Here is a 93,089-nt window from a genome sequence, read left to right as displayed (position 1 = left end):
TGGCGTTGAGTTGAGCCAAAGTCGGCGTGGGAACTGCTGGGATAATGCGGTAATGGAACGTTTTTTTGGCAGCTTGAAATCGGAATGGGTGAAAGAACGTTGCTATCCGGATGCGGAAAGTGCGAAGCGAGATATCAGTAAATATGTTATTGAGTACTACAACATGTGGCGACCTCATACTCATCTTGGTGGTCTTTCACCCAACGAATATGAGGTTGCCGCTTAATGGGGTGTCAACTTTTACTAGACCAGATCAGTAAGTTGAACTAATCTTACCGTACCAATTATTCCACTCTGATCCAGCACCAGATACTTCAACAACTCCCGTCCCGTAGGTGCCAATGTAGCCTGAATGGCTTTTTACAATGCCGCCACCATTAACGGTAAGCAAACCATTACCAGAGTGACCAATAGAAAGATACTTATTGTTATCCCATAGAGAGCCCGTACCTGACACTTCAGCAACACCTATAGATCCAGTTGCTTGTCCGATGTAAGCTATTCCCGTACTTATCACCTTTCCCTCGTCCTCAATCAATAATGTCCCACTCCCAGTGGAACCCACAATAAGGTTGCTGGTTTCCCAAGGGGAACTCTGTGTTTCTGGAACACTGACAGTCTCGCCGGCATCAATTGTCAGCGCGGAAACCGAAGGGGAGATTAAGAATGATGTTAATGCAATAACAGATAACGCTTTAGAGGTAGTTCCTTTTGTTTTTCCACGCCCTAATTCAGAGGTGACAATCCATTGTCCTAATGTACTATTCCAGATAACTCTATATATTTTATTCATAATAGATATTCCATATCGATAGTTTTACTCACGTTTAAGGCTTGGTTACTCATAACTAAATCAACTTTTTGATCATGATTTATAAGATATTCCAATTATGGATTCACACGCTTTGTGTTTATGTTTTATAAATGATTCATGATTTATTGAACATAGTAAAACAATAGGTGTAATCGATCATTATTATTTAACTGATCGTTGATCTCAATCAACTGAATGGCCTTGGTAATTGTTTTTTTTGGTTAATTAATTGATTTTAAAGTAATTAATTTTATTTGCTCTGATTTGATGTATTCATTTAATTTAATAAACAACTTTTTGTTCTTTTCTTTTATAAATTAACTGTGATCAATTTCAAAAATTTTTTGCAACATTTTTGAAACAACAATGGCTTATTAGTAACGGAGGTTTATTAATTTAACCATGTATTTAATGTGAATGTTTTATCGTAATAATATAAATAAGCTGATGGTGATTTATATTATTACAACCCGTTTCTCGTATAATTGAAGCAGTGGGGGAGTTAAGGTGAAGTATCAGCGTTAGGCTAGGAGAACGAATACAAATGAAAGCAGGGAATGAGTGACTGAAAAGAAGACTAAAGCATAAGAAAGGTGCTTAGTGGGGGGAGTAAAGCTGAGGAATAAGAACGCTATGAATAGATGTTAGAATTCAAATAGAGCTGGTGTACTTACATCATGGTATGGCTACACATCGAACAGAGAGACTGTCCATAATTCTGTGTAACTGCCAACCTATTAAAGGTGACCGTTTAAGCGGTCACCGAATTCGATAATAAACGACTCATTGCCAACCGCCAGTTCTGGATCGGCATATTCCATTTTTTCGACGCCGCCTGGATTGCCAGATAAATCACTTTTCGCACTGAGTCGTCTGTCGGGAATTTCGCCTTTGCTGAAGCCATAAAAAGCTTGTCGAATGTCTCAGGGCGTGAAGCGGACATCAAAATATCCTCTGAATTTATTAAAGTGACAGAAAGTTATTTCTATTTTCCAGGTCTATTCCATGGCATTTTTAACAAAATATTGGCCATTCCACATAAGCCACTTAAACCTGCAAAAAGTAATCCTGCACCGACAAAGCCTGATAAAAGAAATAGCCTGCTATCAGCGGTGTATCCCAAAACAACACCGGTAAGAATAAGTGTGCCCGCAACAATTTGAACTTGCCTCATAATAGGCAGCGGTTGTTTTTTGTCTTCGATTGTTGGGAGGCCGACGCTCTTCCACGCGTTAATGCCACCTGCCATCAGTAAAACTGGCGCAGGGCTTGCGGCTTTCGTTAGCGCTTTGGCATTTTGAACCGTACGCATTCCTGCCTGGCAATGAAAAATGACAGGCTGTCGCTCCGCACCTTCCACTATTTTACCTGCCGTAATATCAGTGAGTGGAAGTGAGCGAGCATGCGGTATGTGCTCACGCAAGTATTCAGCGCGTTCTCGAATATCAATGAGCACAGCGCCTTGTTCAATAAGCTTTTTGGCCTCTTGCGGAGAGATTGATTCTGGTGTCATTTAAATATCCTCAGGACAGTAAATGTCTTTTAAAGTGGAAATAACTTTTTTCACCGCATCGTTTTTGATGAAATAGTTCACTTTTTGCGCGACTCTTTTTGACTCAATCAAACCATCTTCTTTCATTTTCGCAAGGTGTTGAGAGGTTGCAGAAGGCGTTAAACCTGTCAGTTGCCCCAACTCACCCGAAGAGGTACCTGGTTTATCAATAAGAATACAGAGAATTAACAGACGACTGCTGTTACTCATCGACTTAAGCAGCGTGGTTGCCAGCGAGGCGCCTTCTTGTAATTGAAACAGTTTAGTTTCTTTCATTTGTATTTTAGATTTTTCTAAATTTAGCAAATGCTAAATCAAATGATGCTTACGCGCAACAAAAGTTTTAAGCACAGCAGGATGTCTGCTGTTCGCTCTTAGCCGACTGTTTGAGTCGTGTACTACCAAAGAGCAATGTTAGATCGAGTCTGAGCTAATACAGATGAGATACACGCCGAGTTACATCAACACCAGTAAATTGATCAAAACTCGATACGGTTGGAAGATAGCCCGTTGTTTTAGACGGTCTGCTTAATGGCCAACTCCCTTATCTTATAAAACAATATGTTGATGTAGTTCCTGCCGTATCTCAGATAATGGGATACAGAGTGGGATACATCGACAGTTGCCTTTCAGGATCAAACGTTCCCTGTATCTCCTAAATAAGCTTGCAACGAAACGGGATTCTTTATCTCTACTTTCGGCTGCCTGATAATCGGTTTTTCAAATCATCGCTAGGCTGTGACAGCTTGAGAAGAGCCCGATTTATGATATCTCGGCTTATGTCTTATATTTCATCTAAGTTTTGGTGCCCTGTTTTCTAAATGGCTATCATATTGAATACGTGATTATACCTGCCTAAGAATAGATAAATAATTTAATTGTTTATCTATTCTTCACCGTCTCTTCATAATTAATTAGTAAAAATATAGATATGCTTACGCTTTTATGGTGACCAAAAGATATGGGGAATGATAATGATTTTTTAGATAGAGTGTTTGAATCTAGCTATTTTAGAACATGGGAAAAAACGTTTGACTATGATGGTGATGCTAGTCGGTATGAGTTTTTTATTTTTATTTTTTGTACCTCAATAATATTCATTTTTGTATTTTTCACTCCAATAATTGCTTTGGAGTTACAACGTATGGATGTGAATTTATTGAAAAATATAGATATCTCAGGTATGGGGTTGTTCATATACTTTTTTATAATTCCATGTTTTCCTGTTTTATTTATTGCGCCATTTATATCTCTTACTGTCCGACGCTTGAATGGGGTTGCTTATCGTAAATTTTTAACACTAGCGTTAGTCGGCGGAGGTTTACTGACATACTATATGTTAGTAAGTATCTATTTACATACAGGTTCAATAAATATTTTTCGTATATACCATTATAACGCAATGTATAACGTATATTTGTGTTTTCTTGGTTTGGTGCTGGCATTGTTCCCACTGTATTTTTGTTTACGGACTACTGGGGTAAAATAGCGGTGGGAGCTATTTGCATAGCTCTTCATAATCAATTTATAGAGTATGTAATTAAGTCTATTTTCTATTTTTAAATGTAATTTAGGTGACTATCTTGATTATAATAATGGTGTTTAAAAATTTTTTTAAAACTTTCCATGTCGCTATTTTATTTATTATCTTAACTCTTGTTGGTTGTGAGTCACAAGATGAAAAAATTATTATTTTAGCAAAAAATAGTGTTATTTCTAAGTTAGTGAGTCCAGATTCTATTACATTTTCAAATGTTTATATGATAAAGAAACGTTTGGCTTCTGCAGATGGTCATTTATTTATTTATGTTTGCGGAACGGTAAATGTTAAAAGTAGATTCTATGAAAGTTTTAATAATTCTCGGTTTATTGTGATTATTTCCGCTGAAGAGTTTTTAAGAGTGAATAGTGTAATGTTTGAATCTGTAATTAATAGTGATTATATCATAAATAAAAACGAGGGAGATATCAACTTTGAAAATAATGGCTGGAGCATGTTTTGTGTTGAGTAGCATGGGAATAAAATTTAATTAGCTTGTTTTGCGTCTATTTATAATTATTTGATAAGTTATTTGATTAGGTCAATATTGGTATCTTTTAGAATATATTATTATTTAATGTAAGGTGATAATGTTTATTATACAAAGAATATTTGAGCTTAGTTATTTTAAGTCATGGGGTAAAGTTTTTGATTACGATGGTAAGGCTAGCCGATATGAGTTCTTCATTTTCCTATTCACCAATATTTTAATATTAGGGGTGATGATTTATCTTGATGGGAAATTAAATAGCTTAGGAGATATTGTTAGCTGGATATTTAATTTCGTTGATATAAGAACATACTTTCCTAAAATTGCCTTAATACCATCAGTTGCGCTTACTGTGAGGCGACTACATGATGCAAACTATTTAGGTGCTTGGGTTCTATCTATGATTTTTGGTATTATAATAATTTTCCTTAGTCTTCTGTATCTAATTCTAAATGCATTTGCTCAGAGTATTGGACGAAGTTATATTGATACACCGTATATTTATACTATTTTCTTACCTTTAGGATGTTTCTTCATTTTATTAACATTTTCTTTATGCTTAATGCCAGGGAATAATGAATAGATATTGTATGATTGATTACGAAATTATTTATTATAAGATCATTTCTGTGATCTGTTTTTTAACGCTCGGCTTACAGACTTCAGAAGTTTAAGTAATCTGAAATACATGGTGACAGTTGCGGTAGCGAAATCTGTCATAGCTTTTGGGATTCTGATCATGGCCTTAAACTTGAGCAGACTGACAACGGAAACAATGAAGATTAGCACTGGCCATCGGAGAACTTTAAGAGCGGCATACATTCATACGTATTAGTTACGACTTGGTCTAACACTCAGGTTTGAAAAGCTGAGAGTCACTAGTTTTGATATAAGGGCAGATTCTTATACAAAAGGTGAGGTAACTCTTGTGATTCATTCTTGCCATCAAACACAACACGGGTTTACTCAATTCGGCTATACACCATCACTATTGCTCTGATGTACAATAGAAATCCAGTTATTATTCAATTTCTTCACAACCCCTTCATAATCAATTGATAAATTATATAATTAAGTCAATATTTCTATCTTTAAATATAAATTTAGGTAATTATTTTGATTATGCAAAGGATATCAAAAAATTTAAATCTTGCGATTATTTTTATTATCTTAACTCTTGTTGGTTGCGAGTCGCAGGATGAAAAAATTATAAATTTAGCGAAGGAAGGCGTTATTTATAGGTTAATGAATCCAAATTCGATTGCTGCGAAGTCGATTACATTCTCAAACCTCTATATGAGAAAATAACGTTTAGCAGCGGCAGATGGCCATCTTTTTATTTATGTTTGCGGAACGGTAAATATTAAAAATAAATTCTATGGCGGGGCCGATAACTCACGATTTATTGTAATTATTGATGCGGAGGAAATTTTTAGCGTTAATAGTGTAAAAATTGAAGCGTTGATTAATAATGAAAGTAGAATTAATGAGTATGATGGGAATTTTAGTTTTGGAAAGGATGGCTGGAACATACTTTGCGTTGATTAGTATAGGTTTTAAATGTAATTTTTACGGGAACTACGCTTCAAAACGCATACAAAATAAACCTAATCGTGAAGAGTCAATTTTACTAAATACACGCCGAGTTACATCAACACCAGTAAATTGATCAAAACTTGATACGGTTGGAAGATAACCCGTTGTTTTAGACGGTCTGCTTAACGGCCGACTCCCTTATCTTATAAAACAATATGTTGATGTAGTTCCTGCCGTATCTCAGATAATGAGATACAGAGTGGGATACATCGACAGTTGCCTTCAATAAGCTTTCAGCGAAACGGGATTTTCATCTCTACTTTCAGCTATTGGTTTCATTATATTAACTCTTGTTGGTTGTGAGCCATAAGATGAAAATGTTATTCATTTAACGGAGACTACCTGTCTTTATAATAGTTTTTAATAGCTATTTCATTTAATTATCCTCTGTTAAATTAAATCTGTTCCTTTCGCAACCAAAATAGAGATATTCCAACTAAAATGTCTTTAGATAGCTCATACTTCCGCGTTGTTATAATTAGGTTGCTATTAATTAATTTTTAAATGTTTTTTAAAAAACACTCATTAAAGTCATGGTTTTTTGTGAGAAAAACATATTTATTTTTGATGGTTAATATTAATTATTATGCAGGGTAGGCTTTTTTGGCTATATGGAAGCGAACTGAAATGTTGATTATTTAGGGTTTATTATCTAAATAAATGTATTTTTAAGCACTTTAACCTATTGTTGTGTTATTTATGATTTAAACTCGATACGCGTAAATTGGTGGTGTATGCTTGCGGCTTTATGGGGCAACACTCATTTGTGATTCTGTTAATTTGACCGTGGGTACATATCTGGAATATTTAAATTCTTGGTGGTTACTTTATTTAAACAGATTTAAGCGTGTTTTCCAATTTTGATATAAATAACATCTCATTTTTAAAATTAATTTAACTCAGCAGATGATTTGTAAAAATCATGGAAAGGTACTGGGTGTAAAAGCAATAAGGAGCTGTTGCTATGCAGTATCGTTTGCAAAAAACTTATTTAACTATTGTTATCTCATCAATAGTCACTGCTTCGTTCTCGATCGGCGCATATGCTGCTCCTTGTAGTGGCTATACCATTTCAACGGTTTGTGAACAGAGTAAATTTGGCCCTGATGAATTTCATTCTATTTCTGCCGGTGACGGTATTACATTGGGCAGCGAAGATAATCATTTTGTTATGCAAGGGGATGGGTATGAACTTTATAGCCCGAACAATCATTTTCGCATTCAAATATCGTCGGGTACCGTCAAGTTTATGGAGGTCAACGACAGCTGGTTTAGTGTCGGTGGAACGAGCACTGCCGGAAGCAATGTTTCTATTTATGGCAGGGCGGAAAACACAACGTTAAATAATAGCGGAATGTGGGTTATGACGACCGCAGACCAAACGGTTGCCAGAGGGAATTCATACGTTATGGTTTCCACCCAATTTGCCAGTGATGGTAGCTCTTATGTTGAGACCAAGGATGATGGATCAGTTTGGTATGCACCAGTAGTAACAAATAGCCGTTATTACGATAACTCAAAAGAAACTTTATGGGGTATACAACGAGAGGATAGGGGATGGGATACGGTAGCAACATCAAAAAACTCGACTTTCTTTAATGATAGTAGTCAGTTGGTTTCGACCAATGGAAGAAGTATTGATGCAATATTTAATGATCAATCATCTCAACAGGTAGCTAACCTCGGTGTATCGACTAACGCTATTTTTAACCATTCGTCGTCACAGATTTTATACGCTGGCTCGGAGGCTAATAATACAACGTTAAACGACAATGCCTATTCTTGGGTAAAAGCAGAGGCTAAGCTCAGCGGAACGACACGGGTTAATAATGCCGCAATTATTTATATGGATTCGGCCACCGATGGTGGGGCGGTTGCGGATAAGGTAATTCTCAACGGTAACGACACGACTTTAATTGTTCGTCATTCGAGTAATAATAACGCTGTTGCGACTATAAGCGATTTGAACCTGCAGGGCGGCAGCGTAAAATTCCAAAATGGAGGGAGTGATAACTACGCCAGTTTACAGGTGGGCACTCTGTCGGGCTCCGGTATTTTTAGCTTTAACACCACCATTAATCAGGGCAAAGGGAACATCCTTAATATCGATAACGGTAGCGGAAATCATAAAGTCATTATCAATGATTCAGGTGAAGAGATAACCTCCGCGGGCAATCAGACGCTCAATATTATCAATGACAAAAGCAACGGTGCTGATTTTTCTTTAGCTTCGTTATCGGGTGAGACGATCGCTGGTGTAGACGGTGGTGCTTACATGTATTCTCTTAAACAGATGCGTGATAAGGATGGTTTAGCCGGTAATATTTGGTATTTAGGCGCTGACTGGCAGGCTACCGTTGATCCAAAACCAGATCCTGATCCGGAAGTGATACCGCCAATCGTTATTCTTCCGCCTTCGCCAGAGCACAAGACCACTCCGTCAACTGATGCGGTACTCAGTATGGCTTCAGCCAGTCAGTTTATTTTTGACGGAGAACTACAGAATCTGCGTCTAAGAAAAGGGGACTTGCGGAATAATGCCGGTGATAGTTTTGGTGCATGGGGGCGCTATTTGTCCAACAATACCCGGGTGAATACCTCATCGGGTGCGGCCTATAAGCTGCAACAGGATGGCTTCGAAATTGGCGGTGATAAAGCGATAAATTTGGCTACGGGCAAGATGCTGATCGGTGGGTTTACCGCTTATAGCTACAGTAAGCTAAAACATGCTCGAGGTGGAAATAGCAATATTGACAGCTATAGCCTCGGTATTTACGCCACCTATTTTGATAACTCAGGCTACTACCTGGATGGAGTATTAAAGGCTAATCGTTTTAATAACTCGCTTAATGCTTCGACAACTAACGGCGATATCGCCAGAAGTGACTACCACCAGAATGCGATTGGTGCTTCGGTTGAAACCGGATATAACTATCAGCTAAATCAGGGAATGTTTATCGAACCTTACCTGCGGGCAAGCTATTTCAGTGCAGAAAGTAAGAGCATCGAGTTGAATAATGGTATGAAAGCCGATCTTGACCATAATCGTTCAGCTAAAGGTGAATTAGGAATTTCCGTTGGCAAAACGTTCGACTTAGCCCAAGGGACAACGCTTAGTCCTTATGTGAAGGCTGCCATTGAGCGTGAGTTTATTAAGTCTAATAACGTACGGATTAATCAACGTTATGATTTTAATAATGATTTATCAGGTAACATTGGCAAATATGGCTTAGGTATTAATGCAACCGTTTCAGAAAAGACATCGCTTTATATGGAGTTGAACTACCGTAACGGTAGTCAAATTGAGTCGCCGATTCAGGGGAATGTCGGGTTCCGTTATAATTTTTAATTATAACGTGGCTGTTAAATATCTTATATTTCATTGGGTAAGCTTGGTCAGATGGTATATAAACGGCTACAGCGGATTGTAACTCGAATGAGAAAAAGATATTGATGGTTAGACAACTTAAATTATTGCTCATATAAAATTTAGCTATAAAAAAACCGCTTGGAAAAGCGGTTTTTTAATGATTATTGAGCGTTAAATTTAATGTTTACCCATTAGAAGGTAGAAACAGGAATAGGAATATCTTTTGATATTTTATTTCCGGTATAGCTACATGATGTCGGGGTTGTCACTTTCCACTTTGATATGATTCCATCAGGCGCGACTAAAAATGCTCTTTTACAGGTGGTTGTGCTCGACTCACCGGGGACTAATACATGGCCATAAACATTATATTGAGCTTCACGAGTCCTGGTTGTTGAATAAGAATAATCATAAATAATGCTGCCATCCCTATTCTGGTATGTCGATGATGGCGGTCCCCAGGAAGCAACTAGTGCATCAATATCTGCACCTACCCAAGATGCCATTGCATCCTCAGTACGCTCTACTCTTTTGCCAGTCAGGGTCTCTCCAATCAGGTGATACCCTTTAACACATCCCGAAATGGCAAAAATACAAATCAACAGGCTTAAAGCACGAAAATATTTCATACGACTTCCTTGTTTTAAAATAAATACCTATCAGCGACATACTTTAGTGACAAATTAAATCAACCGCCCTTTGATCTGCTGGCTCCAATGGCTCATTAATAACTTGACTGCCAAGCAGTTTCCCTTGAGCATCTGCTTTTTCATAATCTGATATTTTAACTCTATGGTCTTGTTTTGATTTACAGTTGATTTCATAGACAGTAACGGTTGAGTATGCGTTTTTCTTATTATTGAAAATTAATTCAGCTCGTTTTACATGTTCAACCTGAGTTTGAGTAATTGAGTCCTTATCAAGAAAGAGCACCGCGTCCTCATTCTCCATAATTTTAACCCAATTTCCTGATGCATAACATGCTGAGCTTAATAACAGCCCTAATATAACAGTAATAAGTTTATTCATTTAAATTCCATTTATTTACAGTTTATTACTTTTAAAGAGCGAAGTAATGGGTATGAGCATTAAAAATACAGTATGCCATATTAACTAATTAATAATGTACACAAATGTAGTTACTATTATTTTATTTTGTGGTTGGTTGTTACCAGGGGTATTGAAGAAAAGCAAAGAAGAGATATCAATATTGAGCAATATCGGTTAATTATAAGAATAATAATTAAAATGATATACAGACGGCTGATTTGGTGAAAGATAAGCGCTAGATAGCATGTTTAGCCGCTTATTGACGTTCAATTATCGTTGTTCGGTCCTAACTGATCCAGCGCTAAGTCTACTATCAGCCTTCTTTTCAGCAATTTTTAATATTTTTGCATCAACGAAGAACGTGACAGAGCGATTAACCGTTCCTTTGCCAAACCGCCTGTCATAATCTTTCTTAGTGAAAAATAGATAAAGGCAGCGCCATTTCGCGCAGCCTTTATAATATCCAAAAGCTTTATCTATTGATCAGAAACTAAATCGGTAGCCGCCGTTAATCTGACGTTGATCAAACTTGTTACCGGTGGAGCTGTCGATATCCAGATAGAAGCTATGCTGTTTTGCTATCTGAGCGCTAACGCCAACCCCGTTATTCCACCAGTTGCCTTTAAAGGTGTGATTCTCGGTTGAGCCGTTTAGCTGGTAGTCCACGTCACCTTCAAATTCACGCACTATACCGGTTTTCAGGTAAACGTTGATTTTGTTATCGCCCTGATTAAGTTGGTAGCCGAACAGCGTGCTGGCTCTTCCCATCAATGACTCATAGCTGCCTAAGTTGATCTTCAGACCGTTTGACGATCTAACCTGCGTTGCATCCTGATGGCCATAGCTCAGTTGAGCCTGTGGCTCAATATAGAAACCGTTATTTTGCTCATTCAGGTTAAATTTCTGCCCCGCCTCCATGGAGAAGCTTACCCCATCCGAGTTGCCGTTACCCCTGACGAGGCTGTTTTGGCTATCTTTGACGTTAAAGCTATTTTTCAAATGTGAATACTTAAGTACTGAATCGAGATAAAAACCGCTATCGGCCATATATGAACCATAGATACCGGCATTGCTCGACTTGGTGGTGCCATCACCGGTGCGGTAATCCGGGCTACCGTTGGTTTGGCCCATAAACATACCGACAAACAGTGGTACTTCTGGTGAAATACGTTTATCGGCACCAATCTGCATACCGCTGTAGCTCATATCAAACCGGCTAAGTTTACCGCCGGAGAAAGAGTCAAACTTACCGGCAAAGCCGCGTAGCCATATATCACCATGCTCACCGTTCTGGCGTAGGTCGCCCATACGCTGCAATAACGTCTGGGTCTCTGCATAGTTCAGCAGATAGCCGATATTCAGGAAGTTTGCCCCAGCATCTGCAGTTGTTGTAATGCCACTGCCACCCCCGCCCGGGGTTGGTGGTTCCACGGCTGTAGAGGAAGCGCCATAAAGTTCCCAATTGTTGCCATTCTGGCGCACGTCATACAGGTAGCCACCTAATTCAACTTTAGGTGCGCTAGGCGTAAGTGCAAATTTGGCCTGCCCGTCTTGGGTTTCAACGATGGTCAGCGTTTCATTACCGGTAGTCGACAGATCTCCGCGGTTCACAATAGTGAGATTATGATTACCTTGGCTGGTACCTGTAACAATCAGCTTATCGCCACTATTATTGATGCCGTTACCATCTCCGGCAATGTCTGTGCGCATGATAAACGTACCGCTGCCGCTTAAATCATCCATCGTCAGGGTATTAAACGTCGCGTCATTACTATTATCGGCAAACCGGATAGTCGCGTTGTTTATCGTCAGGTGGTTAAGGTTTGAGCTCTCGGTTAATGTCCATGACGCCTGCGTATTGAGGTTCAAATTATTAACGTTTTGCATCTTACCGGTCAGTGAGGCACTGTTCTGAAGGGTGATATCTGTTATCGCATCGGTGACGGATATTACATTACCAACTATCTGACTATCATCGAGTGAAACTGCCGTTTTCGCACCGGAAAAAACCTGTAAAAAAGTACCGAATCCACTGATAATATTACTATTGTTTTCAATCTTAATCGTTGCGGTAGTATCGCCGCTTACCAGTATCCCCGGTGCAGCCTCCGTCTCGATGCTTGAGTTATTCAGAGTGACGTTATTTTCTAAATAGTCACCGGATTCTTCTCCCTTATATAACAGAAGGCCAAATCCGTTACCCAAGGCTTTAATTGAACTATGATTGGCTAGGTTAAGCTCCCCGCCTTGCAGCAGAATAGCGTTATTACCCTGACTAATAATCTCGGTGTTTGAAATGGTTGTATTGCCGCCAATTAAATAAGCGCCGGTATCAGTTGAATTTATTTTAGAGTTTGAGACCAATGTGTTTGAATCATTTAATCTACTACCAAAGCTGGTTAACGCCGCACCGCTTCCAATGGGGCCGGTATAATTAATTTCCGAATTGGTCATCGTTAATTCAGACGACATGCTGACAATACCGTAGCCGCCGTTTTTCACCGTGCCCGTTGCGTTGATGACGCTATTATTAATATTGGCAATAGAATCAAAGCTTAAGTTTATACCGTGGGCCGAATTTGTAATCGTACTGTCATTAATCGTGGCATTGGTACTTTGTAGGTCAAGCGCGAAGTTTCTCAACCGATTGCTGGTTACTGAAGCATTATTGATGCTAAGGCTATGGCGTTCACCGTCTCTGGCGTTGGTGGCAATATAGCCTAATACCTTTCCACCGCTGTTGATATTGATTGTCGAACTCGATCCAGAGCTGTTTGCTGATGCGGATATAGAACCAGAAATGCCACCACTATTGATATCAAGGGTCGATCCCGTTAGAGACGAACGTTGAGCTAGACTTTCCCCGCCAATAATTCCGCCATTATCAACGATGAGGTGTCCTCCATTGGAAACTTGAAACGTTGTTCCTTGCTGGTCGGTGGTGACGGTCAATACCTTACCATCAACGTTGGTTGTCGCTGCATAGACCGGTGAGCCTATAAGGCACGAGGCAATAGCAACCACTAATGGGGAAATTTTTGCGTTCATTATTGAGAGAAATCCTTATATTTGGAAATATTCGTCCGTTATTTAGTCAATAGCTTATATTGTTGGGCTAATTTGGCCTTTTAAATGAGTGGCTATATCGGGGTGATATTTATTAAATAAATATAATTAGTTAGTTGTATTCGGGTTTTACAATATATTCCTTTGGTTTTTAATTTTAAAATCGTTTAAAACGATCGAAATACCTCGTTTGATTAGTTTTGACTATCAAATAGTTGTTGTCGATCGTTACATTCTATATTGATGAGGTGTTTATATCAAGTTAGCCTAATTTTTCGTAGGTAAACCTATGAACCGATATGGATTACTGCATATAGACGATTTTTAATTTTATCTTCACGTGTAATTATATTTTTATGAGGTATCTAGTGCTGTTACTACCGGTTAATATCTCCAGTACATCATTATCATCTGTTGAAGAATAGATAAAATGTGACTAAATTATGATGCATCATGAAGCTTATTTTTTCCTTCCGTTTGAAAATCACAATAAATCACAAAAAGTGTAATAAATATCACGAATAAATACTAAAAAACATATTTCACACAGAATGTGAATTTATATTACTTTTTAATTAAAAAATGCGCCAATTTATATTCTCATTGTTATTTTTGGATTTAATATCACTGGCCGTTCATTGTATTCAGCCTCCAAGTCATCTCTAATAATGATGAAATATGAAAAACAATCTCTTTATCTCTTAATCTATTAGAAGGTGAATAAAATGAAAGTAACTAAATTAGCCCTAATCTCTTTAATGGCCGTCGTATTCTCTGCGAACCTAATGGCAGCCACTTCGGTCAGTTCGGCTGACGGACTCAGTAAAATCGGCAGCGTTTCTGCATCCGATATGACTACGCTTGAGCAGTTGGAATATGAGTTGGCGAAAAAAGCGGATCAGGCCGGTGCGCGCTATTATCAAATTATTTCAGCCGGAGGCGATAATAAGCTTCATGGGGTAGCCGTTATTTATCAGTAGTTATTTATTGGAGCAGAAAGGAGGATGTCCCTCCTTTTTGTCTTCAGATTAAAACCAAAATTTATGGGTGATATTTAATTAATGCGAATAATGTGAAAAAGGAATAAATAATGCAATTAGGGAACCAATTACCGCTAAGAACAACAACGGATAATCCCATTGAAGATAAATATATTGCCGTATTTAAAGGTGTAGATAAAAAATACAATATGGATGGCTATCAGTTTACCGCCATTAAAAATGCGGAGTGCGCTATTCCACGCGGAGAAATAACCTTCGTTCTGGGCCCCTCCGGCAGTGGAAAATCTACATTTTTAAATATGTTGGGCATGCTGGATAAGCCTAATCAAGGACAAATTACGATTCTTGGTCAGGATGTTCTGGCTATGGATGACAATCAGGCCGCTGATTTCCGTTCACGTCATATAGGTTTTATTTTTCAGTCTTTTAACTTAATTCCGGTCCTTTCCGTGCGGGAAAACGTCGAATTTCCCCTGTTACGCCATAACGTCTCACGCAGGGAGCGTCGGGAGAAAGCTGATTACTATTTGGAATCTGTCGGGTTAAAGGATTATAGCCACCGTCGCCTGGGTGAGATTAGCGGCGGGCAGCGCCAGCGTGTTGCTATCGCCAGAGCGTTGGTCACCACACCTGAGCTGGTCATTGCTGATGAACCAACGGCTAATCTGGATTCTGCGACCTCAGATGAAATTATCCATTTAATGCTCGAGATGCGAAGCCAGTTTAATACCAGCTTTGTTATTTGTACCCATAACGAAAAGTTGATCGGTGGCTCTGGCAACGTGATTCGTATTATCGATGGCAAATTGCAGCATCTCGGAGGTCTGCAATGATTTGGTTAATTGCGCTGCGTAACTTGCTTAAAAATAGTCACCGTTCGGTGATTACTATTACTTCTATTGGTATCGGTGGTCTGGCCATGATGCTGTTTGGTGGCTTTGTTACCTCGATCTATTTTGGCGTACAGACCGGATTAATTCAGGAGCAGGGGCAGCTCCAAATCTATCAGCAAGGCTATCTGCAATATGGTGCTGCCGACCCGGATAATTACACCATCAATAACTATCAAACCACCATTGATTTATTACTTAGCGATCGACAACTTAGTCAGCAAATTTCCGTTATTACTCCCCAGATCTCGCTGTCCGGTATTGCGGGCGTTGTTTCAACGGACAATAGCAAAACCTTTCTTGGGCGAGGCGTTATTGCTCAAGATGCAGATAAAATGCGTGCTTGGGATGGTTGGAACGTGCGCGTATCGACTCCGCTAACCGGCCTGACGCAAGACCAGCAGGACGGAGCCGTTGTTGGCGTGGGAATGGCGCGCCAGCTTGGGTTATGTAAACCATTAAATATTGCGGATTGTGAAGATCCTCCGCGGCTGAGAAAAGCGATTTCTGATGAACGGATCGATGTCAGCAACCTCATGTCCGGCGAAGATCAAGCACAGCTCAGTCAAGGGAGCGCTGAGCAAAAGGGGCCTCGGTTAAACCTGCTGGCAGCCAGCTCTGAAGGTGCGCCTAATATAGAAAGCGTGTATATCACTCAGGCCCAGCCACAGGCGATACGTTCTCTGGATAACGCTTTTGTCATGATGCATTTCGATTTAGCCAGAGAGTTGCTATACGGTGAGCAACCGCGGGCAACCGTGATATTGGTACAGCTAAAAGATCCTAACCAAGTAGAACAGATTAAGCTGCGTATCCAACAAAAATTGGATGCCAACGGCATACCGCTGGAGGTACTGCGCTTTAATGAGGTCGATCCGTCCTTCGATCGCGTTTTCAATATGTTCACCTTTATTTTTGGCGTGGTATCCATTTTTCTGGGTATTGTCATCATATTTACGATTACCAACACCATTAATCTGACGGTGATGGAACGGGTTGGTGAGATTGGAACCATTCGGGCTATGGGCTTTCGCCGTAGCTTTATTATGCGCATGTTTTTGTCTGAAAGTGCGTTGATGGGATTATTCGGTATTCTGGCCGCTTTTATTTTTACCCTGATTTTTAGCACCATAATCAACAATATGAATCTTAGTTGGACACCGCCGAGTAACGCTACGCCGCTCACCATCAACCTGATGATTCTGGAAAACCCGCCGCTAGTACTGGGCATCATGAGTTTCCTGTTTGTCCTTTCCATACTTGCTGCGATATGGCCTACCTATAAAGCCTCGCGAATGAACATCATTTCAGCTATTCAGCACGTCTGATAACCGGAGATTACTGATGCGTATAACCCTATTAAAATCATTACAGTTGAGCTGTCTGTTCACTTCACTTGTTGCTTTACCGGCACTGGCCGATCGGGCACAGGAGATATTAAAACGTTCCGATATGATACGTAATCCGCAAACTTCGTTTGTGGTTAACGTATCACTGAAACAGTATGAAAATAACCAATTAACCGATCAGAATCGGGTTACCACCCATTCACGACAGAATAAAACCGGCCAGTTTCTGACCATTGTGCATATGGATGAACCTAACAATGATCGTGGCAAGTTGCTATTACGTAACGATAATATTCTTTGGTTCTACGACCCAAAATCTAAAGCATCGGTGCGTATGTCTCCGCGCCAGCGTCTGTTAGGCAACGCCTCCAACGGCGATGTCATTACGTCTAATTTTACGCTCGACTATTCGGCCACATTAGATGGGGAAGAAACCATTACCGACGGCGATCGTAACTCACGCTTAGCCTGGAAACTGAAGCTTAGCGCCATCAACGAATTTGCTCCGTATAAACAGGTTGAACTCTGGGTTGATAAAGAGAACGACCGGCCGCTAAAAGGAAAGTTTTACGGTAACAGTGGCAAATTACTCAAGGTTGCCTGGTATCGCAACTGGCAGCCGGTTTTAGGTGAGATACACCCTACTGAAGTGGTGATCGGTGATGGTTTTAACCCGAATAAAATAACGCTGATGCAAATGAGCCAATATCAGGCGAAAGAGCTGCCGTTATCCTGGTTCAATAAAGAATGGCTGTCCCACTTTACAACTCAGGGGCAATAATGAATCAAATAAGACTATTGGTGTGCCTGAGCACAAGCCTTTGCTGCCTGGTATCACAGGCGAGTGATGATGTGCCGTTATTGCCCGCCTCGGCCTCAGATCCGGTCTCTGTAACCGCCTTGCCCTCACGATTATTGTCGCCATTCAGCTTAGAGCTTAAAGGGCAGGGAATGGCTAATTGGCAGAGGTATGATAGTGCAACTAGCAGCGGACGATTGTCTGCCAGGCTGTTCGGGCAAGGTGATATCGGTGGCCCGTTCGGTCTGGAGCTCAATACGCGTTTACGTACGCAGGGGAATAGCCGTGAAGAGTATCGGGCAGAGAAAAATATCCGCTTGGATATTCAATCTCTAGCTTTTAATTACAGCCCCACCTCGGAATGGCGCTGGGTCGCCGGGCGCACCAATATTCGCAATGGCGTTGCCAGCGGTTTTAACCCGACAGACTGGTTTAAAGACAACAGTCAGGTGGTATTCGACAGCTTAGATACGGCGGATAGACGCGAAGATCGGCTGGGCGTGGTTGCTCTGATGGGCATCTGGCTGAATGAAGAGAGCGTGCTGAGCTTTGGTTATCGGCCCGATCTGCACGTACGGCCTGAAACTGTCGCCGGCCATAGCGATGTGGTAGGGCTGGGATTAGACCGGACTAATAATAAAGATGCCGTTTTTATCAAGTATACGCCCTCCCCGGCGGCATGGAACAATATGGCGTTGACGGTGAATTCGCTATATCAAAAAGACCAGCCCGGGGTCGGTGCCGAACTGAGCTTCACGGTACGGGATAACTTGGTGTTATACAGCGAATGGTTTAGCCAGCGGCGCCAGAGTTTGATCGATGAAACCATAGAATCGGCCGGTGATAGGATGCGTTATTATCATCAACTGGCCAGCGGGTTTAGTTGGTCATTGCCTGAGAGCTTGGTGGCCCGTGAAGATATTTCATTCAGCGTTGAATATCATATTAATCAAGCTGGGATTAATCAGTCACAGTTAGGTTTATGGCGGCAGGCTATTGCTGATGGCGATCGTCCGGCCGCTAAGGTGGGGTTGCTGGCCGGGGAAAAACAAGAACCTCTGGCGAAGCAACAGTACTTTGGCCGTCTGGCATGGAATGATTTTTGGCAGGATAACGACCTTTCACTTATCACGACGGTAACGCCAATGGATGGTAGCGGCTTCAGCCAGTTGACCTTAAGCGCTCCGGTAATGCCGGCGCTTCGGGTTGATCTGCAGGGCTATCACTATTTCGGCAATGCCAATACCATTTATGGCAGCTCAGGGCGAGAAAAGGGCTTTATGATATCATTGGTTTACACCATTTAAGGCCGGTGGATATGGGAATATTGTGATGCTAGGGTATTCCCTGCACCCTTGGTAAAAGCCATACATCACGGAATCAAAATTGAGGGATAATTTAATGATTAAATGGTTTTCTTCACGCAGCGTCTTCTCCATGCTGTTATTGAATACCGTGGTTTCAACCGCAGTTCTGGTGCTGGTTCTGGTCGTTTCGCTTCAGCGCGTTGCCGACGAGCATCCAAGGCGTTATTTATCCAAGGCGCTATTTTCTAATCTGGTTATGGATAAAACGCCAGAGCAATTAGCTAAAATTAATATTGATGGCGTTGAGCTCAAAGTGCTTCCACCGTCGGCTATAAACGATAGCCAGTATCACGCTTATCGCGAGTTACTGCATATGGCGCAGCGCGATCGGGATGGTATTGCGATGATGGCTAATGGTGATAACTATATGGCTGCTGCCTACCTGCAAAATACTCATAGTTTTGTTGTGCTGCCACAGTTTGGCCGTTCCTTATCTTCTCAGGCACAGCGATTGATCGGCTGGGTCATCGCTGCCGTTCTGCTGATATTACTCATTAACTTTTATTCTATTGGTTTCCTTACCCGGCCATTTATTGAACTACGCCGCGGGGTCAAACATGCTGATGACGGGGATCTTAGCTATCGAATTCCACTTGAACGTACCTATGGTGAATACCGCGTGCTGGCCGATAGTTTTAATAAAATGTTGCAGCGATTACACCACATTCATGAAGCCCGTCGGCATATGCTGTTGGCTATTCCCCATGAAGTCCGAACGCCGTTAACCCGCTTGAAAGTGCGTAAGGATTTAATTACTGATGAGTCGCTGCGGCTGGCAATTCTCGATGATATTGTTAACGTAGAACGTATTTTAGATGCCATCTTGTATACCGAAAAGAATCAGTCAGGCGAAGGTGATATCAGTTTAAGTAAAATCAATTTAATTGATTTTTTTAATAAAATCGTTGCAGAACAACAAAATGACAGTGAGTTGATTAAACTGTGTATCAAGGCTGAAACCCCCTGTTTTTATGGACATGGGGTTATGATGAGCGTGTTAATGCGCAACTTAATCAGTAATGCTTTATTTTACGGGCAGTCACAGCCGGTTAGCGTTTTAGTTAGCCAACAAAATGATGTTTTGCAGATTTCAGTCATCGATAAAGGTATTGGTATTGCCGAAGATCAACTGCCATTTTTGGTTGAACCGTTCTGGCGGGCAGATCCATCGCGACAGCGTGAATCCGGGGGATACGGGCTTGGTTTGTATATCTGTAAAACGATCGTTGATGGTCTGAGAGGAACATTGGTGATTAATAGCATCGAGGGCGAGGGGACTCGGGTACGGGTTTCACTTCCCGAGGCATTCAAACTACCCGACGATGGAAATTAATCAGGTCTTCGCAACGTTATAACCCTAAATGGCCGTAATCCGGCCATTTAGGGTTTAGATTCGTTCACATGTCCCATTACGGCATAGCCACGATTACGTACGGTACGGATAAACTCAACCTGTGCGCCGGCTAAACGAATTTTATTTCTCAGGCGATAAATCAAGGCGACAATACTACGGGAATAAACGGTATTGTTGTTATTACAGCGTTGCAATAGCTCTTCCTGGCTGATGACGTCGCCGGGCGTTTGGCTTAGTGCCAGTAAAATATCAAACTCCATGGCGGTAATATCTAACTGACAGTGATTAACAAACACCTGTGCACGTGAAATATCAATGCGTAACGAGTCGTTATTCATTTGGAAAAGAATGTCATTATCCGCTTTTGGTACAGCGGCTGTTTCGGTCTTTACGTCATTGAAGCGCCGGCGCACCGCATTGATACGCGCGATAAGTTCACGTGGTTCAAAGGGTTTAGCAACGTAATCATCAGCACCGGTTTCTAATCCAACCACCCGATCTACCAGCTCAGTTCTTGCAGATAACATAATCACCGGGATATTGCATACCGGACCTGACATATTACGAATCGTCCGACAGACTTCCAGCCCGTTAATTCTCGGCAACATTACATCAAGTAAGACTAAGTCGTATTGTTGCGATTTAATTTGCTCTAGCCCTTCTTCCGGAGAATGAACCACATCAAGATCGATTGCATACATCTGCAAGACGGGCTTCATTGTCTCCCCTAAACCGATATCGTCATCAATCATCAACACTTTCATTTGTCGTCCATGCTCCTGAATTACTTGGGGTAATATTACCCGTATATGAAGGGATTAACTAGGGCTGTAGGTTGATGTAATACCATATCAAAATGAACTGAATAGTGAAATTGATTGTGACCATAGCCAGATAGTGAATTTATTATTGGAAACCGGTTATGCCATTATACTGTTCAATGGCGGCGATTTTATTATGGCACGTCAGTTCAGCCGGATAGCGGCTATTGTATTATTTTATTTCGAAATTCACATAATGGTGCAAACTGAACTATTGAATAGTTTACCCCGTTATTATTTTATTGTGGCAACTTGTTTGATTGTTTTAATCTTGCTGTTTTTTTTGATTTGTGTGATTTTATTGGCTTATGGTTATATATTGTTAAATATGTTAAAAAAACCTATTAGTGATTATCTTTTTCCTAAGATAACTCGCGTTACTCTGGCCACTGTTACATTTAATTTCAGTTAATTAATTCATTTATTTCAGCATTTTGGGTATGTTTTTTATTGGAATTAAAAATAAAATTATTGGAAAAATGAGGTTTTTGTATACAATAACCTGCAGTTTATTGATTGTTGTGTTGTTGGCTTGTATTTTCTTGCAACGTTTTTGATTTTAATTTTATCGTTTGTATTTTTTTATTGATTAATATGGATTTGGTGCTGGTGGTTGGTTTTTATTATTATCGGTAGTACTGGAGTTAAACGGATTTTCAATATAGATAAATGGATAGTATTATGCTCACTTATAGAAGGCTATTTCTTCCTATTGGCATTATCGCCACTCTTTCAATCAGCTATTCAGCGAATGCGGTTCCTCCTTATTACAATGATTCTGGCGTAGTCAGTAGTGGCCTATGGGACTGGCAGAACAAAGGCAATGTTATCGGCGGTGGCGATGGCAACAGCGGTGAACTCATTCTGCAAGGGTCTGCCAGTTACAATAATAGCTTCTCAGTGGGATATAACGGAGCCAGCGGTTCACTGACCATCAAAGACAATGCCGCTAACGTTAATGGCACTACAGGCTTCAAAGTCGGTACAACATACTACAATCAAGCGCTCGGCCATGAAACTAGCGGTACTTTAAATCTGATAGGCCAAGGTATCGGTACTATAAATTCTAAAGGGTTGAGCGTTGGTGATACCAGCGTATACGACAGATATGTTCAACGCGATAAAACCGTTACCGGGGTCGTGAATATTCTCGACGGAGCAAGTCTGAACGTAGGTGCAGCGTCTGGAACGTCTTCGCAGGCCTCTGACAATGTACTCTGGGCCGGAAGCGGTAATTCTGCCAATACGGGTACTATCAATATCAGTGGCACAAACAGCCAACTCTCTGTTATCAATAAGGCGTTAGAAGGAAGTGGCTATTACGATGATTCGATGGTCAATGGTGACGCATATTTAGGCTATCTGGGTGATGCCAACATCAATATATCAGACGGTGGTTCAATGATCGCTGGCCGTATCATTGCGTCATTTGTCAGAAAAGATGATGTGCCCAGCAGCTTCCCCAAGCTTTCCTCGGTCAATATTTATGTGACCGGTTCGGACAGCAAATTAGGTATTCAAAGCTCTCTGTCGTTAGCGTCAGGCGCGTCGGGAGAGATATATGATATTGATTTTAACGATCAAATTAAAGGTGCCGGAAGCGCAACCTTAACCGTTGAAAATGGCGCAGAAGTTTATTTCGAAGGTAAAGCCTACATCGGCGCTGATGGTTATGAGGTGCCAGAGTCAGGGCTCTTCCTTGCCAGTGATGTTGGTTCATCTGCGACGGTCAATCTGAATACCGGCGGTACTATTTCTATCTCTGATAGCGCATTATCGCCAGAAAAAGACGGTATTGTAGCCGGTGACGGCGTATATAATTTTAATCTGAATGGCGGTACGCTGCGGGTTAACGCCTGTAAATATTGTGATGATAAGTTAACCACTTCGGTCAATATGAACGTTCTCTCCGAATCCTTTTTGGAGGCGGATACCGATAAGCAAATGATGCTAAACGGTAACTTGGTTGGTGCCGGCGGGTTGGTTAAGACCGGTGCGGGAACCGTCATTTTTTCTGGTAATAATAATTACACCGGCGGAACCCGGGTAGAAGCCGGGGAACTTCGGTCAGCGTCTACCGGGGCATTTGTTGATAACACCACCTATATCGTCAATGGTGGCCTGCTGAATCTTAATCATCACAGTCTTATTATGTCATCGCTCTCTGGTTCGGGTGGCGTAGTGGATGTGACTGATGCCGATCTGATAGTAAATCAAAACGATGATAGCTATTTTGCCGGCCAGTTTGACGGTTCAGGCACTATCACTAAGTCAGGAACGGTTCAGTTAGCCCTAAGCGGAGATAGCAGCGGCTATAGCGGGCTGACTACCGTTGCCAGCTGCAATCTTGATTCAACCAACGCCTTAGGTGGCCGGATAGTTGTTGAAAAAGGCGCGCTGCTTTCTGCCACAGGATATCTTGGCGAGACAACCATAGCATCCGGTGCAAACCTGATGGTAGGGAGCCTGTACCATGCAAACCAACCCGGTTTATCTACGCTGAATATAGAGACTCATCTCGATAATCAGGGCTATATCTATGTGGGCAAAATCGACAATAACGCCCGGTCGCTGGTCGGAAACAGGCTGATCGTTAACGGTAATTACCAAGGCGGCGGCTCACTTTATTTTAATACCATTGTTGGTGATGATAATTCGACCACTGACCATATGACGGTCACGGGTGACACTTCAGGCTTGACTAACGTTTTTGTTAACAACGTCGGCGGCATGGGGGATTACACCGAAAAGGGCATTGAGCTGATTAGGGTTGATGGTCAGTCAGACGGCGAATTCCGTCAGGCCGGGCGTATTACCGCCGGAGGCTATGAATATTTCCTTAATCGGGGAAATACTGACGCCGGGGCCAGTGATAAAAACTGGTATCTGACTAACTCCCAGTCAAAACCGACGCCGGAAGTTCCTGCTGAGCCGACAATCAGGCCAGAGGCCGGCGGTTATATTCACAATATCGCTGCATCTAATATGCTTTTTGTTCACCGGCTACACGACCGTTTAGGTGAAACCTATTACACCGATGCCCTGTCCGGCGAAGAGAAAGTCACCAGTATGTGGATGCGAAATGTCGGCGGCCATACGCGTTCAAGGGACAGCAGCGGCCAGCTTAAAACCCAGACTAACCGTTATATATTGCAGTTAGGTGGCGACGTTTCTCAATGGAGCAGCGACGGGCAAGATCGCTGGCATCTGGGCGTGATGGGCGGCTACGCTAACAGCCATAGCAATACGCGTTCTTACATAACCGGCTATGGCGCCGATAGCTCGGTTGATGGCTATAGCCTCGGTGGTTACGCGACCTGGCAGCAAAATGAAGGTGAAAGCACCGGGGCTTATATTGATACCTGGGCGCTGTATAGCTGGTTTGATAATCAGGTTCAGGGGCAGGAGCTGGCGACGGAATCCTATAAGTCTAAAGGCGTAACCACCTCTATCGAGGCTGGCTATACCTTTAAAACCGGCGAGTATAAAGACAGTAAAGGCGAAAATAATCAGTGGTTTGTACAACCACAGGCGCAAATAATCTGGATGGGCGTTAGCGCTGATACATTCACTGAAGCTAAGGGTACTCAGGTCGGTAGCAGTGGTGATGGTAATATTCAGACTCGTTTAGGGGTGCGTACTTTTCTTAAAGGCCACCATCAGTCTGATAATGGAAAAGGCCGGGAGTTTGAGCCATTTGTCGAAGCTAACTGGATACACAATACCAAATCCTTTAGTACCACAATGGGCAATGAGCGGATTAAGCAGGCCGGTACCGATAATATTGCTGAGATTAAACTGGGCGTTGAAGGCCAAATAAACCCTAATTTCAATATGTGGGGCAACGTTGGCGTTCAAGTCGGTGATAGCGGCTATAGCGATGCGGCTTTTATGCTAGGCGTTAAGTATAACTTTGGGCAGGTTTCTGGCAGATAGACACTCCTTGTTGCTTATCATATGACTCACGGCGCTAAATGATTTTAGCGCCGTATTTTATTATCGAAACACCACATTAGCCCAGCGTACCAGCCCGGCCGTAACGGAGCCAAAGTCATCACCGCCGACCAATGGGATCCCCGGTAGTTGCTGTGCCAGCGCCTGTTTAATCATCGGGGAGCGTGCGCTGCCGCCGGTGAGATAAATCACATCCGGTTTCACTCGGCTATTTTCTAGTGCCAAGGTAACCTGTTCTAAAATACGCTGTAATGGCTGACTGATGGCGCTTGCCAGATCTGCCTGAGAGATATCACATCCCAGATCGGCAGCAATAAAAGGCAGCATAGTAGCGATCTGGCTACTGTCGGAAAGCGCTATCTTGCTCTCTTCCGCGACGCGTACTAGGCGGTAGCCTAAACGTTGCCGCCACACCTTTTGCAGATAGGCGACTTTTTCCGGCTCGCGGGCATCTCGTATCAGTTCAGCTAACATACGACCATTCGCCATACTGTAAAAATCATTCTGTGCCGGAACGTCGTTAATCGCGACCGAGTTCCACCAAGGAAGTATTGGCAGAGCAATGCCTTTTTCTGTCTGCCCGCCCATGCCCAGCAGCGGGCAAAGCTGCTTAAACGCCAGCATGATGTCGAGATCGTTACCGCCTACGCGACAGCCGCTGTGACCTAACAAACTATGTTCCCGGTCGCTACGATGATGCCATTTAGGCCCCATTAACAGCACCGAGCAGTCGGTCGTACCGCCGCCAATATCGACAACTAAAACCCGCTTTTCTTCCCTGAGCGTGGATTCGAAATCTAACCCGGCTGCAACGGGTTCAAATTGAAATACCACCTCAAGGAAACCCGCCCGGCGTGCAGCGCGATCGAGAATTCCCTGCGCCTGCCGGTTGGCCTCTTCACCGCCAAGGCCCTGAAAGTTAATTGGCCGCCCAATCACCGCGCGGTCAATTGTCTGTGCGAGCTGCCTTTCTGCCTGTTGGCGAATATGCAGCATCATGGCACAGACCAGATCTTCAAACAGTGCCACCTGTTGCGGTTTAAGGCCCGATGCCCCGAGAAAAGATTTTGGCGACTTAACGAAGTAGACTTCTTCAGGGTCTTCCATATATTGGCGCAGCGAGCTTAGCCCAAACTGCACGCTGTTATGCAGTACATCAATACCTTCTTCTCGATTGAAAGAGACAGCCCGGCGCAGTAATGCCTGGGTTTCATCATCGGTTGCCGGAACCTCATGATGGCGATATAGCCACTCGCTTATCGCCTCTCGCGTAGGGGCACATATCATGGAGGGTAACAGCGGGGAGCCGTTTTCCATTTCTAATAGCTGCGGCGTACCATCGTGCATTACCGCAACTGAACAGTTAGCCGTACCATAGTCAAAGCCAATAAACATAGCCAAAATCCCCATGCCAGTGAGAAGGGGGGCGACTTTAGCCGAATGTGGTGAGCTGAGCAACTGAATAATCCAATCCCGGATTATGTCTTATATTTCATCGGCGCATCTTGATAAGATAGCCGGTAACAGTTACAGCGGACCGTAATCGAAATATGAACTATCAAACCTACTTTCAGGATGTGGACTCGTTATCCAAACTCAAGCGGCAAACGCTGGCTGAACTCTATTTCAAGTTTTATGCCGGGAGTGATATCGGGCGGTTTTTAGCTGATTTAGAAAGTAAGAATGAAGTATTAATACTGGAGCATAACCGAGAGATTGTCGGCTTTAGCAGCCTGCAATTCTATCCCGATAGAGACTCCGTGATTGTCTATTCCGGCGATACCATCGTTATGCCTGAGCATTGGAAACAGCAGGCTCTGCACCATGCCTGGATCCAACGTATGGGGCAACTGAAACGGGAGAATTCTCACCGACCTCTTTACTGGTTTCTGTTAGTTAAAGGCTACAAAACCTATAAGTATTTAGTGGTGTTTGCTAAGCAATTTCACCCTCACTGGCACTCTGCGCAACCTGAGCTAAAGCAACTTGCCGATCGACTGGCAGAGCAAAAGTTCGGGCCGCTCTACAATCAGGCAACCGGTATTGTTGAATGCCCGCAAAGCTATGGTTACCTGTCTCAAGCCTTAGTTGATCTTGACTTACAGGTGAAAACTAAGCCCAGCGGTCAGTTTTTTCTCCAGCGTAACCCCCGTTATTATCAAGGCCACGAGATGGTGTGCCTGTGTGAAATCAGCCTTGAAAACTTACCGAACCGCTTTCATTCAGCGTTTTTAAATCCGGCTATTGAATATCGCCATGAATAATCCTTGGCAGCATTTCAGCCGTGGGTTTAATCACTCTCCCTTGCCGGTAATGGCGCAACAGCGGGACTGGTTGATTAAATGCTTACGGCTAAATCAAGATTGCGCCTATGGTAAAAGATATAACTTTGCCGATATCCGACAGGTTGAAGACTTCCAAAATGCCGTCCCCATTGTCGATTATGAGACATTACGGCCATGGATCGACCAAATGGCGGAAGGGCAAATTGACCAACTATTTAGCGGTGACACGTTAGCCTTTGAAACCACCGGCGGTAGCCATAGCGGTGGAAAACTGATTCCCTATTCCAGTGCCGGGCTGAACGATTTTCGCTATGCGTTATTAAACTGGCTGGCACAGTTGATGAGTCAATTTGAATTAGCACAGGGAACGGCCTATTGGGCGCTTAGCCCTGCGGCCGCAAAGCCTCGAACTACCGCTGGTGGTGTGGTTATTGGCGGCGGTGATGCGATTTATTTGGGCTCAGATAACCTGATGGCGTTTGCTCAAATGTCGGCGGTACCCTTAAGCCTCGGACAGGTGGCTGATATCGATGACTGGCAGCTACTGACGCTCTATTACCTGATATGCAGTCCGGATCTAAGGCTTATTTCTATTTGGAGCCCGAGCTTTCTGCTACAGCTGTTAGAAGGGCTACAGGTTAAGAAAAAGGCTTTGTTAACGCTGCTCACTCAGGGCAGTGATATTGCCGGGCACTTATTAGCGGCAAATTCAACTGCCGCACTAAACTATAAGCACTTTTTAGCCAGCGGTAAAACAGAGTATCTATGGCCAGAACTGAAGGTTATTAGCTGTTGGGCTGATGCTTCGTCTAAGCCGCTGTCAGTTCAACTTATGCATCATTTTCCGTCCGTTTATTTGCAGCCTAAAGGGCTGTTATCAACCGAGGCGGTGATCACCACGCCAAATCAGCAAAACCAGCAACAGCTCTGCATTGGCAGCAATTTCTATGAGTTTATGGACGGCAACGGTGAGGTTTATCTGGCTGATGCACTAACCATTGGCAACAGCTATCAGGTAATAGTAACGACTAACAGTGGGCTGTACCGCTATAACACCGCAGATATGGTGCAGTGTATTGGCTACCAGAATGATATTCCGATATTGAGTTTTATTGGGCGCTCTGGCGTTATCAGCGATTTAGTGGGCGAGAAACTTACCGAACCTTTTGTGAATCGGTGCCTGTCCGAAATCAGCGGTTTTGCCATGCTTTGCCCTGATTATCAGGCGATGGGGTATGTTTTATTATTGGATAACACCGATTGTCGTGAAATTAAACTCCTTGTTACACTTATTGAGCGGCGGTTATGCAATAATCCCCAGTACGCTTATGCAAGGCAATTATCCCAACTGTCTCCTTTAACCGGACAGCTTGTTGAGTCGCCCGTCAGCCGTTATTTATCATGGCAATATGCGCAGGGTAAGCGTCTGGGAGATGTAAAAGTACCCGGTTTATTAACCTACGGCGATTATCAAAAAATTTTCAAATGACGGAATAACGGAATAACGGAATAGAGGAAGTAGCAATGGAATATGGTCCTTTTAGTCATAGTCGTAAAATGAAGCTGGTACTTATTTCTCCAAAGGGGCCGCTGTATCGTAAAAGAGGCGGCATCTTTAAGCGTTCTCTGCGCTATCAACCCCTGACGTTAACCACTCTGGCTGCCTTAACCCCCAAAGATTTACCGATAGACATCACGCTAATAGACGAAGGCATTAGCGAAATTCCTGCCGATTTACAGGCGGACTTAATCGGCCTGACGGTCATTACCGGCACGGCACCAAGAGCCTATGAACTGGCTGACCAATTCAGAGCCAAAGGAATTCCCGTTTTATTAGGTGGCCCTCACGTAACCTTATTACCTGAAGAAGCTGCCGGGCACGCTGATAGCCTATGCGTTGGCTATGCGGAGCAAACGTGGCCTCAGCTGATCCACGACTTTATTGCCGGTAATCTGCAAAAAATCTATCGGCAGGCGCCGGATTTCGATTTAAGCGACACCACGCTGCCTTTCCCTGAGCGCCATCGGTTTAATCGTGAAGACTTTTTAACTCAGGCGGTGTTTGAAGCCACCAGAGCCTGTGCTCATAACTGTGAGTTTTGCGTAGCGCCTACCGCCTGGGGGCGCAAACAGTTCCAACATCCGGTGGACTGGATTATTCAGGATATCCGCCAATTTGTTGAGCGAACCGGTAAGCGCAAGCTTATCTTTGTCGATCTTAATTTAGTCTCTGATATTGGCTATGCCAAACAGCTGTTTACCGCCTTAATTCCGCTTAAAGTGCAGTGGTTTGGACTTTCAACGGTATTGATTGCCCATAATTATGAACTGATGGAATTAATGGCCCGCAGCGGTTGTAAAGGCTTGCTTCTCGGGCTGGAAACGGTGACTTCCGGCAGCCTGAAAGATGCAGGCAAGAAGTTTAACTCATCGGTCAATTACAAAGAGCTTATCGGCACACTACATAAGTTAGGGATTTCCATTCAGGGCTGCTTTGTTTTTGGCCTCGACCACGACACGGTAGATACGTTTGATGCTACGGTTGAGCTGGCGATCGATGCCGGTATTGATTTGCCTCGTTTTTCTATCCTTACCCCTTTCCCAGCTACGCCGCTTTATCAACGTCTGGAGCAAGAACAGCGGATACTGACCAAAGACTGGTCGCTGTATGATGCCCAGCACGTAGTGTTTCAGCCTAAGTTAATGACGGTCCAAGAGTTGGAAGAGGGCCACGAGCGGGCGTGGAAGAAGATCTACCAGTACAACAATATTGTCAGAAGGTTATGGAATGCAAAAAACTTTCAGCCTTTGGCGATTACCGCCAATTTAGGCTATCGCTTTTATGCGCATAATCTGCATAAGTTTTACACCTGTGACTGGCCGATCGAACACCGCCCATCAACCATTGATGTGATAAAGGGCTAACCGATGAGATTAACCTTTATTCATCCGGCCATCGGCCATCGGGCCAATGAATCCTATTTGCGATCCTGGCAAATGGAGCCATTACCGATTGCCACCCTGCAAGGGCTAACGCCGGAGCATATCGATACCCGTTTCTACGACGACCGTATGGAAACCATACCGTTTGATGAACCTACCGATGCGGTAGCGATCTCAGTCGAAACCTATACCGCCAAGCGCGCCTATCAGATAGCCAGTGAGTTTCGTAAACGCGGCGTCCCGGTGGTTATGGGCGGGTTCCATGTCACGCTGGTGCCTGAAGAGGCAGCCCGCTATGCCGATGCTATTATGACCGGTGAGGCCGAAGCCATATGGCATGAGCTGCTGGATGATCTACAGCACCAGACGTTAAAACCGCATTATCAGGGGCAGCAGACCGATCTTAGTCAGGTGAGGGTTGACCGGAAGCTGTTTAAAAATAAGCGCTATCTGCCAATCGGCTTAGTTGAAACTGGCCGCGGGTGCCGCTTCCCCTGCGAGTTCTGCGCCATTCAGACTTTTTATCAACGACAATATCGTCGTCGCGATCCCGACCAGGTATTAGCTGAATTAACCGAACAGAAAAAGGATAAAAAACTGTTCTTTTTTGTTGATGATAACTTTGCCGGCAATATCAGCGAAAGCCGGATATGGCTGCCTGAACTGGCTAAGCTCAACATCCGCTGGATTACCCAGATGAGCATTAACGCGGCTCACGATGAGAGTTTTTTAAAACAGCTGGCGCTGTCGGGCTGTAAGGGCGTTCTTATCGGTTTTGAGTCATTGAATGAAGACAACTTAAAGCTGATGCGTAAAGGCTTTAATACCATGAAGGGCGGATTCTCTAACGCCCTTGCTAACCTGAAAAAGTACGGTATTTCGGTATATGGCACATTCGTCTTTGGTTACGACCATGATACTCAGGACTCCTTCCAACAGGCGGTAACCTTTGCACAGCGGCAGGGCATGTATATCGCAGCATTTAATCATATGACTCCGTTCCCCGGAACGCCGCTGTATAAGCGCCTGCAGCAGGAAAATCGCTTACGTTATGAGAACTGGTGGTTAGATGATAACTATCGCTACAACGAGCTGCCTTTCTACCCTAAAGGGCTGACGCCGGAGCAGGTAACTCAGGGCTGTATCGAAGCCAGGCAAACATTCTACAGTTGGCGTTCTATCGCCCAACGTAGCTGGAATAATCGTCATGATTTTTTCATGTGGCGTAACTATTTCCCGATCAATGCATTGCACCATAATGAAATCCGCGCCCGTAACGGCTACCCGCTGGGCGACGAAAGCTGGCAGGGACAATTGCTGGAGGTGAAATGATTACCCTCCGGGCTGCGACCGCAGAGCACAGTTCAGATCTGCTACGACTGCTGGAAGACAATGCGATGCAGGGGGCCGTTGAGATGGTGATGACGCGACGCCCTGACTATTTCGCCAATCAACACTATTTCGGTACTGAATATCCGTTATTGGCCCAAGACGGAGAGCGCGCGCTGGGCATGAGCCAACTGACTAAGCATCAGGGTTTTGTCAATGGACAAGTGACCGAGCTTGGCTACTTAAATAGCCTGCGAATTGGCCGGCATGACCGTAATCGCATACGGATACTGAAAGCCGGTTATAACTATATTAGGCAACATTTAACGCCGCCAGAGCACTGCTATACCAGTATTGCCAGCGATAATAAAACGGCGCGTAGTCTGTTAGAAAAGGGAAATATCGGCCTGCCCAAATATCACTTATTAGGGGAGTTGAGTACCTTAGCGATATGCAGCAAGAGGGGGCGCAGGTCCAATCTCTGGCAGCGGGTAGCGCTAGACGAGTACCCGCAGATAGTCGATTTTTATCATCAGCAGGTAGCCGGATACCAGCTAAGCCCACGGCTGAGCGTGGACTGGCTACGCCAGACAGAACTCCCTGTTCTGGGCTATTACCGAAACGGCCAGCTATGCGGGTGTGCGGTAATATGGAACCAGCAGCGATTTAAACAGGTTATTGCTGTCGGCTATTCGCTCGCCGCCCGCATATTAAAACCTTTTTACAATGGCTATGCCGGTTTGACTCACCGAGTCAGATTGCCCGCCATTAATTGCACGCTGGACCAAAGCTTTTTGGCCTTTTTTGCTGCGAGTGATAAAAACGATATTATTCCACTGATTGATGACGCTTTAACGCATTGCCCGAGTTCAGTGATGACGTTAGGCATGGGCGCGGATCATCCGTTACTGGCGAAAGTGACTCAACGCTTTAGTCCATTGATTTATCAAACTTGCCTGTATGGCGTTGAGCTAAGCGAGGGTGCTCACTGGGATCAACGCGCTATCTCCCCCGAAGCAGCTATTCTATGAAAATCATATTAATACGCCCTAATATGGGTGATTACCGCACGACCGATGCCATGCCCCCTTTGGCGATGGGTATCCTTTCGGCCAGAGCGCTGGACTTAGGCCATGAAATTGTATTTTACGACGACAGGGTTGAAGCGATTCCCGATGAGCTACAGGCTGATTTGATCGCGCTGTCAGTGGAAACCTTTACCGCCAGGCGCAGCTATCAACTGGCTGACCGTTACCGGGCACAGGGGAATAAAGTGGTGATGGGAGGCTATCATCCGACATTCCTCCCTGATGAGGCACTATTGCACGCTGACAGCGTTATTATTGGTGATGCGGAAGGTTCATGGGAGGCGCTACTGCAAGATTTTAGTCAGGGCCGGCTACAGGACCGTTATTATGGCGATCATAGCCTACCGTTAGATGACTATCGTATTGACCGCGCGATTTTCAACGGTAAGAAATATGCCCCCGTCGAGCTGATTCAATATACCCGTGGTTGCCGCTTTGCCTGTGATTTTTGTTCTATTCATGGCTTCTATCGCACCGGCGTAAGAGCCCGGCCAATTGACCAACTCAAAGCAGAGCTGTTAACGCTAAAACCCAATAAATTCTTTATCTTTGTTGATGATAATTTGTTTGGTAACCGCAAAATACTTGAAAGCCTGTTAGCGATGCTCAAGCCGTTAAAAAAGCGTTGGGGCTGTCAGATTAGTATTGATGTTGCCAGAAACCCCGAGCTACTGGATCAACTGGCACAGGCCGGTTGCCGCTTTGCTTTAATCGGTTTTGAAAGCCTGAATGCTGAGAATTTAAAGCAGATGGGGAAGTCGTGGAATCAGGCCGTTGGTGATTACGAACAGGTGGTTAAGGCGCTTCACTCAAGGGGCATCAGCATTTATGGCACCTTTGTTTTTGGTTACGATCAGGATACTGAAGCGACCATTGCCCAGAGTCTCGATTTCGCTATGCGTAATAAATTAGAGATCGCTAACTTTAATCTGTTAACCCCCACGCCGGGGTCAAAATTGTATGACCGGCTGGCAAGCGAAGGGCGATTGATTTCCCCCCAATGGTGGATAGATGCTGATTATCACTACGGCGACCCGATTTTTTATCCTAAAAAAATGGCGGCAGAACAGCTGACGGCACAGTGTTTTTTAGCCAAGAAAAAGTTTTACAGCTATCCGTCAATTATCCGGCGGCTGCTCAGCTTTAATAAACCGACTAAATGGTTGGATAAAGGCGTTGCGCTATTGGCGAATATTATTTCTCATCGGGAAATTATCAGAAAACAGGGAAAGGCATTAGGGGAAAAGGAATGAAGCTAACGCTAATTAAGCCAACCATTGGTCGACAGGAACATAGCCTTTATATTGACGAGGGCCGTATGGAACCTCTGATGTTAGGCGTTTTAGCCGGCCTGACGCCGGATGATGTTGACGTCGTGATGCACGACGATCGGATGGAGAATATCCCTTACGACGATCCTACCGATCTGGTGGCCATTACCGTCGAAACCTATACCGCCCGCCGGGCATATGAAATTGCGGCAGAATACCGACTGCGCGGCGTAAAGGTGGTGCTCGGCGGAATTCATGTCAGCCTGCTGCCTGAAGAAGCGATGCAACATGCCGACAGTATCTTTACCGGCGATGCGGAAACCCGCTGGGCAGAAATGATTGAAGATGCCAGACGCCATCGTTTAAAGCCCCGCTACGATTCACCGGTAGGCATCGGGCAGATTAATCACTGCGGCCACCGCGTATTACCCCGGCGTGAGATTTATCAGGGCAAAGGCTATTTACCGATGTCGTTAATGCAGTTTTCTCGCGGTTGTCGTTTTGCCTGTAAGTTTTGTGCCGTTACGCAGTATTTTGGCCGCAGGGCCTATTTGCGCCAGATTGATGAAATCGTACGGGAAATAGAACAGCAACAGCGTAAGTTTATCTTCTTTGTTGATGACAATATTGCTTCTGACCAAAAGGCCCTTACCGAGCTTTGTCATGCCCTGACGCCAATGAAGGTTAACTGGATTAGTCAGGCCAGCCTTGATGTAACGAAGAATCGCCCGTTAATGAGCCTGATGCAAAAAAGCGGCTGTTGGGGCAACGTGATGGGGTTTGAATCCATTAATCCCCTGAGCTTAAAGGATGCTAAAAAGTCGCCGAATATTAAAGATTTTGCTCATTACGTTGAAGAGATTAGCGTGCTGCGTGAACATGGTATGCAGACCTGGGCCGCTTTTACCCTTGGTTACGATCACGATACCATTGAGAGCATTGAACAAACGGTAGAGTTCGCCCTGAAAAATCGCTTTGCCTTTGCCGCCTATAATATTCTGATGCCTTATCCTAATACGCCGTTATATACCCAGCTACAGCAGCAGGGGCGGCTGCTTTACGATCAACAGTGGTGGCTCCATCCTGAGTATCGTTTCAATCAGGCCGCCTTTACGCCGAAACTGATGACCGCCCAGCAATTGACGGATGCCTGTCACGATGCTCGCAGCAGCTTTAATAGCTTACCTTCTATTATCCGGCGCTTTTCAGATATCAGAATGACCTTACAGTCGCTGTCACGTATGGCAACCTTCTGGCGCTACACCTTGCTGTTTAGAAAAGAAGTGCATAAAAAACATCAGATGAAATTTGGGCTGAAATGAATAGACTCCTGACGCTATATCCTTACCTTGCCGCGTTTATTTTGGCTCCGTTGTCCGGCTATCTATGGTGGCAAACCTATCAGAACTGGCCACAAATGCTGGTGGCCTGGCTGACTCCGGTACTGTGGGCCTATATCGTTCCGGGCGTAGGAACCAATATTTGTAAAGTCTGGGAAGTGAAGTCTCGGTGGAATATGGGACGCTTTCGTATTCAGCATGGATTTGTGTTTGGTAGTGCCACCGGCGTGCTGGTATGGCTTGTTCATGGGGCGGCGGCAACGTCTTTAATTGACGTGTTTAAAACTGCGTTTATCGTGGCATCGGTACTGGGTTTTTGGAACATTCTCTACGATATTGTGGCCATTCGTGCCGGTATTTTGCATATCTATAATCAGCCGTTTGCCGAAGGTAAAGGGGTGGATGCCATCGTGATGGACTACGCACCGTGGATTTTTGGTGGGTTTGGTGCGGCTTACGGGCTGCTGGTTGCCGGTCTTGAATACTATGTACGGCATTATGGCGTGCCGGGTTTATCCCTCTCCTTGGCCATATTGTTATTCGGGCTGGCTGTATCTATTGCGGTGCCGGTATTAGGGTTTATGCGCCACTCTTATAAGAAACACGGTCATACGGGTACCAGACCGATTGAACTGAATAAATAGGGATATAAACATGCCGTGGCCTGCTGATTCAGGATATTTAACCAAGTTAAAACTAGACCCTTTTGGCAGTCGACTTAAGGTTTATCTGATCTATTCCGGTTTGGTGGGGGTGTTCTTTTTTGGTTTATATCCTACGCTGAACTGGCTGACCAGCCTTCGTTCTACTACGTTCGGGCTCTATTTTCCCTTTGAATTAGATATTCCCCTTATTCCGGCTTTTATTTGGCTCTATCTTTCGATGTATCTGGTTTTTATCGTTCCGGTTTTTTTGCTTAATCAGGGCGGGTTAAAAAGACTGGCTTTCGAATTGATTATCGTCACGGTGGCCGCGGCGGTGATTTTTCTGCTATTGCCGGCCCATTTAGGTTTTATCCGAGAGCTTCCGGATATTCCGGTATACCGAATGATCTTTGAGCAAATTTTTATGCTGGATAAGCCGCATAATCTTGTGCCTTCTCTGCATGTAGCCTATTCTGCTACCATCGTTTTAGCCGTCAGTCGCAATGCCAAACCTCTGGTGAACTGTGGGTTATGGCTATGGCTCATTGGCTTAATGCTTTCTACCGTATTGACTCATCAACATCACCTATTAGATGTGTTTTCCGGCGCTGTTTTGTCATTAATGACTTATCAATTTATGGACAAATTTTATGAAAAAAATACTCATTCTGGTACTGGCATTATTTAGCATTAATGCGCTGGCTGAAGACGCTGATACGGCTATTCATAATGAATTGCGTCAGGTGTTAAAAACGGTGACGGAATCTATTAATAGCGGTGAATATGAGAAAATGCTGCCGGTATTAAGTAAACAGGTGAAAGCGACGCCCATTACTCAAGAGTTTATTTCAGGGCAACAAGAGATTGTTCCCTACTTTGAGCGCTGGTTTGGCCCTGACAGATTCTTAAAAAAGTTAACCATTAGCTTTATACCGGATATTACCACCGAGCTGTCGGCAGATAAAACCTGGGGCGTGGTATATGGCCGGGGGGTAGAACAATATACGCTGAGCGACGGGCGTACCTATGATTTAAATACCCGCTGGACGGCAACCCTGGTGCTTGAAGATGGTCACTGGAAAATAAGAAGTATCCATATCGGTACTGACTTTATGGATAACCCACTGTTAACCGAGGCTAAGAATGCCCTGATTAAGGGCACGCTTGGCGGCGCCGCCGGTGGTTTACTTGCCGGTATTTTGTTGGGATTCTTTATATTCCGGAAAAAGAAACGCTAAGTCTGCCGGTGCCCCCATTGGGGGTGCAGGGCGTATACCTTTCCACAGGCTAAAATAGACCCGCCAAAAGCTGGGTTGCAGGGCCTGATGGTCAACCAGCGCCGGCAATTGGTACCAAGGCACCGCCGGCTGCTGGTGGTGCGCCAGATGGTAGTGATAATTAAGTGCTATCCAGCGAGAAATCGGCAGCACTTTTAGGTTCCAGGCTCCGTTCTTAATATCTCTGCTACTCCAGGCGTGATCGGCATATTGCAGCGCTGACCAGTGCAGGCCAAACGCTATCTGGCAGGCGAGATAGCCCCAAATATTCAGGTCGAGTAGCCAAAATAGTAACCCCTGATAGCTAAATGCCAGCGCGATTTCGCACCAGACCCGCAGCGGTGGCAGTTTTACCAGCTCAGCGACCTGAGTGCCGAAACCCAACGCCGGCGCTATTTTCTTAACAAAGAGGTTGGAGCGGTAAAACCAACAGGCGACTAAATAGATAAAATTCCCCAGGATTACGCTGAACCAATAGAAACCCATTAAGTTTCCCATATAAAGCCAGACGCTGCGTAACGGCTTAGACTGCTGGGGTAAGTAATAATCATACAGCTCGGCATCGGTCCGGTTGCGGTCGTGGTGGTCGAGATGCGCTTTTCGCTGTAATAAGAATGAGGTGGGGAAAGCCCAACTGGCCATCTGACCAATTAAATGATTACCCCACTTTGAACGTGCGGCAACGCCGTGCACCGCCTCATGCATCAGGGCAAATGGCATATTATTAATCAGCGAAAAAAACCAAATGGCCAGAATAGCCCAATACCAAGCACCGTGGCTGGCAACCCATAGGCAGCCTGCCGCCAGCGCTAATGACATCAGCAATAAGGCAAAATTTAAGGTGAATCTCATGAATGGTCGCCTGAGTAATATTGGTTATTTGAATTCAGGCAGAATGGCATATCTGTGTGCATATCCATGTCGCCGCAGGTCCGTTTAAGGATTCATCATAAAGTGGTTTTATGCCTGATACCAGCGCCATATAAGCAGGGGGGATTTATTGCGCACAGGATGAAAATTTAACTCAGTATGAATAGAGATAAAAAATGGCAGCTGCCAGCTACATTAAGGATAACTGGCATTCACTTTTTGAATTTTTTACCGTTGTTTTAGTTGGCTACCAACTTAATGCTTACCACAGCATTTCTTGCCGTCCGGCTGGTGGCATGGGTGCGCAGATTCACCTTGATCGTCATGGTTGCAGCCACATCCTCCTGACATCTTCTTAGTTTCATAGTTTGCCGATTTTCGCCCCTGAGCCGGGTCAGTCAGCGGTGTCAGTGACGGGGCAGCTTCTGAGGCTAGCGTCAGGGCTTCCAAACGGCTGGTATCGATCTTAAATACGTTAATATCAAGATCCAGCAGCTTGCCCAGCATGCGTTCGCCGATATTACGGGTGACAATTCGCTGAGCGTTTTGTCTGGAAAGCAGCGTCAGTAGATTCTTCTTACCGGCACAGCCTGGTTCGCGTGCGGGGTTGATATGGTGGCAGACGACGCGTCCTTGATCGTTAATAAAAACAAAGCTGTCGGCTTTAGTAAAATGGCTGGCGATACGGTCGTTGGTTATCGGAACTGCAGTTATCATCAGTTGTTATCCTTCTTCATATTTATGATCTTCATCTTTTCGATTCATCAGTAACGCTTTGCCATGAGTAAGACATTCCACCACTTTAAAGCGGGCTGCCTTTAGTACGTTGGCAAAAGTTTGTCGTGATACCCCCATTTGAACGGCGGCTTCCTGCTGCTGCAGACCTAAATAATCCACTAAGCGCAAAGCCTCGAACTCGTCATCACCGAGCTGGACTTCATCAAGCAAACGCATCGGAATACCGTTAGGTTTAAAACAGGTATTCGCCGGCTGGCCGCAGATTTTTCGGGGGATTTTAGGTCTCGACATAGGTACTCCTAATTGGCATATGCCACATAGATTACGCCTTGTTTATGGCTTATGCTATAAAAAAGTGTATTGTTTTTGATATTAGTACTCAGCTGGATAGCGACTGATATTGAGTGAGGTCTAACCTTAGGCTAGGTGCTGGTTTGTGAGTTAAAACCTGGATCCCGTTTTTCAACGGGATGACGACTATCAGGGCGATATCTTAAGGGTAANTGCGTCGCGATAGTCCTCCGATTGTCTCCCAAAGCGAAATGGAGTCTAGCTTTAGGCTAGGTGCAGNTTTGTGAGTTAAAACCTGGATCCCGTTTTTCAACGGGATGACGACTATCAGGGCGATATCTTAAGGGTAANTGCGTCGCGATAGTCCTCCGATTGTCTCCCAAAGCGAAATGGAGTCTAGCTTTAGGNTAGGTGCTGGTTTGTGAGTTAAAACCTGGATCCCGTTTTTCAACGGGATGACGACCTTCAGGGCAATGACCTAAGAACGACATATTGGATGTTGTAACTTAAAGACAACGACTTAAGGGTTACAATGACTTAAGAATAATACCTTAAGACGACAGTCCCCCAGATCGTCATCCCGTTGAAAAACGGGATCCAGCCGTTGACCTTAGGTTTTTATCCCTTCCCACATTTAAAATATTGCGATATTCATTCAAGGAGATTCTTTCACCAATGGAATTAAACAAAAATATTGCCATCATTGGGAAATAATAAGCTAACTGATGCAATGTAATGAAAAGACCCTGCGTATATCTATTGACGAATAAACCTAATGGCACTTTGTACATTGGTGTTACATCAAACCTAATTAACAGAATGGAACAGCATAAGAGCGGTATCATTTCCGGGTTTACGCAAAGGTACGGTATTAAGCTGCTGGTGTGGTTTGAAGAACATTCAATGATGACTGATGCTATTGAGCGCGAAAAAGCGATAAAACAATGGCAAAGAGCATGGAAAATTGAGTTAATTGAAAGCATCAATCCCAAATGGCAGGATTTGTCGCTAACGTTGTGCTTCTAGGTCAACGGCTGGCTGATTCGCTATACAAGTATTTGTTTTTCCTATAGCTTGCCATCCCGTTTTCACTGGAATGACGAGCGTGTGGCCCCTCGTCATTCCAGTGAAAAACAAGACAATATAACGCTGTATGACTAACTGTCCTGTTTTACTATCTGATTAACCGCTCCGCTATAGCCGGTTTTATCGATGGACTTCAGCAGTTGGTCGACATCATAGCCTTCCGGCACAATCACTTCGGCCTGGCGGGTTTTCAGTGAGGCTTTGGCTTTGATAACTCCCTCGGTTTTACGCAGAGCCTGATTAATTGAGGTCACACAAAGCGGGCAGGTCATGCCTTTTACATCAATAATCACCTTAACGTTTTCTGCATAAATGAGTGGAGAAAAAAGTAGCAGGGCAAGCATCAGTAACCGTTTCATTCAAATACCTCAAATATCCAGGGTAAAACAAAGGGGTAGAACTGGAGCGCTAATATAACCGGCACTGCAATCCAGTACAGGCATAGCACTTGAAACCGGCTCAGGCGGCCGGTACAAAACGGCTTTTTAGAGAAATAGAGTCGCCAGAAGCCTGAGATAATCAGGCCCAGCGAAATCACTATCATCGGAATTTGTAGCCAGCCCAACTGCTCAATGCCTGAAAGACCCGCCGCAGATACGCCAAAAACCAAATAAATCAGCGGCCCGATACAACACAGGCTTGAGGCTGCGGCAGCGATTATCGCTGCCGCTAAGGTCGCTAAAGTGCCTTTATTACTACTCTTGAGACTGGTAGTCATAGGCAAAAACTTTAGGTTCATAATAGTTGACCGGATCGCCATCCACTTCGGCATACGGGTAGCCAAAGTTATTGATTGGCGCTTGTTCAGCATCCGGTGATAGATCGAAATCGCGACCGTAGTTAAAGCCGACCCAGTTCATTTCCCAGTTGCCAAACAGATAGTCATTAACCGCCTGAACGCTGGCATCGCTATGCTGTTTCTTTTCAGTCAGGCGCATTTTGGTCACGTCTGCCGGATCGGCCGGTAACCAACCATAGCCAGCTAAATAGAACTGAGCCCGACAGTGTTGACCGCCGCTAACGTTAGATAACCCTTTAGCATCTGCACTGCCAAAGGCAGTTTTGGAGTATTGATCTAGCTTAATGGATTTACCTAAACGGACGCCGAACATTTCGCGGGCAGGAATTCCAACCGAGCGGCATAGTGCAACGAATACCGAGTTAATGTCCGTACATTTTCCGCCTAACTTACCGCTTTCAAGAATAGTGGAAACATCGCCGGTACCGCAGCCAATCACGCTGTTATCGCGGAACATATTTGCGCTGACCCAGTTATATATCAAGCGGGCTTTTTTCAACGGATCGGTTTCTGTGCCGACGATTTTATCCGCAGTTTGTTTAACAATACCGGTGGTTGGCATATGGGTTGTGGCCAGCAGGTATCTTTCAACATCGACCGGATAACCAATTTTTTCTGGTGTTCTATAGGACTTCAGGTCGCCATTTCTTTCCGGCTCCCAGTCCAGAGTTTCAATGACCATTTCTACCGTCATTTCCATTTTCCCGGTCGAATCCGGCCAGGTGGCAAATAGCGTTTTGGCACCGTAGCTATTATCTGCAGTGATATAAGCATCTTTATAGTTGCCGTTAAACGTTAGTTTACGCAGTTGCTGGAAGTGAGTTTCTTCCGGTACCGGTATCCATAGTTTAACTACGCCGGAAGAGCCTTCCGGGGCCTTTACATCATAAGTCTGGACCAGAGTGAAACGGCGGCGCCCGTCGGTTGACGATTGTTCCTGAACTTGGGCAGTGGTTGCTGTAGCGATCGCTGGAGTAATGAAACCGGCGGTCGACAAAACAGCAGCGCTTTTAAGAAAGCTACGCCTTTTCATCATTGAGACCCTTAATATTGAATGGAATGTCACCAGATAGCTGGTGTAATTGCGAATTTAACGCGGGAAAAGATTATCTGACTAATGCTCCGGGGTATCAAGCATTATCCGGTAGCGATTGCTTACTTCACTCATGCTAAACAAATGTATTCAATAAGATCTATTGATTAGATGGTGCATGTTATTTTTCTACTGATAACTGATATAAATATCAGAGGATAAAATCAGAGTAATCTGGTTGTAATTTTGGTTGCTAATTTGTTTCTTAATTAATTTGTTATTATTCAATGCATTGATTTTTTTGTTGTTGATTATATTTGAAGTTATTCACAATTATATAAACTGGCATTAGCATTTAATATGTTGGTCAGATAGCATCTTTTATACCAATCAATTGTTCGTTAAATGATCTTTTGTTCAATCATAAAAATAAAGTGTACAACTGATTTACGCATAAGGAACAACGCAATGACGACACAACACGAAGGCATAGGACGGCGCTGGCTATTTTTCATACCCGTTGCCAGCATTATGTATATGCTGGCTTTCCTCGATAGAACCAATCTATCGTTTATCCTGCCCTATATCGGACAGGATCTGCATTTGACCAACAGCACGAAAGGAATGGCGTCAGGCATATTCTTTTTAGGCTATTTATTATTACAGGTTCCGGCGGCCCTAATGGCTGAACGCTGGAGCGCGAAAAAAACCATTTTTATTTTGATGATCCTTTGGGGGCTGGCGGCTATCTGGACAGGTCTGGTCCAGAGTACCACCGAATTAATGGCCGCCCGCTTTGTGCTGGGGGTCTTTGAAGGCGGGGTGCAGCCGGCTACGCTGGTGTTGCTGATTAAGTGGTTCCCTCAGCGCGAAAAAGCCAGAGCCAATGGCTTCTGGCTATTATGCATTCCTATCTCAGCCATTTTGGCCGCGCCGCTGACCGGCTTCTTGCTGGAGCATTTTAGCTGGCGGACGGTGTTGATTCTGGAAGGCTTTCCACCGATTATTTGGGCGGTGGTTTGGTACATCATGGTAGCCGATACGCCGGAAAAGGCATGGTGGATGAAGCCTGCCGAGCGTCAGTATATTGTGACTCAACTGGCGCTGGATGAAGAGAAAAAACAGTCAACAACCGGCCAGGATTCAGCCCGCTACCGCGATGTGTTCCGCAATCCTAAGGTACTGACGCTGATATTTGCCTGGTTCCTCTACTGCGCCGGTTTTTACGGTTTTACTATGTGGTTGCCTCAGGTTATTGCCAATATTTCTCAGGCAACGCCGGGCATCGTTGGCGTGTTAACTGCGATTCCTTATTTGATTGGTTTAGTCGGAATGGCCGTGATTGCAGTACGTACGGATAAACACGGGTTAAACAAAACGTCGGCCGCACTACCGTTGACCATTGCCGCTATTGCCTTATTGATCGGGCAATTTTTTCCGTCGGCGGTTATTCAGTTTATATTTTTGTGTATTGTTGCTGCCGGGCTCTATATCCACGGTGCATTCTTTGCCTTGCCGCCGTTAATTCTACGCACGGATATTCTGGCACTTTCGCTGGGCCTTATTGGCGGTATCGGTAATCTTGGCGGTTTCGTCGGCCCTTACGTTGTCGGCTGGCTGATTGATCTGACCGGAACGCCGTTAGCCGGATTCGCGATTATGGCCGCCGCCCTGTTTGTCTGTGGTTTAGCGTTGGCCTCCGTCACGCCTAAAGCCTCGGCTTCCGATAAGCCTGAAGTGAATGTATCCGGCGCCGTTGAGGCTGAGTGAGGAGAATAGCGATGAAAAGCATACATGAAAAGAATGGGCTGGACGCCGCGTCCGGAGGGATTACCTTAATCGATGCCCACCATCATTTATGGAATCTGGATACCCATCACTATCCCTGGCTGAAAAATTATGACCCTGATTCCTTTCTCGGCGATTACACCTCATTGATGCAGAATTACCTGCCTGAGGACTATGCTCAAGACAGCTCCGGTCATAGGATTCTGGCGACGGTCCACTGCGAGGCGGACCATGATTATAGCGATGAAGTCGCCGAAACCCGATGGGTACATCAGCAGGCGGAGCGCTATGGTTTTCCTAACGCTGTTGTCCCACATATCTGGTTTCATCAGGATAATAGTGAGGAAATTTTACTTGGCCACCTTAAATTTCCGTTGGTGCGTGGTATCCGCAGTAAGCCGGTCACCGCCCCGTCACCAGACCAAGTCGCAAGGGTACAAGGTGTTTCAGGAAGTATGCAGGATGATAAATGGCTGAGTGGTTTTTCATTACTGGAAAAATACCATCTGTCTTGGGATCTTCGGGTACCATTTTGGCATCTTGAAGAAGCCGCTGAGGTTGCAAAGGCATTTCCTGATACCCGAATTGTGCTGAATCATATGGGCTTCCCGTGGGATCGCAGTGAAAACGGGTTGGCCATCTGGCGCAAAGGTATGCAAGCGCTGGCAGACTGCCCTAACGTTTTAGTCAAAGTGTCTGAATTGGGGCTAAAAGATAGGCCATGGACCGTGGAGTGCAATCGTAGCGTAGTACTGGAAACTACCGAGCTGTTCGGTATGGATCGCTGCATGTTTGCCAGTAATTTCCCTGTTGCCGGACTAAAAATCTCTTATGATCAACTGGTCAATAATCTTGCGGAAATTCTGGACGGATACTCCTCAAGCCAGCGCGAAGCCTTTTTTTGGCGCAATGCCAAAGCATTCTACCGTATCGAGTTATAACTTATTTATTTTGCCGTTGATAAGATGCCGATAGAACCTCAAGGCCGGAGCAATATCCCGGCCTTAACTTACTGTCCACCATTTATTGTTGCCTCAATCCGGATCTCCCTTCTGGTGCTATAGTGGGTATAGCCTTTTAGTTACTCTCTTCCAATCGCAGAGTCCTATTACTCAGGAGCATCTCAATGAACTGGCGCATCGTATTAACTCTTCTATTTATCGGTATTCTTACAGGGTGTGCTCATACCGAAGATCTTCAGGTCAGCGCGATTACGGCCAAAGATGCGCCGGTACAGGACAAAAAATTTGTTATCGTTTCTGATAAGAATGAAGTGGTCGATAACGATCTGATTTTTTCTGAGTTTGCCCGGCAGGTAGCTTTAGTACTCGATCTGCAAGGATACACCCAGGTTAAGAATATTGATGATGCGCAGATTATGGTGGTATTGACCTTCCATATCAGTGAGCCGCAAACCAAAACAGAGATCGTTAATACCCCGGTTTACCCGACGGCAGGGCCGTTCTACCCCGGCCGTTTTGGCTATTATCCCTATCCGCTTTTAGGCTATTCGGTTTACCAGCCAATGGTTCACCAGTCGATTGTGTATAAAAAATTGGTACGCTTACAGGCATTAGATGCCTCAGCCTACGTCAAACAAAAGATAATCAAACCGCTGTGGGATATTCAGATAACCAGCAATAACCAGAATGGTGATTTACGCTACATGTTCCCTTATATGTTAGTCGCCGCTCAGCCTTATATTGGTCAAAACACAGGGCATAGTATTAATGTATCCGTAGATGATAAAGATCCGATGGTGGCAGCGTTAAGAATCGGGGAATAGTAAAGATTTATGGTTGGAATTGTGGTGGATGAAATCGATGCAAAATCTAAATGGCTTTGCCACTCATTTAAGGCCAACGGGATCCCGTTGGCCTTTTTAGTTATTGCGACTTTTTAATCAATAATTAGAAGCTGTATCGAACACCGATGTTTCCGCTATATGGCATTTCAACACTGCTGCCTTTGGCATAGTTAACTTCAGCGAAGGTTGACCATTGCTCGCCTAACTGTGCGGACACACCTACGCCATATTTACCAACGCTCCCTGACATATCATTATTGAAACGTTCGGTGTCATTGATAGTAACTGAGTTATTTTTCTTAAACTCATGGCTGGCTGCGACACGGGCATAAGGCTTAACCTGTGAGCCGTTATCCAGTAAAAATGACTTACCGAATGTGGTACCGATTTCGGCCTTCATTGATTCAGCCGCGTCAGCTTCAGTCTTTAAATTGTTAGACAATGTATAGCTGGTTTTGCCGCCGCGGAAGGCTGAAGCCATCAGGTAAGGCTCAATAAAATAGCTATCTAACTTAATATGTTTACCGCCTTCGACGGATAAACCAATGCCGTTAGTATTGTCGCTGGCGCTTGCTCTGCCACCGCCAAATTTAGCGTTATTTTCAGTCTTGAATCGGTTGGCTTTTAATACGCTATCAAGGTAGTAGCCGCTGTCGCTTAACCACGTTGAGTACAAACCGACTGAATAGCTGTCTACTGTTCCATCACCGCCGCCTGAGTAGTTCAGATCGGAACGGGAATAAGAAACCTGGCTACCGATAACTAGGCGTCCGCCGGTCTGGGAAATAGCATGATCAACACCCAGCATCACGCCGTTCATATCCTGCTTGTAGCCTACGTTATCTGTAGAAACGCGGTAGCGATTCGTGATGTATTTACCCCACACACCGTTTTGTGCAGAAGATTGATCGCGTAGCTCACCTAAACGGGATCTTAGCGTAGAAAGTTCGCCGTCCCAAACGGTAGGTGTAACGTTTGCCATAGAGATAACCGCTTTAGCACTGCCGGAAAGCTCCGGTTTTCCGCCGCCGGTATTACCATCAATATTCGGGTTAGTCGGCGGATTAACTTCAAGCTCCGACTCTGGTGCTGGCATTGGCGTTGGAGTAACAATTTCCAGCGGTTTAGTTTGGGTCAGACGCCAGTCATCGCTATTACTCTGGTCCTGAGCTAAATAATATTTATATGCCCCCAGCTCAACAGTGCCATTTTCTAACGAAAAGTTTTGCTGCGTGCTGCCCAGTGCGTGAATCAGGTGATAGCCTTCACTACCGGATCTCAGTTCGCTACCGTCATCCATCACTGTGACGTTAAAACTACCGTCGATTGAATCTGTGACGTTCAGGAAGTCGCCTTGCATACCGGCAACCCGCATACTAATGCTGCCGTTACCGCTCAGGTTTTTAACGTTGGCAATAGCATAACCCTGACCATTAGTATCCGTAGTGAAAGTCATCCGTCCATTGTTAATCAGATTATTAATACCGATCGTACGCTCAATAGTACCGGCATTAGCAACAACGGCCAGTTGGCTATCGCTATCATGTAGCGTGATATTTTCAGCGTGGGATTCCCCGGACTGATGGCTAATTGCGGTATAGACCGTGTCGGTATACATCTCAACCAGACCGGATTTATACACGTTTAAACCTCCGGTTGATTTACCGCCATCATAAATCTGAGCAGTACCGCCGTCATTGACCGTGGTGGTATCAATAATGCCTCCGTCGTAGACTGAAAGAAATCCGCCATTGTTGACGATGGTATCGCCTGCAATACTGCTCTCTGTATCAAGATTTCTGCCTGCAGCTTGCCTATAAGCCAACTCCCAGTTGACTTTCATCCACCCTCTATTATTCAGGATTGTGCCATAGGCTGAGCCACCGTAGTCGACATCTAATATTCCATAGCTGGTATCGGTGCCGGAAACAGTGGTGTTATTGGCAACGCCATAGTAAGTGTAGATTACCGTTCCGTCGCCTAATACTCCTTCACTAAGGCCAACGTCGAATTGGCCGCCTTCGATATTCACGCCAAACGTGTCAGACCCTGAGGACGTTAAGTAACCGCCTTGATAAACGGTTCCACCGTTTACGACGCCGCGGGTTTCCTCTGTATTAAGGCCATTATGCACCATATTAGAATAGACTTTTTGACCATCATAAATGTCGACATTATTAATCATTGCTCCGCTTACCCAGCTATAGCCCTTATTAATCAGATTGGCTTCAACTTGGGCTGAAATGTCTTCCAGCGTTTCGGCTGCATAAACCGATGCAGATAATGAACCTAATATAATGCTTAATGATGTTGCTAATAAATTCTTTTTGAATGATTTAGGTCTATTTCCAATAGTGATTTTATTGTCCATAATAATTTCCAAAAAAGTTTGATTTGGTGTTTTGTTGAATTGTCACGCTGTGAACAATTTTACAATTATTAAATAAAAGGTATTTTCATTTATACGGCGGGGTATCGGTTGGACTAAAAATATCCAGAAAAGTGCGTCTTTTATACACTTTTCTACAAGAGGGCATATTTTTTGATTACCGCCTGACCAGATCTTTGTGCTGATTTGAAGATCTTGATTAGTCTTATTATTGATCGAGAGCTAATGCGTAGCAATAAATATTAAAGCATAAGGATCTAAACCGAAGATTAGACAAGGGTAATCTTGGCTTATAATCTTTTGTGTTGATTAAGTCGGATATCTTCCTATTGGTCGACATTTTATTTTTATTTGCGGTATTTTATTGAAATAAATGATTGTAAAAATATGTTATTTTAAGTCTTATTTTTATTGTTTAAAGTGTTGTTTTGTTTGTTTTAATAAAATGGATATTTTTGAAAACAATAACCATGCTAATTAGGGTGTTATATTTTCAATAGCGAATGTGCGCTATATGAAATAATTCGATTTATTATTATTTTAATTAAATTTATTTTTTAAATTAATGACTATTTTAATGTGTTTTTATTTGGGGTTATAGATAGAGAATAAATAAAAAAGGAGACGTTTCCGTCTCCTGCTAGCAGAATAAAAAATAAGAAATTAATCAGGAGAACTCAATGACACCTTTGAGTAGAGTGCGATTGTTGATCACATCCTGTTCATAGCTATTACCGATTTCATGGAAATTGAATGTATGAGTCAGCATCATTTCTGCGCTGAGTTTACCTTCACTCATCAGGCGGCCAACTTTTTCAAAGTCTTCTGTAGTTGCATTACGACTACCCATCATGGTGGTTTCTTTTTTATGGAATTCGGGATCGGAGAAGCTTAAGTCCCCTTTAAACAGGCCGACAAAAACGATGCTTCCGCCGTGGCGAATCAAGTTGACGGTATTATTCATGGCGTGTTGATTACCGGTGGCATCGATGACTTTAGCCGCCAGCATACCGTCAAACTGCTGACGTAAATCCTGCTCGAAGGTGTGTGATGATGGATCGAGAGCGATAATATTAAGCTGTTGTTCAACGTGGTTACGGCGCTCCGGGCTGGTATCTGCCACAATAACGTTAGCGCCGTCGGCTTTAGCTATCGCCGCTGCACCTAGTCCGATCGGGCCAGCGCCAACCACCAAAACATGTTCTCCGGCCTTAATCGCAGCACGCCTTACCGCATGAGCACTGATGGCAAAGGGCTCAATTAAAGCGGCACCGATCGGATCAACGCCGTCGACGGCCAGCAGATTGGTTGCCGGTACACAAAGGTATTCGCTGAATCCGCCATCCTGATGGACTCCGATGACCGAAATATTTTCGCAACAGTTAGTCCGGCCGCTTTGGCAGGCCCCGCACTGACCGCAGGAGAGATAGGGCATCACGGCAACCCGTTGCCCGACTTTAAATTGGCTGGCGTTTTTTCCTAGCGCTGAGACCTCTCCGCATATCTCATGGCCTAATACCCGCGGGTAGCTGAAGAATGGTTGGTTTCCTGACCAGGCGTGAATATCTGTTCCGCATATTCCGACCGCGCTAATTTTGATTAGCGCTTCGCCCTCTGCCGGACTCGGCACTTCGCGTTGTTGATAGACCAGTTTGGTTGGTTCCTGACAAATTAATGTTTTCATATTTACATCCTCTGAGTAGATGCTGTCTTTTTATTTAAAAAATCAGATAAATGGTTTTTATTTATTCAAATATGTGAGCGGTTATCATTTATTTGGTATTAAATTGGGTTTTAATTAAAAAAGAACGGGGCAGGAAAGTCGCTGTTCGAGTGAGAATTCGACCATAAGGAGATTTCATGGCGCGCACGCAAAATTTGCGGCATAACGTAATTAATCAGTTTATTGACGCAATTAATAACGGACATATCAGTTCACCGCTTCCATCTCAGTCAACGTTGGCAGATATGTACAGCATTAGCCGTACAACGATTCGCCATACGCTAGGGCATCTTCATCAGTGTGGAATTTTAGATAAAGTCGGTAATGACTATGTGATTGTGCGTATGCCCGAGGCCGACGATGGATTTGATACCATCACCGAGATGCCGCAGGATCAGCTGACTTTGTTTGAACAGGCGTTTTATAAAATGATTCATCGGCGGGAATTATTGCCGGGTGATACTTTTACCGAGCTACAGCTGGCCCGTTTGGTTAATGTCAGCCCGGTTGTTGTTCGTGAGTTTTTACTGCGTTTTTCCCGCTATAACCTGATTGAAAACTTGCGACGCGGGCAGTGGAGCATGCTGAAGTTTGATCAGACTTATGCTGACAAGCTGTTTGAACTGAGGGAACTGTTAGAAACTCATGCACTTAACCGGTTTATGAACCTGCCTGAGCATGATAATCGCTGGGTCTTAGCTAAAGAATTGCTGTATCGCCACCGCCAGTTAAGAGAAACCGTTGTGCTGAACTATCGGGCTTTTTCGGTGTTGGATCATGAATTTCACGGGCTGATTCTCTCGGCTGCGGATAATCCGTTTTTTAACCAGTCAATTGAGGTTATTACGGTTATCTTTCACTTCCATTATCAGTGGGATGAGCGAGATTTGAAAGAACGTAATATTCTGGCAATTGAAGAACATATGGCAATTTTAAGTGCAATGATAAGTCGTAATGATTTGAGTGCAACCAATGAACTACGGCGGCATTTAAACACGGCTAAAAACTCGATGGAGAGGTCTATTAGTCAGCAAAATGTATGACCCGACTAAGGAGGTTTTTAACAATAATACCGGAGGTTAAGGGGGTTCCAAGACCTCCGGCATATTGATTTATAGCGTTACATCACTCTTAAATATCGCCAATTCCCGAAATCATGACGTTCATGGCAGGCTTGCTTTTCACCGCCGGCAATCTGGCTAATCAAATGGATAAAAGAATCTAAAGCCTGATCCATAGTGGTTTCATACACCAACTGCCCGGCAGCGAAGCCTATCCAGTAGGTTTTCGCTTGGCTAAGTCGCTATTAGTGGCAATTTTAACCATTGGTACAAAACCGCGGTAGGAATAAGTATATATCCTTGCCCAAGCAAAATATTCTAGTATCAATTTGTTGTTTTTATCAATTTAAAAACGGTGGTTGGCTATTTACAGAGCCTTGTAAAATAACTATCTGTCTAATGTATATAGAGATATTTTTATTTTTTAGTTAAGTTAATGAGTTAATAAATAAAATTTAATTTTAAAATATTTATTTAATTTCAATTGGTTGGGTTGTTTTTTGGTTTTTTTAAAATCCATCGATATTAAATTTATCTTCATATGGAAAATATCGTTATCCATGGCGGTTATATTTATAAGATGATTTTTAATGGATAAAAAACAGATTAAATACAGGAAAAGTAAATCTATCGCACGATATTGAAATAAGAAAATCTCAATTCTCCTCGACTCAATCTACTCTCATTCCAATCTGGTGTTCTTGCCCAACAGCGAATTAACTTCAACACAATGATTAAGGATAGTGAACATGAAAGGTTATCTAAACCGGCACGGCTTCCCACATAAAAATTATCCGGAAAAGATTGTTCAATTTGGCGAAGGTAATTTCTTACGCGCTTTTATTGACTGGATGGTTGATATTCTTAACGAGAAAACTGACTTTAATAGCGGAATTACCATTGTTCGCCCGATAGACACTAAACAACCGATGCTGAATGAGCAAGACGGGCTGTACACAGCCGTAATTCGTGGTCTAAATGAGCAGGGGCAGCCGGTTGCTGAGCCGCGTTTAATCAGCTCAGTTAATCGTGAAATTTCGGTCTATCAGGAATTTGAACGCTATCTGGCCTGTGCGGAGAACCCGGATTTAGAATGGATTTTCTCTAACACAACCGAAGCGGGTATCAGCTATAGCGAAGATGATCATTATGCCGACTGCCCGCCAGCGACTTTTCCGGCTAAGCTGACCCGTTTTTTACATCAACGATTTACCTGCTTTAACGGCGCTGATGATAAAGGCCTGATTATTGTTCCCTGTGAACTAATTGATTATAACGGCGAAAAGTTGAAAGAGTATGTTATGGCTTATGCTACCCGCTGGCAGTTAGAGCCGCAGTTCCTGAGCTGGTTAGAAAATAGTAATACATTCTGTTCTACGCTGGTTGACCGTATTGTTACCGGCTATCCGCATGGAGAAATTAGTGAGCTGGAGCAACAGTTAGGTTATCAGGATCGTTTTTTGGTTACGGCTGAATATTTTTATCTGTTTGTTATTCAGGGGCCTGAATGGCTGAAAGATAAGCTTAAGCTGGATCAGGTTTCGCTAAATATTCACATTGTTGATGATATTAAACCCTATAAAGAACGTAAGGTGGGGATCCTCAACGGAGCTCACACTGCCATGATGCCGGTAGCCTATCTGGCCGGTTTACGCACGGTTGGTGATGCAATGAACAATCCGGCGATCTCTGGCTTCGTTGATCGGTTATTACAGCAAGAAGTGATTCCGGCTCTGTCATTAGATAAAGATGAACTAAAACAGTTTGCTTCTGACGTGATTGCCCGCTTTAGCAACCCGTATATTCAACATGAGCTATTGGCTATTTCATTAAACTCACTCACTAAATTTAAGACTCGTTTATTGCCTCAGCTCATCACATACCAGCAGCAGTACCAACAGGTTCCTGAATATATTGTATTTGCATTGGCATCACTAATTCTATTTTATCGCGGTGAATATAATGGTGAAAAAATACCATTAACTGACGATGACTATTTATTAGAAAGGTTTAAATCATGGGCACCATTATATGATTCCCAGCCACAAAAACTGGCGGAAAATATTCTGGCAATGTCTGACCATTGGGAACGGGACCTTAACCAGATTCCAGGCCTGACAAGTGCGTTGGCTAAGGCCTTAACCGATTTGATTAAAAATGATGTAGCAACATCTATACCGGCATAAAAATATTTAAAAGTAATAAAAAATCAGTTATCGGTGGGTTAATTAATCACCACATAACTTAAATTAAAATAGAAGATATCTATAAGGACTCTGCCTTTTAATATAAAAGGTAGGGATTCCTTTATGGCTATCTATGTCATTACTGTTTTCGGAGGAAAGCATGGAAAGAAATGAAGCAACGTTATCGGCGGGCGAAAATATAGATAAAGGGCGAATATCGCCAGAAGTTTCTGCCACTGTTGCGCGCCCGTCCCGTATTAAAAGAATTCAAACTGTCGCGATGTTGATGTTGTTTTTCGCTGCGGTGATTAATTATCTGGATCGCAGTTCACTTTCGGTTGCTAACCTGACCATTCGTGAAGAACTAGGCTTAAGCGCAACGGAGATTGGTGCGCTATTGTCGATATTTTCGCTGGCCTATGGTTTTGCTCAGTTACCTTGTGGAGCGCTGCTTGATCGTAAAGGTCCGCGTATTATGCTGGGCTTGGGCATGTTTTTTTGGTCATTGTTTCAGGCGGCGGCCGGTATGGTCCACACCTTTGCTCAGTTTGCGTTAGTGCGTATTGGTTTGGGTATTGGTGAAGCACCGATGAATCCATGTGGTGTGAAGGTTATCAACGACTGGTTTAATATTAAAGATCGCGGCATGCCGATGGGGATCTTTAATGCTGCATCTACCATTGGTATGGCGATTAGCCCGCCGATTCTGGCCGCGATGATGTTGATGATGGGATGGCGCGGTATGTTTATCACCATCGGGCTGTTTGGGATTGCGCTGTCTATCGGCTGGTACATGATTTATCGCGATCGGGGCAGCTTTGCTCTGACAACAGAGGAAGAGAAGTATCTCAATGAGGGGAGCGTTGCTTCTAAAAAGGAGCCGATGTCATTTAAAGAGTGGCGCTCTCTGTTTAAAAATAAAACCATGTGGGGAATGATGCTGGGCTTTAGCGGCATTAACTATACCGCATGGCTATATCTGGCATGGTTACCGGGATACTTACAGACTACTTATAATCTGAACTTAGCCAGTACCGGCATGTACGCTGCGATTCCATTTCTGTTTGGTGCCGCAGGTATGCTCAGTAACGGCTTTGTGACTGATGCGATGGTTCGTCGTGGTATGAATCCGATTAAGAGCCGTAAGATCTGTATTGCTATCGGCATGTTCTGCTCTGCGGCATTTACTGCGGTTGTGGCTCAGGCTGACAGTACTGGCATGGCCGTGGTGTTGATTGGTATGGCTCTGTTCTGTATTCACTTTGCCGGTACATCATGCTGGGGTCTTATTCATGTTGCGGTACCGTCACGTATGACCGCATCTGTGGGGAGCATTCAGAACTTTGCCAGCTTCCTGTTTGCTTCAATTGCCCCAATCGCGACCGGTTGGATTCTAGATACCACCAAGTCCTTTAATCTGGCATTGGCGATTTGTTCCGGTGTTACGGTACTAGGCGCTTTTGCTTATATTTTCTTAGTTCGTTCGCCAATCAAAGATAGCGACATCTAATATCAGGTGGTTAGCTGTGAAAGAAGCCCTGCTGTTTAATCAGTGGGGCTTTTAAATTATCTTATTTCACTTCTCAGAAACAGGATGTTTTTTTATATGTCGGCGATAAATAAATTTTCTTAAATGACCATCCCGCAAAGCCCCAACCAGCCAGCCTAGCGAGGCGTAGCAAAGTCCAAGAACTAACATCATAACGACATCGAAACCGACTTCGGTGATGGATTGTCCCATTTGGTCTATGCCAGCGATAGCCTTAGTTGCCCATGTAGACGGAAGCAAATGCGAGATAAACCATACCCATGTCGGCATAGACTGTAGCGGCCAGATGGTGCCTGAAATATAGAACACCGGCGTGGTTACTAATGCCAGCGTCAGGTAAATCAGCTCGACGTTGCGCAGGCATTCGGTAATCAGTTTAGCCAGGCCAAGCACCGCTAAAATAAACGGGAAGGTCAGCAGCAGTAAATCGGGTATTGGTGCCGTTTGTCGGTAGCCTAATAGCATCGGCCAGACCACAAATAACACAATGGATAAGAATAACCAGATAGGAATCAAACCGGATAAACAGCCAAGATACACCGGCAAAGGTGGTTTTCCTGTGGGTAACGTATGCAGCACAATGCTGGTTCGGGTGCCTGCGATTAATAGTGAATGCTGGAGTAACATCACCATCAGACCGGGAAAGGTAATCGCGGCGTAGCTGATACCCGGATTAAACAGTTCGACGCTTTGCCCTTTAATGGGCGATAGAATCATACTGATTTGTAACGGTGAAAATCCGTTGTTCATCAGGATTTCTGTATTATAAGCCAGCGTCATTGTACGGTAAGCAGAGACAATATCTTGCTCTATCTGTCCGTTAGCCAGTCGATTAGTGGCGTCACCAAATGCCGGAATAGTCACCGTTTTACCCTGTAGTATTCGCTTTTCCATATTGGGCGGAATAATGACAACGGCAAACAGCTTACGAGCAGCCAGATCTTTCTTTGCACTATCGACGGATTCGTAATTTTTAACCGCAATTTTTGAACTGGAGTCCAGACTGCGAATCACCATGCGGCTGGCGGAACTGTGGTCCTGATCGATAACGCCAACCGGCAAATCCCATACGGAATGATTAAGATAAACCAGGCTCATAACGCACAATGAAAATACCAGCATCAGCCACAGCGGTTTTTCCAGCATGCGGGTGGTGATCATCATAAATCCGCGAAAATAGCCCTTGATCATTATTTGATATCCTCACCGTGCAGGCGTTTAGGTAAGCGCTTACGCACTAAGAACGCGGTGACGATTGGGTAAACCAATAACAGAGCGCAGACCGAAATCAGTGATGACGCCGGCACCCCACGCAAAAAGACGTCGAACAGGGCATATAGCGCATGGGTCAGTGGCTCGATATTGGCAATGATTTGGGCTATCAGCGGCATTGACAGCTCCGGTACGGCGATACCGGAATAGGTCATGGCTACGCCGACTAATAAACCAATCAGGGTATAGGCAGTAATAATGTCTTTGGTGAAGGTAAAGAGCAGCAGGCCAATACTTTGCGCTGCCATAATATAGAAGAAGCCAATAGCCAGCATAAACAGAGGATTGCCATTAACGCTGGCGCCGGAATAGATCACCAAGGCGGCCAGCTGAACCATCAATAAGATAGTATAGCTGATGGTATAAGGGGCCAGTTTTCCCATCAGTGCCAGACTAAATGGCCGGGCTGCGAGCAGCATTTTCCGTCGGCTAAGGACATAAATAGTGCAGGTCACCACAAACAGCTGCAGGATATGAATAGTGGCAGCGAACAGCTGGTAATAGATAAAGTTTCCGCTGGCGTTAAACAGGCTCTCATAAGAGAGATTAACCGTCGCCAAGGCCGGAAGCGGCTTACCGATGGCCGTGGAAATAATCGCAGTATATTCCTGACTGATTTCTGCCGTCAGGCCCGGAAAGTCCTGAGTTGAATAAAGTCCGGCTCCGTAGAACAGCGCATTGTAGTAGAGCACCGGGCTGGGCTGGCGACCGGCTAATACGTCGGCTTCGAAATTATGAGGAATATATAGTAGGGCGTAAATATTAGCTGAGCGTAGATCGCTCAGCGCCCGTTCAAGTCCTTCACTATATTGGCTGACCTGAGCGTGCGAACCGGCATCCAGATCTCTGATCAGGCGTTTAGATAATATGCTGTTGTCATTATCCACTGCGGCAACCGGTAGCTCGAGTAAGGTACCGGCGGAAAAATTGGCGCTGATTAAAATAAACAGCATTAATGGAAAAATCCACGTTAGCCAGTGTAAAACGACGCTGCGCGATGCGGCTTTGGCCTCAACGTTAAAGCTGCGATTAAAGCATCGCCACCTGGCCTTTAGTCTTCCCATTTCCATAATGAACTCATGCCGGGACGAAGACCTTCAACCTGTTTGATCGGGTAGAGACGAACTTCGAAGGTTTTTAAATCAAAATCGCCGGTTGCGCGCGTTGCACGCTTAGTGGCGAAATCTCCCATTGGGGCGATATATCTCACCTCAGCTTCAATCTGTTGATTATTTAAGGCCGGAACCTGCAATGTGATTTTATCGCCTTTGCGTACCTTGGCTAAGATATCTTCCCGCAGGTTAAAGACAAAATATGCGTCCGGCAGGCGGATAATGGTTAACAACGGACTTGAGGCATTGAGTAGTTCCCCTTGCTCTGCCGGAATAGAACCGACTTCACCACTGACCGGCGCTTTGACCATCAGATCATCCTGCTGGACTTTAATCTGCTGCAGATTCTGCTCGGCCTGCCGCAGTGCTGCCGCGTAATATTCACGCTGCTCGTTACGGTCTCCGTTAATGCCTTCATCAAGATTGGCTTTTGCCGCTTTGACCTGCTGGGCTGCGGTATCTCTGGCTTTTAATGAGTTGTCGAGCATGGTGGCCGAGACGTAGCCTTTTACTGCCATGGCCTGATTACGCAGGTAGTCTTCCTGAGCATTTTTATAGGTAGCCTGAGCTTGGGCGAGTTCGGCTTTTAAATTGCGAATATTTTCTTCACGGGTGCCGTTTGCTGATTCATTCCAGCGGGCTAATGCCTGATCCCGTGCGGCTTCAAGTGATTTGACTTGAGCTATTAGTTCCGGGCTTTCTAAAGTAATCAGAAGCTGCCCGCTTTTAACGTCGTCGCCGCGTTGTATATGGCGCTCAATTACCCGCCCCTTAGCTTTGGAGGTGACCAGAACTTCCGGGGCATCGACTTCACCCTGTAGCAAGATATATTGATTGTGGGCACGAAATAATATGGCCAACGCAACAATAACAACAATAAATAGTAGGGTGAAAATAGACTGTTTTTTCATATTGGTTTTATCGTTGTGATTATCGTTTATTGATGAATGTTTTTTAATCCAGGGCACAGAGACCCTAGCCGTAAATGTCAGACTAATATTGCTATGATGGGTATCTGGTTGTTAGCAATAGAAATGAACAATACATTCATTTGATATTATTGATATATATGGCTGAATGAGTCGTTTTATGGCAACCATGTAGTATAGAGATTCTACATTAATTTTGTTGGGCGCGAGTAGTTATGGGTTTGCATAAAGTGCTAAAACGATTCTTTAGATAATCTGATGCAACGAGTTTGCTATTGGTGAATGGAATTGTTTTAGCTTTTGGTATTTGAATATGACACACGTTTGCCTGGTTCGTCATCCCGTTGAAAAACGAGATCCAGTCATTGGATTTGACCTTTGGTCTGATTGTCTTTGAATAAGCAGAATAAGAAATGGTTCCACTAGGGTTAAGTGCCTAAGGTCAACGGCTGGAGCCCGTAGCCCCCAGCTCGTCATCCCGTTGAAAAACGGGATCCAGTCCTTGAATTTGACCTTTGGTCTGATTGTCTTTGAATGAGCAGAATGAAAAATGGTTCCACCAGAGACGAGTGCTTAAGGTCAACGGCGGTTTCTTTGCTATTGGTTTTTCCACACTTCGGCGGCGACTTCAACGGTGAGTTTGAGTTTATCCCACTGCTGTTCTTCCGCCAGCGAGTTGCCCTCTTCGGTGGAGGCGAATCCGCATTGGGGGCTTAGGCAGAGTTGGTTGATGTTTACATACTGTGAGGCTTCCTGAATACGCCGTTTTACATCTTCAGGATTTTCTAATTGTCCGGTTTTGGTGGTGACTAATCCCAGTACGACCTGCTGGTGGCCGGGTTTGATAAATCTTAGCGGTTCAAAGCCACCGGCGCGTTCGCTGTCGTATTCAAGGAAGAAGGCATCGACGTTGACGGAGCCAAACAGGAGCTCTGCCACCGGCTCATAGCCGCCTTCGGATATCCAGGTTGAGCGGAAGTTGCCGCGGCATACGTGCAGGCCGATAACTAAGTCTGCTGGTTTATCTTTTATCGCGGTGTTGATCACCCACGCATAGATTTTTGCTAATTGCTCCGGGTCATCACCTCTGGCTCGAATTTGTGCGCGCTGATCTTCTGAACAGAAGTAAGCCCAAACCGTATCGTCCAACTGGAGATAGCGGCATCCGGCATCATAAAATGCTTTTATGGCCAGCCGGTAGGTTTCAGCCAAGTCGGCAAAGTAATCGTCTAAATTCGGATAAACGCTACTATCGATGGCTGCCCGTCCGCCGCGAAAGTGCAGCATGCTCGGGCTTGGAATCGTCATTTTAGGTACGGCATTTTTAACAATGCCGGATAAAAAACGGAAATCGTTCAGCATCGGGTGGTCCGTAAAGCCCAGTTTGCCGGTAACTTTGATGCTGCGGGCTTTTGTCTGAACGCCGTTGAACTGAATCCCCTGTGCTACTTCTGCACCTTCAACGCCGTCTAACCCTTCGAGAAAATCAAAGTGCCACCATGCCCGGCGGAACTCTCCGTCGGTAACTGCTTTTAGCCCGGTCTCTTCCTGGCGGGTGACGATTTTTCTGATTTCATCATCTTCGACCTGACGTAGCTGCGGCGCGGTAATCTCGCCGTTGCTAAACTGCAGACGAGCCCGCTTCAATGGTTGCGTTCGTAATAGGCTGCCGACGGTATCAGCGCGAAACGGTGGTAAATTTTTTGACATGATGTGCCTCTTGAGAATAAGTTATTTGGACGTTTAGATGTCTAAACTGATTATTCATCCTGTCACTATCACCGCATGAGGGCAATTGAATAATATTCATCGATGATGAATATTATTCATGTTGAGTGGCAAAAAACCGCTAAAATCGGGGTGCATTTGGGGATTGATGCTGGACGCTTATCCATTAGCGAGCTAGTCTGATGCACATTACGTTAATCGCTGCCTCCTAAGGATGATTCACTCATAACTATGAATAAAGACAGAGCATTAACGCTTGAAGCGTTGAGAGTCATGGATGCTATCGATCGCCGCCGCAGTTTTGCTGCCGCCGCAGATGAACTTGGCCGGGTTCCTTCCGCGCTGAGTTATACCATGCAAAAATTAGAAGAAGAGCTGGATGTGGTGCTCTTCGATCGCTCCGGCCACCGGACTAAATTTACCCCGGTAGGGCGTTTATTACTGGAGCGCGGGCGCATTTTATTAGAGGCCGCTGATAAGCTGACATCGGATGCTGAAGCCTTATCCCGCGGTTGGGAAACCAATATAACGATAGTCACTGAGGTTTTGGTGCCGGCTTATCGGCTGTTTCCGCTGGTAAGCCGTCTGGCTGAAAAGTCAGATACTCAAATGTCGATTATTACTGAAGTATTGGCCGGCGCCTGGGAGCGGCTTGAAATGGGAACCGCCGATATTGTTATTGGCCCGTCCAGCTCATTCAGGCAGTCTTCTGAAATTAACTCCAGCCCGTTGTATAAAACTACCAGTCTGTACGTTGCCGCACCTGACCACCCGATTCATCAGGAAGAGAATCCTTTAGATGAAGCGACCCGCCTGAAGTATCGGGGTATTGCTATTGCCGATACTGCCCGCGAACGCCCGATTTTAACCGTTAAGGTGCTGGAGAAACAGCGCCGGTTAACGGTGAGTTCAATGACGGATAAACACCGCGCATTGATAGACGGTCTGGGAATTGCCACGCTGCCCTTGTCGCTGATCCAAGACGATCTAAAAGAGGGCCGCTTAAAAGTGATTGGTGACGATCCGGGGGCAGAGGTCGAGATCATTATGGCATGGCGGCGGGATCAGATTGGCAAAGCCAAAGCCTGGCTATTGCGTGAAATTCCTAAGCTGCTGACCGGGGCGTAAAGCTCGGCCGCTTAAATCTATTATTTTTCAAATTCAGGTTGTTGTATGACGCGTCGCAGCGCTCTTTATCAGATGCATGCTGCCGCGATACTTTTTGGTATCTCGGGTATTTTTGGCAAGCTTATTATCAGCGGTGTGGCCGTATTGGTCTTTGGCCGGGCCGCTTTTGCCGTTCTGTCACTTTCGCTGTTAATGGTGAAATCTCGTCGCCTGCCATGGCAAGGAATCAGCGTTCAACAGATTGCTATTTTATTGGCGTTGGGGCTGCTGTTAGTGGCTCACTGGATGACCTTTTTTATTGGCATTAAAGTGGGCGGGGTGGCGGTAGCTACCTTGGGCTTTGCCTGTTTCCCTGCGGTTATCGCGCTGTGTGAAAGCCTGTTTTTCCGTGAAAAGCTAACCAAAACCGAATACACCTTAATTATTCTTGTTTCACTCGGGCTGATTCTGGTGACGCCAAGCTTTGATTTCTCTGATACGGCTACTGAGGGGCTGCTTTGGGGGATCGCATCCGGTGTGACTTACGCACTGCTGACTATTGGTAACCGTAACGTGGCGGCAAAAATGTCGGGGGTACAGGTAAACTGGTGGGAAAGCCTGTCAGTCTTACTGTGCCTGCTGCCTTTTGCCTTTAGCGATTTATCATCAGTGCCGTGGCTCGATTGGGTATGGATTGCCTGCCTCGGATTATTGTGCACCGGCTTGTCTTACAGCTTTTTTATTAACGGCTTGAAAGTCATTAATGCCCGCACAGCGGCGTTGATTATCTCGCTAGAGCCGGTATATGCCATTGTGGCCGCGTGGATTCTGTTTAATGAACAGCCGGGACTACGGATGATATCAGGCGGTGCGCTGATTATTTTTGCCGTTATCTGGTCTACCCGCCAGAAGGCGTAGGTTTCTTTGTTTATTTTCACCTGTCCGCCGTTGCGGACAGGTGAGTAGCGCTAGATATCAGATATCGTTACGACTAAGCGATTAAGGGAACTGCCCGCTGTTATAATCATCAATCGCCTGCTGAATTTCTTCTATGGTATTCATCACAAAAGGTCCGTACTGAACAATCGGCTCATGTAGCGGTTTACCTGCCAGCAGCATTACCCTGCCGCCCAAAATATCCGCCTTTAAGTGCACCATGTCGCCATCGCTTAGAATGGCGGTTTGGTCAAATAGTAAGGTATGGTCATCAATCTCAATTTCACCTTCAAATAAAAACAGTAGCGCATTCATTCCCGCCGGAATTGGAATATGAATTTCTCCGTGAGGGGATAAATCAATATCTGCAATCAGCGGCTGCGTGACGTGGGCCTGAACCGGGCTGGTATAGGTCTCTCCGTCGATTGTCAGCGTGCCGGCAATCAGGACAATTTGACCGCTTTCCAGCAGTGAGATATTGGGTAACTGTTCGGCGCTAAAGTTCTGATAGCTGGCCGGCTTCATCTTTTCTGCCCGCGGCAGGTTTAACCAAATCTGAAAGCCACGCATTTGGCCGTCAAGCTGCTGGGGCATTTCTGAGTGGATAATACCTTTACCTGCGGTCATCCACTGAATTCCGCCTGATTTTAACTCTCCGCGGTTTCCGGCGTGATCTTCATGCAGCATATTACCTTCAAGCATGTAGGTAATGGTCTCAAAACCCCGATGGGGATGGTTGGGAAAACCGGCAAGGTAGTCTTGCGGGTTGTCAGAGAAGAAAACGTCCATCATCAGATATGGATCCATTCTCTGCCCGTCGGTTTGGCCCAGTGCGCGCTTTAAACTGACGCCTGCGCCGTCCTGCGTGGCCTGGGCGTGGAGGATTTGTTTGACGGTTCGGTACTGTTGGCTGCTCATAATCTTATCCTTGCTAATCGATGAAGCGGTCATAACGATCGTGAGGCGCATTAAGATCTTGCTTAGGTCCGATAGAGATGATGCCTGTCGGGTTGATCGTCTTGTGACTGCAATAGTAGTGATGTCGGATATGCGGAAAATTCACCGTGTCTGCAACGCCGGGATGTTGGTAAATATCCCGTAGGAATCCATATAAATTAGGATAGTCGCTGATACGTTGGTAGTCACATTTAAAGTGGGTGACATAGACAGGATCGAAGCGTACCAGAGTGGTCCACAGTCTCAGGTCAGCTTCGGTTAACTGATTGCCGGTCAGATAGCGTTGCCCCGACAAAATGAGCTCCAGCTTATCCAGTGCCTGAAAAACGTTTGCTACCTCAGCAGAATAAACGTCCTGTTGGGTTGAAAATCCGGCTTTATAAACACCATTGTTAACATCCTGATAGATCCACTCATTCAGGCCGTTGATCTGGTTATGCAGTGCTTCAGGATAGTAATCCGTCGGCTTGGCGCCTAAATGGTCAAACGCAGTATTAAACATGCGGATGATCTCAGCGGATTCGTTGCTGACAATGGTATTTTTTTGTTTGTCCCAAAGAACGGGCACCGTTACCCGTCCGCTGTAGTCGGGCACGGCTTTCAGATAAACCTGATAAAGATAGTCAAATCCAAACAGGGAGTCGCCGGTCGCGGCCTCAAAGTCGGTAGCAAACGTCCAGCCGTTCTCCAGCATTAAAGGATGAACAACGGAAACTGAAATTATCTGTTCAAGCCCTTTGAGTTTACGCATCAGTAAGGTTCGGTGCGCCCACGGGCAGGCCAGAGAGACATAAAGATGATAGCGGCCGGGCTCGGCTTTAAATCCGGCATCACCGCTCGGGCCGGCTCTGCCGTCGGCGGTTATCCAGTGGCGAAATTGTGGCGATGTACGCTTAAAATGGCCGTTGCTTGATTTAGTGTCATACCAAACATCCTGCCAGACTCCATTAACTAATTGTCCCATATGTACCTCCGCAGATAGCTGTGGCTGGTAGACCCTCGGTATATGCAGTGACGTTAGTAGCTACATACTTTGAGTATAAAAGGTATTGTTTATATTCGCCCGTGGGTTGTTTTTTATCGATGAATATAGCGATTGAGGATTTTATAAAAAATAACGGGCTGCATAGGTTACGCAGCCCGTCGGTTATGAGTTGATTACCATTTCTTTTTCAGCAGGCCATCAATACTCCATGCACCCGGGCCAGACACCGCAAGTAACAGGTAGCCACCGGCAATGGTCAGGTTCTTCATAAACATTAGCTGGTTTGCGCCTTCGGCAAAGTTAATGTGGAAGATAAACGCCGTTGCCAGAGTAAAGATGACGGTAAATAATGCCGTTGTACGGGTCAGGAAGCCAAACATAACGGCCAGACCGCCACCGAGTTCAAGCAAAATTGTTAGCGGTAAGAAAAATCCGGGAACGCCCATTGCCTGCATATATTGTTGGGTACCGGCATAGGCATCGCCTAATTTTCCGTAGCCAGCCACGATAAACAGGATTGGCATTAAGATACGGGCTATCAGGATGGCCAGATTATTAAGGTTTTGCATTTTGTTTCTTGAACTCCATCAGGGTGATTTAATTTGCTCGGGCCTTATCAGCGGCACAAACATTGTCTCGTTAAGATGGTGTAATCGTAGTTCAAGGGATAAAAATATGTTAGCTAGAAGAATTGTATAATTGATTCAAAAAAATTGAATATTGATGTTTAATTTATCTTTATGAAAAATATGTATTTTTTATTTTGCAGGCCAATATGCAAACGAGTTAATTTAAATAACATCAGTTTTATTGTGGGGATTGATATGCTATAGGGAAGGGTTATTTATTGACGTTAAGATTGACGCTAAGATTGTTTCTGACAAAGCTTAACGTACTCCATATACCCAGTGCCCGGCGGCTCCAGAGCAGCAGTTTACGGGGGCGACGCAACGCGTATACAGCCAGTAGGCCAGCGCCTGCAGCGGTAAGCTTAGGGTATTTCATCAGAACCAGACAGCCATTATCAAAGGTGGCCGTCTGCTCTAAAAATGCCCGACGGTTGCCGGCAAGCTCCGATCGCTGCTGGGCTATCTTATTCAGCAGCAGCGCTTTTTTGAGTTGCCGTGCCTGCCGCCTGTTCATTTGTCATCCTGCAATAAAGAGTGGTCTAATTTAAGCTGGCTGCGCGTTTCTTTAAGAAACGTAGACTGGCGAGCTTTACTGATTGTCCAAATTCCACCGATTACCGTGAGAACCAACAAAATGCCGGTAAGAACAGATAGCGCTATAGTCCGATAGGCCGGATCGATAGCAAAACAGATCAGAATAAATAGTCCCATCAGGAAAAATCCGGCAAACAGTAGCGTTAGGCCAGCCATGATCAACAGTTGGATCAGGTTAGCTTTCTCTTCTTCCAGCTCAACCGAAATTAATTCGAGACGGGTTTCAACCATGCCTAATAGCAGGGTGAATATGCGCTGAATAATGCTCAGGGCACCTTTAGCAGGGCCCTGAGAATGCAAGTTATCCGGCATGATTAACGACGGGTTAACAGAACACCGAGCACCAGACCTACTGCTGCACCGATGCCAACGCCAGTCCACGGTTTTTCATGAACATAATTATCAGCGCGATCGGCAATTTCTTTGGTTTGATCGACGATTTTTTCGCTGGTATCGCTGAGGCGTGTACGGGTGTTTTTTAACAGATTCTCAGCCTTAGAGCGTAGCTTATCGAGCTCAGCTTTTGGCTTATCACCGGATGAATGAAGAATCTCTTCTAGCGTGTCTGCCAGTGTTTCCAGCTCGTCACGCAGTTGTGCTGAAGTGCTTTCTTTTTGCTGTGCCATATGGGTATACCCCTTAACGTTAGCGAAATGTACTATTAAACATAGACCATAATCACAGGTTATAAAAGGAAAAATTGTGCGATGAATGGTTTCAGTTTGTGATTTTAGCTGATAACTGATGGGAGACATCTTTATTTTAATCATAAAGTTACGGCCCGCTATGTTAATCAGTTAAACATAGCAGGCCGTAACAAGATAAACAGATAAACGGTTATGCGTAGCGTTAATTATTTTTTGTGTGAGCTATTTGAAAACTTTTTACGCCAAACAACGATGATGGAACCGACCAGGCCCAGCACCAGTAAAACAATGGGTAACAACACCAGACATTTCATCAATATGTCTTCATACAGATCAAAAACCTTGGTTTTGCCTAATCCGTATCCCAGGCTGGTCAGAATAAGGACCCACATAAACCCGCTTAGCCAGTTAAAGAACTGGAAGCGACGTGAATTGAGGCCGGATATGCCCGCCAGCGTAGGCAACAGGGTACGAACAAACGCCAGAAAACGACCGATAAATAATGCTGCCAGGCCGTGTTTATGGAATAAGTTATGTGCCCGCTGATGATAATGTGGGGGGATATGGGAGAGCCAGTTTTGTACCAGTTTAGTATTACCGACCCACCTGCCTTGAAGGAATCCTATCCAACTGCCAAGGCTGGCACCGGCGGTGAGAATAACAACGACTATCGGGTAATTGACGGCATCTTTTGCCACCAGTACGCCGACCAGCAAAAGGAGGCTATCACCGGGTAAAAATGCCGCGGGCAGAACGCCATTTTCTAATAATAAAATAACAAAAAGAATACCGTACAGTGTCCAAACCAATGATGGATTGGTCAACATTTCTATATCGTGATGCCAGAGTGCTTGCCAGAGCGTTTGTATTACATCCATTTTTTGTTCCTAAACATCGATCGGTATAACCGATACAGGTCCCCGTAGGGCGATAAACTGTCTGCTAGAGATCTATCTTGCTAAAGTAAGGCTTGGTATCTGGCATTTAAAATAACCCGAACATCCACAGACTTCTTTCAACGCTAGTTATCTACAGCTAAATGAATCAGCTACTAAGGATAATTTAAGATTTAAACTATCCGACTTATCGGTTTGGTGCATTCCCTCTCCACACGTTTTGTATGCTTTAATTGGTGTATCAGAGAGCAAAACCGAGAGAGCACTGTACCAAAGTTCATAAGGCTGAAACAGGGAAAAATCCGTGTTTCAGGCCTATCAGAGCGTTCTTTTAACATCTTTACAGAAATCGAAGCCGACAGAGTAACACTGGCTAATGGAGTGATTATTGATAAAGGCCAAATAACTCATCGAGTTATTGCGTTTTTATCAGCAAAAAATAGCCAACGGCTACGGCGATTAAACATAACGCTACATTCAGTATGATATTAAGGCCCGCTTTTAGCCATTCACCCTGGGTGAATAGTATCAGCGTATCGAATGAAAAGGTTGAGAAGGTGGTGAGTGCCCCTAAAAATCCTACTCCAATCAATGGCCTCCAGTGGGGGGAGATTAACGAACCCTGCGTCAGGGCCGCCATCAGTAGTCCCATAACCAGCGAACCACCTACGTTAACCGCCAGTGTCGCATAAGGGAAATTGGTGCCAAACCAGACGGAAAACCAGTTAGTTATCTGAAAACGACTGACTGCCCCGAGTGCACCGCCGAATGCAACAACCATTAACGTTATGCTATAGCTCATTGTTTCTCACGCTATCCTTTAGTTTATACGCAGGGGCTTTAGATGCTGCTCCCCCCGTTTTGTATGGCGTTTGTAATCTAAGGAATCTATGCATATAGAGTGACACTTCACCGGATATCTGCAAAGCAATTTGTACGATATGACCCTATTAGCTGCTGAATGACGTAATCCGATATATCTCCATGTGTATAAAGTATTTTCGATTAAAAATTAGATAACTAAAAAAGCCCCGATCGGGATGTGTTAGTCCAGACCGGGGCTTTGGTGTTTATCTGGCCTATTCAGCCAGATGGTTTAATCAATAACGCCAATAAGCTACTTCAACAACGCACGAGCATGGGTCAGTACGTTATCAACCGTAAAGCCAAACTCTTCAAACAGCTGCTCGGCCGGGGCTGATTCACCAAAGCTGTGCATACCGATGATGCTGCCGTTCAGACCCACATACTTAAACCAGAAGTCCGCAATGCCGGCTTCAATCGCCACGCGTGCCGTAACGCCTGATGGCAATACTGATTCACGATAGTTTTGGTCCTGACGGTCAAAGGTCTCGGTTGACGGCATCGATACCACACGCACTTTACGCCCTTCTGCCGTCAGTTTGTCTGCGGCATCAACCGCTAAGCTGACTTCAGAACCGGTGGCAATCAGAATCAGCTCCGGTACCCCGGCACAGTCTTTCAGGATATAACCACCGCGGGCCACGTTGGCCAGTTGCTCCGGCGTACGCGGCTGTTGGGTCAGGTTCTGGCGCGAGAAAATCAGGGCGCAAGGGCCGTCGTTGCGTTCAATGGCATGCTTCCACGCTACCGCGGACTCAACCTGGTCACACGGGCGCCATGTGCTCATATTTGGCGTCAGGCGCAGGCTGGCAATTTGTTCAACCGGCTGGTGCGTCGGGCCATCTTCCCCCAGACCGATAGAGTCATGGGTATACACAAACACGTTGCGAATTTTCATCAGTGCCGCCATGCGCACCGCATTACGGGCATATTCCATAAACATCAGGAAGGTCGCGCCNTACGGCAGGAATCCGCCGTGCAGGGCAATNCCGTTCATAATGGCAGACATNCCAAACTCACGCACGCCGTAGTGAATGTAGTTACCGGCTAAGTCATCCATTATCGATTTNGANCCGGACCAGATNGTCAGGTTACTCGGTGCCAGGTCAGCAGAGCCGCCGAGGAATTCCGGCAGGAACTTGCCAAAGGCTTCCAGCGCATTTTGCGACGCTTTACGGCTGGCAATATTGGCCGGATTNGCCTGTAACTGCTCAATAAACTTCTGTGACTCAAAGCCCCAGTCAGCCGGCAGCTCACCGGATACGCGGCGCTTAAGCTCNGCGGCTAATTCAGGATAAGCGGCTTGATAGGCAGCGAACTGCGCATTCCACGCCTGCTCTTTCGCCTGNCCGGCGGTTTTGGCATCCCATGCAGCATAAATATCTGACGGAATAACAAACGGCGCATGCGTCCAGCCCAGCGCTTCGCGGGTGGCAGCAATTTCAGCATCACCTAACGGCGCGCCGTGGCTTTCATGGCTNCCGGCTTTATTCGGTGAGCCGAAGCCGATAATGGTTTTNCACATTAACAGTGAAGGCTTGCCGGTCTCTTTCTTGGCTTGNTCAACGGCAGCGCGAATAGCATCAGCATCATGNCCGTCGATAGCCGGAATAACGTGCCAGCCATAGGCTTCGAAACGTTTGGCGGTGTCATCNGTAAACCAGCCCTCAACGTGACCGTCGATAGANATACCGTTGTCATCATAAAACGCAATCAGCTTGCCNAATTTCAGGGTACCGGCCAGTGAACAGGCTTCGTGAGAAACCCCTTCCATCATGCAGCCGTCACCCATAAAGGTATAAGTGAANTGGTCAACCACGTCGTGGCCNTGACGGTTNAACTGGGCGGCCAGCGTGCGCTCAGCAATCGCCATCCCTACCGCATTACAAATGCCCTGACCCAGCGGCCCGGTGGTGGTTTCTACGCCCGGCGCATAGCCGTATTCCGGGTGGCCCGGCGTGCGGGAATGCAACTGACGGAACTGTTTTAAATCGTCGATAGATAAGTCATAGCCGGTGAGATGAAGCAGGCTATAAATCAACATAGAGCCATGACCATTGGAAAGAACAAAGCGGTCACGGTTNGCCCAAAGCGGATTAGTCGGATTGTGGTTGAGGAAATCCCGCCACAGGACTTCNGCAATATCAGCCATGCCCATCGGGGCACCGGGGTGGCCGGACTTGGCCTTTTGCACAGCATCCATACTTAACGCACGGATAGCGTTGGCGAGTTCTTTATGAGAGGGCATTATTAACTCCATTTAGATGAAATTTTCAGGGGTAAAATAAAATGTATGCAAAATTTATCTGCTATCCCACAGCATTACGCGATGGGTGTATTTAGTAGGTATAGTTATAACAGTTTATCTACCCCAAGAAGTTAAATTTTTATAGGAAATCTATCAGAGCTTGGCTGCCAGCATTGCTTCTAGCTTAGCCTGATCGACCGCAAACAGGCGAATACCTTCAGCCAGCTTATCAATCGCCATCGGATCTTGATTATGCTGCCAGCGAAATTCTGCTTCAGTCATCATGCTCGGCCGGTTTAATACTTCATTAGTCGGGAACAGTTTACGCTCGACCGGACCCTGACTTTCTTGGAGCTGTTTCAATAAGGCCGGTGAAATGGTTAAACGGTCACAGCCGGCAAGCGCCAGCACTTGCTCAGTGCGCCGGAAACTGGCACCCATGATAACGGTCGGATAACGGTGTTGCTTATAATAGTGGTAAATCTCTCTGACAGAGATGACTCCGGGATCGGTTTCAGCCTGATAGTCGGTAATCGGTTGTTTAGCCTGATACCAATCGTAGATCCGGCCGACAAACGGCGAGATCAAATATACGCCAGCCTCTGCACAGGCTCGGGCTTGTGCAAATGAGAACAGCAGCGTCAGATTACAGTTGATGCCTTCGTTTTCCAGCTCTTCTGCCGCACGGATACCTTCCCAGGTTGCGGCCAGCTTGATCAAAATGCGTGATTTATCAATGCCCGCTTTTTGATATAGCGAGACTAGCTTGCGGGCTTTCGCGACGCACATGCCTCGATTGAAAGAGAGTCGGGCATCCACTTCGGTAGAAATCCTTCCCGGAATGCTTTTAACGATCTCCGCACCGATATATACCGCTAAACGATCGCAGGCGTTAATTAGCTGAGTCTCTTTATCGCCACCCTGTTGTTTTGCATCATTGATGGCTGCATCGATAAGATATTGGTACTGAGGGAGTTCGGCGGCTTTAAGAATTAATGATGGGTTGGTTGTGGCATCTTCAGGAGAGAAATTTCTAATTGAGTCAAGATCTCCGCTGTCGGCGACGACGGTAGTAACTTTTTTTAGCTCATCGAGCTGGTTCATAAGGGATTTCCTTTAATCATATATAAACCGATGCCCCGGTTGTGTGAGAACCGGGGTACAGGCAGCAGGGTTAACCCTGCTGCATTTGTTGTTCGTAATAGCTGATTCTTTCCACTTTGGCCGTTGAATTACCACCGTCGAACTCAGATTCAAGCCAAGCATCAATTAGCGTTTTTGCTAATTCACCGCCAATAACCCGTGCACCTAAGCAGATGATCTGAGCATCGTTACTTTTTCTGGCCCGCTGGGCAGAGAAGGTATCGTGACATTGTGCGGCACGGATCCCCGGAACTTTGTTGGCTGAAATACTCATACCAATACCGGTTCCGCAGATTAAAACCCCACGCTGATGTTTCCCGTCTTTGATTGCCTGAGCAACCTGAACGGCTATATCCGGGTACATCGTCGGTTCACGGTGTTGATCGCAACTGTAATCGACAACCGTAATGCCCTTATTCTGAAGAAAAGCAATGAGTTGGTTTTTCATATCAATAGCCGCGTCATCACAGCCGATAGCAATAGACAACATATGTATATTTCACCTCTTAACAAATTTAACTGTAATCCGGTTAATCATTTCTACTGCTGCTGTGCATCATAGTTAACGGGCTAAAGGTTAAGTTATTGAGCAAAATTATTCGGTTAGCAGATAGATAAAAATGACGTTCACTACAAAAGTTCATTGCTTGTTCTTTTGTTTATTATATTCGATCTTTTCATATGTCAAGTCAACAAACTTATGTTCGATTTTTAATTGATTTCTTTTTACCTATCTTTTTTGTGTCTATTTTTAATCTGATATTTTGTGTTTTATTGGAACAAATGATCGTGTAATTTGGGTTTTATTTATGATCTATCTCACAACGCGAGTATTTTTTGATAGCCAAAAGACATTTTTTACACATATTGTTCAATCGTACAATTAAAGTTCTTATGTTCATTGCGTGTTCATGACGGGTTGAAATATCTAACAAAATGGTTGTTAAAGGAGTTCAGCATGTGTAACGAATGTTCTAAAGATGCTCAGATGGCAGAAGGTATTCCACAGAAAATGCGCGCGGTTGTCGCTTATGGACCGGGCGATTATCGTTTTGAGATAGTCCCGGTTCCTACTATCGATGCAAAAGAGATTCTGGTTAAGGTTGAAGGGTGCGGTATTTGCGCCGGTGATACTAAGGCTTTTGGCGGTGCTCCCAGCTTCTGGGGCGATGATAAACAGCCTTCCTATATTAAAGCGCCGATGATTCCCGGTCATGAGTTTATCGGTCATGTTGTCGGGCTTGGTGCTGAAGTAGAAGGTTTCAAATTAGGCGATCGCGTAACGTCCGAACAGATTGTTCCTTGCTGGGAATGCCGTTTCTGTAAGCGTGGTCAGTACTGGATGTGTGAAAAACACGATCTTTATGGCTTCCAGAATAACGTTAATGGTGCGATGGCCGAATATTTAAAATTCACCAAAGAGGCAATCAACTATCACGTTCCTGACGACCTTCCTTTAGAGAAAGCCATTTTAATTGAACCTTACGCCTGTTCTTTCCATGCGGTACAGCGGGCCAATATCAAACTGGGCGATGTGGTCGTGCTGGCCGGTGCCGGTACTCTAGGCCTGGGCATGATTGGTGCAATTAAGAAATCTGGCCCTGCCAAGCTGATTGTTCTGGATCTGTCCGATGAGCGCTTAGCGCTGGCTAAGAAGTTTGGTGCCGATCTGGTCATGAATCCGGCTAAAGAAGACGTAATTACGCTTATCAAAGATATGACCGACGGCTATGGCTGCGATATTTATATTGAAGCAACCGGCGCTCAAAAGGCAGTGGATCAGGGGTTAACTCTGCTGCGTAAGCTAGGGACCTTTGTTGAGTTTTCGGTCTTTAAAGATCCGGTAACCGTGGACTGGAGCATTATCAGCGACCGCAAGGAGCTTGATGTTTTGGGATCTCACCTCGGACCTTACTGCTATCCGTTAGTGATTGAAGGTATCTGTAACGGAGACCTGCCGACAGAAGGCGTTGTGACTCATATCCTACCTCTAGAGAAGTTCGCCGAAGGCTTTGAGCTGGTTGAAAAAGGCGTTGGCTGTCTGAAAGTCGTTCTCGATCCAAATATGAAGTAATCAGGGTCCCTGCCTGCTGAGTAAGGCGGTTTTCCTTACGGGGAAAACTCGCCTTAATTCAGGTCGGTCAGGGTAGATGCTGATAAATAGCCTCGATTAATAAGTCCGATAATAAGTGATAAAAAACAATATTAATCATTGGGTTATTATCAAACTATAGGTGATAAAACCATGTTAAATAATTTGGTAAACAGGATCGGACTACCTAAGAAAATATTATTAGGCTATGTCGGGGTATTGATATTTATGGCCGGTGAAGGCTTAGAGCAAAGCTGGCTATCTGACTTTATTATCCGCCGCGGGCTGACGGTCGAAGAGTCCGGCATCATGTTCAGCGTTTACGGTTTTGCGGTTGCGATAGCGGCATGGCTTTCTGGCGTACTGGCGGAAATGTTTACCGCTAAAAGGGTGATGGCCGCAGGCGTAGTGATCTTTTTGATCGGATCGGTATTGTTCCTATCCGTTGGATTACCGAGTAATAATCTGGCGATTATGGTACCGACCTATGCCCTTCGCGGGCTGGGTTATCCGTTATTCTCCTACGGGTTCTTAGTCTGGATTGCCTATGAGGCGCCAAAAGCTAAACTCGGTTCGGCAGTAGGCATCTTCTGGTTTGTGTTTACCGGCGGGCTAAGCGTTATCGGTGTTTACTACGCCAGTATTGCTCTGCCGTTGATTGGCGAGATGATGACCTTATGGAGCGGGATTATCTTTGTGCTGGTAGGGGCGGTAATCGGCCTGATGTTAAGCAAAGATACTAAAGTGGCTACCGCATCAGATGAGCCGCCTAAAACCTTCGCCTACCTGTTTAAAGGCGTTTCGATTGCCTTCGAAAACTACAAAATCGGTCTGGGCGGAATTGTCCGTACCATCAACCTATCGTTCGCATTTGGTTTAATTGTTTTTCTTCCTACCTATTTGCAGGATGTTATTGGCTTTACCCGCGATCAGTGGCTGTCTATTTATGCCTTTATGTGGACCATCAATATCATTTTTAACCTGCTGTCTGGCGTAATCAGCGACAGATACGGCTGGAGCAATACCGTTATGTGGTTTGGCTGCGTCGGCAGTGCCATCTTTGTTCTGCTTATCTACTACGTCCCGACCCACTATGGCGTTGAAGGCTATACCTACACCATGTTGGTTGCCGGTGCTTTGGGTGCCTGTTTTGCCGGATTCGTTCCTCTTTCAGCCATTATGCCAACCCTCGCTCCGAATGATAAAGGCGCTGCGATGTCAGTGCTGAATTTAGGTGCCGGGCTTTGTGCCTTTGTCGGCCCGCTGATCGTCACCCTGTTTATTACACCGGTGGGTATTGAAGGGGTTATTTGGATTTTCTCCGGTTTATATATTGTCGCCGCAATTCTGATGAAGTTTGTCACATTGCCGGACGATCATGCCGAAGAGTCTTTTGATCAAGACCAACAGGATACGGTAAATGCAATGAAGGAGAGCCGCTAAGCACCGGCGCTATCTAGGTATTTATCGCGCTTTTCCTATCACTGGTTAGGTTTAGCATCAAACATTAGCTTTGTTATTGATTGACCGTTAAGGAATTAAAAACCATGACTAAAGAATATAAAGGGTTTAATACCGATTTTTCTCTCGAAGGTAAAGTGGCCGCAATCACCGGCGGCGCGGCCGGTATCGGCCACGCTATTGCTGAGCTGTTTATTGCTAAAGGCGCAAAAGTTGTTCTGCTCGACAGGGCCGACAATGTAGTGGTTGCTGCCGGTCAATTGGATAGCCGCAATGCCGTTGGTTTTTATTGTGATGTTGGCGATGCCGAGTCAGTTAAGCAAGGGGTTGATAAAGCGATTAAGGCGTTCGGTCAGTTAGATATTCTGGTTAACAGTGCGGGAATTGTGGCGCTGGATCCGGCTGAAGAGGTCACTGAACAGGATTGGGATAAGACCATAGCCGTCAATTTGAAAGGCGTATTTTTAACCAGCCAACAGGCCGGAAAACATTTTATTAAACAAGGACACGGCAAAATCGTCAATCTGGCTTCTCAGGCCGGAGTCGTTGCACTACCTAACCATCTGGCCTATTGCACCAGTAAAGCCGGCGTTATTGGTATGACCAAAGTGCTGGCTTTGGAGTGGGGCCCGTTAGGCGTACAGATTAACGCGATTTCTCCAACGGTGGTGCTGACAGAGCTGGGGCGTAAAGCATGGTCAGGTCAGGTTGCTGAAGATATGAAACAGCTTATTCCGGCCCGCCGCTTTGCTTACCCGCCAGAAATTGCCGCCTGCGCGCTGTTCTTAGCCAGTGATGCTGCGGATATGATTACCGGTGCAAACCTTGTGATTGACGGTGGTTATACCATCCAGTAGTTACCGACAGGTAACCTATTGTTGATTAAAGATTTTTATTTAATTTGTTTTTATCTTTCAGGAGTTTGCTATGAACCGAATTATTAACGATCCCGACCACGTTGTTGAAGATGCGATAAAGGGCTATTTGGCTGCTTATCCGGAGTTCTTTGCTAAAACTGATCATGAAAAGGTACTCAAACGCCCGGATACTCCCCGCAAGGGAAAAGTGGGCATTGTTACCGGCGGTGGCTCAGGCCATGAACCGGCCTTTTTAGGCTATATCGGTAAAAATATGCTGGATGCTGTAGCGATTGGCGAAATATTTTCTTCTCCGGCCGCCGGTGCATTTTTAGAAGCCTTTAAAGTTGCTGACGGTGGTGCAGGCGTTGCCTGTTTATATGGCAACTACGCCGGCGACAATATGAATGTCAAAATGGCAGCTAAAAAGGCGGAAGCCGCAGGTATCAAAGTCAGAACGGTTGTGGCTAACGATGATGTTGCCTCCGCGCCACCAACGGAAAAAGAGAAGCGCCGGGGCGTAGCCGGTGAAATCTTTATGTGGAAAGTGGGCGCAGCTGCGGCGGCTAAAGACTATGACCTTGACGGTGTGATTACCGCAGCGCAAAAAGCCATTGATAACTGCCGGTCAGTCGGGGTGGGATTAACCTCTTGTACTATTCCTGCGGTAGGCAAACCTAATTTCCATATTGAAGACGGCATGATGGAAGTGGGAATTGGTCACCACGGTGAGCCGGGCATTCGCGTAGAGCCGCTGCAAAGTGCAAAACAGATCGCTAAAACCATGGTGGATTTAGTGGTCGAAGACGTCCCCTTCGTTAACGGTGACGATGTGGCCGTGCTGATCTCCGGGCTGGGTGCGACGCCGACCGTTGAGCTGTATATCTACTACGCAGAAGTGGTCAAGTTACTGGAAGAGAGAGGGATCAAAATCTATCGCCCTTATATCGGTAACTACTTTACCTCGCTGGATATGATGGGCGTCACGCTGACGCTGATGAAACTGGATGATGAATTAAAGACATTAATTGATGTACCGACCCATTCATTAGGCTTAACCCAGGTGGAGTAAGGGATATGAAAGCACTGTGTATAAAAGACGGAACCCCGATTGTTGAAGATTTGGTGAATACCATTATTGCAAACCGCGAATACCTCAGTGAGATCGACGGCGCTATTGGTGACGGTGACCATGGTATCAATATGGCTAAGGGCTTCAATATTTGCGCCGATAGCATCAAAGGTAAGTCTCTGACGGTAGCTGAAGCGCTTGATGTGTTATCCGATTCTTTAATGGAAGGTATCGGTGGTTCTATGGGCCCGCTTTACGGCAGCATCTTTATGGGTATGGCCGATAGCGTGCGCGGCCGCGATAAAATCGATGCCCAAGGCTTTGGCATTATGCTTAGAGGCGGACTTTCCTGCCTGCAGGATGTCAGTACCGCCGGCGTGGGTGATAAGTGTCTGATGGATACGCTTATCCCTGCGGTTGAAGCCTATGAACTGGCTCAACAACAGAATAAATCCTTCGTTGAATCACTCAGCCTGATGAAGGGGGCTGCAACCGCAGGTCGTGATTCTACTATCGATTTAGTGGCTAAGATTGGCCGGGCAAGTCGCTTAGGCGAACGTTCCCGGGGTGTTTTGGACGCCGGTGCAACCTCATGCTGTTTAATATTGAATCGACTGGCCGATTCAGTAGAACAACGGTTGGTGTAAGCTAAAGTCCAGCCCGGTTCTGAGATTCTTCCCCTTTTCAGAACCGGGCTTTTTGTTACTGATAATTGATCACATTTATCGCTGATTTTCAGCTTCCTGCATCTGTTGCTCGTAGTAACTAATCCTTTCCACTTTGGCAGCAGAGCCGCCACCGTCGAACTCAGAATCGAGCCAGGCATCAATGATTGTTTTTGCTAATTCCCCGCCAATCACGCGGGCACCTAAACAGATAATCTGTGCATCATTACTTTTTCTGGCACGTTGAGCAGAAAAGGTATCATGACATTGGGCTGCGCGGATCCCCGCGACTTTATTGGCTGAAATACTCATACCAATACCCGTTCCACAGATTAAAATTCCCCGTTGATGTTTGCCTTGTTTAATCGCCTGAGCAACCTGAATGGCAATGTCCGGATACATAACAGGTGTCGGTTGGCGATCGCAGCTATAGTCAACAATCGCGATGCCTTTTTGCTGAAGAAAAGCCACGATTTGGTTTTTCATCTCAATGGCGGCATCATCACAGCCAATAGCAATAGAGTGCATAATGGTTCTCCTAAACGGATTTCCTCACGCAGCCGGAAGATAATTTTTCCGGCTGATGGATAATTAAACCGGCATCGGAATAAACGAAGGGGCGTAAATAGACGCTACCCGAACGGCTTCAATCAGGCTGACTTCATTGGCCTGACCGGTGCCGACAATGTCATAGGCTGTGCCATGATCTACCGATGTTCGAAGAATAGGCATACCCAGAGTAATGGTAACCGCACGTTCAAAGTCCAGCGTTTTGGCTGCGATATGGCCCTGATCGTGATACAGAGAAAGCACCGCATCCCAACGGCCTTTACGAGCCAGCCAAAATACTGAATCGCCAGGAATTGGACCATCAGCTTTGATTCCCTGCTTACGGGCCAGTTCAACCGCAGGTTCAATTTCTTTGATCTCCTGATCGCCAAACATACCGTTATCACCGTTGTGAGGATTTAATCCGGCCACGGCAATGCTGGCGCTGTTCATGCCGATCTGTTTCAGGCTCTTATCACAGCGGGTGACGTAATCCAGTACCCGATCGGTTTTCACCAAATCACAGGCATCCTTAAGAGAAACGTGGCGGGATAAAAAGAAAATTCGCAGGTTTTGAATGTGAAACATCGTCAGCGGATCGTGAGCGCCGGTAAGTCCGCCAAAGATCTCGGTGTGGCCGATATAGGGAACGTTGGCCATATGTAGCGCTTCTTTGTTGATCGGCGGAGTCGTTACCGCATCACACTGCTGGTTGAGTGCTATGTGGGTTGCGGTCTCGATATATTCATAGCAAGCTCGACCCGCTGATGCCTGAGGTTTACCCAGCTCCATGGCATCGATATCGATATTATCCATATCAATCAGATTAATCGTTCCTTTAGGGAAGGTAGCCGCACGAATTTGCTCTGGCTGTATCGGGTTAAATTTTACCGATAAACCGAGGTTATCAGCGGTCAGTGCCAGAACTTTTTGGCTACCGACGACGACCATATTGGCGTAGCCAAGAGCTTCATCGCTCAGCAGGGTTTTGATCACCAGTTCAGGCGCAATACTCGCCGGATCGCCCATTGGAATTACTACTATTGGTAAACTCATGATATTTCCTCATTGATACGCTTTATATAGTCTAAACAGTGGGTTATAACGTCTTGATTTCCGATTAATCCTCCTTTGGAGACCATCTGAACGCCGTGATAGGGGCCACCGATGATTTGGCTACTAAGAACCTGCGGTAATACGGCTCCGTTGACCTGTAATGCACAAATATTGGCCTGCTGGCAGATTGCCTCGGATATATCTCCGCCGGAGGTATACAGGCCATAAATTTGGTGTTTAAAACGGCTTAGCAGAGTGCAAACAATGCTGGCTATTGACTGATTGATGATGGCCGAAACCTCATCCACCGTGCAGAGATGGTTTTTAGCGATGTCGGCAAGCGGGATTAAATCCTGTTCGCTGGCGGCGCTTACCAGACCAAAAACCTCATAGTCCTGATGGGCTGATACTTGTTCAATAACCCGTAATTCTTCAGCTTTACGGGCCTTAATTGAGGCCATTAGCTGACGACAATCTATTTTGGCCAAGAAGCAGCGCCTCGATGATTTCAACGCAGCGATTTGCCCGAGCGTGGTCGATGACACGCTGCCGATAGCGAGCAGATAATTTTGTTTCTGGTGCTTAACCTGCGGATCCCGGGCAATGGCCTGAGCTAAGTGATAGGTATAGGGACCGGGATCGACCGGTATGATTTTGTCTTTGAAAAAACGATAGGTTGCCTCAGCGATTTCCTCCAAATGGCCGTCGGTAACGGCATCAAATACCACTACTTTTTCGTTACGATAGTTATCGGTCAGATACTTAACAATGCCATCAGCACGGCTATTCAGTTGTTCAATATTGACGGAAAAAATCGGCGTATCGAACTGTTGATGGATGATATTTGCCACCCCTGAATCGGTGACCGGCATTTTTACATCCAGCCCGGCGGCCGTTTCGGCTACCGGAACATTGTTGATATACAGAATGCCATTGCGCGTAATTCTGCCGGAGACCGGGTAGGCTGCGACAACTACCGCAACGTGATGCTCTCTGACCGCCAGCGTTGCTGCGATTTCAGCGCCAATATTGCCGCGCAGCGTACTATCGACTCGTTTACTTAACAGACGCTTATCGGACAGAGCCTGACAGGCCTGAGCCACAATTTTCTTCGCCTGCTTGACGGGTAAAGCCCGGCTATTGGTACTGATGGCAACGACGTTATGCTGCTGAATAATTTGGCGATCTTTAATACCTTCACCAAATACGGTGATGGCAGAAATTCCCTGAAGTGGTGCAAACAGTGAACAGTTGGTGTTAGCTCCGGTAAGATCGTCTGCAACGATACCCACGTTGATCATGGCCTGCATCTCCTTATGCCTCAGGTTCATCAAGGGTGAGGATGATCAGGAACCCCAGCAGGGCAGCAATGCCAAAGTAGATAAATACGTTGGTAAATGAATCGAATTTATCCAGCAGAAAACCCGCGATAATCGGGGCAAAGAATCCGCCTAAGTTACCGCCACTGTTGACCAGCGAGATGGCAATAGGATAGGTAGATCGCGTTGTTAACCCCATCGGATAGGCGGTAAATGAAGGCCAGCCAACGTTAATCATAAAACCGACTAAGAACAGGCTGAGAACGACGAGCGGCATATTGTCGGGAATGTTGATCATTACCATCATCATGATGGCGGTGGATAGGGCGGTCAGCATCATCATCGGCTTTCTTTGACGAATTTTATCGGATAGCCAACCGCCAAAAATACAGCCGATTAAGCCACCGATCCAAGGTGAAGCGGCTACCATGCCCATCTTCATAAACGAGAAGCCTTTCTCATTAACCAGATAGGTTGGGATCCAGGTTAATAAACCGTACAGCACGCTAACCATCATGAAATAGGCCAGGCAATTACCCCAAATATTCCATGAGGTAAATATCTTGGCGTTGGATTCAATCAGGGTAATATTTTTGACTTTAAACCAGCGTGATAGCGGCGGTGGCGCGCTGTGTTTTGGCATGTCATCTACCGTCGCGCCTTCAGATGCGCGGATGTAAGCTAATTCGCTCGGAGAGACATACTTACTGTCTTCCGGCTTGGATTTAACAAACAGGTGCCAGATGATGGCCATAAAAATGCCCGGTATAGCAAACGTCAGGAAGATCCAACGCCAGCCATATTCCATCGCTATCCAGACGCAAAGAGGCGGAACTAAAATGGGCGCGCACATGGTGGCGGCAATATAAATACCCGTTGCCGTCGCTTTTTCTTTCGCCGGAAACCAGTTGTTAATTGTTGAAGTACAGCCAACGGGAATCGGACCCTCTGTCACACCCAGACCAAAGCGGAATGCTTTGATACCAAAGGCGCTGGCAGCGGTCCCGATCAGATAAGTACACAGTGAAAAACCCAGAATGGCAAAAGTGACAATTCCCCGTGTACCGTATTTACCGCACCAGAATCCTGCCGGGATTTGAGATATGGCATAGCCCAGAAAAAAGGTTCCTGCCATAGCTCCGGCTTCTAAGTGAGTAAGACCAAACTCTTTACTGATAAAGGGTAGGGCAACGCCGATATTGGTTCTGTCGGCGAGGTTTACCAGACAAACAAAGAAAACAATAGTGATAACAACCCAGCGGTAGCCGGTCTTCGGCCTGGCTGCTATTTGAGGTATAGCCTGATTCGACATAGGTGAATCCTCTTTATAATTTTTGTAGGGCTTTTGGGGTGAACAAAAGATATTCCTTGGTTCTTTTGTTCGATATATTCTGCTTATAAAAATAATAAATAACTTGAAGTTGATCGCATTTATTGGATCTTTGTGATCTTTTGATCGGAAATGGTAGTGATATCTAGGGGGTTAGAAATTTTGAACGATTGTATGTATATTTTATTTTTTTGTTCAAACGTTCAGCTCGGTTAAGTCTTGAACGCTTTTTTTATGATGGTTATTTGAGCTTATTGTTGAAAAATAAAGCATTGTGGCAGTGGCGGGATGTACGGAAGATAAAAAAAACGGGAGCCACTATGGGCTCCCGTTATGCTGCTGGGGGAATTGATTGGCTTATGGCTGTTGCTGAAGCATATTCAAAATAGTCCGGGCGTTAGAGGCGCTGGTGGCGATAATATCGATCGCTCCGGTGCGCAGAGCGCCAAGAATAGCTAAAGCTTTAGTATTTTCAGAGGCAATGGCAATAACGCAGGGTATCTGACGAAGTTCTTCAGTACTGATGCCGATTACCCGATCGTTCATTACCGTATTAGCCGGCTGGCCCTGAGCATTAAAGAAGTCATAGCCGGCAATTTCACCGGTCACGCCCTGATGCAGGCTTGCATCGACAATCTCTTGCGGGGTAAACCAGCCCAGCTTTACCATATAGCTGTTTTCGTTCATGTCACCGATTCCCACAATAGCAATATCTGCTTTACGGGCCCTGTCCAGCGTCTCTTTGATGGTACCGTTTTGCATAAAAGCTTCTTTTAGCGCGCGGTTTTCAACGTAGGCCGGGGCGTAGAGGGTTTCGCTGGTGCCGCCAAATTTTTTGGCTAAGCGACGGCTGATATGGTCGGCGTTAATCGCATCACCGGGGCGATGTGTTCCACCTATTCCGCAGATAAAACGACAGTTTCTTTCCGGTACTATGCTGACGTGGTCGGCAACTGCGGCAATATTACGGCCCTGACCTACAGCCAATACCGTATTGTCTTTTAAGTTAGTGGCTAAATAAGCTGAAACTAATGAGGCAACCTGACGACGTTGCTCATCTTCATCCTGATAATCCAGAGCTATCAGCGCACGCTTTAAGCCAAAGTGCTCAATAAGTTGCTGTTCCAGGCGCGTACTAAACACCGGATGATAACGAACGGTAATTTCAACAATGCCTTCAGCTTTGGCGCGTTTAAGTAAGCGGCCAACCTTAATTCTTGAAATACCAAACTTATGAGCGATCTCTTCCTGAGTCATCTCATCTTGATAATAAGAAACAGCAATTTCAGTTAGCAGTTCATTGTCTTGTGGAACGGTCTGTTTTTCCATGCGTTTTTACCCTCGGCTAACTAAGAAACCATTTAAATTACGTTTCTTATTGGTGGCCTAAAAGTGGAAAGTCAAAAAAGTTAAACATCGCATACCGGTAATTATTCAAATATTAGAACATTTGTTTCATATCATGAACAGATAAATTTCATTTGTTCTCCTGTTGTTCCTTTTTATCTTTTTGAAAAAGCGATTCAGCTCACGTAAGTGGAATTATCAGGCTTTGAAAGTCGCTTAATGTGATCTTTGTCTTTTTTTCTTCTTAATTTTTTGTTCATATAAGTGAACAAAAGTTTGGTAATTGTTCTTTTGTATTATTGTGGGCTAACAATAATACGCAGTAGTAAAAAAAACTAAAAAAGCGTCCCGTCGCTGAGTAACAAACCTAAAAAACTGTAGCGCTCCGGCTATTGATTAGCGGTGGTACTAAACAGTGTGAAAACGGCAACGGGAACATATAACTCATAGTCAGAGCTGACCGATCTGCATCCGGTTAGTTTAGGGGAAGAAAATGCTGCGAATAAAAGCCAGAACCAAGATATTGGCGCTGTTTTGCCTAATGTCTTTTTTAATGTATGTAGACAGAGTTAACCTCGCGGCAACGGCGGGGTTAATTAAAGATGAACTGGGGTTAAGCAATACAGAATTAGGCGTTATATTTTCTGCATTCGCCTACACCTATGCGATATTTCAGATTATTGGCGGCTGGTTTGTAGACCGTCTTGGTGCGCGCAGAATGATTATCTTCTGCGGCGTCACCTGGGTTATTGCCACCGTTCTAACCGGTTTCGTTGGCGGTTTTATCTCCTTGTTCTTGGCCCGACTACTGCTGGGCGTCGGCGAGGGTGCGGCACTGCCTTCTCAGGCAAGAGCAATCACCTATTGGTTTAAGCCTCAGGAACGTGGATTTGTTCAGGGAATTACTCACTCATTTTCCCGTTTAGGTAACGCCATTACGCCACCGCTGGTGGTGGTATTAGTCACCTTTTGGTCATGGCGCGGCGCGTTTATTGGCCTTGGGGTGATTACATTCTTCTGGCTGGTCACGTGGATTATATCGTTTAAAGACGATCCTAGGGACCATAAAGGAATCACCGCCGATGAACTGGACGGCGTACCGGTATATCACAAACCTGACCTAAGCGTTAAGGCTGCACCAACGCCTTGGGGACCCCTGCTAAAACGTATGGGACCTACCATGGGCGTCTATTTTTGCTACGGCTGGACCAGCTGGTTATTTTTCACATGGTTACCGACCTTCTTTATGCACGGCCGCAATATGGATCTGAAATCGTCCGCGCTGTTTACTGCCGGGGTTTTCCTTTCAGGCGTAGTCGGTAATACCGTTGGTGGATTAGTTAGTGATCGGGTACTCAAAAAGACCGGTAACGTGGTGACGGCAAGACGTAACATCATTATCTTTAGTTTCATCACTGTACTCCTTTTGTTAATTCCTGTGATTAATACCCAGTCACTGTTAGTGATGACAGTGTGCCTCAGCGTTGCTTTCTTTTGCCTTGAGTTAACCATCGGGCCAATTTGGGCGGTGCCTATGGATATCACGCCTAAATATGTCGGTATTGCCAGCGGGCTGATGAACGCGGGATCTGCGGTAGCAGGGATTATTTCACCCATCGTCTTTGGTGTGATTATCGACAGAACCGGCAACTGGAGCCTGCCTTTCTACGGTTCGGTTGTTCTGTTGGTCGTCGGAATATTTTTAGCCTTCTTTATGCGTCCGGATATTCAGTTACATGTCCCGGAAAACAAATGAATTTTGATTGAACCAAATAGGTAGGTAATGATTATGACAATTCCATCACTAGCATTAGTTCTCGGCGATCCGGCAGGCGTAGGCCCTGAGTTAGTCGCAAAAGTATTATCTAAACAAAGTAACCGCCAACTGGCCAATATCGCGATTATTGCCGATAAAGATGAGCTGGAAAAAGGCATGAAAATCGCTGGCTGTCGTTTTCCTTATGAAGAAGCTAGCGATATCTCGACCGTGGTCTTTAAACCGGGCGTACCGGTGTTGTTCCACCATAAAAATAGCCACCCCGCACCGTTTGAGTACGGTGTAGCCACCGAGCAAAGCGGCGTGTATATGTTAGAAACGCTGAAAAAAGCCGTGGATATGACCCAGGCCGGTTTTACCCAAGGCATCTGCTTTGCACCGCTCAACAAACAGGCGATGCATAAAGGCGGATTAAAACACCGTGATGAACTGCACTGGTTTGCTGAACTGACCGATTTTACTGACTTTGCCTGTGAGCTTAACGTTGTAGATAACATCTGGGCCGGTCGGGTTACCTCACATATTCCGTTTAAGAGCATTGTCGATAACCTGTCAATTGACGGCGTGGTTGATGCCATCAAACTGATGGAGAAAACGCTGAAGCAGGCCGGTGTTGCACAGCCTAAAATTGCGGTACAGGCGTTGAATCCGCATGGCGGAGAAGGCGGATTATTTGGTGATGAAGAGCAAACTATTATTAAGCCTGCGATGGAAATAGCCAAGCAGCAGGGCATTGATGTTTATGGTCCTTATCCGGCAGATACCACCATCAAAGCGGTACAGGATCTGAAGCTGGATGCGGTGGTCTCGATGTACCACGACCAGTTTGCGACCGCATTAAAGATGTTAGGTTTTGAGCGCGGTGTTACGGTTCAGGGAGGGATTCCGATTCCGATTGCTACCGCTAACCATGGTACGGCTTATAACATTTATGGACAAAATCTAGCCTCACCATCAGCTTTTGAAAATGCCCTGTTTATCAGCGTTAATATGGCAAAGAACGCCCTTTTGGCCAAATAAAAGTTAAAAGAAAAGGACGAGGATTCCCATGAGTATAAGAAAACCCAAGAAGCTTCTTAACGACCCGCGTGATGTTCCGGAAGAACAGCTACAAGGGCTGATCGCCGCCTGCGGTGGCGATTTACAACGAGTTGATGGCTATAGTGCAGTGATTCGTCGCGATATTCCTGACAATCAGGTAGCGGTATTAATCGGCGGTGGCAGCGGACATGAGCCAATGTTTGCCGGATATGTAGGTAAAGGGCTGGCCGATGCCTCTGCGTTAGGCGAGATTTTCACCTCACCTTCGCCGGATATTATTATTGAGGCTGCTAAAGCTGCCGACCGCGGTCAGGGGGTTCTGTTTGTTTACGGAAATTACTCCGGCGATAACATGAACTTTGATATCGCCGCCGAGCTGCTGGAAGAAGAGGGCGTTATTACTCGCACTATTCGAGTGACCGACGATATTGCCATCGATAAGAAAAGCGATCGCCGCGGCGTTGCCGGCGACATGATGGTACTTAAGATTGCCGGTGCTGCGGCAACTCGGTTTGATTCTCTGGAACGCGTTCATCAACTGGCGGTGAAAGCCAATGACAATACGCGCTCAATGGGCGTTGCGCTGTCGGCCTGTTCTCTGCCACAAACCGGAGAGTTCAACTTTGAACTGGCTGATGATGAGCTAGAGTTGGGAATGGGAATCCACGGTGAACAAGGGGTTCGCCGTCAGAAAATGGCTCCTGCTGATGAAATCGTCACTGAGATTATCGAGCGTCTGTGTGCCGATCTGCCGTTTGTTTCCGGCGATCGCGTTAGCCTGCTGATTAATAATCTTGGTGGATCAACGGTGACCGAACTGCTGATCGCTAACCGTAAAGCTAATCAACTGCTGACCGAGCGGGGAATTATCATTCACGATACCTTAATTGGCAGCTACTGTACCTCTCAGGAAATGTCCGGCTATTCCATCACGCTGATGAAACTGGATGCTGAATTGCAGTCGCTATATGACGCCCCTTGCCACAGCTTTGCCTGGAGAAAATAAGATGATTGATTTAGTCACCACGCGCAGTGTCATTAGAAACGTTGCCGAAAATATGGTTGCCAGTGAGCCAGAATTAACCCGTTTGGATCAGATCGTGGGTGATGGGGACCATGGCTTAGGTATGCAACGTGGTTTTGCTGCGGTTGCTACCCTGCTGGACGGTGATACCTGTAATCCTCAGGATGTCGGCGGGCTGTTACTGCAAGTCGGTACCCGAATGATGTCCAGTATGGGCGGTGCATCCGGTGCGATTTTTGGTACTTTATTTCGTGCCGGTGGTAAAGCCATTGCCGGAGAGCCTTGCTTAACAACGCCCGTGCTTTCCCGTTTTTTAAATGAGGGGCTTAATGCGGTGTTTGCCCGCGGCGGGGCAAAACCGGGTGATAAAACCATGGTTGATGCCCTCACCGCAGCGGCTGAAAAAGCCGCTTCACTGCAGGATAAACCACTGGTTGAAGCCTTACCTGAAATTGCTGCCGCCGCCCACTTAGGCGCTGAAGGCACTAAAAATATGGTCGCGGTTTTTGGGCGTTCGAAAACCTTAGGTGAGCGCTCACTGGGGCATGTCGATCCGGGGGCGGTATCGATGGCGCTTATTTTGCAGTTTATGGCCGAAGGCGTAACTGAGAAACAGTCTGCAACCGCATAGCAACGTGCTGTACGTTCATTATCAACGCGGTTAATTCTATACCCAAAATAATTCGAGTTGCAGCGGCCTCACCTCTCCGGGGCCGCTGCCAGCAGCGTTCAAATCTACTTACAGCAGATTTGTCGGGTGAGTGAGCGCAGCCAACAAAGATGCAGCTTGAAGTATGACGAGTATATACCGCTAAAAGTATCACAGGGAATGACGCTATCGGGCTGAGTTCCCTGCTATCAAGCTGATGCAATAGGATATCGCGGCAATACGACTTAATACGTATTCAATACGATAGGGGAAATTATGGATACTCATGCTACTGGGCAAATAAATGCTCAGGGGTCTTCTACACCTAACGAAAAGGCGACAGCGCGCCCAACTCGCGTGCGCTGGACTATTTTCGCCATTATTTTTGTTTTGGTGGTGATTAATTTAATTGATAGGGTCTCATTATCTATCGGTATGCCGACCATTGCCAAAGAGTTTAATTTATCGCCGACAATGCAAGGCGTCATACTCAGTAGCTTTTTCTGGGCTTATGCACTATTACAAATCCCCGGTGGCTGGCTGATTGATAAATATGGCCCAAGAAAGATTATTACCGGCTCTACTTTGATGTGGGGCGTATTTCAGACGCTGGCCGCATTCTCGACCGGTGGCCTTTCCTTACTTTTTACCCGAATGGCGTTGGGTGCGGCGGAAGCTCCGCTATTTCCCGCCGGCGGTAAAATGAATTCATTATGGTTGTCATCGAAAGAGCGCGGACGTGGCGCAGTATTAATGGACTGCGGCGGTCCGTTAGGCGCCGCTTTGGGCGGAATCATTATCGCTTATATGATCGTTTCGTTGGGATCCTGGCGAATGGTGTTTGCCATTGCCGGCGTTGTGACCATTTTATTGGGATGGATCTCTTGGTATTACCTGCGCGATAACCCGGCGCTTCACCCTAAGGTGAATCAGGCCGAGCTGGCACAGATTTATGACGATAAACGGGGCGTGGAAGCTACCGCTGAAGAAGAGGTGGTACCAAAAGGCATTGGTGTGCCAATGCGCTCGCTTACCGCCATATTAATTGGCCGTGCCGCATGGGCTATGGCTTGGTTTGGCCTGCTGACTTGGGGACCCAGCTATCTGTCTAATGCCAGAGGTTTTGACCTTCACTCCATTGGCAATGCTACGTTTATTATCTTTATGGCCGGAGCGGCCGGATCGCTGTGCGGTGGCTTTCTGTTCGATATGCTGATTAAGCGCGGTGTGAGCCATATTGTAGCGTTAAAGAGCCTGCTGACTTTCTCTGGTTTAGTGACGCTGGCAGCTTTCGCTTCTCTACCTTATCTCAGCGATCCTGTGATCGCCGTTCTGGTACTGTCGATTGCATCATTCTTCCTGCTATGGGGAAGTATTTATTGGAGTTTCCCTGCGTTACTGGCACCGAAAAGTCGGGTGGGCGTGGTGGGCGGAACGATGAATATGGCAGGAAGTACCGGCGGTATTCTGGTTCCTATTCTGGTCGGTATGATTATTGAAGCCACCGGCGGTTATAACGGCGTACTGATCTTTTTTGCCTGCTGCGCCGGTATGTATGTTCTTGGTACCTGTTTGATCGGCTCTAAAACAATAAGAAATACCTGATGTACTCCATGTACTAAGGGTAACCAACCGATTTTAGGAGAGATTAAATGACAACCGAATACTATTCCGGGCCGATAGTGGATGCACATCATCACTTTTGGCAACCGGCAATTAATCCTCATCCGTGGCTGGCCGACGGGGTACTGATCCCGTTCCGTTATGGCGATTACTCGGCCATCAAACGCGAGTATTTACCGCCGGACTACTTTATCGATGCGGTAAAGCATCAGGTGGTAGAGACCGTATATATCGATGCTGAATGGGATCCTCAGGATCCGCTAGGGGAAACTGAATATATTCATACCGTAGCGCAACGCTATGGTGCTCCCAATGCGGTAGTCGCTCAGGCGTGGCTGGATGCTGATAATGCAGCTGAGCTACTCAACGCTCAGGCACAATATCCTTTAGTGCGCAGCGTACGCCACAAACCGGGCGGAGCCGCTAACCCGCAAGAGGCAAAAGCGGGAAAGCGTACCTTGATGAGTCACGATGGCTGGCTGCGCGGATATGCTGAATTGGCGAAGCATGGTTTGCATTTTGATTTACAAACGCCATGGTGGAATTTAGAGGAAGCCAAACGGCTGGCGATAGATTTTCCTGATACGTTGATTATCTTGAATCATACCGGGCTGCCTTCCGATCGCAGCCCTGAAGGGTTAGCCGGCTGGCATCGGGCGATGGCTCAGGTGGCAGAGGTACCCAATATTGTGGTGAAGATTTCCGGTATCGGGCTGGCCGATCGGCCATGGAATATTGATGATAATCTGTGGATTATTCGAGAAACGGTAGCCATTTTCGGCCCTGAGCGGGCGATGTTTGCCAGTAATTTCCCGGTAGACAGCCTGTGTGGCAGTTTTGATACTATTTTTTCCGGTTTCAAACAGGCGGTCAGTGATTTACCTTATGAGCAACAACATCAGCTATTTTGCCGCAATGCCCGACGATATTATCGGACACAGCAGCAATCTCCTGCAGGGCAGGACTCACAATAAGCGTTAAAGGATAGGAATAACAATGACTTCTCAGTTAACTCAATTGGCTGTTAATACCGCCATGTTTGACGGCCATGATTTAGAGCTCGCTTTTAGTACCATTCAGCAGGCGGGGTTCCATTATGTCGAGCTGGCTTATAACGAAGGCTATGTCGGCAATTTAAACCCGTCGTTGTTTACCGCCGAAAGCGCTGCCAGAGTTAAGGATCTGTTGCAGCGTTTTGAGCTGTCAACGCTAGCTCTGGGTTGTACCATGAACTTAGCCGGGCCGGGCATGTTAGATAAATTTCGCTTACGCATTCAGTTTGCCCGTATGATCGGTGCCCGCTGTTTGAATGCCTGCACGACCTCGATGGCTGAGCGAGATTTATTGATCAAAAATCTGCGGATATTAGGGCCTGAAGCGCAGGATAACGGCTGTATTATCTGTTTGGAAAACGGCGGCGACTATAATTACAACGCCTTTGCTGAGGCGGAAGATGGTCTGGAATTACTGGAAGAGATAAATCACCCGGCCGTGGCTCTGAACGTTGATCCGGGCAATATGCTGTCTCTGTGCCCGGATCTGGATCCGGTCGAACAGACAATGGATATGCTGTCGGCCTGTGAGCACTTTCATATAAAGGATGTGATTATTCAAGACGGTGAGTTTTATTTCCCGGCCATTGGTGACGGTATTATTGACTATGCCACTATTTTACCCGCGCTGGCTGAGCAGGGGATTCCGTGCAGTCTGGAAATTCCGTTGCGTATGCATCGGCTAGCGGATAGTACGCCGGTACGTAGCCCTGAGTTGGCGCCAATTGCCCAGAGTCTGGATATTTTAGTTCGCTCACGTCAAGCGATAGAGGCAATGCTGAAGTAACGGTGAGGTCTGCTGAGAATATTGATGATTGTGAGTCAGATTCTAATCTGATAAGCCGGATTTTTCCGGCTTATCAGACCTAAAGATATCGCCCCTATTTTGCGGGCGATATCGACTTAACCGGCGTATTATTTCTGCGTAGCCTGATACTGTTCAACCAGTTTTAAAATCTGACAGAAGCCTTCTGCCTGCCAGGCGGAGCGGCCGATAAACAGTCCGTCGATATCCGGGCGGGAAATCAGCGGGACGGCGTTCTGCGGGTTGACGCTGCCGCCGTACAGTAACGAGATGTTATTGGCACTGTCGCTGCCGTAGAGTTCGACCAGAGCCTGACGCAGGCGAACGTGAATGTATTCTGCCTGTTCTGGCGTAGCCGGTTTGCCCTGTTCGCCGATTGCCCAGATAGGTTCATAGGCAACGATGACTTGTTCAGCCTGCTTAGCGCTAAGACCGGAGAGCGCGGCCTTCATCTGTCTAATCACGGTTTCTGCCGAGGTGCCCCACGCCATATCCTGAGCACTGTCGCCAATGCAGACCAACGGGCGAAGTCCGTGCTTCAGGGCCGCAGCCACTTTCTTGTTCACCGCCAGATCGGTTTCGCCAAAAAACTCTCTGCGCTCTGAATGCCCCATTTCCACCAGATAGGCTCCGGTATCTTTTACCATTAACGGCGATATTTCACCGGTAAATGCCCCGGCATCTTCATAATGCATATTTTGCACACCGGTCAGGCAGCGGGTATTAGACTGGCTAATCATCCGGGTAACGTCCCGAACGCAGGTAAATGACGGAATAATAAAGGGTTGAATATTGTCGGACAGAGAGGGCACAAACTTTTCCAGAATCTGACAAAACTCACTGGCTTCTGACAGGGTTTTATTCATTTTCCAACTGGTGCCGATTAAGGTTTTTTTCATTAGTAATATTTCCCCTGCTATCCCCTTTTGAGCGCAGCTCTATGGGCTTAAGTAATAATAATGTTCATATGATATTATATTGAACTATTGTTCGGTAGCGTTATTTGATGAGATTCACGAATTAGCCATAAACTTTCCGGCGAGAACGGCGAACAACCGATTAAACCGGTGTTAATTAAGCTTGCCTTAGCGCCAAAGTCCCCTATATGCTTTGCTGATTACTCTTTGTTCTCTTTGCGGATGAAAAGGCCAGCTATGTTTCCTGAAGCCGAAAAATTGCAGATGTTGAAAGTAAAAGGTGTTGGTCCTACGGTGATTTCGAGGCTGGAACAAATTGGCTTTTCATCATTAGAACAGCTTTCCGGTGCCGACACCTCTGACGTGACTAAACAGATAGCCCAGATGATAGGCTCCAGCTGTTGGCATAACAGCCCTCAGGCCAGAGGCGCTGTTCAGGGGCTGATCGATTTGGCTAATGCGGCATATCAAAAGCCGTGACGGACAGATAGATGTTTGGCCTATCTGCTTTGTTGATTGATTAATCGGTGTTAATACCTTGAAACTAAACCTCTCTGCTGTCATTGCCCTGATTGTATTGACCTGCATCTGGAGCTACAGCTGGATTGTAATGAAGTCAGTCTTGCCCTATATCGGGGCATTTGACTTTGCCGCTTTGCGCTGTATTTTCGGCGCGCTCTTGTTGCTGGTCGTCTTAAAACTGCGTAACCGGGGTATGAAACCGCCACCGCTGGGCCCGACCTTTATTATTGGGCTACTGCAAACCGTCGGTATGGTGGGGTTTTCTCAGTGGGCATTGGTGAGTGGCGGGGCCGGAAAAGTCGCGATTCTTACTTATACCATGCCGTTTTGGGTAATTTTGCTGGCGGCGCTATTTTTAAATGAACGCCTAAGAAGGTTACAGTATTGGGCGACCGGCATTGCTATCGGTGGGATGGTGCTGATTTTGCAACCCTGGAATATTGACGGCTCAATGGTCGGCTCCTTGCTGGCCCTGATGTCTGGTTTAAGCTGGGGGGCCAGCGTTATTTTTGCTAAACGGCTTTATATGCGTAAGCCGACTGACCTGCTGTCATTAACGACCTGGCAGATGGTTATGGGGGCGATTGTGCTGTCTGTTATTGCCGTGATGACGCATTCTAAGCCGATAGAGTGGCATCCGTATCTGTGGGGGGCGCTGGCGTATAATGCCATTCTTGGTACGGCCATTGCGTGGGTACTCTGGATGTTTATCCTGAAAAATCTACCGGCCGGAATTGCAGGGCTGGGGACATTAGCGATTCCTGTGTGCGGTGCCTTAATGTCATGGTGGCTACTGGGCGAACGGCCAAATAGTTTTGAACTGGTCGGTATTTCATTGGTGGTAGTGGCTCTGGCCTTGGTGAGTATACCCAAGAGCAAGGTGGTGAAATAACCGCGTGCTTAAGCCGATCCGGCGGGCATTCTTTAACCTGTCCGACTTATCAATATCTCTATTCCTTAGTTGCAAATAATAATGATAATCATTTAATATTTAAGGGCGACTTTATCCTGCCAATGTTAAGGAATTATTTGCTATGTCAGCCTGCCCTGCTAAACGCGCTGAAGGTCAGCGTGAACTGTATGTGATTGATGCCTATCCTCTGACTACCAATATGCAGCGGGTTATTTTGGGGGGTGATGAACTGGCGGATCTTGTGGTAGACGGTTCGATAATTGGCCCCCATTTAAAAATGCTCATTCCTTCTGCAAGATAAGGACTATGGGGATGTAAGCCTTTTGGAATCTTAGTTTTATATGTTTATTGAATTTATTATATACACATTACTATACACATTAATTACCACTACAGAACGCTTAATCGAATGACCAAAGGTAAACATCATTCTAATCCCGATATTAACGCTCATCTGTCCC

At 45.6% G+C, this 93,089-nt stretch carries 83 protein-coding genes and 2 pseudogenes; 46 read left to right on the top strand and 39 right to left on the bottom strand.

Annotated elements, in window-relative coordinates:
- Positions 1-52 precede the first annotated feature (52 nt).
- Positions 53-226, top strand: a complete 174-nt coding sequence (locus YWE_RS29935) for an IS3 family transposase (RefSeq protein WP_099044059.1) — start codon at positions 53-55, stop codon at positions 224-226.
- Between the two features lie 27 nt (positions 227-253).
- On the opposite strand, the gene YWE_RS0121685 is transcribed toward YWE_RS29935, so the two are convergent.
- The 4 genes and pseudogenes from YWE_RS0121685 to YWE_RS0121670 all read right to left on the bottom strand — a co-directional run bounded on the left by YWE_RS0121685 (position 254) and on the right by YWE_RS0121670 (position 2,642).
- The gene (locus YWE_RS0121685) at positions 254-793 is read right to left on the bottom strand and encodes an ESPR-type extended signal peptide-containing protein (protein ID WP_029096349.1); all 540 of its coding nucleotides are present in this window, start codon (positions 791-793) and stop codon (positions 254-256) included.
- Between the two features lie 758 nt (positions 794-1,551).
- Positions 1,552-1,697: pseudogene (locus tag YWE_RS30760) on the bottom strand (IS256 family transposase); the annotation flags it as partial.
- A gap of 102 nt (positions 1,698-1,799) precedes the next feature.
- Positions 1,800-2,327: a rhodanese family protein gene (locus tag YWE_RS0121675; protein WP_029096348.1), complete on the bottom strand. Its 528-nt coding sequence runs from the start codon at positions 2,325-2,327 to the stop codon at positions 1,800-1,802.
- Positions 2,328-2,642 (bottom strand): ArsR/SmtB family transcription factor, encoded by a 315-nt coding sequence (locus tag YWE_RS0121670; protein WP_029096347.1) that lies wholly within the window; start codon positions 2,640-2,642, stop codon positions 2,328-2,330.
- 685 nt (positions 2,643-3,327) lie between these two features.
- Between YWE_RS0121670 and YWE_RS0121665 the strand changes: the two genes are divergently transcribed.
- The 3 genes from YWE_RS0121665 (at position 3,328) to YWE_RS0121655 (ending at position 4,979) form a co-directional block, all read left to right on the top strand.
- Positions 3,328-3,855, top strand: a complete 528-nt coding sequence (locus tag YWE_RS0121665; protein WP_029096346.1) for a hypothetical protein — start codon at positions 3,328-3,330, stop codon at positions 3,853-3,855.
- A 94-nt stretch (positions 3,856-3,949) separates the two neighbouring features.
- Positions 3,950-4,378 (top strand): hypothetical protein, encoded by a 429-nt coding sequence (locus YWE_RS0121660; protein ID WP_127526423.1) that lies wholly within the window; start codon positions 3,950-3,952, stop codon positions 4,376-4,378.
- A 118-nt stretch (positions 4,379-4,496) separates the two neighbouring features.
- Positions 4,497-4,979 (top strand): DUF805 domain-containing protein, encoded by a 483-nt coding sequence (locus YWE_RS0121655; RefSeq protein WP_029096344.1) that lies wholly within the window; start codon positions 4,497-4,499, stop codon positions 4,977-4,979.
- Positions 4,980-5,069: 90 nt separating this feature from the next.
- On the opposite strand, the pseudogene YWE_RS31140 reads toward YWE_RS0121655, so the two are convergent.
- A pseudogene (locus YWE_RS31140) lies at positions 5,070-5,192 on the bottom strand (IS1 family transposase); the annotation flags it as partial.
- 1,764 nt (positions 5,193-6,956) lie between these two features.
- On the opposite strand from YWE_RS31140, the gene YWE_RS0121640 reads away from it, so the two are divergent.
- Positions 6,957-9,341: an autotransporter outer membrane beta-barrel domain-containing protein gene (locus YWE_RS0121640; RefSeq protein ID WP_029096341.1), complete on the top strand. Its 2,385-nt coding sequence runs from the start codon at positions 6,957-6,959 to the stop codon at positions 9,339-9,341.
- Between the two features lie 212 nt (positions 9,342-9,553).
- On the opposite strand, the gene YWE_RS0121635 is transcribed toward YWE_RS0121640, so the two are convergent.
- The 3 genes from YWE_RS0121635 to YWE_RS28310 all read right to left on the bottom strand — a co-directional run bounded on the left by YWE_RS0121635 (position 9,554) and on the right by YWE_RS28310 (position 13,460).
- The gene (locus YWE_RS0121635) at positions 9,554-9,991 is read right to left on the bottom strand and encodes a hypothetical protein (protein WP_029096340.1); all 438 of its coding nucleotides are present in this window, start codon (positions 9,989-9,991) and stop codon (positions 9,554-9,556) included.
- 43 nt (positions 9,992-10,034) lie between these two features.
- Positions 10,035-10,391 carry a surface-adhesin E family protein gene (locus YWE_RS0121630; protein ID WP_029096339.1) on the bottom strand — a complete coding sequence of 119 codons (357 nt, stop codon included), beginning with the start codon at positions 10,389-10,391 and terminating at the stop codon, positions 10,035-10,037.
- A gap of 504 nt (positions 10,392-10,895) precedes the next feature.
- A complete protein-coding gene (locus tag YWE_RS28310; RefSeq protein ID WP_051323501.1) occupies positions 10,896-13,460 on the bottom strand; it encodes an autotransporter outer membrane beta-barrel domain-containing protein in 2,565 nt (854 codons plus the stop codon).
- Positions 13,461-14,203: 743 nt separating this feature from the next.
- Here YWE_RS28310 and YWE_RS0121620 point away from each other — a divergent pair.
- The 6 genes from YWE_RS0121620 (at position 14,204) to YWE_RS0121595 (ending at position 20,217) form a co-directional block, all read left to right on the top strand.
- On the top strand, positions 14,204-14,458 hold the full coding sequence (locus tag YWE_RS0121620) for a YdgH/BhsA/McbA family protein (RefSeq protein WP_036016827.1): 255 nt from the start codon (positions 14,204-14,206) through the stop codon (positions 14,456-14,458).
- 110 nt (positions 14,459-14,568) lie between these two features.
- A complete protein-coding gene (locus tag YWE_RS0121615) occupies positions 14,569-15,312 on the top strand; it encodes an ABC transporter ATP-binding protein (protein WP_084167164.1) in 744 nt (247 codons plus the stop codon).
- The gene (locus YWE_RS0121610; RefSeq protein WP_029096336.1) at positions 15,309-16,697 is read left to right on the top strand and encodes an ABC transporter permease; all 1,389 of its coding nucleotides are present in this window, start codon (positions 15,309-15,311) and stop codon (positions 16,695-16,697) included. The genes YWE_RS0121615 and YWE_RS0121610 overlap by 4 nt, the downstream gene beginning before the upstream one ends.
- Positions 16,698-16,713: 16 nt before the next feature.
- Entirely contained in the window at positions 16,714-17,499 is a 786-nt protein-coding gene (locus YWE_RS0121605; RefSeq protein ID WP_036016826.1) for an outer membrane lipoprotein-sorting protein, read from the top strand.
- A complete protein-coding gene (locus YWE_RS0121600) occupies positions 17,499-18,824 on the top strand; it encodes a hypothetical protein (protein WP_029096334.1) in 1,326 nt (441 codons plus the stop codon). Before YWE_RS0121605 ends, YWE_RS0121600 begins: the two co-directional genes overlap by 1 nt.
- 94 nt (positions 18,825-18,918) lie before the next feature.
- Entirely contained in the window at positions 18,919-20,217 is a 1,299-nt protein-coding gene (locus YWE_RS0121595) for a sensor histidine kinase (protein ID WP_029096333.1), read from the top strand.
- Between the two features lie 47 nt (positions 20,218-20,264).
- On the opposite strand, the gene YWE_RS0121590 is transcribed toward YWE_RS0121595, so the two are convergent.
- Positions 20,265-21,002, bottom strand: coding sequence for a response regulator transcription factor (locus tag YWE_RS0121590; RefSeq protein WP_036016825.1), 738 nt, complete (start codon positions 21,000-21,002; stop codon positions 20,265-20,267).
- 738 nt (positions 21,003-21,740) lie between these two features.
- Between YWE_RS0121590 and YWE_RS0121580 the strand changes: the two genes are divergently transcribed.
- Positions 21,741-24,995, top strand: a complete 3,255-nt coding sequence (locus tag YWE_RS0121580) for an autotransporter outer membrane beta-barrel domain-containing protein (RefSeq protein WP_084167163.1) — start codon at positions 21,741-21,743, stop codon at positions 24,993-24,995.
- 60 nt (positions 24,996-25,055) lie between these two features.
- On the opposite strand, the gene yegD is transcribed toward YWE_RS0121580, so the two are convergent.
- Positions 25,056-26,408, bottom strand: a complete 1,353-nt coding sequence (gene yegD / locus YWE_RS0121575) for a molecular chaperone (RefSeq protein ID WP_029096329.1) — start codon at positions 26,406-26,408, stop codon at positions 25,056-25,058.
- A gap of 155 nt (positions 26,409-26,563) precedes the next feature.
- Between yegD and YWE_RS0121570 the strand changes: the two genes are divergently transcribed.
- Genes YWE_RS0121570 through YWE_RS0121525 form a run of 10 tightly spaced genes read left to right on the top strand, consistent with a single transcriptional unit; the run spans position 26,564 to position 37,151 of the window.
- Entirely contained in the window at positions 26,564-27,277 is a 714-nt protein-coding gene (locus tag YWE_RS0121570; protein ID WP_029096328.1) for a hypothetical protein, read from the top strand.
- Entirely contained in the window at positions 27,270-28,787 is a 1,518-nt protein-coding gene (locus tag YWE_RS0121565; protein ID WP_029096327.1) for a GH3 family acyl-acid amido synthetase, read from the top strand. Before YWE_RS0121570 ends, YWE_RS0121565 begins: the two co-directional genes overlap by 8 nt.
- A gap of 35 nt (positions 28,788-28,822) precedes the next feature.
- Positions 28,823-30,223, top strand: coding sequence for a B12-binding domain-containing radical SAM protein (locus YWE_RS0121560; RefSeq protein WP_036016824.1), 1,401 nt, complete (start codon positions 28,823-28,825; stop codon positions 30,221-30,223).
- 3 nt (positions 30,224-30,226) lie between these two features.
- On the top strand, positions 30,227-31,573 hold the full coding sequence (locus YWE_RS0121555; RefSeq protein ID WP_029096325.1) for a B12-binding domain-containing radical SAM protein: 1,347 nt from the start codon (positions 30,227-30,229) through the stop codon (positions 31,571-31,573).
- Complete coding sequence (locus YWE_RS0121550) at positions 31,570-32,601, top strand: hypothetical protein (RefSeq protein WP_036016822.1); 1,032 nt, start codon at positions 31,570-31,572, stop codon at positions 32,599-32,601. Before YWE_RS0121555 ends, YWE_RS0121550 begins: the two co-directional genes overlap by 4 nt.
- Positions 32,598-33,911 carry a B12-binding domain-containing radical SAM protein gene (locus tag YWE_RS0121545; protein WP_029096323.1) on the top strand — a complete coding sequence of 438 codons (1,314 nt, stop codon included), beginning with the start codon at positions 32,598-32,600 and terminating at the stop codon, positions 33,909-33,911. Before YWE_RS0121550 ends, YWE_RS0121545 begins: the two co-directional genes overlap by 4 nt.
- Positions 33,908-35,251, top strand: coding sequence for a B12-binding domain-containing radical SAM protein (locus tag YWE_RS0121540; protein WP_029096322.1), 1,344 nt, complete (start codon positions 33,908-33,910; stop codon positions 35,249-35,251). Before YWE_RS0121545 ends, YWE_RS0121540 begins: the two co-directional genes overlap by 4 nt.
- Positions 35,248-35,913, top strand: coding sequence for a hypothetical protein (locus YWE_RS0121535; protein ID WP_029096321.1), 666 nt, complete (start codon positions 35,248-35,250; stop codon positions 35,911-35,913). The genes YWE_RS0121540 and YWE_RS0121535 overlap by 4 nt, the downstream gene beginning before the upstream one ends.
- 10 nt (positions 35,914-35,923) lie before the next feature.
- Complete coding sequence (locus tag YWE_RS28305; RefSeq protein ID WP_051323500.1) at positions 35,924-36,601, top strand: phosphatase PAP2 family protein; 678 nt, start codon at positions 35,924-35,926, stop codon at positions 36,599-36,601.
- Positions 36,564-37,151 (top strand): YybH family protein, encoded by a 588-nt coding sequence (locus YWE_RS0121525; protein WP_029096320.1) that lies wholly within the window; start codon positions 36,564-36,566, stop codon positions 37,149-37,151. The genes YWE_RS28305 and YWE_RS0121525 overlap by 38 nt, the downstream gene beginning before the upstream one ends.
- On the opposite strand, the gene YWE_RS28300 is transcribed toward YWE_RS0121525, so the two are convergent.
- From YWE_RS28300 to YWE_RS0121510, 3 genes are all read right to left on the bottom strand, one after another.
- On the bottom strand, positions 37,098-38,042 hold the full coding sequence (locus tag YWE_RS28300) for a fatty acid desaturase family protein (protein WP_051323499.1): 945 nt from the start codon (positions 38,040-38,042) through the stop codon (positions 37,098-37,100). The genes YWE_RS0121525 and YWE_RS28300 overlap by 54 nt on opposite strands.
- Before the next feature lie 273 nt (positions 38,043-38,315).
- Complete coding sequence (locus tag YWE_RS28295) at positions 38,316-38,777, bottom strand: NifB/NifX family molybdenum-iron cluster-binding protein (RefSeq protein ID WP_051323498.1); 462 nt, start codon at positions 38,775-38,777, stop codon at positions 38,316-38,318.
- Between the two features lie 6 nt (positions 38,778-38,783).
- Positions 38,784-39,089, bottom strand: coding sequence for a DUF134 domain-containing protein (locus tag YWE_RS0121510; RefSeq protein WP_029096319.1), 306 nt, complete (start codon positions 39,087-39,089; stop codon positions 38,784-38,786).
- 735 nt (positions 39,090-39,824) lie between these two features.
- Between YWE_RS0121510 and YWE_RS0121505 the strand changes: the two genes are divergently transcribed.
- The gene (locus tag YWE_RS0121505) at positions 39,825-40,115 is read left to right on the top strand and encodes a GIY-YIG nuclease family protein (protein WP_029096318.1); all 291 of its coding nucleotides are present in this window, start codon (positions 39,825-39,827) and stop codon (positions 40,113-40,115) included.
- 131 nt (positions 40,116-40,246) lie between these two features.
- Here YWE_RS0121505 and YWE_RS0121500 read toward each other — a convergent pair whose 3' ends face one another.
- From YWE_RS0121500 to YWE_RS0121490, 3 genes are read right to left on the bottom strand one after another with little or no spacing between them, the layout of a single operon-like run.
- Positions 40,247-40,534 (bottom strand): heavy-metal-associated domain-containing protein, encoded by a 288-nt coding sequence (locus YWE_RS0121500; RefSeq protein ID WP_029096317.1) that lies wholly within the window; start codon positions 40,532-40,534, stop codon positions 40,247-40,249.
- Positions 40,531-40,893: a membrane protein gene (locus YWE_RS0121495; RefSeq protein WP_029096316.1), complete on the bottom strand. Its 363-nt coding sequence runs from the start codon at positions 40,891-40,893 to the stop codon at positions 40,531-40,533. The genes YWE_RS0121500 and YWE_RS0121495 overlap by 4 nt, the downstream gene beginning before the upstream one ends.
- Positions 40,871-42,007 carry a transglutaminase-like domain-containing protein gene (locus YWE_RS0121490; RefSeq protein ID WP_029096315.1) on the bottom strand — a complete coding sequence of 379 codons (1,137 nt, stop codon included), beginning with the start codon at positions 42,005-42,007 and terminating at the stop codon, positions 40,871-40,873. The genes YWE_RS0121495 and YWE_RS0121490 overlap by 23 nt, the downstream gene beginning before the upstream one ends.
- A 468-nt stretch (positions 42,008-42,475) precedes the next feature.
- Between YWE_RS0121490 and YWE_RS0121485 the strand changes: the two genes are divergently transcribed.
- The 3 genes from YWE_RS0121485 (at position 42,476) to YWE_RS0121475 (ending at position 45,581) form a co-directional block, all read left to right on the top strand.
- Entirely contained in the window at positions 42,476-43,777 is a 1,302-nt protein-coding gene (locus YWE_RS0121485) for an MFS transporter (RefSeq protein ID WP_029096314.1), read from the top strand.
- An 11-nt stretch (positions 43,778-43,788) separates the two neighbouring features.
- Positions 43,789-44,736, top strand: coding sequence for an amidohydrolase family protein (locus YWE_RS0121480; protein ID WP_029096313.1), 948 nt, complete (start codon positions 43,789-43,791; stop codon positions 44,734-44,736).
- Between the two features lie 185 nt (positions 44,737-44,921).
- Positions 44,922-45,581 carry a hypothetical protein gene (locus tag YWE_RS0121475; RefSeq protein WP_029096312.1) on the top strand — a complete coding sequence of 220 codons (660 nt, stop codon included), beginning with the start codon at positions 44,922-44,924 and terminating at the stop codon, positions 45,579-45,581.
- Between the two features lie 124 nt (positions 45,582-45,705).
- On the opposite strand, the gene YWE_RS29225 is transcribed toward YWE_RS0121475, so the two are convergent.
- Together YWE_RS29225 and YWE_RS0121465 are read right to left on the bottom strand one after the other, a co-directional pair.
- Positions 45,706-47,973, bottom strand: a complete 2,268-nt coding sequence (locus YWE_RS29225; RefSeq protein WP_051323497.1) for an autotransporter outer membrane beta-barrel domain-containing protein — start codon at positions 47,971-47,973, stop codon at positions 45,706-45,708.
- Positions 47,974-48,658: 685 nt separating this feature from the next.
- Positions 48,659-49,675: a zinc-binding alcohol dehydrogenase family protein gene (locus YWE_RS0121465; protein WP_029096311.1), complete on the bottom strand. Its 1,017-nt coding sequence runs from the start codon at positions 49,673-49,675 to the stop codon at positions 48,659-48,661.
- 176 nt (positions 49,676-49,851) lie between these two features.
- Here YWE_RS0121465 and YWE_RS0121460 point away from each other — a divergent pair, with 176 nt between their 5' ends.
- From YWE_RS0121460 to YWE_RS0121445, 3 genes are all read left to right on the top strand, one after another.
- Positions 49,852-50,757 (top strand): GntR family transcriptional regulator, encoded by a 906-nt coding sequence (locus YWE_RS0121460; RefSeq protein WP_029096310.1) that lies wholly within the window; start codon positions 49,852-49,854, stop codon positions 50,755-50,757.
- 767 nt (positions 50,758-51,524) lie between these two features.
- A complete protein-coding gene (locus YWE_RS0121450; protein ID WP_029096309.1) occupies positions 51,525-52,961 on the top strand; it encodes a tagaturonate reductase in 1,437 nt (478 codons plus the stop codon).
- Positions 52,962-53,121: 160 nt separating this feature from the next.
- Positions 53,122-54,471: an MFS transporter gene (locus tag YWE_RS0121445; protein ID WP_029096308.1), complete on the top strand. Its 1,350-nt coding sequence runs from the start codon at positions 53,122-53,124 to the stop codon at positions 54,469-54,471.
- 66 nt (positions 54,472-54,537) lie between these two features.
- Here YWE_RS0121445 and YWE_RS0121440 read toward each other — a convergent pair whose 3' ends face one another.
- The 4 genes from YWE_RS0121440 to YWE_RS0121425 all read right to left on the bottom strand — a co-directional run bounded on the left by YWE_RS0121440 (position 54,538) and on the right by YWE_RS0121425 (position 59,533).
- A complete protein-coding gene (locus YWE_RS0121440) occupies positions 54,538-55,698 on the bottom strand; it encodes an ABC transporter permease (protein ID WP_029096307.1) in 1,161 nt (386 codons plus the stop codon).
- Between the two features lie 2 nt (positions 55,699-55,700).
- Positions 55,701-56,852 carry an ABC transporter permease gene (locus YWE_RS0121435; protein ID WP_029096306.1) on the bottom strand — a complete coding sequence of 384 codons (1,152 nt, stop codon included), beginning with the start codon at positions 56,850-56,852 and terminating at the stop codon, positions 55,701-55,703.
- Positions 56,834-57,805 carry an HlyD family secretion protein gene (locus YWE_RS0121430; RefSeq protein WP_029096305.1) on the bottom strand — a complete coding sequence of 324 codons (972 nt, stop codon included), beginning with the start codon at positions 57,803-57,805 and terminating at the stop codon, positions 56,834-56,836. The genes YWE_RS0121435 and YWE_RS0121430 overlap by 19 nt, the downstream gene beginning before the upstream one ends.
- Before the next feature lie 615 nt (positions 57,806-58,420).
- The gene (locus tag YWE_RS0121425; RefSeq protein WP_029096304.1) at positions 58,421-59,533 is read right to left on the bottom strand and encodes a cobalamin-independent methionine synthase II family protein; all 1,113 of its coding nucleotides are present in this window, start codon (positions 59,531-59,533) and stop codon (positions 58,421-58,423) included.
- Between the two features lie 249 nt (positions 59,534-59,782).
- Between YWE_RS0121425 and YWE_RS0121420 the strand changes: the two genes are divergently transcribed.
- A complete protein-coding gene (locus tag YWE_RS0121420) occupies positions 59,783-60,679 on the top strand; it encodes a LysR family transcriptional regulator (protein ID WP_029096303.1) in 897 nt (298 codons plus the stop codon).
- A 45-nt stretch (positions 60,680-60,724) separates the two neighbouring features.
- A complete protein-coding gene (locus tag YWE_RS0121415) occupies positions 60,725-61,576 on the top strand; it encodes a DMT family transporter (protein WP_029096302.1) in 852 nt (283 codons plus the stop codon).
- 81 nt (positions 61,577-61,657) lie between these two features.
- On the opposite strand, the gene YWE_RS0121410 is transcribed toward YWE_RS0121415, so the two are convergent.
- From YWE_RS0121410 to rpiB (YWE_RS0121360), 11 genes are all read right to left on the bottom strand, one after another.
- Positions 61,658-62,512 (bottom strand): pirin family protein, encoded by an 855-nt coding sequence (locus tag YWE_RS0121410; protein WP_036016817.1) that lies wholly within the window; start codon positions 62,510-62,512, stop codon positions 61,658-61,660.
- 13 nt (positions 62,513-62,525) lie between these two features.
- Entirely contained in the window at positions 62,526-63,515 is a 990-nt protein-coding gene (locus tag YWE_RS0121405; RefSeq protein ID WP_029096300.1) for a glutathione S-transferase family protein, read from the bottom strand.
- A 194-nt stretch (positions 63,516-63,709) separates the two neighbouring features.
- Positions 63,710-64,105, bottom strand: coding sequence for a DoxX family protein (locus YWE_RS0121400; RefSeq protein WP_029096299.1), 396 nt, complete (start codon positions 64,103-64,105; stop codon positions 63,710-63,712).
- 271 nt (positions 64,106-64,376) lie between these two features.
- The gene (locus tag YWE_RS0121395; protein WP_029096298.1) at positions 64,377-64,679 is read right to left on the bottom strand and encodes a YqjK-like family protein; all 303 of its coding nucleotides are present in this window, start codon (positions 64,677-64,679) and stop codon (positions 64,377-64,379) included.
- Positions 64,676-65,071 carry a phage holin family protein gene (locus YWE_RS0121390; RefSeq protein WP_029096297.1) on the bottom strand — a complete coding sequence of 132 codons (396 nt, stop codon included), beginning with the start codon at positions 65,069-65,071 and terminating at the stop codon, positions 64,676-64,678. The genes YWE_RS0121395 and YWE_RS0121390 overlap by 4 nt, the downstream gene beginning before the upstream one ends.
- 2 nt (positions 65,072-65,073) lie before the next feature.
- A complete protein-coding gene (locus YWE_RS0121385; RefSeq protein ID WP_029096296.1) occupies positions 65,074-65,385 on the bottom strand; it encodes an ElaB/YgaM/YqjD family protein in 312 nt (103 codons plus the stop codon).
- A gap of 227 nt (positions 65,386-65,612) precedes the next feature.
- A complete protein-coding gene (locus tag YWE_RS0121380; RefSeq protein WP_029096295.1) occupies positions 65,613-66,284 on the bottom strand; it encodes a DedA family protein in 672 nt (223 codons plus the stop codon).
- A gap of 433 nt (positions 66,285-66,717) precedes the next feature.
- Positions 66,718-67,104, bottom strand: a complete 387-nt coding sequence (gene crcB, locus YWE_RS0121375) for a fluoride efflux transporter CrcB (protein ID WP_029096294.1) — start codon at positions 67,102-67,104, stop codon at positions 66,718-66,720.
- Between the two features lie 315 nt (positions 67,105-67,419).
- The gene (tkt, locus tag YWE_RS0121370; protein ID WP_029096293.1) at positions 67,420-69,414 is read right to left on the bottom strand and encodes a transketolase; all 1,995 of its coding nucleotides are present in this window, start codon (positions 69,412-69,414) and stop codon (positions 67,420-67,422) included.
- Positions 69,415-69,567: 153 nt separating this feature from the next.
- Positions 69,568-70,518 (bottom strand): transaldolase, encoded by a 951-nt coding sequence (gene tal / locus YWE_RS0121365; RefSeq protein WP_029096292.1) that lies wholly within the window; start codon positions 70,516-70,518, stop codon positions 69,568-69,570.
- A 70-nt stretch (positions 70,519-70,588) separates the two neighbouring features.
- Positions 70,589-71,047 (bottom strand): ribose 5-phosphate isomerase B, encoded by a 459-nt coding sequence (gene rpiB / locus YWE_RS0121360; RefSeq protein WP_029096291.1) that lies wholly within the window; start codon positions 71,045-71,047, stop codon positions 70,589-70,591.
- A gap of 468 nt (positions 71,048-71,515) precedes the next feature.
- On the opposite strand from rpiB (YWE_RS0121360), the gene YWE_RS0121355 reads away from it, so the two are divergent.
- The 5 genes from YWE_RS0121355 (at position 71,516) to dhaL (YWE_RS0121335) (ending at position 76,686) form a co-directional block, all read left to right on the top strand.
- The gene (locus YWE_RS0121355; RefSeq protein WP_029096290.1) at positions 71,516-72,631 is read left to right on the top strand and encodes an MDR/zinc-dependent alcohol dehydrogenase-like family protein; all 1,116 of its coding nucleotides are present in this window, start codon (positions 71,516-71,518) and stop codon (positions 72,629-72,631) included.
- Between the two features lie 171 nt (positions 72,632-72,802).
- The gene (locus YWE_RS0121350; protein ID WP_029096289.1) at positions 72,803-74,092 is read left to right on the top strand and encodes an MFS transporter; all 1,290 of its coding nucleotides are present in this window, start codon (positions 72,803-72,805) and stop codon (positions 74,090-74,092) included.
- Between the two features lie 104 nt (positions 74,093-74,196).
- On the top strand, positions 74,197-74,967 hold the full coding sequence (locus YWE_RS0121345; protein ID WP_029096288.1) for an SDR family oxidoreductase: 771 nt from the start codon (positions 74,197-74,199) through the stop codon (positions 74,965-74,967).
- A gap of 70 nt (positions 74,968-75,037) precedes the next feature.
- Positions 75,038-76,039 carry a dihydroxyacetone kinase subunit DhaK gene (locus YWE_RS0121340; protein WP_029096287.1) on the top strand — a complete coding sequence of 334 codons (1,002 nt, stop codon included), beginning with the start codon at positions 75,038-75,040 and terminating at the stop codon, positions 76,037-76,039.
- 5 nt (positions 76,040-76,044) lie between these two features.
- Positions 76,045-76,686: a dihydroxyacetone kinase subunit DhaL gene (dhaL, locus tag YWE_RS0121335; RefSeq protein WP_029096286.1), complete on the top strand. Its 642-nt coding sequence runs from the start codon at positions 76,045-76,047 to the stop codon at positions 76,684-76,686.
- Positions 76,687-76,761: 75 nt separating this feature from the next.
- On the opposite strand, the gene rpiB (YWE_RS0121330) is transcribed toward dhaL (YWE_RS0121335), so the two are convergent.
- The 5 genes from rpiB (YWE_RS0121330) to YWE_RS0121310 form a co-directional block, all read right to left on the bottom strand.
- A complete protein-coding gene (gene rpiB / locus YWE_RS0121330) occupies positions 76,762-77,232 on the bottom strand; it encodes a ribose 5-phosphate isomerase B (protein ID WP_029096285.1) in 471 nt (156 codons plus the stop codon).
- Positions 77,233-77,295: 63 nt separating this feature from the next.
- On the bottom strand, positions 77,296-78,309 hold the full coding sequence (gene pdxA, locus YWE_RS0121325) for a 4-hydroxythreonine-4-phosphate dehydrogenase PdxA (protein WP_029096284.1): 1,014 nt from the start codon (positions 78,307-78,309) through the stop codon (positions 77,296-77,298).
- Positions 78,306-79,610: a four-carbon acid sugar kinase family protein gene (locus YWE_RS0121320; RefSeq protein WP_029096283.1), complete on the bottom strand. Its 1,305-nt coding sequence runs from the start codon at positions 79,608-79,610 to the stop codon at positions 78,306-78,308. The genes pdxA and YWE_RS0121320 overlap by 4 nt, the downstream gene beginning before the upstream one ends.
- Positions 79,611-79,623: 13 nt before the next feature.
- The gene (locus YWE_RS0121315; protein WP_051323496.1) at positions 79,624-80,940 is read right to left on the bottom strand and encodes an MFS transporter; all 1,317 of its coding nucleotides are present in this window, start codon (positions 80,938-80,940) and stop codon (positions 79,624-79,626) included.
- Between the two features lie 375 nt (positions 80,941-81,315).
- Positions 81,316-82,287: a sugar-binding transcriptional regulator gene (locus YWE_RS0121310; protein WP_029096281.1), complete on the bottom strand. Its 972-nt coding sequence runs from the start codon at positions 82,285-82,287 to the stop codon at positions 81,316-81,318.
- Between the two features lie 511 nt (positions 82,288-82,798).
- On the opposite strand from YWE_RS0121310, the gene YWE_RS0121305 reads away from it, so the two are divergent.
- The 7 genes from YWE_RS0121305 to YWE_RS0121275 all read left to right on the top strand — a co-directional run bounded on the left by YWE_RS0121305 (position 82,799) and on the right by YWE_RS0121275 (position 90,258).
- On the top strand, positions 82,799-84,061 hold the full coding sequence (locus YWE_RS0121305) for an MFS transporter (RefSeq protein ID WP_029096280.1): 1,263 nt from the start codon (positions 82,799-82,801) through the stop codon (positions 84,059-84,061).
- 33 nt (positions 84,062-84,094) lie between these two features.
- On the top strand, positions 84,095-85,102 hold the full coding sequence (locus YWE_RS0121300) for a 4-hydroxythreonine-4-phosphate dehydrogenase PdxA (protein ID WP_029096279.1): 1,008 nt from the start codon (positions 84,095-84,097) through the stop codon (positions 85,100-85,102).
- 28 nt (positions 85,103-85,130) lie between these two features.
- The gene (locus YWE_RS0121295; protein ID WP_084167161.1) at positions 85,131-86,129 is read left to right on the top strand and encodes a dihydroxyacetone kinase subunit DhaK; all 999 of its coding nucleotides are present in this window, start codon (positions 85,131-85,133) and stop codon (positions 86,127-86,129) included.
- A 1-nt stretch (position 86,130) separates the two neighbouring features.
- On the top strand, positions 86,131-86,778 hold the full coding sequence (gene dhaL, locus YWE_RS0121290) for a dihydroxyacetone kinase subunit DhaL (protein ID WP_211231049.1): 648 nt from the start codon (positions 86,131-86,133) through the stop codon (positions 86,776-86,778).
- 294 nt (positions 86,779-87,072) lie between these two features.
- The gene (locus YWE_RS0121285; RefSeq protein ID WP_051323495.1) at positions 87,073-88,401 is read left to right on the top strand and encodes an MFS transporter; all 1,329 of its coding nucleotides are present in this window, start codon (positions 87,073-87,075) and stop codon (positions 88,399-88,401) included.
- A gap of 47 nt (positions 88,402-88,448) precedes the next feature.
- The gene (locus tag YWE_RS0121280; protein ID WP_029096275.1) at positions 88,449-89,393 is read left to right on the top strand and encodes an amidohydrolase family protein; all 945 of its coding nucleotides are present in this window, start codon (positions 88,449-88,451) and stop codon (positions 89,391-89,393) included.
- 22 nt (positions 89,394-89,415) lie between these two features.
- A complete protein-coding gene (locus YWE_RS0121275) occupies positions 89,416-90,258 on the top strand; it encodes a sugar phosphate isomerase/epimerase family protein (RefSeq protein ID WP_029096274.1) in 843 nt (280 codons plus the stop codon).
- Between the two features lie 128 nt (positions 90,259-90,386).
- Here YWE_RS0121275 and YWE_RS0121270 read toward each other — a convergent pair whose 3' ends face one another.
- The gene (locus tag YWE_RS0121270; RefSeq protein ID WP_029096273.1) at positions 90,387-91,175 is read right to left on the bottom strand and encodes a triose-phosphate isomerase; all 789 of its coding nucleotides are present in this window, start codon (positions 91,173-91,175) and stop codon (positions 90,387-90,389) included.
- 255 nt (positions 91,176-91,430) lie between these two features.
- On the opposite strand from YWE_RS0121270, the gene YWE_RS0121265 reads away from it, so the two are divergent.
- The 3 genes from YWE_RS0121265 to YWE_RS0121255 all read left to right on the top strand — a co-directional run bounded on the left by YWE_RS0121265 (position 91,431) and on the right by YWE_RS0121255 (position 92,929).
- The gene (locus tag YWE_RS0121265) at positions 91,431-91,673 is read left to right on the top strand and encodes a hypothetical protein (RefSeq protein ID WP_099044099.1); all 243 of its coding nucleotides are present in this window, start codon (positions 91,431-91,433) and stop codon (positions 91,671-91,673) included.
- A 58-nt stretch (positions 91,674-91,731) separates the two neighbouring features.
- A complete protein-coding gene (locus tag YWE_RS0121260; protein WP_227659923.1) occupies positions 91,732-92,607 on the top strand; it encodes a DMT family transporter in 876 nt (291 codons plus the stop codon).
- Between the two features lie 142 nt (positions 92,608-92,749).
- Positions 92,750-92,929, top strand: a complete 180-nt coding sequence (locus YWE_RS0121255) for an SIP domain-containing protein (protein ID WP_029096270.1) — start codon at positions 92,750-92,752, stop codon at positions 92,927-92,929.
- Positions 92,930-93,089 lie beyond the last annotated feature (160 nt).

The sequence above is a fragment of the Budvicia aquatica DSM 5075 = ATCC 35567 genome (assembly GCF_000427805.1).
GTDB lineage: Bacteria > Pseudomonadota > Gammaproteobacteria > Enterobacterales > Enterobacteriaceae > Budvicia > Budvicia aquatica.
The sequence above is the reverse complement of the archived record's forward strand: the minus strand, read 5'-3'. Positions and strand labels throughout refer to the sequence as shown.

Coding starts and splice junctions, on each gene's coding strand:
- YWE_RS28310 (WP_051323501.1), bottom strand. CDS start 13,460: ATGAACGCAAAAATTTCCCCATTAGTGGTTGCTATTGCCTCGTGCCTT.
- YWE_RS0121410 (WP_036016817.1), bottom strand. CDS start 62,512: ATGAGCAGCCAACAGTACCGAACCGTCAAACAAATCCTCCACGCCCAG.
- YWE_RS0121270 (WP_029096273.1), bottom strand. CDS start 91,175: ATGAAAAAAACCTTAATCGGCACCAGTTGGAAAATGAATAAAACCCTG.
- YWE_RS0121265 (WP_099044099.1), top strand. CDS start 91,431: ATGTTTCCTGAAGCCGAAAAATTGCAGATGTTGAAAGTAAAAGGTGTT.
- YWE_RS28305 (WP_051323500.1), top strand. CDS start 35,924: ATGCCGTGGCCTGCTGATTCAGGATATTTAACCAAGTTAAAACTAGAC.
- crcB (WP_029096294.1), bottom strand. CDS start 67,104: ATGAGCTATAGCATAACGTTAATGGTTGTTGCATTCGGCGGTGCACTC.
- YWE_RS0121630 (WP_029096339.1), bottom strand. CDS start 10,391: ATGAATAAACTTATTACTGTTATATTAGGGCTGTTATTAAGCTCAGCA.
- YWE_RS0121275 (WP_029096274.1), top strand. CDS start 89,416: ATGACTTCTCAGTTAACTCAATTGGCTGTTAATACCGCCATGTTTGAC.
- YWE_RS0121320 (WP_029096283.1), bottom strand. CDS start 79,610: ATGATCAACGTGGGTATCGTTGCAGACGATCTTACCGGAGCTAACACC.
- YWE_RS0121255 (WP_029096270.1), top strand. CDS start 92,750: ATGTCAGCCTGCCCTGCTAAACGCGCTGAAGGTCAGCGTGAACTGTAT.
- YWE_RS0121590 (WP_036016825.1), bottom strand. CDS start 21,002: ATGAAAGTGTTGATGATTGATGACGATATCGGTTTAGGGGAGACAATG.
- YWE_RS0121475 (WP_029096312.1), top strand. CDS start 44,922: ATGAACTGGCGCATCGTATTAACTCTTCTATTTATCGGTATTCTTACA.
- YWE_RS0121510 (WP_029096319.1), bottom strand. CDS start 39,089: ATGTCGAGACCTAAAATCCCCCGAAAAATCTGCGGCCAGCCGGCGAAT.
- YWE_RS0121665 (WP_029096346.1), top strand. CDS start 3,328: ATGGGGAATGATAATGATTTTTTAGATAGAGTGTTTGAATCTAGCTAT.
- dhaL (WP_211231049.1), top strand. CDS start 86,131: ATGATTGATTTAGTCACCACGCGCAGTGTCATTAGAAACGTTGCCGAA.
- YWE_RS0121635 (WP_029096340.1), bottom strand. CDS start 9,991: ATGAAATATTTTCGTGCTTTAAGCCTGTTGATTTGTATTTTTGCCATT.
- YWE_RS0121310 (WP_029096281.1), bottom strand. CDS start 82,287: ATGGAAAAACAGACCGTTCCACAAGACAATGAACTGCTAACTGAAATT.
- YWE_RS0121350 (WP_029096289.1), top strand. CDS start 72,803: ATGTTAAATAATTTGGTAAACAGGATCGGACTACCTAAGAAAATATTA.
- YWE_RS0121560 (WP_036016824.1), top strand. CDS start 28,823: ATGGAATATGGTCCTTTTAGTCATAGTCGTAAAATGAAGCTGGTACTT.
- tal (WP_029096292.1), bottom strand. CDS start 70,518: ATGAACCAGCTCGATGAGCTAAAAAAAGTTACTACCGTCGTCGCCGAC.
- YWE_RS0121580 (WP_084167163.1), top strand. CDS start 21,741: ATGCTCACTTATAGAAGGCTATTTCTTCCTATTGGCATTATCGCCACT.
- YWE_RS0121595 (WP_029096333.1), top strand. CDS start 18,919: ATGATTAAATGGTTTTCTTCACGCAGCGTCTTCTCCATGCTGTTATTG.
- YWE_RS0121615 (WP_084167164.1), top strand. CDS start 14,569: ATGCAATTAGGGAACCAATTACCGCTAAGAACAACAACGGATAATCCC.
- YWE_RS0121355 (WP_029096290.1), top strand. CDS start 71,516: ATGTGTAACGAATGTTCTAAAGATGCTCAGATGGCAGAAGGTATTCCA.
- YWE_RS0121485 (WP_029096314.1), top strand. CDS start 42,476: ATGACGACACAACACGAAGGCATAGGACGGCGCTGGCTATTTTTCATA.
- YWE_RS0121395 (WP_029096298.1), bottom strand. CDS start 64,679: ATGAACAGGCGGCAGGCACGGCAACTCAAAAAAGCGCTGCTGCTGAAT.
- YWE_RS0121525 (WP_029096320.1), top strand. CDS start 36,564: ATGAAAAAAATACTCATTCTGGTACTGGCATTATTTAGCATTAATGCG.
- YWE_RS0121300 (WP_029096279.1), top strand. CDS start 84,095: ATGACAATTCCATCACTAGCATTAGTTCTCGGCGATCCGGCAGGCGTA.
- YWE_RS0121600 (WP_029096334.1), top strand. CDS start 17,499: ATGAATCAAATAAGACTATTGGTGTGCCTGAGCACAAGCCTTTGCTGC.
- YWE_RS0121450 (WP_029096309.1), top strand. CDS start 51,525: ATGAAAGGTTATCTAAACCGGCACGGCTTCCCACATAAAAATTATCCG.
- YWE_RS0121670 (WP_029096347.1), bottom strand. CDS start 2,642: ATGAAAGAAACTAAACTGTTTCAATTACAAGAAGGCGCCTCGCTGGCA.
- YWE_RS0121465 (WP_029096311.1), bottom strand. CDS start 49,675: ATGAAAACATTAATTTGTCAGGAACCAACCAAACTGGTCTATCAACAA.
- YWE_RS28295 (WP_051323498.1), bottom strand. CDS start 38,777: ATGATAACTGCAGTTCCGATAACCAACGACCGTATCGCCAGCCATTTT.
- YWE_RS0121295 (WP_084167161.1), top strand. CDS start 85,131: ATGAGTATAAGAAAACCCAAGAAGCTTCTTAACGACCCGCGTGATGTT.
- YWE_RS29225 (WP_051323497.1), bottom strand. CDS start 47,973: ATGGACAATAAAATCACTATTGGAAATAGACCTAAATCATTCAAAAAG.
- YWE_RS0121620 (WP_036016827.1), top strand. CDS start 14,204: ATGAAAGTAACTAAATTAGCCCTAATCTCTTTAATGGCCGTCGTATTC.
- YWE_RS0121480 (WP_029096313.1), top strand. CDS start 43,789: ATGAAAAGCATACATGAAAAGAATGGGCTGGACGCCGCGTCCGGAGGG.
- YWE_RS0121490 (WP_029096315.1), bottom strand. CDS start 42,007: ATGAAAAGGCGTAGCTTTCTTAAAAGCGCTGCTGTTTTGTCGACCGCC.
- YWE_RS0121685 (WP_029096349.1), bottom strand. CDS start 793: ATGAATAAAATATATAGAGTTATCTGGAATAGTACATTAGGACAATGG.
- YWE_RS0121280 (WP_029096275.1), top strand. CDS start 88,449: ATGACAACCGAATACTATTCCGGGCCGATAGTGGATGCACATCATCAC.
- YWE_RS0121305 (WP_029096280.1), top strand. CDS start 82,799: ATGCTGCGAATAAAAGCCAGAACCAAGATATTGGCGCTGTTTTGCCTA.
- YWE_RS0121505 (WP_029096318.1), top strand. CDS start 39,825: ATGAAAAGACCCTGCGTATATCTATTGACGAATAAACCTAATGGCACT.
- YWE_RS0121610 (WP_029096336.1), top strand. CDS start 15,309: ATGATTTGGTTAATTGCGCTGCGTAACTTGCTTAAAAATAGTCACCGT.
- YWE_RS0121570 (WP_029096328.1), top strand. CDS start 26,564: ATGAACTATCAAACCTACTTTCAGGATGTGGACTCGTTATCCAAACTC.
- YWE_RS0121460 (WP_029096310.1), top strand. CDS start 49,852: ATGGCGCGCACGCAAAATTTGCGGCATAACGTAATTAATCAGTTTATT.
- YWE_RS0121655 (WP_029096344.1), top strand. CDS start 4,497: ATGTTTATTATACAAAGAATATTTGAGCTTAGTTATTTTAAGTCATGG.
- rpiB (WP_029096291.1), bottom strand. CDS start 71,047: ATGTTGTCTATTGCTATCGGCTGTGATGACGCGGCTATTGATATGAAA.
- YWE_RS0121380 (WP_029096295.1), bottom strand. CDS start 66,284: ATGGATGTAATACAAACGCTCTGGCAAGCACTCTGGCATCACGATATA.
- YWE_RS0121550 (WP_036016822.1), top strand. CDS start 31,570: ATGATTACCCTCCGGGCTGCGACCGCAGAGCACAGTTCAGATCTGCTA.
- YWE_RS0121340 (WP_029096287.1), top strand. CDS start 75,038: ATGAACCGAATTATTAACGATCCCGACCACGTTGTTGAAGATGCGATA.
- YWE_RS0121540 (WP_029096322.1), top strand. CDS start 33,908: ATGAAGCTAACGCTAATTAAGCCAACCATTGGTCGACAGGAACATAGC.
- YWE_RS0121345 (WP_029096288.1), top strand. CDS start 74,197: ATGACTAAAGAATATAAAGGGTTTAATACCGATTTTTCTCTCGAAGGT.
- yegD (WP_029096329.1), bottom strand. CDS start 26,408: ATGTTTATTGGCTTTGACTATGGTACGGCTAACTGTTCAGTTGCGGTA.
- YWE_RS0121555 (WP_029096325.1), top strand. CDS start 30,227: ATGAGATTAACCTTTATTCATCCGGCCATCGGCCATCGGGCCAATGAA.
- YWE_RS0121605 (WP_036016826.1), top strand. CDS start 16,714: ATGCGTATAACCCTATTAAAATCATTACAGTTGAGCTGTCTGTTCACT.
- YWE_RS0121420 (WP_029096303.1), top strand. CDS start 59,783: ATGAATAAAGACAGAGCATTAACGCTTGAAGCGTTGAGAGTCATGGAT.
- YWE_RS0121430 (WP_029096305.1), bottom strand. CDS start 57,805: ATGAAAAAACAGTCTATTTTCACCCTACTATTTATTGTTGTTATTGTT.
- dhaL (WP_029096286.1), top strand. CDS start 76,045: ATGAAAGCACTGTGTATAAAAGACGGAACCCCGATTGTTGAAGATTTG.
- YWE_RS0121545 (WP_029096323.1), top strand. CDS start 32,598: ATGAAAATCATATTAATACGCCCTAATATGGGTGATTACCGCACGACC.
- pdxA (WP_029096284.1), bottom strand. CDS start 78,309: ATGAGTTTACCAATAGTAGTAATTCCAATGGGCGATCCGGCGAGTATT.
- YWE_RS0121675 (WP_029096348.1), bottom strand. CDS start 2,327: ATGACACCAGAATCAATCTCTCCGCAAGAGGCCAAAAAGCTTATTGAA.
- YWE_RS28300 (WP_051323499.1), bottom strand. CDS start 38,042: ATGAGATTCACCTTAAATTTTGCCTTATTGCTGATGTCATTAGCGCTG.
- YWE_RS0121425 (WP_029096304.1), bottom strand. CDS start 59,533: ATGTCAAAAAATTTACCACCGTTTCGCGCTGATACCGTCGGCAGCCTA.
- YWE_RS0121535 (WP_029096321.1), top strand. CDS start 35,248: ATGAATAGACTCCTGACGCTATATCCTTACCTTGCCGCGTTTATTTTG.
- YWE_RS0121315 (WP_051323496.1), bottom strand. CDS start 80,940: ATGTCGAATCAGGCTATACCTCAAATAGCAGCCAGGCCGAAGACCGGC.
- YWE_RS0121415 (WP_029096302.1), top strand. CDS start 60,725: ATGACGCGTCGCAGCGCTCTTTATCAGATGCATGCTGCCGCGATACTT.
- YWE_RS0121400 (WP_029096299.1), bottom strand. CDS start 64,105: ATGCAAAACCTTAATAATCTGGCCATCCTGATAGCCCGTATCTTAATG.
- YWE_RS0121385 (WP_029096296.1), bottom strand. CDS start 65,385: ATGGCACAGCAAAAAGAAAGCACTTCAGCACAACTGCGTGACGAGCTG.
- YWE_RS0121495 (WP_029096316.1), bottom strand. CDS start 40,893: ATGACTACCAGTCTCAAGAGTAGTAATAAAGGCACTTTAGCGACCTTA.
- YWE_RS0121565 (WP_029096327.1), top strand. CDS start 27,270: ATGAATAATCCTTGGCAGCATTTCAGCCGTGGGTTTAATCACTCTCCC.
- YWE_RS0121390 (WP_029096297.1), bottom strand. CDS start 65,071: ATGCCGGATAACTTGCATTCTCAGGGCCCTGCTAAAGGTGCCCTGAGC.
- YWE_RS0121435 (WP_029096306.1), bottom strand. CDS start 56,852: ATGGAAATGGGAAGACTAAAGGCCAGGTGGCGATGCTTTAATCGCAGC.
- YWE_RS0121500 (WP_029096317.1), bottom strand. CDS start 40,534: ATGAAACGGTTACTGATGCTTGCCCTGCTACTTTTTTCTCCACTCATT.
- YWE_RS29935 (WP_099044059.1), top strand. CDS start 53: ATGGAACGTTTTTTTGGCAGCTTGAAATCGGAATGGGTGAAAGAACGT.
- rpiB (WP_029096285.1), bottom strand. CDS start 77,232: ATGCACTCTATTGCTATTGGCTGTGATGATGCCGCCATTGAGATGAAA.
- YWE_RS0121405 (WP_029096300.1), bottom strand. CDS start 63,515: ATGGGACAATTAGTTAATGGAGTCTGGCAGGATGTTTGGTATGACACT.
- YWE_RS0121445 (WP_029096308.1), top strand. CDS start 53,122: ATGGAAAGAAATGAAGCAACGTTATCGGCGGGCGAAAATATAGATAAA.
- YWE_RS0121285 (WP_051323495.1), top strand. CDS start 87,073: ATGGATACTCATGCTACTGGGCAAATAAATGCTCAGGGGTCTTCTACA.
- YWE_RS0121640 (WP_029096341.1), top strand. CDS start 6,957: ATGCAGTATCGTTTGCAAAAAACTTATTTAACTATTGTTATCTCATCA.